The sequence below is a fragment of the Comamonas sp. 17RB genome, assembly GCF_030056555.1.
In the GTDB taxonomy this organism is placed as follows: domain Bacteria; phylum Pseudomonadota; class Gammaproteobacteria; order Burkholderiales; family Burkholderiaceae_C; genus Comamonas; species Comamonas terrigena.
Genome location: NZ_JASHHY010000002.1, coordinates 512,573 through 626,938, shown reverse-complemented (window position 1 = coordinate 626,938; position 114,366 = coordinate 512,573). Strand labels below are relative to the sequence as shown.

The following is a 114,366-nucleotide window of genomic DNA, read 5'->3' as shown; positions in this document are numbered from 1 at the left end:
CCATCACGCCCGATATCGAAGAAGCCGCCATCCTGTTTGCCCATGGTGATCTGGATGGCGCCAAAGCGCGCCTGCTGGAGCTGCTGGTGCATGGCCTGGACCATGCGCCGGTGGACCGCCGGGCGGTGGCAGGCATCTGGCAGGTGGTGCTGGACCTGTACCGTGCCATTGGCGATGAAGAAGGGTTCGAGCCGCTGGCGCTGGACTGGGCGAGCTATTTCGGCCATGCGGCGCCGGTGTGGTTCTCCATGCCGCAGCAGCTGGGCATGTCGTCCCTGGACATGGCGGTCAGGCTTCAGCCCGCCGGGCGGGACGGGCTGGCAGGGGTGATCGAAGGGGATGCCACCCCCTGGCTGCAGGCCTTGCAGGCCCGTGCGCGGCTGGGCACGCCGCTGGAGATTTCCTGCGAGCGCCTGATCCGCCTGGACTTTGTGGCTGCCGGCATGGTGCTGAACTGGGCGGCCGAGATGCAGGTACTGGGCCACCAGCTGCGCTTCACCCAGCTGCACCATCTGGTGGCGGTGTTCCTGCAGGTGATCGGTATCGAGGCCCACGCCAAGCTGCAGCTGCGCGCCCCCTGAGGGGGGCGGCGTGTCGCCGGTGGCGGGGGGGGACGTAAGCCTTGTCCAGGCCAAAAAAACTGTGCTCCGGCCTCTTGCAAGCGGCTCAATCGCCTCGATATATTGAAGCTATGGAACAGTATCACGGCACCACCATCCTCAGCGTGCGGCGCGAAACGCCGGACGGCATCCAGGTCGCCATTGGCGGCGACGGCCAGGTCACGCTGGGCAACATCGTTGTCAAGGGCACGGCCCGCAAGGTGCGCAAGCTCTACCATGGCAAGGTGCTGGCCGGCTTTGCCGGCGCCACGGCCGATGCCTTCACGCTGTTCGAGCGGTTCGAGGCCAAGCTGGAAAAGCACCAGGGCCACCTGACGCGCGCGGCCATCGAGCTGACCAAGGACTGGCGCACCGACCGCGTGCTGCGCCGCCTGGAGGCCATGCTGGCCGTGGCCGATGCCTCGGCGTCCCTGATCATCACCGGCAACGGCGATGTGCTGGAGCCCGAGCAGGGCATCGTGGCCATCGGCTCCGGCGGGGCCTATGCCCATTCGGCCGCCAAGGCGCTGCTGAACCACACCGAGCTGTCGGCGGAAGAGGTGGTCAAGAAGTCGCTGGAGATCGCCGGCGAGCTGTGCATCTACACCAATATGCACCACACCATCGAGACGCTGTAAACCGGTTTCTCCATTGTTTTGATAGCGCCCTGTGCTCGCGCTTGCCGCACAGGATGCCCATTTGAGTCATAAAGCCATGTCGTCCATGACCCCGCAGGAAATCGTCTCCGAGCTGGACCACCACATCGTCGGCCAGCCCAGCGCCAAGCGCGCCGTGGCCATTGCGCTGCGCAACCGCTGGCGCCGCCAGCAGGTGCCCGATGGCCTGCGCCAGGAAATCACACCCAAGAACATCCTGATGATCGGCCCCACCGGCGTGGGCAAGACCGAGATCGCGCGCCGCCTGGCCAAGCTGGCCGATGCGCCTTTCATCAAGGTGGAAGCCACCAAGTTCACCGAAGTCGGCTATGTGGGCAAGGACGTGGATGCCATCATCCGCGACCTGGCCGAAATCGCCGTCAAGCAGACGCGCGAAGCCGAGATCAAGAAGTTGCGCGTGCGCGCCGAAGATGCCGCCGAAGAGCGCATTCTGGATGTGCTGCTGCCCCAGGCCCGCACGCACGATGCCGTGCCGGCCGACAGTGCCACGCGCCAGGTGTTCCGCAAGAAGCTGCGCCAGGGCGAGCTGGACGACAAGGAGATCGAGATCGATCTGGCCGAAGCCCGTCCGGCGCTGGAAATCATGGGTCCCCAGGGCATGGAGGAGATGACCGAGCAGCTGCGCGGCATGTTCAGCCAGATGGGCCAGGAAAAGCGCAAGACGCGCAAGCTGCCCATCCAGGAGGCCTTGAAGCTGCTGACCGATGAGGAAGCGGCCAAGCTGGTCAACGAGGACGACATCAAGACCCGCGCCATTGCCAATGCCGAACAGAACGGCATTGTCTTCATCGACGAGATCGACAAGGTGGCCACGCGCCAGGAAACCAGCGGCTCCGACGTGTCGCGCCAGGGCGTGCAGCGCGATCTGCTGCCGCTGGTGGAAGGCACCACGGTGTCCACCAAGTACGGCATGGTCAAGACCGACCATATTCTGTTCATCGCCTCGGGTGCGTTTCACCTGTCCAAACCCAGCGATCTGATTCCGGAGCTGCAGGGGCGCTTCCCCATCCGGGTGGAGCTGGCGTCGCTGTCGGTGCAGGACTTCGAAGCCATCCTCACGCAGACCCATGCCTCGCTGGTCAAGCAGTACCAGGCGCTGCTGGCCACCGAAGGGGTGACACTGGCGTTCACCCCCGAAGGCATCACCCGCCTGGCCCACACGGCCTTCCAGGTGAACGAGCGCACCGAGAACATCGGGGCCCGGCGCCTGTCCACGGTCATGGAGCGCCTGCTGGACGAGGTGAGCTTTGACGCCGCCAAGCTGGCGGGCCAGACCATCACCATCGACGCTGCCTATGTCGATGAGCGGCTCCAGATGCTCAGCCAGGACGAGGATTTGTCGCGCTTCATCCTGTGATCTGACCCCGATTGCACGCCACGCCCCCTGCGGTCCTTGCGACGGCAGGGGCGTTTTGTTTGCGAAATGCAATTAATTCCCGAGCTCAAGCTTTGTCTGTGCACTACCGCCTAAGTTCTTGTAGACAAAGGACTTTTGTGTATCTGCTATAGAAATCTTCATCCTAAGTTGTTGATTTCATTGCAAATGTTTGTGACAGGCGTCGAGGCAAGAACCGGATTTGCTGCTACAGTGCAAAAAAGTGCAATTAAGTGGTGAAAGTTGCCTCTGCAGCCCAGGCGCAGAGGTCGCAAGGTTCAACCTAGCCGGGGTCAACAACCGTGTTTCAAGGGGCGTCTTCGCTGAGTCTGGATGCGAAGGGGCGGCTTTCAGTGCCGACCCGGCATCGTGACGCCCTCCTGGCCATGGCCGAAGGCCAGATCACCATCACCAAGCATCCCCACGGCTGCCTCATGTTGTTTCCCCGTCCTGAATGGCTGAAGTTCCGCGAACGCATCGCAGAGCTACCCATGTCCGCGCAGTGGTGGAAGCGCATCTTTCTGGGCAACGCCCAGGATGTGGACATGGATGGCACCGGCCGCGTGCTGGTGGCACCCGAGCTGCGCCAGGCCGTGGGCCTGAGCAAAGAGGTGGTGTTGCTGGGCATGGGCAACCACTTTGAGCTGTGGGACCGCGCCACTTACGAAGCACAGGAGGCAGAGGCCATGCAGGCCGACATGCCGAACGTTTTCCAGGATTTTGCTTTTTGAAAAGGGCGAGCGTTGAACCAGCCCCTCCAACACATCACCGTCCTGTTGGACGAAGCCGTGGACGCCCTGCTGGGTGCGGCCGGGCCTTCGCCCGCCGGTCAGTGGGTGGATGCGACTTTTGGCCGTGGCGGCCATTCCCGCAAGATTTTGCAGCGACTGGGGCCGGATGGCCGCCTGGTCGCTTTCGATAAAGACCCGGAAGCGATTGCCGAAGCGGCACGCATCACGGACCCGCGTTTTTCCATCCGCCACGAAGGCTTCCGCCATCTGGACGAATTGCCCGCAGGCAGCTGTGCCGGCGTGCTGATGGACCTGGGCGTGAGTTCGCCCCAGATCGACAGCCCCGAGCGGGGTTTCAGCTTCCGTTTCGACGGCCCTCTGGACATGCGCATGGACACCACCCGTGGCCAGAGCGTGGCCGACTGGCTGGCCGATGCGGAGGTGCACCAGATCGCGGAGGTGATACGTGACTATGGCGAAGAACGGTTTGCTGGGCCCATTGCAAAGGCGATTGTTGCTCGGCGCACAGAAAAAGGCCCACTCACCACTACTGCCGAGCTGGCCAGCATCGTGGCTGGTGCGGTCCGCACACGGGAGGCAGGCCAGAACCCTGCCACGCGGACCTTTCAGGCTTTTCGGATTTTCATCAATGCCGAGCTCGAAGAGCTGCAGCAGGCGCTGGCCGCCGCGCTGAAGGTGCTGCAGCCGGGTGGCCGCCTGGCCGTGATCAGCTTCCACTCGCTGGAAGACCGCATCGTCAAGCAGTTCATCGCCCAGCATTCCAAAGAGGTGTATGACCGCCGGGCGCCGTTTGCGGCGCCCCAGCCCATGCGCCTGAAGGCGCTGGAACGCATCAAGCCCAGCGCGCAGGAAATCGAGGGCAATCCGCGTTCGCGCAGCGCCGTGATGCGCGTGGCCGAGCGCACCGAGGTGCCTGCATGATCTGGCCGCTGCGCACTGCTTCCACCCACCTGGCTGCCTGGCAGCGGGAGGAAGCATGCTGCGCCTGAACATCCTCCTGCTGGCGGCCGTGGTGGCGAGTGCACTGTTTCTGGTGCACACGCAGTACGAGGCACGCCGCCTGTTCACCGAGCGTGAACGGGCGCAGCATGACGCGCGCGAGCTGACGACCGAGTACCAGCGCCTGCAGGTGGAAAAGCGTGCCCAGGCCACGCCGCTGCGCATCGAACGCCTGGCGGTGGCGCAGAGCATGCAGAGCGCCACACCGGCCATCACCCAGTATGTGGAAGACAAGGCGGCTGCCGGAGGTGCGCAATGAGCGTGCACCGCAGCGTCACCTACACCTCCAGCCCGCTGCTGGCGAGCAAGACGCCCAAGTGGCGCAGCAAGTTCATCATGGGCTTGATGGTGCTGGGCTTCACCGGCCTGGGCGTGCGTGCCGCCTATGTGCAGGTGTTCGGCAACGAATTTTTCCAGCGCCAGGGTGAGGTGCGTTACGCCCGCACGCTGGAGCTGCCGGCCAACCGCGGCCGCATTCTGGACCGCAATGGCCTGATCCTGGCGTCCAGCGTGCCGGCAGCCAGCATCTGGGCCATTCCCGAAGATATAGAGCTGGACAGCGCCGAAGTGCGCGCCAAGCTGCCCCAGCTGGCCCGGCTGATGGACATGCCGCTGGCGGCCATCAAGAGCAAGCTGGACAACGACAAGAGCTTTGTCTGGCTCAAGCGCCAGCTGGACTGGGAAGTCGGCCAGCAGATCAAGGCGCTGGGGATCAAGGGCATCTACCAGACCAAGGAATACAAGCGCGAGTACCCCGAAGGCGAGTCGGCAGCCCACATCGTGGGCTTTACCAATGTGGAAGACCATGGCCAGGAGGGCATGGAGCTGGCTTTCGACAAGGATCTGGCGGGCAAGCCGGGTTCGCGCCGGGTGATCAAGGACCGTTTCGGCCGCGTGGTCGAAGGCCTGGGCGAGGAAATTCCGCCCATGGACGGTCGGGAGATTCAGCTGTCCATCGACAGCAAGATCCAGTTCTACGCCTACCAGAAGCTGCGTGACCAGGTCATCGCCCACAAGGCCAAGGCCGGCACGGTGGTGGTGATGGACGCCAAGACCGGCGAGCTGCTGGCGCTGGCCAACTACCCCAGCTACGACCCGGGCAACCGCAAGCGCCTGACGGGCGAGCAGCTGCGCAACCGCGCCATCACCGACGTGTTCGAGCCGGGCTCGACCATGAAGCCCATCACCGTGGGCGTGGCGCTGCAAAGCGGCAAGTTCAAGCCCAGCACCATCGTGGACACCACGCCCGGCCGCATCAACGTGACCGGCTCGACCATCTCCGACACCCACAACTACGGGGTGCTGACGGTGGAGGGGGTGATCCAGAAGTCCAGCAACGTGGGCACGACCAAGATTTCCCAGCAGCTCACGGCCCAGGAGATGTGGGAGACCTATTCGGCGCTGGGCTTCGGCCAGAAGCCGCAGATTTCCTTCCCGGGCGCCCAGAGCGGGCGCTTGCGACCGTACAAGACCTGGCGGCCGGTGGAGCAGGCCACCATGTCCTACGGCTACGGGCTTTCAGCCAGTCTGCTGCAGATCACCCGGGCCTATACGGTGTTCTCGAATGACGGCAAGGTGATACCGGCCAGCATGCTCAAGATCGATCGCCCCCCTGTGGGCGTTCCTATTTTTTCGGAGCGCACGGCGAGTTCCGTGCGCAAGATGCTGGCGCTGGCCGCCGGCCCCGGGGGCACCGGTCAGCGTGCCCAGACCGTGGGCTATTCGGTGGGCGGCAAGTCGGGTACGGCGCGCAAGCAGGAAGGCAAGGGCTATGCCGCGGGCAAGTACCGCGCCTGGTTTGCCGGCATGGCGCCGATCGAGAGCCCGCGTGTGATTGTTTCCGTGATGGTGGACGAGCCCATGAATGGCACCTACTACGGTGGCACGGTGGCGGCCCCGGTATTTAGCGATGTGGTGCAGCAGACGCTGCGCCTGATGGGCGTGCACCCCGATATGGCCGTGCAGCCCCAGATTGTGGCCAACCCGGTGGAGGAGTCGCTGTGAGCACGCTGCACACACTCGCCACACCGCAGGATGCCGTGCGCTGGCTGCGCAGCCGCGTGACCGGGGCCTTGCGCACCGACAGCCGCCAGGTGCAGCCCGGGGACGGCTTTATCGCCTGGCCCGGCGGCGTGACCGATGGCCGGGCCTATGTGGCATCGGCCCTGGAGCGCGGCGCTGCAGCCTGCCTGGTGGAGCTGGAGGGCGCCGACGCCTTTGAGCTGCAAGGGGAGGCGGTCGCGGCCTTTTCCGGTCTGAAGGCGGCCACGGGCGACATTGCCGACCTGTGGTTTGACCGTCCCTCGGACGCGCTGACCGTGCTGGCCGTGACCGGTACCAATGGCAAGACCTCCACCGCCTGGTGGCTGGCCCATGCACTCTCGGCCTGGCCGCTGCACCAGCGCACCGGCTGCGCCCTGGTCGGCACGCTGGGCATTGGCGTGCCGCCGGCGCTGGTCAGCACCGGCATGACCACCCCCGACCCGGTCTGCCTGCAAGAGGCGTTCCGCGGCTATGTGGACCAGGGTCTGGCCGCCTGTGCGATCGAGGCATCGTCCATCGGCATCGAAGAGCACCGCCTGGATGGCACACGCATCCGCTGCGCGGTCTTCACCAATTTCACCCAGGACCACCTGGACTACCACGGCAGCATGGAGGCCTACTGGGCCGCCAAGGCCCGTCTGTTCCGCTGGAACGGCTTGCAGACCGCCGTGGTCAATATCGACGATGCCCATGGCGCTACCCTGGCGCAGCAGCTGCAGACACAAGAAGGCTTGGAGGTCTGGACGCTGTCCATCCGCCAGCCCGCACGCCTGTGGGCGCGGGACATCGGTCACGGCAGCGAAGGGCTGCGCTTCACCGTGGTCGAAGGCGATGCCGCGGTGCCGCTGCAGACCCGGGTGGTGGGCCACTACAACATCAGCAACCTGCTGGGCGTGATCGCCACGTTGCGCAGCCTGGGCATGCCGCTGGCGCAGGCCGTGCAGGCCTGCGCGCACCTGGAGCCGGTGCCCGGCCGCATGCAGCAGATTGCCCAGCCCGGTCAGCCGCTGGTGGCCGTGGACTATGCCCACACCCCCGATGCGCTGGAGCAGGCCTTGACCGCCTTGCAGCCGGTGGCGCAGGAGCGTGGCGGCCGGCTGTGGTGCGTGTTCGGCTGCGGCGGCAACCGGGATGCCAGCAAGCGCCCGTTGATGGGGCAGGCCGCCCAGCGCCGGGCCGACCAGGTGCTGGTGACCAGCGACAACCCGCGCGGCGAAGTGCCCGAGGCCATCGTGCAGCAGATTGTGGCGGGCATGCAGCCCGGTGCCCTGGTCCAGGTGGACCGGGCCGCGGCCATTGCCCAGGCCATTGCCCAGGCGGCGCCCCAGGACGTGGTGCTGCTGGCCGGCAAGGGCCATGAGGATTACCAGGAAGTGATGGGCGTGAAGCGCCCGTTCTCGGACATGGCCGAGGCGCAGCGTGCGCTGGCGGCCCGCGAAGGACAAGCAAAGTGATGATGACATTGCAACAGGCACTGGTTTGGATCCAGCGCTCCCAGCCCGCAGCGCGGCTGGTGGGCGATGGCGCCACGCCCCTGCAGCGCGTGTGCACCGACACGCGCCAGCTGCAGGCCGGTGACCTGTTTGTGGCGCTCAAAGGCGAGCGCATGGACGCCAACGATTTTCTGCCGCAGGCCCGGGCCGCCGGCGCCGTGGCCGTTGTGGCCCACCGCGGCCTGGAGGCCGCCGGGCTGGCCGGTATCGAAGTGGCCGACAGCACCCTGGCGCTGGGCGACCTTGCGGCCGGCTGGCGGGCGCAGTTCGGTCTGCCGCTGGTGGCCATCACGGGCAGCAACGGCAAGACCACGGTCACCCAGATGGTGGCCAGCATCCTGCGTGCCGCTGCCGGCGAGGCCGCTTTTGCCACACAGGGTAACTTCAACAATGCCATCGGCGTGCCGCTGACCCTGCTGCGTCTGCAGGCGCAGCACCGTCTGGGCGTGGTGGAACTGGGCATGAACCACCCTGGCGAGATTGCCGAGCTGGCGCGCATTGCCCAGCCCACGGTGGCCTTGGTGAACAACGCCCAGCGCGAGCACCAGGAATTCATGCACACCGTGCAGGCGGTGGCCGAAGAGAACGGCAGCGTGTTTGCCTTCCTTCCGGCGGACGGTGTGGCGGTGTTCCCGGCGGACGAAGAATTCACCGCGCTGTGGCGCGCGCTGGCGGGGAACCGCCGGCAGCTGACCTTTGGTGGCGAAGGTGCCGATGTGCGCTGCACCACCGCGCAGTGGCAAGGTGGCGCATGGCAGGTCCAGTTGCAGACACCGGCAGGTGCCGTGGCATGCCAGCTGCACATTGCCGGGCGCCACAACGTGCGCAATGCCCAGGCCGCCGCCGCCTGTGCACTGGCCGCGGGGGTGCCTCTGCAGGCCATCGGGGAAGGGCTGAATGCCTTCCGCCCGGTGAAGGGACGCTCGCGTTCGGCCGCCTTGCAGGTCCATGGCCGCAGCGTGGCTTTGGTGGACGATACCTACAATGCCAACCCCGATTCGATGCAGGCCGCGATTGCGGTACTGGCCGAATTGCCGGCGCCGCGTGTGCTGGTGCTGGGCGACATGGGTGAAGTGGGTACGCAAGGCCCGCAGTTCCATGCCGAGATCGGTGCGGCTGCGCATGCGGCCGGTATCGAGCATGTGTTGGCATACGGTGCGCTGATGCAGCACGCCGTGCAGGCCTGTGGTGACACGGGCCGTCATTTTTCAGACAAGGCTGCATTGAATGAAGCAGTCCTGGCATTGCTGCCCCAGGCGGGCAGCGTGCTGGTCAAGGGTTCGCGAAGCATGAAGATGGAAGAGGTGGTGCAGGCGCTGGAGTCTGCCCAGGAAGGGGGCGCAGCATGCTGCTGATACTCGCCCAGTGGTTGCAGGATCTGTTTCCGGACCTGACGTTTTTGCGCGTGGTGCAGTACATCACGTTCCGTGCGGTGATGGCGGCGCTGACGGCGCTGCTGATCGGTCTGTGGATCGGCCCCAAGGCCATCCGCATGCTCACGGCCCTGAAGGTGGGCCAGCCGGTGCGTGGCTATGCCATGCAGACCCATCTGGTCAAGAACGGTACGCCCACCATGGGGGGGGTGCTGATCCTGTTTGCGATTTCGGTCTCCACCCTGCTGTGGTTCGACCTGTCGAACCGCTTTGTCTGGATCGTGCTGCTGGTGACCTTGGGCTTTGGTGCCATCGGCTGGGTGGATGACTGGCGCAAGGTGGTCAACAAAGACCCCGAAGGCATGCGTTCGGGCGAAAAGTATTTCTGGCAGTCGGTCATCGGTCTGGTGGCCGCGCTGTACCTGGTGTTCAGCATTTCCGAGAACTCCAACGGCCGCGTGCTGGAGCTGTTCATCACCTGGGTGCAATCCGGCTTCTCGCTGGACCTGCCGCCCAAGGCCGGTCTGCAAGTGCCTTTCTTCAAGGAAATCAGCTATCCCCTGGGCGTGCTGGGCTTTGTGGTGATGACCTATCTGGTCATCGTGGGCGCCAGCAATGCGGTCAACCTCACCGATGGCCTGGATGGCCTGGCCATCATGCCGGTGATCATGGTGGGCACGGCGCTGGGCATTTTTGCCTATGTGACCGGCAACGCCAGCTATGCCAAGTACCTGCATTTCCCCAGCATTCCCGGTACCGGCGAGCTGATGATCTTCTGCGGCGCCATGGCGGGTGCGGGCCTGGCCTTTCTGTGGTTCAACGCCCACCCGGCCCAGATCTTCATGGGCGATGTGGGGGCGCTGGCCCTGGGCGCAGCCCTGGGCACCATTGCGGTGATCGTGCGCCAGGAAATCGTGCTGGCCATCATGGGCGGCATTTTCGTGGCCGAGGCCGTGTCGGTGATGCTGCAGGTGACGTACTTCAAGTACACCAAGAAGCGCTATGGCGAAGGCCGCCGTCTGCTGAAGATGGCCCCCTTGCACCACCACTTTGAAAAGAGTGGCTGGAAAGAGACGCAGGTGGTGATCCGTTTCTGGATCATCACCATGCTGCTGTGCCTGATCGGCCTGTCCACGCTGAAGCTGAGGTGACAGCCATGGCAGACCACGACCTCCAGCCACCCGTCACGCCTCCCACGCCCGAGGCGCTGGAAGGGGAGCGCCTGCCCGTGCCGGTGAACCCGGCGGACACAGTTGCTGCCGACGTGGCCGTGGCGACGGTGGCGGACACGGACACCGATACATTGGGCGCTGGCGCTGAAGCTGTAGTTGATGTGGCAGGCTCCGAAGCCGCGTCCGAACTCGTTGCCGCCGTGTCCGCCACCGGTGCAGCGGAGGAAATCGCCCCCGCGCTGGATGCGGTCGAGGTGCCTGCCGCGCCGCCCGTGGTGGAGCCGGTGCCGGATATTTCCACGCTGAGCGCCGCCAAGGATGCGGCGGCCTTCGTGGCCCAGATCTTTGCCGACCCGAGCATCTCCGATGCGGCCGACAGCGAGGTCACGGCGGTGCAGGCCGCCGAGCAGGAGCCCGTGGTGGAGCTGCCCCCGGTGCCGGCGCTGTGGCCGCAGGGCCAGGCGCAGCACCTGCAGGGCCAGCGCGTGCTGGTGCTGGGGCTGGGCATTTCGGGCATCGCCATGGCGCGCTGGTGCACACGTGCCGGTGCCGAGGTGACGGTGGCCGACACGCGTGCAGCCCCGCCCCATCTGCCCACCCTGCAGACCGAGCTGCCCGGCGTGCGCTTTGTGGCCGGTGACTTCACGGCTGCTTTGGTGGACGGCCAGAACCTGACCGCGGTCTACCGCTCCCCGGGCCTGAGCCCCGAGAGCGTGGCCGCCGTCTTTGACGCTGCGCGCGCCATCGGTCTGCCGGTGGGCGGCGAGCTGGATCTGTTTGCCATGGCCCTGAAGGGTCTGGCCCAGGCCCATGGCTATGCGCCCAAGGTGCTGGCCATCACCGGCACCAACGGCAAGACCACCGTCACCTCGCTGACCGGCCAGCTGCTGGAGCATGCCGGCCTGACGGTGGGTGTGGCCGGCAACATCGGCCCTTCGCTGCTGGACACGCTGTCGGCCCGCATCGATGCGCAGGACCTGCCGCAGGCCTGGGTGCTGGAGTTGTCCAGCTTCCAGCTCGACGGGGTGCAAGGCTTCGAGCCCACGGCGGCCACGGTGCTGAACATCACCCAGGACCATCTGGACTGGCATGGCGGCATGCCTGCCTATGCAGCCGCCAAGGCGCGCATCTTTGGCGACAAGGCACTGATGGTGCTCAACCGCGAAGACCGCACCGTGATGGACATGCTGCCGCCACCGGTCAAGGTCAAGCTGCAGAAGCCGCAGCTGCGCGCCCATGTCACGTTCGGCGCAGACATGCCGCGCAGCCCCGGTGACTTCGGTATCGAAGTGGTGGGCGGCATGGCCTGGCTGGTGCGGGCCATGGAATCCGACGAAGTCGGTCGCCGTTCGCGCGATCCGCAGGATGATTTGTTTATCCAGCGCCTGCTGCCGGCCGATGCGCTGCGCATCCGTGGCCGCCACAACGCCACCAATGCCCTGGCAGCGCTGGCGCTGGCCCAGGCCGCAGGCTGTGCGCTGGCCCCGATGCTCTACGGCCTGCGGGAATACCGGGGGGAACCCCACCGCGTCCAGCCCATCGGCATGGTGGGCGGTATCGAGTATTTCGACGACAGCAAGGGCACCAATGTGGGCGCCACGGTGGCCGCGCTGACCGGCCTGGGGGCCGACCGCCGCATCGTGCTGATTCTGGGCGGTCTGGGCAAAGGCCAGGATTTCTCGCCGCTGGCAGCGCCGGTGTCGCGCTATGTGCGTGCCGTGGTGCTGATCGGCCGCGATGCGCCGCAGATCCGTGCGGCGCTGGCTGGCGAAGGGGTGCCGCTGTCGGATGCCGACAGCATGGAAGCCGCCGTACGCCAAGCCACGGCCCAGGCGCAGGCCGGCGATGCCGTGCTGATGTCGCCCGCGTGCGCCAGCATGGACATGTTCCGTGACTATGCCCACCGTGCCGAGGTGTTCGTCGAGTCCGTGCGCCAGCTGGCCCACGATGCCGGACACGAGCTGGAAGGAGCCGAATGATGGACATGTCCAGCGTGCTCCAACGCGTATCCAACTGGTTTGGCGGCACGTCCGACAAGCCGGTGGATGTGCTGCCGGTGCGCGTGGGCGGCACGGAATACCGTGCCACGCCGGCACGGCCGGTGCAGATGCTGGGCCTGGACCAGGCGCTGGTGTGGGTGGTCATCGCCTTGCTGACCTGGGGCGTGGTGATGGTGTATTCGGCCTCGATCGCGATGCCGGACAACCCCCGTTTCGGCAAGATCGAGCCCTACCACTTCGTGCTGCGCCATGTGATTGCGCTGGGCGTCGGCTTTGTCGGTGCGCTGCTGGCCTTCCAGATCTCGATGAAGACCTGGGAGCGCATGGCGCGCAAGCTGTTCATCCTCTCCATCCTGCTGCTGGTGGCCGTGCTGGTGCCGCATGTGGGCGTGGTGGTGAACGGGGCGCGGCGCTGGATTTCGCTGGGCATCATGAACTTCCAGCCTTCCGAGCTGGCCAAGTTTGCGGTGCTGGTCTATGCGGCCGACTACATGGTGCGCCGAATGGAAATGAAGGAGCGCTTCTTCCGTGCGGTGCTGCCCATGGCGGCGGCCGTGTTCGTCTGCGGCGTGCTGCTGCTGGCCGAGCCGGACATGGGGGCCTTCATGGTGATCGTGGTGATCTCCATGGGCATCCTGTTCCTGGGCGGTGTGAACGCGCGCATGTTCTTCCTGATGGCGGCGCTGGTCATCGGTGCCTTCGTCATCATGATCGCCTTCTCCGACTGGCGGCGCGAGCGGATTTTTGCCTACCTGGACCCCTGGGACATGAAGCACGCGCTGGGCAAGGGCTACCAGCTGTCGCATGCGCTGATCGCCATCGGCCGGGGCGAGCTGTTCGGCGTGGGCCTGGGTCGCAGCGTGGAAAAGCTGCACTGGCTGCCGGAAGCGCACACCGACTTTCTGCTGTCGGTGATCGGCGAAGAGTTCGGCCTGGTCGGCCTGCTGGTGCTGATCGTGGCCTTTGTCTGGCTGACGCGCCGCATCATGGAAATCGGCCGCCAGGCGATTGCGCTGGACCGGGTGTTTTCCGGGCTGGTGGCGCAGGGCGTGGCCATCTGGATCGGGTTCCAGGCCTTCATCAACATGGGGGTGAACCTGGGCGCGCTGCCCACCAAGGGGCTGACGCTGCCGCTGATGAGCTTCGGCGGATCGGCCGTGCTGATGAACCTGATTGCCATCGCGGTGGTGCTGCGCATTGATTACGAGAACAAGGTCCTCATGCCATCGGGCAGGGGAGCAGTGAAATGACAGAGAAAGTGGCACTGGTCATGGCGGGCGGAACGGGAGGTCATATCTTCCCGGGCCTGGCCGTGGCGCAGGCTTTGCGGGAGCGCGGCTGGCGCGTGCACTGGCTGGGTGCGCCCGGCAGCATGGAGTCCCGTCTGGTTCCGCCCCAGGGCTTTGCCCTGGAAACGATTGAATTCGGCGGCGTGCGCGGCAAGGGGCTGGTGACGCTGGCCCTGCTGCCGCTGCGCCTGCTCAAGGCCTTCTGGCAGGCCTGGCGCGTGGTGCGCCGCGTCCAGCCCGATGTGCTGGTGGGCTTCGGCGGCTACATCACCTTCCCTGGCGGGATGATGGGTGTGCTGGCCGGCAAGAAGCTGGTGCTGCACGAACAGAACTCGGTGGCAGGGACCGCCAACAAGGTGCTGGCCAGCGTGGCCGACCGGGTGTTCACGGCGTTCCCGAACGTGTTCGCCAAGGGCCGCTGGGTGGGCAATCCGCTGCGCGAAGCCTTTGTGCGCCAGCCTGAGCCCGAGGCCCGCTTTGCCGGACGCAGCGGCCCGCTCAAGCTGCTGGTGGTCGGCGGCAGCCTGGGCGCCAAGGCGCTGAACGACATCGTGCCCCAGGCGCTGGCGTTGATTCCGGCGGCGCAGCGCCCCAGCGTGCTGCACCAGAGCGGCGCCAAGCAGATCGACGAGCTGCGGGCCAACTATGCCGCCGCCGGCGTGCAGGCGGAGCTGACCCCCTTCATTGACGACACGGCCCAGGCCTTTGCCGATGCCGATGTGATTGTCTGCCGTGCCGGTGCCAGCACCGTGACCGAGATCGCTGCCGTCGGTGCGGCAGCGGTGTTCGTGCCTTTCCCCCATGCGGTGGATGACCACCAGACCGCCAATGCCCGCTTCCTGGTGGAGCAGGGCGGTGGCTGGCTGATCCCGCAAAAGGCGCTGACGGCTGAAAAATTGGCAGAAATGCTACAGAATACGGAGCGTTCTACGCTGCTTGAACGGGCGAGAGACGCTAAGAAGATGCAAAAGATTCAGGCTACCCACGAGGTCGTGGCGGCATGCGAGGAGTTGTCCGCATGAAGCACGCCATCCAGAACATCCATTTCGTCGGCATCGGCGGTGCCGGCATGAGCGGCATCGCCGAGGTGCTGCACAACCTGGGCTACCGCGTCTCGGGCTCGGACCTGTCGAGCTCGGCCGTGCTGCAGCGCCTGCAGTCGCTGGGCATCCACACCTTTGTGGGCCATGCGGCCGAACATATCGGCCACGCCGATGTGGTGGTCACCTCCACAGCGGTGCAGGGCAGCAACCCCGAAGTGGTGGCAGCCCGCGAGAAGAAGATTCCCGTCGTGCCGCGTGCGCTGATGCTGGCGGAACTGATGCGCTTCAAGCAGGGCATCGCCATTGCCGGAGCCCATGGCAAGACCACCACCACCAGCCTGGTGACCAGCGTGCTGGCCGAAGCCGGCCTGGATCCCACGTTCGTGATCGGCGGCAAGCTCAACAGCGCCGGCGCCAATGCCAAGCTGGGCCATGGCGACTACATCGTGGTGGAGGCCGACGAATCCGATGCGTCGTTCCTGAACCTGCTGCCGGTGATGGCCGTGGTCACGAACATCGATGCCGACCACATGGAAACCTACGGCCATGACTTCGGCAAGCTCAAGCAGGCGTTTGTGGATTTCCTGCACCGCATGCCGTTCTATGGCCGCGCCATCCTGTGCGTGGACAGCCCGGCCGTGCGCGAGATACTGCCCCAGCTGGCCCGTCCGGTGACCACCTACGGCTTTGCCGAGGATGCCCAGGTGCGGGCCGTCAATGTGCGCGCCGTGGCCGGTCAGATGCATTTCACCGTGCGCCGCAGCAACGGCCAGCCCATGCCGGACCTGGAGGTGGTGCTGAGCCTGCCGGGCGAGCACAACGTGCTCAACGCACTGTCTGCCGTGGCCGTGGCCATGGAACTGGAAGTTCCCGACGCCGCATTGCTGCGCGCTCTGGAAGGTTTCAAGGGCGTGGGCCGTCGCTTCCAGCGCTACGGCGAATTGCCTGCAGCCCAGGGCGGCGTGTTCACGGTGATCGACGACTACGGCCACCATCCGGTGGAAATGGCGGCCACGCTGGCCGCCGCCCGTGGCGCCTTCCCGGGCCAGCGCCTGGTGCTGGCCTTCCAGCCGCACCGCTACACCCGCACGCGCGACTGCTTTGAAGATTTCGTGCAGGTCATCGGCCATGCCGACAGCGTGCTGCTGTCCGAGGTGTATGCCGCTGGTGAAGCGCCCATCGTGGCGGCCGATGGCCGTTCGCTGACCCGTGCATTGCGCGTGGCAGGCCGGGTGGAACCAATTTTTGTTGAGCAAATCGCTGATATGCCCCAGGCAATTGCGGACAATGCTCGGTCTGGCGATGTGGTGCTGTGCATGGGGGCGGGCTCGATTGGCGCCGTCCCGGGGAAATTGGTCGAAATGCTATCGAAGAGTGAGCGGTCTGGGCAAACGGGAGGTGCGCAGTGAGTACGCACGCACAAGATATAGATGTCCAGGCACTGGGCAAGGTCGCCGTCTTGATGGGCGGCAGCTCGTCCGAGCGCGAAGTCTCGCTGATGTCCGGCAGCGGTGTGCTGCAGGCCCTGCGTTCGCAGGGGGTGGATGCCCATGCATTTGACCCTGCTGAACGCGATCTCGGTGAGCTGAAGAAAGAGGGTTTTGCCCGCTGCTTCATCGCCTTGCATGGCCGCCACGGCGAAGACGGCACGGTGCAGGGAGCGCTGGAATTGCTGCGCATTCCCTATACCGGCCCGGGCGTGATGGCTTCCAGCATGGCCATGGACAAGGTCATGACCAAGCGCATCTGGCGCTTCGAAGGCCTGCCCACACCGGATTGGCGCATGGTGGCCAGCGCGGACCAGACCCGCGCGGCATTCGCGGCGCTGGGTGCGCCCATGATCGTCAAGCCGGCACGCGACGGCTCCAGCATGGGGCTGACCAAGGTGGAGGACGCCAGCCAGTGCGAAGCGGCCTATGCCCTGGCTGCCAAGTACGACGAAGAAGTGCTGTGCGAGCAGTTCATCTCCGGGGACGAAACCACCTGCGCCGTGCTGGGTGAAGGCCGGGGCGCACAGGCCCTGCCCGTGATCCGCATCGTCGCGCCGGACGGCAACTACGACTACCAGAACAAGTACTTCACCGACGTCACGCAGTACCACTGCCCGAGCGGCCTGCCGGCCGAGGAAGAGGCCGAGATCCAGCGCATCGTCGAGCAGGCATTCCGCACGCTGGGCTGCCGCGGCTGGTCGCGCGCCGACATCATGATCCGCGCCAGCGACCGCAAGCCCTTCCTGCTGGAAATCAACACCTCGCCGGGAATGACCGGCCATTCGCTGGTGCCCATGGCTGCACGTGCCAAGGGCATCTCGTACGAAGCGCTGTGCCTGCGCATTCTGGCGACGGCCTCGCTGGATGGCGACGCACACGCCGTGGAAGGGAGTGCCTGATGCGCCACGCACTGCCCCTGGACGTCCGCCTGATGAACGCGACCGCGTCGGTCCTGTTCGCGGGCTGTGCCGTCCTGCTGGTGGCGGTGCTGGGCTGGTGGGCAGTGCGCCATCCGGCGTTCTCGATCGCGCGCATCGTGGTCGAAGGCGAGCTGGTGCACAACAACGCGGTGACGCTGCGGGCCAATGTGGCCCCCAGCCTGACCGGCAATTTCTTTACCGTGGACCTGGCCGGCGCACGCAAGGCGTTCGAGCTGGTGCCATGGGTGCGCACCGCCGAAGTGCGCCGCGAGTTCCCCAACAGCCTGCGCGTGATCCTGAAGGAGCATGTGGCCCAGGCGTACTGGGGGCCGGAGAACGGCACCTCCATGGTCAATGCCATGGGCGAGGTGTTCGAGGCCAATGTGGGCGAGGTGGAGCGCGAAGGCCTGCCCCGCCTGCAGGGCCCGGAAGGCTCGGCATCCCAGGTGCTGGCCATGTTCTACGCGCTGGAGCCGGCCTTCGAGCCGCTGCAGGTGGAAGTGGACGCCCTGACGCTGCGTGACCGCGGCAGCTGGGTGGCGCGCCTGGACAACGACGCGGTGATCGAGCTGGGCAACGGCTCCCCCGAACAGGTGCTGCAGCGTGCCCAGCGTTTCGTGCGCACGCTGGGCCAGGTCACCGGCCAGTACCAGCGCCGTGCCGATGCACTGGAATATGCAGATTTGCGCTATCCCGATGGCTATGCGCTGCGCCTCAAGGGCGTGACCACCGTGTCGCGCGAACGGGCCTTGCAGCTGAGCCGGGATGCCGCAGCGAGAGAAAAGAAGAAAACCCGAACAACCGAGGGCAGGAACTGATATGGCAAGAGAATACAAAGACGTGGTCGTGGGACTGGACATTGGTACCGCCAAGGTCATGGCCGTTGTCGCCGAAGTCATGCCTGGCGGAGAACTCAAGCTGGCGGGGCTGGGTGTGGCACCCAGCAACGGCCTCAAGCGCGGCGTGGTGGTGAACATCGACGCCACGGTGCAAAGCATCCAGCAGGCGCTGAAGGAAGCCGAGCTGATGGCCGACTGCAAGATCCAGCGCGTGCACACCGGCATCACCGGCAGCCATATCCGCGGCCTGAACCAGAGCGGCATGGTGGCCATCAAGGACAAGGAAGTCACCCAGGCCGATGTGGCACGCGTGATCGAGACCGCCAAGGCCGTCAGCATCTCATCCGACCAGCGTCTGCTGCTGGTGGAACCGCAGGAATTCGTGATCGACGGCCAGGATGTGAAAGAGCCGATCGGCATGAGCGGCATCCGCCTGGAAGCCAAGGTGCACATCGTGACCGGCGCACAGAGCGCGGCCGAGAACATCATCAAGTGCGTGCGCCGCTGCGGTCTGGAAGTGGAGCAGCTGCTGCTGAACCCGCTGGCCGCCAGCCAGGCCGTGCTGACCGATGACGAGCGCGAACTGGGCGTGGCCCTGGTGGACATTGGCGCCGGCACCACCGACGTCGCCATCTTCACCGGCGGTGCGATCCGCCACACGGCCGTGATCCCGATCGCCGGCGACCTGATCACCAGCGACATCGCCATGGCGCTGCGCACCCCCACCAAGGACGCGGAAGACATCAAGGTCGAAAGCGGTTACGCCAAGCAGATGCTGGCCGACCCGGACAGCCAGGTCGAAGTGCCGGGCCTGGGCGATCGCAGCCCCCGCATGATCAGCAAGCAGGCGCTGGCCGGCGTGATCGAGCCGCGTGTGGAAGAAATCTTCTCGCTGGTGCACCAGGTCATCCGCGAGTCCGGTTACGAAGAAGTCCTGTCCTCCGGCATCGTGCTCACAGGCGGCAGCGCCGTGATGCCCGGCATGGTGGAGCTGGGCGAAGACATTTTCCTCAAACCCGTGCGCCGCGGAGTACCTCAGTACGCCAGCGCCTTGGCCGACATGGTGGCGCAACCGCGCTCGGCCACGGTGATGGGATTGTTAGAGGAGGCTCGCATGGCGCGTATGCGCGGTTTCAAGGTGGCACAAAAGAGTGGGTCGGTGAAGACCGCTTTTGGGCGATTCAAAGACTTCATTGTGGGAAACTTCTAACTATGTGCTCTCGACGTTTGCGCATCACGGGGCCTCCCACGGATTTTCGCTATCAGCGATACCGAAGAACAGCCAAAACGACAGCAGCAGTGACCAATTACGTAGAAATTTCAGGAGCACCAACATGACCATCGAAATGATCGAAGCCGAAGAATTCAACCAGGGCACACGAATCAAGGTGATCGGCGTGGGCGGCGGTGGCAGCAATGCCGTGGAGCACATGATTGCCTGCAATGTGCAGGGTGTGGAGTTTGTCTGCGCCAACACGGACGCCCAGGCACTGATCCGCAGCAATGCACACCGCACCATCCAGCTGGGCCAGAGCGGTCTGGGTGCCGGCAGCAAGCCCGACAAGGGCCGTGATGCCGCTGAAGTGGCGGTCGAAGACATCCGCGCTGCCATCGATGGCGCCCACATGCTGTTCATCACGGCCGGCATGGGTGGCGGCACCGGCACCGGCGCTGCACCGGTGATTGCCCGTGTGGCCAAGGAAATGGGCATCCTGACGGTGGGCGTGGTGACCAAGCCCTTCGACTGGGAAGGCAGCCGCCGCATGTCCAACGCCGATGGTGGCCTGTCCGAGCTGGAAGCCAACGTCGACTCGCTGATCGTGGTGCTGAACGAGAAGCTGCTGGAAGTGCTGGGTGACGATATCTCCCAGGACGAAGCCTTCGCCCACGCCAACGACGTGCTGAAGAATGCGGTGGGCGGCATTGCCGAAATCATCAACGAATACGGCCATGTGAACGTCGACTTTGAAGACGTGCGCACCGTGATGGGCGAGCCCGGCAAGGCCATGATGGGCACGGCCCGCGCATCCGGTCCGGACCGCGCCCGCATTGCGGCCGAACAGGCGGTGGCCTGCCCGCTGCTGGAAGGCATCGACCTGTCGGGCGCCCGCGGTGTGCTGGTGCTGGTGACCGCCGCCAAGGGCAGCCTGAAGCTGTCGGAATCGCGTCTGGCCATGTCCACCATCAACGCCTACGCTTCGCCCGATGCGCACGTGATCTACGGCGCGGCCTACGACGACTCGCTGGGTGATGACATCCGCGTGACCGTGGTGGCCACCGGTCTGGCCCGCCAGAACGCCCGCCGCCAGCCGATGTCGGTGGTGCAGGGCGGTCTGCGCACCGGTACCGACGGCATGTACGCCATGCCCACGGCTTCCATGGGTGCCGCAGTGACCGGCGCCGCTCCTTCCATCGGTGCAGTGGGCCAGGCCGACTACGGCGGCATGAACGTGCCCAGCGTGTGGCGTACCAACCGCACCCAGGCCGCAGCCCGTGTGGACGCGCTGTCCTCCGGCGGCATGGACGATCTGGAGATCCCGGCTTTCCTGCGCAAGCAGGCTGACTGACGGTTTCCCGTAAAACCACCAGCAGGCCCGCAGCGCGCAAGCGCTCGGGCCCATTTTTTTGCCCGGCAATGGCACTGCAGCAATCGCAGCTATTGGGATTTCCCATGACCGTGCCCGGCAGGAAAATGCCGCAGATCGGTAAAATTGACACCATGCTTCAGCAACGCACCCTCAAGACCATCACCCGTGCCGTGGGCATGGGTCTGCACAGCGGCCAGCGGGTCGAGATGACCTTGCGCCCGGCGCAGCCCGATACCGGCATCGTCTTCCGGCGTGTGGATTTGCCGGAGCCGGTGGACATTCCCGTCAATGCCATGTCGGTGGCCGATACGCGCATGGCCACCACCATTGCCACGGGCAGTGCCAAGGTGCACACCATCGAACACCTGATGTCCGCCCTGTGCGGCCTGGGCATCGACAACCTGTATATCGACATCACGGCCGAGGAAGTGCCCATCCTGGATGGCTCTTCGTCGTCCTTTGTGTTTCTGCTGCAAAGCGCGGGCATCGAAACCCAGAATGCCCCCCGCCGCTTCATCCGGGTGACCAAGCCGGTGGAAGTGCGCGAAGGCGAGGGCGCCAACCTGAAATGGGCCCGTTTCGAGCCCTACCATGGCTTCAAGCTGCGTTTTGACATCGACTTCGCCCACCCGGCCGTGGATTCCACCGGCCAGTCGGTGGAGTTCGACCTGGGCGCCGGCAACTACCCGCGCGACATCGCCCGGGCCCGCACCTTCGGTTTCACCAAGGATGTGGAAATGCTGCGCAACAACGGCCTGGCGCTGGGCGGCGGGCTGGACAATGCCATCGTCATGGACGACTACAAGGTCCTGAACAGCGACGGCCTGCGCTATGACGACGAGTTCGCCAAGCACAAGATCCTGGATGCCATGGGCGATCTGTACGCAGTGGGCAAGCCGCTGCTGGCGGCCTACAGCGCGTTTCGTTCGGGCCACGGCATGAACAACCAGCTGCTGCGTGCGCTGATGGCCGACCCCTCGGCCTGGGAAGTGGTCAGCTTTGACAGCGACCGCAAGGCACCGGCGGGCTTTGCCCAGCTCGCCCAGGCCTGGTAAGCCGGTTCCGGGCGGCTGCAGATGCTGATCTTTCGCTGGCTGGCCTCTGTGCTGCTGCTGGGCTCGGCCCTGTGCTTTGTGTTCTACCTGGGAACCGGGCAGGCGCGGTACAAGCGCTGGGGGCTGCTGGTGCTGAAGTGGACCGTGGTGGCTGCACTGGCCTTTTTTGCGGTGCTGATCTTCGGGCGTATCGTCTGACGGCGTGGCTTCATGGGGCCGCGCATGCTGCGTTCCACCGACTTTCTGTCACGCAATTTACGGTTTGCAAAGCACTGTCACCTCGCCGCAAAGCTGCGGTAAAACCGGCGCTGCAGCGTTCCCGCACCGCTGCAATCGGTGCATGATGGTGTACATGCCGGTCCTTGGCCGGCCCTTCTCACCCCAGGAAAGGAGTGTCCGATGAAAAAAATGTCTGCACTGGCAGCCGCCCTGGCCCTTGGCATGGGTATGTCGGCTGTCGCACAGGCCCAGCCTCACCGCAATGACGACCGCCGCGGTCCGCCTTCGCATTCCCAGGGACAGGGTCCTTACAAGCACGATGACCGCCGCAATGACCGCCGCGACTGGGACCGTGACCACCGCCGCGATGACCGCCGTGATGACCGCGATTTCCGCCGGGGCGCCGGCCCGGACCACCGCTGGGTCAAGGGCCACCGCGTGCCTCCGCAATACCGGGGTCCGCAGTATGTGGTGCAGGACTGGCGCGGCCACCACCTGAGTGCGCCGCCCCGCGGCTACCACTGGGTGCAGTACGGCGGCGACTACATGCTGGTGGCGATTGCCACGGGCGTGATCACCCAGCTGATCCTGAGCGGCGTGCGCTACTGAGTCCGTGCGCCCATCAGCAACAAAGGCACCCTGCGGGGTGCCTTTTTGCATGGTGGCATTCCGCCAGCGGAGCAAGAGGTGCCGCCGGGGTGGTGCTCAGTAGGTGCGTCCGCCTTTGTACAGCGCATGCTGGCGGCGCTGCAAGGTGGTCTCCTGCGCCAGTCGGTCCATCACATGGCCGGCATGGGCATGGGTGATGGCCAGGCCCAGGGCATCGGCCGCATCGGGGCCGGGCAGACCGGGCAGTTGGAGCATGCGTTTGACCATCTCCTGCACCTGGTCCTTGGCTGCACGGCCGTGGCCGGTGATGGCTTTCTTCATCTGCAGTGCAGTGTATTCGGCCACCGGCAGCCCATGCATCACCAGGGCCGCAATCGCCGCCCCGCGGGCCTGCCCCAGCAGCAGCGTGGACTGGGGGTTGACGTTGACGAAGACGATTTCGACGGACGCGGTGGCCGGCTGGTAGCGGGTGATGACCTCGCCAATGCCTTCGTACAGGATTTTCAGCCGCGCCGGCAGATCGCCCAGTTCCACCCCGGGCGTGCGCGTGGTGCGGATGGTGCCGCAGGCCACATAGCGCAGCTGCTGGCCTTCGCGGTCCACCACGCCGAAGCCGGTGGTTTGCAGGCCGGGGTCGATACCGAGAATGCGCATGAAAAAGTGCTGTGAACAAAGAGGAGTCGACGCACACCGCGCCGCCCGGCGATTGTGCCCCATGCCCGGGATACACTGCGCGTCCTGCTTGCTTGCCCGTTGTGTGTGCCCATGTCCCTGCCTGTCCATCGACGTCTGTTGCGCGCCTTGTGGCGCGGAGTGTGGGGGCTGGGTGCCGCCGTGCTGCTGTTCCTGGGCTGGCGCATCGCGGTGCTGGCCACCACGCCCGCTGAGCGCCAAGCGGACGTCGTGCAGCAGGTCTTCAGCACCGAAGCCCTGCCGCCTTTCACGCCCGAGCACCTGGCCTTGGTGCGCGGCTTGCAGGTCTGGTGGCTGCCGGTGGAGTCCGGGGCGCCGGGCGTGGACCCGCGGCAGCCGCTGCGGGGGGCAGATTCCAGTGTGTCCAGCGTGCAGGTGGCGCGGCGGTTGCTGGCGACCGACGATGCCGCCCTGGCCATGCGGAGGCTGGTGGAGGTGGCGCGCTGGGTGTACCCCTTTGTGGAGCGGGCCCACCTGGCGCCGGGGCGCTATGCGGTGCCTGCCGAGCTGCAGGCGCAGCTGCCCGGGGTGCAGCAGGGCCAGTTCCAGCTGCGTGCAGAACATCTGACGCTGCTGCGCGGCGCCATCTGGCAGGAACTGACGGGGCGCAGCCTGGAAGAGGTGCTGGCCGAGAGCACCGAGGCCGAGCCGCTGTGGCCCATGCCCTTCATCGACGGCAAGCGCCCCTATGGCGACCGGTCCTACTACACCATCGACATGGCGGACCTGCTGGGCAGTCCGTTCGCACTGGATGCGCGCGGCCACGCCATCATCGTGCCGGCCCGCGATGCGGCGCTGAAGCGCCTGCATGAGGAGACGCTGACCGCGCTGCAGCTGCTGTTCCTGTACGGTGAAATGGACGGGATGGCGCCCTTACGGTAGCGGCGTGGCCGCCATGCGGCGCTGGATGGCGCTGCTGCGCTGGTTCAGGTAGGGCGAGCGCGGGTTAGCCTCAAAGTGGCGCGGGTTGGGCAGCATCACCGCCAGGCGGGCGGCTTCGGCAGGGGACAGCCCGGCGGCGCTCTTGCCGAAGTAATGCCGGGCTGCGGCCTCGGCGCCAAAGATGCCGTTGCCCCATTCCACGCTGTTGAGGTAGATCTCCAGAATGCGCTGCTTGCTCAGCAGCAACTCCAGCAGATGGGCCAGCACCAGTTCCTGGCCTTTGCGCAGCATATTGCGCTCGCCGGACAGCAGCAGGTTCTTGGCCAGCTGCTGGGTGATGGTGGAGCCGCCAAACAGGCGCGCAGGCCGGGTGGACTGCTTGCGCGCCGCGCGGTGTTCCTCCTTGGCGTTGCGCTCCATGGCGCGTTCGATGGCATCCCAGCGCACGCCGCCGTGTTCCACGAATTGGTCGTCTTCCGAGGTCAGCACGGCGCGCTTGAGGTGGTCCGAGATCTGGGCATAGTCCACCCAGCGCTGCTGCCAGGGACGCTCGGCACCGTCTTTCCACTGCTGCCACATTTCCGAGCGCTGGAAGGTGGTGGATTCGGGCGCCACCACCACCATCAGCCCGATGCGCAGCACAAAGAACAGCTGCAGTCCCACTGCCGCCAGCAGCACCAGGCCCAGCCAACGTTCGAATGCCTTCATGCGCAGACTCCGCCGGCCCTGGCTCAGTGGGCGGCTTCGCTGGCCAGCAGGGCGCGCAGTTCGGCCAGCACCTGGGCCGAAGGCGGACGCACACCGCGCCACAGCGCGAAGGATTCCGCGGCCTGCTCCACCAGCATGCCCAGGCCGTCGCGGCCCGTGGCGCCATGCAGCGCGGCCCAGTCCAGGAACGCGGCGGCGGCGGGGCCGTACATCATGTCGTAGGCCAGGCTGCCGGGACGCAGCACCGTGGCCGGCACCGGAACGCCAGCACCTTGCAGGCTGGCGGCCGTGCCATTGATGACCACGTCAAAGTCACCGTCCAGCGCCTGCTGCGCTTGTGCCTGCAGCACCACGTTCTGGCGTGCTGCCAGTTCCGCATGCTGGGCGACCAGCGTTTCGGCCTTGGCCGCTGTGCGGTTGCAGACCACGATGCGGCGGGGCGACTGCTCCAGCAGCGGGCCGAGCACGCCGGCCGCGGCGCCACCGGCCCCGATCAGCAGAATGTCCTTGCCGGCCAGTGCCACGCCGGCATTGCGGGTGATGTCGGCCACCAGGCCCAGGCCGTCGGTGTTGTCGGCATACCAGCTGCCATCGGCCTGCCGGGCCAGGGTGTTGGCCGCACCGGCCAGCGCCACGCGCGGGCTGTGCCCGGTAGCTGCCTGGGCCGCTTCCAGCTTGAAAGGCACGGTGATGTTGCAGCCCTGGCCGCCGGCGGCGGCGAAGCCCGCCAGTGCCGTGGCAAAGCCGTCCAGTGGTGCCAGGCAGCGGTCGTACTGCAGCGCCTGGTCGGTCAGCGCGGCGAAGCGGGCGTGGATCCAGGGCGAGCGGCTGTGGGCCACGGGGTTGCCCATTACGCAATAGGAATCAGGAGCAGCAGTCATGGGTAGGCGCTGGCCAAGGGGCCGCGTGAAATCCGGAAAACAGGGCAGGGCCGCAGTGTCCGGGCGGGTAGGGGGTGGCGGCGAAACGGCTGGGGTGCGCCGCGCAGCGGGGTGGTCTGCCGCTCACCGGACATCGGTCTGCAGCGTCTGGTCGCGGGTGAACTTGAAGCGGGAGACCACGGCGATCTGGTCGGCCTTGGCGCGCATGGCCGGGCCAAAGTGACCGTAGGGGCCGGCGGCGCGGGCAATGGCCTCGGCACGGGTGTCGAGCTGGCGGTTGCCCGAGCCCTGCACCACTTCGGTGGCCAGCACTTTGCCGTCGTGGTTGACGGTCAGGATCATGGTCAGCTCGCCATAGAGTTTCTTGCCGGCCTGCTCGGGGAAATTCTCGGTGCCCTTGTCTTCCACCTTGCGGCGCAGCGCGTCGTAGTAGACCGCGTAGACCTCCTCGCGCGTGGCGGGGCTGATGTAGCGCTTCTTGGGGCGGGCGTTTTCTTCGTTGATCCGCTTTTCGATCTCGGCCAGCAGCTTGACCAGCTGTTGGCGGCGTTCCTGTTCCTGCGCCGCCTGCTTGCTGGACGCCTGCTGGGTCGGGTCCTGCTGCGGCAGCGTGGCCAGTTGCTTGCGCAGCTGGGTCAGCAGCACGCTCTGCTGCTCCTGCATTGCATCGATTTCGCGCTGGCGGTTCTCGAAATCATCGCCAATGGCCGTGATGGCCGAGTAGGGCATGGGGCTGGTGGCCCGGCCCTGGGCCGCATCGCCGCCGCCGGCCAGCGCGGCCTGGGCGATGGCCTGGGCTTTTTCTGGTCGCTCCTGGGTGTGGGCGTTGACCAGAATCACCTCCAGCGGGGTGTCCTGGAACACGCGGTTGAACTGCTCTGGCGCCACAAAGCGCACGCTCAGCAGCACCGCGTGGACGGCCACCGAGACCCCCAGTGCAATCGACAGGGGGGACAGGGAGCGGAGGGCGGCAGGCAGGGTCACGGAGCGGGATTATCGGCGCTGGCGCCTTCGCTGTCGTTCACATCCACGGCAATGGCGATCGGGCCGGCCACGTTGTCGTCTTCTTCCGACACCTCGTCGACCGGCGCGTCGTCGCTGGTGTCATCCGGGTCGTCCAGGCGTTCCAGCACCGTGCCGTGGATGTCCAGCGTGATCTCGTCGATCTCGCCCAGCTTCACGCGGATGCGGGCACCACGCGGCAGGTTTTGCGCACCCAGCACCGAGATCACCAGGGGCAGCGTGTCGGCGCGCACCAGCATCCCGGCGGGACCGTTGTCCTTGATGACTGCGGCTTCCAGTTCGGTGATGCCGTTCTGTTCCAGGTACTTCAGCGTCCAGAAGCGTTCCATGCCGGCCTGGTAGCCGTTGTAGGCACTGTAGGCGCCGTCAAAGCTGCTGATGATGCCGAACAGTTCGGCATCCTTGGGCTTGAATGGTGCCGCCAGGGCGGCCGTGGCACCGTGGCGGGCGCAGGCAATGATCTGCCACTGGTTCACCAGGTCGGTGTAGCGGCGCAGCGGCGAGGTGGCCCAGGAATAGGCTTTCACGCCGATACCGGCGTGGGGCAGGGCCTTGGTGGACATGCGAACCTTCACGCCCGGGGCCAGGCTGGCCTGGCTGCGGTAGATGCCGGGCACGCCGTATTCGGCCAGCATCAGGCCCCAGCTGCTGTTGGCGACGATGGCGGCCTCGGCCACGATCAGGTCCAGCGCGGCACCGCGCTTGCGCACGGTGATGCTGACCTTTTCGCTGCCGTTGGGCTCGCCGTCGCCATTGCCTTCCAGGCGGAAGGTGTAGTCGGGGCGCGAGAAGTTCTCGGGCTTGCCGCGCACCACTTCGCGCTCGGCCTTCAGGTGGCGCGCCAGCTTGTGCAGAAAGGACAGCTGGTCGCGCACGGCCAGCAGGTTGGCGGGGGTGTTCTCGACCTCGAGGCTGCCGTCGCTCAGCCACTCCTCGGTGACGATGTGGTCCAGCTTGTCGTGGCGGAAATTGGTCACCACCGGCACGCGTTCCAGCCTGGTTTCCTTGGCCAGCACCTCGAACGTGGTTTCGTCATAGGTCACGTACAGCGACACGGCGGGGTTGGCACGGCCTTCGTCCAGCGTGTAGATGCGCACCACCTCGTCCGGCAGCATGGTGATCTTGTAGCCGGGCATGTAGACGGTGGACAGGCGGTTGCGGCCCAGCTTGTCCAGGTCGGAGCCGGGCTGGATGGCCAGACCAGGCGCGGCAATGTGGATGCCCAGAGTGACCTTGCCGCTGCCCAGGCCCTGGACGGACAGGGCATCGTCGATTTCGGTGGTCATCGAATCGTCGATGGAATAGGCCTGCACATCGGCCAGCGGCAGATCGGCCGGTGGCTGGGGGGCGGTGATGGCCGGGAAGCCTGTGCCCTTGGGGAAGTTGTCGAACAGAAAGCGCTGCCAGTGGAACTGGTAGGCCGAGTCGATGGCTCCGGCCGTCTGCAGCAGGTCCAGCGGTGCTTTCTGGGCGTTGCGGCTGGCCTCGACCACGGCCTTGTATTCGGGGGCGTTCTTGTCGGGGCGGAACAGGATCTTGTAGAGCTGCTCGCGGATGGGCTGCGGGCAGGTGCCCGCCACCAGTTCCTGCGCCCAGCCGTCGATCTGGGCCTGGAGCAGCTTTTTCTTCTCGATGGCGGCCAGGGCCTGCTGCAGGATTTCGGCCGGCGCCTTCTTGAAGCGGCCCTTGCCGGCGCGGCGGAAGTAGTGGGGCGCGCCATACAGCGCGAACAGCATGCCGGCCTGCTGGGCCAGCGGCGCGTTGTCGGAGAAATAGTCGCGCGCAATGTCGGCAAAGCCGAACTCTTCTTCGGGGGCGAATTCCCAGGCCAGGTCCAGCTCCACGGTGGCGGCAATGGCTTCGGCCTCGGACATCAGCGCTGCCGGCTCGGGCTTTTCGAACTTCAGCAGGATGTTGGCAGCCTTGACCTTGACCCGTTTGCCGGTGCCAAGCTCGATTTGGGAGGAGGACTCGGCCTCGGACAGGATACGGCCAGCCAGGAATTTGCCGGCGTCTTCAAACAATGCGTGCATGGCCGGCATTTTCCCATGCCGGCTTTGCCCTTTCGTCGCAGTGGCACCACGGGGGATGCGGGGCTGCGTGTTCAGGCCAGTTGCAGAAAGTCGCAGATGTCGGGGATATAGGCTTCGAAACCGCTCAGTGCATGGTCGCTGCCTTCGATGAGGATGTGCTCGGCCAGCGGGTAACGGGCCAGCATTTCACGCCAGTCCAGCAGCTCGTCGCCTTTGGCAAACAGGCCCAGCTCCCGCCCGGCCGGGGCCTTGCCGTGCAGTCCCAGGGCCTGCAGCTCGGGAATGTATTCAGGGCGGAAGAAAAAGCGGGTCTCCGGATCGTGCCAGCTGCTGTGCTCGCCGATGTAGCGTTCCAGGTCGCGGTCGGGGTAGGCGGCCGGGTTGATCAGCACGCTGGGGCAGCCCTTGAGGTGGGCCACCCAGCTGGCATAGAAGCCGCCCAGCGAGGAGCCGATCACCGCCATCTGGTCCGCCGGCCAGTCGCGCACGCCCTCGGCCACCAGTTCCATGGCCTCCCGGGGGGAGGGCGGCAGCTGCGGGCACCACCAGTGCACGTCCGGGTGGTGGTGGTGCACATGGGCCGCCATGGCCTGGGCCTTGGCCGATTGCGGGGAGGAGCGAAAGCCGTGCAGGTACAGCAGGTGGGTGGTGGTCGCCATCCCTGCATGGTAGCCGCTGGACCGCAGGGATGGATGACAGCCAGGGTGCCCCCTGGCCGGTGCAGGGCGCAGCCGCCCCGCGATAATGGAGGGCTTATGGCCGCCGAAATCGACAAACCTTCCCTGCTGCAGCGCTTTGTACCGCTGTTTCGCAACTTCGACTATCCGTTGCTGCTGTGCGTGGGTTTGCTGGCGTGTATCGGTCTGCTGGCCATGTATTCCGCCGGTTATGACCATGGCACGCGCTTTGTGGACCATGGCCGCAACATGCTGCTGGCCGCCGGCCTGCTGTTCGTGGTGGCCCAGGTGCCGCCGCAGCGCCTGATGCTGCTGGCCGTGCCGCTGTACACGCTGGGTGTGGCCCTGCTGGTGGCCGTGCTGCTGTTCGGCATCACCAAGAAGGGGGCCACCCGCTGGGTGAATGTGGGGGTGGTCATCCAGCCTTCCGAGCTGCTGAAGATCGCCACGCCGCTGATGCTGGCCTGGTGGTTCCAGATGCGCGAGGGCCAGCGCCGGGCCATGGACTTTGTGATCGCCTTCGTGCTGCTGCTGGTGCCCGTGGGCCTGATCATGAAGCAGCCGGATCTGGGCACCTCGCTGCTGGTGATGGCCGCCGGGCTGGCGGTGATCTTTTTTGCCGGTCTGTCCTGGAAGCTGATCGTGCCGCCGGTGGTGCTGGGCGTGGTGGGCATTGTGCTGATCATCTGGAACGAACCCACGCTGTGCGCCGATGGCGTGAGCTGGTACTTTCTGCACGATTACCAGCGCACCCGGGTGTGCACGCTGCTCGATCCCACGCGCGATCCGCTGGGCAAGGGGTTCCACATCATCCAGGGCATGATCGCCATCGGCTCCGGCGGCGTCTGGGGCAAGGGCTTCATGGCCGGTACGCAGACCCACCTGGAATTCATTCCCGAACGCACCACCGACTTCATTTTTGCGGCCTTCTCCGAAGAGTTCGGGCTGCTGGGCAACAGCCTGCTGATCATTGGTTTCCTGCTGCTGGTGTGGCGCGGCCTGGCGATTGCCATGCACGCCAACACGCTGTTCGCGCGCCTGATGGGCGCGGCCGTGGCCATGATCTTCTTTACCTACGCCTTTGTGAACATGGGCATGGTCAGCGGCATCCTGCCGGTGGTGGGTGTGCCGCTGCCGTTCGTCAGCTACGGCGGCACGGCCATGGTCACGCTGGGGCTGGCGCTGGGGGTGCTGATGTCGGTGGCCCGCCACCAGCGCAACGTGCCCAAGGAAGTCGGCTCGCGTTTGTGAAGGATTGCCAGGACCGGTGACAGGCTCTTGCCTGCCGCGATGGGCTGGAGTACAACTGGCAGGCCGCCGTGTCGGATTTCTCTGGTGGGAAGTTCGCACGGCGGTTTTTTCATGTCCAGTTGTGAGGAGCAATGCCCATGGCCGCCAAATTCGCCCTGAAAAAGACCTCGAACGGAAAGTTCAGCTTCAACCTGCTGGCCGGCAACGGCCAGGTCATCCTGACCAGCGAGGTCTATGAGGCCAAGGCCAGTGCCAGCAACGGCATTGCCTCGGTGCGCAAGAATGCGGCCGATGTGGCGCGCTTTGACAAGCTGCAGGCCAAGGACGGATCGCCGTATTTCACCCTCAAGGCCACCAACGGCCAGGTGATCGGCCAGAGCCAGATGTATTCCAGCGAGTCGGCACGCGATGCCGGCATTGCCTCGGTGCAGGCCAATGCGCCCGAAGCGGCGCTGGACGACCAGACCGCCTGACAGCGGGGGGCGGCGCAGGCCGGGTGCCGCACGGCGCCCAGCGGCCCGTTGAGAGGCGGGGGCATGGTGGCTTGCCTACAATGCTTGCCATGATCTCCCGCGAACCCACCATCGAGCGCCTGGCCACGGCCCGGCAACTGCTGCTTGAACCTTTTGGGCTGGACGAGCGCCACCTCGGCGCTGCGCTGGCCGAGATCCGCGCCCACCAGGTGGACGACGCCGACCTCTATTTCCAGTACACCCGCGCCGAAGGCTGGAGCTTGGAAGAGGGCATCGTCAAGACCGGCTCCTTCTCCATCGACCAGGGCGTGGGCGTGCGTGCGGTCAGCGGCGAGAAAACCGCTTTCGCGTACTCCGACGATATTTCCGAAGCCTCGCTGCTGGACGCTGCGCGGGCTGTGCGCGCCATTTCCTCGGCCACACAAAGCCGCAAGGTGCGCATTCCCAAGGCCAAGATCGCGCCCAGCCGCACGCTGTACGCCGGCCTGGACCCGATCGCGTCCATGGACAGCACCGCCAAGGTGGAACTGCTGGGCAAGGTCGAAACACTGGCCCGTGCCAAGGACCCGCGCATCGTGCAGGTGATGGCCGGTCTGGCCAGCGAATACGACGTGGTCATGGTGGCCCGTGCCGATGGCACGCTGGCCGCCGATGTGCGCCCGCTGGTGCGTCTGTCGGTGACCGTGATTGCCGAGCAGAGCGGCCGCCGCGAGGTGGGGTCGTCCGGCGGCGGCGGTCGCTTCGGTCTGGCGTACTTCAGCGACGAACAGATCGCCCAGTACGTGGACGAAGCCGTGGACCAGGCCCTGGTCAACCTCGAGTCGCGCCCCGCACCGGCCGGCATGATGACCGTGGTGCTGGGCTCGGGCTGGCCGGGTGTGCTGCTGCACGAGGCCGTGGGCCATGGCCTGGAAGGCGACTTCAACCGCAAGGGTTCCAGCGCCTTCAGCGGCCGCATCGGCCAGCGCGTGGCCGCCAAGGGTGTGACCATCCTGGACGACGGCACGCTGACCGACCGCCGCGGTTCGCTGAACGTGGACGATGAAGGCTGCCCTTCGCAGGCCAATGTGCTGATCGAGGACGGAATCCTGAAGGGCTATATGCAGGACGCGATGAACGCCCGCCTGATGGGCGTCAAGCCCACCGGCAACGGCCGCCGCGAAAGCTATGCCCACCTGCCCATGCCGCGCATGACCAACACCTACATGCTGGGTGGCGACAAGGATCCGCAGGAAATCGTCGCCTCCATCAAGAAGGGCCTGTACGCCACCAACTTCGGGGGCGGCCAGGTGGACATCACCAGCGGCAAGTTCGTGTTCTCGGCCAGCCAGGCGTACTGGGTGGAAAACGGCAAGATCCAGTACCCCGTCAAGGGTGCCACCTTGGTGGGCAACGGCCCCGAGTGCATGAAGAAGGTGAGCCTGATCGGCAACGACATGCGCCTGGACAGCGGCGTGGGCACCTGTGGCAAGGAAGGCCAGAGCGTGCCGGTGGGTGTGGGCCAGCCGACCATGCGCATTGACGGACTGACGGTGGGTGGTACCGCTTAATTATTGAAATTTCACAGGATTCCTGCATAACTCATGTAAAACGCTGCGCCGTGCAAACGGTGTGGCGTTTTTTATTGGGTTTTTTGGAATTTTCCTGCGTTGGTGGATGGGGTGGGTGTTGCGCTGCCGCATGAGCGGTGCTACATTCAACCGCTATGCAAGTACGCAGCGCTTTCTATTTTTACTTTTGGTTCTCGGTCCCAGGCGGATGAGAGGCAAGCGCTCGCACACACGAACACCTCCCAAAAAACCGCCGAAGCTGAAAAGCCCGGCGGTTTTTTTTTCACCCCTTCACTTTCCACACATCCAACAGGACCACGAGGCTGACATGAACGCTCACCACACCTCCTCCGGCGACGCTTGGTATCGCTCTGTGCAAAAGACTGAAAAGACTGGCCAGACCGACGACGAACGCATTGAGGACATTACCGTGTTGCCCCCTCCCGAGCACCTGATCCGCTTCTTCCCCATCGACGGCACGGCCGTGGAAACCCTGGTGAGTGGCACCCGCAACAGCATCCAGCGCATCATGCGCAACCAGGATGACCGCCTGCTGGTCATTGTGGGTCCCTGTTCCATCCACGATCCCGCCGCCGCACTGGAATACGCCCGCCGCCTGGCCGTGGTGCGCGAGCAGTACAAGGACCGCCTGGAAGTGGTGATGCGCGTGTACTTCGAAAAGCCCCGCACCACCGTGGGCTGGAAGGGCCTGATCAACGACCCCTACCTGGATGGCAGCTACCGCATCGACGAAGGCCTGCGCATTGCGCGCCAGCTGCTGATTGACATTAACCGCCTGGGCGTGCCGGCGGCCAGCGAGTTCCTGGACGTGATCTCGCCCCAGTACATCGGCGACCTGATCAGCTGGGGCGCCATCGGTGCCCGCACCACCGAAAGCCAGGTGCACCGCGAGCTGGCCTCGGGCATCTCGGCGCCCATCGGCTTCAAGAACGGCACCGACGGCAATATCCGCATTGCCACCGATGCCATCCAGTCCGCCAGCCGTGGCCACCACTTCCTGTCGGTGCACAAGAACGGCCAGGTGGCCATCGTCAACACCTCGGGCAACCCGGACTGCCACGTTATCCTGCGCGGCGGCAAGACCCCGAACTACGATGCCGCCCATGTGTCCGCCGCCTGTGCCGACCTGGAAAAGGCCGGCCTGCCGGCCACGCTGATGGTGGACTGCAGCCATGCCAACAGTTCCAAGCAGCACGAGCGCCAGAAGGACGTGGCCGCCGACATCGCCGACCAGATGCGTGGCGGCTCGAACCAGATCTTCGGCGTGATGCTGGAAAGCCATCTGGTGGCCGGCGCCCAGAAGTTCACCCCGGGCAAGGACGATGCCTGCGGCCTGGCCTACGGCCAGAGCATCACCGACGCCTGCATCGGTTGGGACGACACCCTGTCCACGCTGCAGGTGCTGGCCGATGCCGTGCACGCCCGCCGCAGCGTGCTGGCCGAGGCCGAGCAGGCCCTGGTGGCCGCCTGAATGTAGCGGGGGCGACTTTTGCTCTGAAAAACAGAGCTTCAACCGCCCGTGCAACGCTGATTTCCATCAGTGATTGCCCTGAAAACAAGGAGTTGCCCATCCAGGCGGCTCCTTTTTTCATGGACACTGCGCAGACGCCCTCCGGGCCGTGTTCTGACCGCCAGACGCTGGTCCGGGGCCGGTGCCGGGCTGAGGCCATGGCGGGCGCAGCGGCGTCCACCATCCCCGATTTGTGAGAACGAAAGGCGCACTATGCAGCACGAAGTCATCATCAACCTGGCCGCGGGGCAGGAGCTCCGCATCGACCTGACCCATGTGCCGGCGATGGCGAACGAAGATGGCCGCCGCTGGCTGGACGAGCAGTTCACCGCACTGGAGTGCGAACCGCTGCGTCCCAGCGGCAAGGTGCTGCTGGCCGACAAGGTACTGGTGGTGGCACGCGCGGGCCAACGCCAGCTGCAGGGCGATGCCGTCTGGCGCGAGACCTTCGGCCGTGCGGCCGCTGCGGTGCTGCAGCGCCCGCTGATCCGTGTGGATGTGCCGGGCATGGCCGTTTCGTTCTGACGGCCCTGCCGGGCTGCTGTCTGGCACCCCCTCCCAGGTGGTGCCGGGGGAATCATAGTGCCGGGGCTTGCGGGCCGTGGGCCAGCTGCTGCAGGGCTTCGCCCGTCATGCGGTAGCGGATCCATTCGCTCTGGGGCTTGGCACCCAGGCTGTCGTAGAACGCAATGGACGGGGCGTTCCAGTCCAGCACGCTCCACTCGAAACGGCCGCAGTCCTTGTCCAGAGCGATGCGGGCCAGGTGCTGCAGCAAGGCCTTGCCAGCGCCCACGCCACGCTGCTGGGGCGTGACATACAGGTCTTCCAGATACAGCCCATGCTGGCCCTGCCAGGTGGAATAGTTGAAGAAGTAGATGGCAAAGCCGACGGGGGCGCCGTCCAGCTCGCAGATCAGGCCATGCACCGTAGGCTGCGCCGCAAACAGCGTGCGGTGGATGTGTGCCGGGGTGGACTGCACCTCGTGCTCGGCTTTTTCGTAGATGGCCAGCTCGCGGATGAAGCGCAGGATGGTGTCGGTATCAGCGATGGTGGCCGGGCGGATGTTCAGTGGGGACATGTAAAAAGAGGAAAGAAATAGCTGCCTGCACAGATGGTATCTGTGCAGGCAGCTATGAAATTGAATGGGGTTTTAGGGCCTGTTGGCCCTGGGTCGGGCTGGATCGCCCGCGCTTCAGGCGTGCAGCGGCTGCACCGGCATCTCCCAGCCGGCAAAGCGCTCCATGCAGCGGCGCACCACATGGAAGTGGTCTTCGAAGAACTGGGACTCCATGGACGGCAGGTCCTGGATGGGCACCCAGCGGGCCAGGGCGGCATCGTCGCCGCCGGTGACGGTGGGCAGAGCGGTGCCGGGGGCATCGCCCAGGTCCAGCGCATGCACATGGGTGATGGTGCGCCCGCGCAGGCTACGGTCCGGGTGGTCAAACACTTCCACGCCCTGCAGCCGCTCGCGCAGCTGGGCCTCGCTCAGCGGGAACAGGGTTTCCTCCTGCAGCTCGCGCAGGCAGGACTGCCACAGCGTATCGCGCGGCTCCACAAAACCGCCGGGCAGGGCCCACAGGCCTTTGCCGGGGCGGTGACCGCGCTGCACCAGCAGCAGGTGTTCGTTGCAGCGCACAAAGCCGTCGACCGTCACAAATACCGGCGGGTAGGGCGCGCTGGACCAGGCGGCCTGGTAGCCCCGGATCATCTGCCACTCCTGCTGGATTTCCGCGTACTGCGGCGTGCGCGCCCATTCCTGCAGAAAGCGCAGCACGGCGGGCGGTACCTGTGTCTCCAATGCGGGCCACAGCGCGGCCAGTTCGGCGGTGGGCGTGCCCAGGTAGGCATCGCGCACGGGGGTGGCGTCAAAGTCGCCCTGGCGCGGCAGGCTGACCAGCTCCCAACCGGGAAAGCGTGCCAGGTAGTCGCTGCTGATGTCCTTGAAATGGCCCACCAGCGCAATGCGGCCCCCTGGCGGCACCAGGGCCTGTACGCCGGTACGCACGGCGGCCACCCAGCGGGGCTCGTCGTAGAAGTCGCGCATGGGCAGGCAGCGCACGCGGGCCTGGTCGGCGTTGGGCAGGGACGCGAGGATCAACGCCGCGCGCTCCTGCCAGGTGAACGGGTTCTTGGGGCTGCGCGCCTGGCCGGCGCTGCCCAGCACCACCACCACCTGCTCGGCACGCGCCAGTGCCTGCTGCAGCAAGGCCAGGTGGCCGTTGTGAAAAGGCTGGAAGCGCCCGATCAGCACGGCAGTGTGGGGAGCGGCTTTCGGTGCGGTGGTCATGGCAGGGTCTCCAGGGGCGGTGCGGTCACGCCCACCACAATGGGGGCGGCCGCACAGGCGGTCTCGGTTGGGTGCTATTTTCGGTGCAGTTGCAGTCTACTGGCGCACGGGCTGCTGCAATTTTGATAGACGCCTGCGCAGACCGGAATGGGGCTTTCTCCCCACTTCGGCACGGCAGGCCGTGCAGGACGGCCGTCATTCGCTCCAGTCATAGCTGGCCGCAATCGGCATCTGCCGGCCGCTGCCGAAGGCACGCTGGCGCAGGCGGATGACCGGGGGCGTCTGGTGGCGCTTGTATTCGCTGCGGTGCAGCAGGTGCCGGACTTTCTCGACCATGGCCTTGCCCTCGGGTGTGGCCTGCAGCATGTTCACGGTCTCCTGTGCCGCCAGATGCTCGGCGGCAGACAGGCCGTTGCCTTCGATCAGCAGCTTGAGGATGGCGTCCAGCAGCGTGTAGGGCGGAAGGTTGTCCTGGTCGGTCTGTCCCGGCGCCAGCTCGGCCGATGGCGGCTTGTCGATGATGGTCTGCGGAATCACCTCGCGACCATGGGCTTCGTTGATGTGGCGTGCCAGCGCAAACACCTCGGTCTTGTACAGGTCGCCCAGCAGGCCCAGGCCGCCGTTGGTGTCGCCATACAGCGTGCAGTAGCCGACCGACAGCTCGGACTTGTTGCCGGTGGTCAGCAGCAGGTGGCCATAGCAGTTGGAGTACTCCATCAGCACCGTGCCGCGCACGCGGGCCTGCAGATTCTCCAGCGTCAGACCCCCCAGCGGCTCGCCAAAGCTGGCCTGGAACTGCTGGGCAAATGCATCGACCTGGGCCGCAATGGGGTGGTGGATCAGCTCCACGCCCAGGTTGCGGCACAGGGCGACCGAATCGTCCACCGATCCGCTGCTGGAAATGCGGCTGGGCATGGTGATGGCGGTGACGTTCTCCGGCCCCAGCGCCTCGGTGGCCAGGGCCAGGGTTAGCGCGCTGTCGATGCCGCCGCTGCTGCCCACCACCACCTTGCGGAAACCGCAGCGCCGGGCGTAGTCACGCAGGCCCAGCCGGGTCTGTGCACGGTAGAAGGCCATGGTGGACAGGCCTTGCGCGGGCACGGTCCGGGTGGGCGTGCCATTGCCCAGGGAAAAGCAGCCGCGGTGCAGCTGCAGCGTGGTGATGTGCTCGGCAAAGCGCTCGGCCTCGAACACCACGCCGCTGGCGGGTTCGATGGCAAACGAGGCACCGTCGAACACGATCTGGTCATGTCCGCCCACCTGGTTGACATAGACGATGGGCAGGCCGTGGCGGCGCGCGGCGGCACTGAACACCTGGTGGCGTTGTTCGCGCCGGCCCACGTTGGAGGGGCTGGCATTGATGCTGACCACCACGTCGGGGGCGGCGTCGGCCATGCGCTCGAACGGGTTCACGGCATAGTCGCTGCCGCTGTCGTTCCAGCCGTCTTCGCAGATCAGAAAGCCCACCTGGGCATCGCCCACGCGCAGCACCTTGGCCACATCGCGCCCGGGCTCGAAATGGCGGCGCTCGTCAAAGATGTTGTAGGTGGGCAGCAGCTGCTTGTCGTACTGCAGCTTGACCTGGCCATCCTGCAGCACCAGCAGGCTGTTGTGCAGGCGCTTGCCCGGGCCGTGGGCGGGCGTGGGAGCGCCCACCACCCAGCACAGTCCGGGCCACTGGCGCGTGGCGGCCAGCAGTTCCTGCAGGCCGCGCGCGCAGCGGGCCAGAAAGGCAGGCTCGTCCAGCATGTCTTCCGGGTAGTAGCCGCACAGCGACAGCTCGGAAAATACCACCAGGTCTGCCTGGGCCTCGTGGGCCTGGCGTGCGGCCGTTTCCATCTTGCGCAGATTGCCGGAGACGTCGCCCACCGTCATGTTCAGTTGGGCCAGGGTGATGCGCAGCATGGAGTACTCCTTGAAAGCAGGGATTCGGTGCAGGGGCGGTGTCGGTATCGGTGCCCGGCGTTCAGGCCGCAGCTGGGATATGGAACACCTGGCGCAGGTAGGCGAGGTAGGTCTCGTCTTCGCACAGCGTCTTGCCCGGCGTGTCGGAAATCTTGGCCACCGGCTGGCCGTTGGCGCGGGTGAGCTTCATCACGATGTTCAGCGGCTGCAGGCCCACGTCGTTGGTGAGGTTGGTGCCGATGCCAAAGCCCAGCTGGATGTGCGGGGCGAAGTGGCGCCACAGCGCCAGCGCCTTGTCCAGGTCCAGTCCGTCGGAGAACACCAGGCGCTTGCTGTGGGTGTTGATGCGCAGCTTGCGGTAGTGGCGCAGGGCTTTCTCGCCCCACTCGAAGGGGTCACCCGAGTCGTGGCGCAGACCATCGAACAGTTTGGCAAAGTACAGGTCGAAGTCTTCCAGGAAGGCGTCCATGCCCACGGTGTCGGTCAGCGCAATCCCCAGGTCGCCCCGGTATTCCTGCACCCAGTCTTCCAGCGCGGCCTTCTGGAAATCACGCAGGCGCACCCCTTGCGACTGGTAGCTCTGCATGTATTCATGGGCCATGGTGCCGATGGGCGAGATGTCCAGATCGCGCGCCAGCAGCACGCTGGAAGTGCCCTTGAACCACTGCGGCACCTCGCGTGCCAGGGTGCTGACCACTTCGCGCTGCCAGGTGCCAGAAAAGCGCCGGCGCAGGCCGAAGTCCGAGACCTCAAATGGGTGGGCCAGCGTGGGGCCGCCCTTCAAGGCGCGCATCTGGTCGATCTTGGCCTGCAGGCGCCGGCGCCCTTCCTCCAGCGTGCCGGGCTGCTGCAGGCGGCGGAAATACAGCTCGTTGACGATGCACAGCACCGGAATCTCGAAGCCCATCACATGCACCTGGGGGCCATGGGCTTCGATGGCCAGGCTGCCGTCGGCCTGGCCTTTGACGGTGATGAAGTCCCGCTGGTACTGGAACAGGCGCAGGTAGTCGATGAAGTCGCTCTTGATGTAGCGCAGGCTGCCCACGTAATCCAGTTCGTCCTTGGTGAAGCGCAGATCGCAGAGGTGGTCGATTTCGGCGCGCACCTCGGCTTCCAGTTCGGCCAGCGGAAAGGCCGTGGCATTGCGGCAGGCAAAGCGGTACTCGGCGGTGGTCTGGGGGTTGCGGTGCAGCATGGCCTGCCACATGGTGAACTTGTACAAGTCCGTGTCGAGCAGGCTGGTGATGATGGGCGTCATGCCGTTGTCTCTTCAAAAATGGGAGCTGCTGCCGTTGGTGCAGGCGGCTCCTGAGCCTAATTTCTTATAAACCGAATGCAGTGCTGCTGGTGCAGCGTACACCCAAGTCGCGCATCTGCTGCACCAGGCCATCGTGCGCGGCCTCGAAGCCGGTCACCGGGCTCATGCAGTCGGTCAGCAGCACCAGGCGGTCGGGGGCCATGCCGCTGTGCTGCACGATGTGCTCGACGGTGGCGCGCACGCAGTGGCTGCTGGCCTCGCCGGCGATCACCACGGTGTCGAAGGCGGCCAGGTGGGTGAGCAGGGCGCGGTTCAGGCCGGTGCCGGGGTCGTGCGGATCGGGCACTTCGGCGCGGATGGCGCTGTAGTGCTCGGACCAGGGATTCATGCCCTTGAACACATGGTGCACGGCGCGCTGCTGCGCGGCCTGCCAGCGGCGGCAGGCTTCCAGCACATCGGCATGCACGCCATGGCCCCAGCTGCCGATCTCGCAGTGCAGCGGCCAGACCATCAGGGTGTAGCGGCCTTCGGCTTCCAGCGCGTCCAGGTAGTGCAGCACGCGGGGCAGGGCGGCGGCATCGCGCGGCGTGAAGTCGCCGGAGCGCACCTGGGCGGCGGTGATGGGGGTGAACGGGGCCACGGCGCTGCCATCGCGCTGCTGCCAGAACGCGGGGTGGGCCACGTCGTAGGCCTGGTGCGAGTCCAGCGTGACGGTGATGCCGTCCAGCCGCGCAGCGTGCTGGTCGATCCAGCCGGCCAGGCGCTGCATATCGGCATGGGCCCCGGCCACCGGCAGCGCAGGGCCGGTGGCGGCGGGCCTGCCCGGCAGTGCGGCCGGCCACCAGGCCGCAGGCAGATCGCAGAAATCGTTTTGGGGGTCGATGACCAGCAACTGGGTCGTGGATGCCATGGTGTCTCTCCTCGTTGCGGTCAGTGTAAACCTGTTAAATCAACTTTGCAACTAAGTAATTGAGCGCAGGTTTAGGTACAGTGCTGCAAGTTTCCAATAGGAATGGGATGGCTTGCAGGCATACTGTGGTGTAAAAAAGGACTTGGTATCACGATGAATCAAACAGAGGCGCCATATCCGCAGGTACTGGTCAGCGTGGATACGGTCGTGCTGACGCTGCAGGACGATGCGCTGCACGTGGTGCTGGTGCGCCGCAGCCAGCCACCGTTTGAAGGTGTCTGGGCCTTGCCGGGCGGGTATATCCATGCCCAGGAAGACGCCGATGCCCAGGACAGCGCCGTGCGGGTGCTGCGGGACAAGGTGGGCATTGCAGGTGCCTATCTGGAACAGCTGGCCACCTTCAGCGGCCCGGCGCGCGATCCGCGTGGCTGGTCGGTGGCCATTGCCTATTGCGCCCTGGTGTCCAGTGCACAGCTGCCGCAGCATGACGGGGTGAAACGGGTGCCGGTGGCGGCCCTGGGCCAGCTGCCGTTCGATCACCATGCCATCGTGGCCGCGGCGCTGGCGCGGGTGCGCAACAAAAGCCAGTATTCCTCGCTGCCTGTGCACCTGTGCGGCGAGACATTCACCTTGCCCCAGCTGCAGCAGGTCTATGAAAGCATCCTGGGCGAGCCGCTGAACAAGGTCAGCTTTCGCCGCAAGATGGATGAAATGCAGTTGCTGGAAGCCGTGCCCGGTGCCATGCGCAGCGGTGGTGCCCACCGTCCGGCCCAGCTGTACCGGGTACGTGCGCCGTTCCAGCAGGCGCTGGCGCTGAGCGTGCGCGGGCTGTAGCAGCGCTTGCCGGTCGTGAAAAAGCCTGCGCAAGGCAGGCTGGGTGGAGAGTGGGAGGGCTGCTAGGCGACGGCGCCGATCCCCAGCAACGCCAGCACCACAAAGATGACGGCGACCACGATGAAGATATAGAACAGGATCTTGGCGATTCCGGCGGCGCCGGAGGCCACGCCGGTAAAGCCCAAGACCCCGGCGACCAGCGAGATGATGGCAAAGATGATGGCCCACTTCAGCATGTGCGCACCTCCTAGGTAGTTGACGATGGACCCAGGGTAGGCCGATTTGGCGGCGGCCGCGTGCAGGGCAGGGCTGCAATCCGGGTAGGCCAAGGACGACAATGGCGGCGCCCCAGACTCGGCGGGGTTGCCCGGGCCGGGCATGAAAAAAGCCAGGCAGAGCCTGGCTTGGGAGGGGGCGGTGCCGAAGAATTACTTCAGGCCGGCAGCGGCGCGAAGTTCGGCCGCCTTGTCGGTACGTTCCCAGGTGAATTCCGGCTCTTCGCGGCCGAAGTGGCCGTAGGCCGCGGTCTTGCTGTAGATGGGTCGCAGCAGGTCCAGCATCTGGATGATGCCCTTGGGGCGCAGGTCGAAGTGCTCGGCCACCAGCTTGGAGATCTGGTCGTCGGGGATCACGCCCGTGCCTTCGGTGTACACGGTGATGTTCATCGGGCGGGCCACGCCTATGGCGTAGGCCACCTGCACCTGGCACTGGCGTGCCAGACCGGCTGCAACCACGTTCTTGGCCACATAGCGGGCAGCGTAGGCAGCCGAGCGGTCCACCTTGGACGGGTCCTTGCCCGAGAAGGCGCCGCCGCCGTGGGGACAGGCACCACCGTAGGTGTCCACAATGATCTTGCGGCCGGTCAGACCGCAGTCGCCTTGCGGGCCGCCGATGACGAAACGGCCCGTGGGGTTGATCAGGTACTTGGTGTTCTGCAGCCATTCGTTGGGCAGCACGGGCTTGATGATCTCTTCGATGATGGCTTCGGTGAACGATGCCTTCATCTTGGTCGCGGTTTCCGACTGGTCGGGGCTGTGCTGGGTGGACAGCACCACGGTGTCGATGCTGTGGGGCTTGCCGTCCACATAGCGCATGGTCACCTGGCTCTTGGCGTCGGGGCGCAGGAACGGCAGGCGGCCATCCTTGCGCAGCTGGGCCTGGCGTTCCATCAGGCGGTGGGCGTAATAGATGGGGGCGGGCATCAGCTCGGGCGTTTCATCGCAGGCGTAGCCGAACATCAGGCCCTGGTCGCCGGCGCCGATGTTCAGTTCGTCGTCGCTGGCCTTGTCCACGCCCTGGGCGATGTCCTGGCTTTGCTTGTCATAGGCCACCAGCACGGCGCAGCCCTTGTAGTCGATGCCGTAGTCGGTGTTGTCGTAGCCGATGCGCTTGATCGTGTCGCGGGCCACCTGGATGTAGTCCACGTTGGCACCGGTGGTGATTTCACCGGCCAATACCACCAGACCGGTGTTGGTCAGTGTCTCTGCCGCCACGCGGCTGTAGGGGTCTTGGGTGAAAATGGCGTCCAGAATCGCATCGGAAATCTGGTCCGCAACCTTGTCGGGATGGCCTTCCGAGACGGATTCGGAGGTAAAAAGAAAATCGTTCGCCATTGAATAAACTCCTGTTCTAGCCGATTGCGTTGCTCGGCCAAAGGAGTCGGGCGAACGCTTTAGCAGTTTTGTTTTACGTCGCCCTGCAAGTTGCTCTGTTAACTCGGCGACAGCCCCTATTCTAATGCTTTCCCTGTTTCGCATTTTTTCCGCATTGCCATTGGGCCTGCTGCATGCCGTGGGTGCTGCCATGGGCTGGCTGGCATGGCTGCTGTCGCCCACCTACCGGCGCCGCTTCCTGGCCAACACCGCGCAGGCGGGCTACCGCTTCGGGGAGGTGGCCGCGGCGGTGGGTCATGCCGGTCGCATGGTGTTCGAGTCCCCGCGCCTGTGGGTGCGCACCACCCAGGTCAACACCATCCATGGGGCCGAGGTGGTGGAGCAGGCCTGGGCGCGCGGCAAGGGCATTCTGTATCTGACGCCGCATCTGGGCTGCTTCGAGCTGTCGGTGCAGGCCGCCGCGCAGCGCTGGTCGGGGGAGCATGGGCCCATCACCATCCTCTACCGTCCGGCCAAGCAGGCCTGGCTGGCCGAGCTGATGCTGACGGCGCGCAACCGCGCCGGCATCCAGGCCGTGCCCACCAATCTGTCGGGGGTGCGCCAGATGATCAAGGCCCTGCGCAAGGGCGAGGCCGTGGGCCTGCTGCCCGACCAGGTGCCTCCGGACGGCCAGGGTCAATGGGCGCCGTTCTTCGGCAAAGACGCGTACACCATGACGCTGGCTGCGCGCCTGGCGCTGCAGACCGGCGCCACCGTGGTGCTGGCGCGCTGCGAGCGCCTGTCCTGGGGGCGGGGGTTCGAGTTGTTTTTTGAGGAAATGCCGGTGCCACTGTCTGACGAGCTGGAGGCTGCCGTGGTGCAGATCAACCAGGCCATGGAGCACACCATCCGCCAATGCCCGCAGCAGTATCTGTGGGGCTACGGCCGCTACAAGCTGCCACGCAAGGAAGCCGTGGCCGAAGCCGCCACGCAGAAAGCCGACGCATGAACTGGAGCAAGTTGGGTATCGGCCTGATGCATGTCCTGGCCCCACTGCCGCTGCCGGTGCTGCGCGGCATGGGACGTGGGCTGGGCCATCTGCTGTTTCTGCTGGCGCGCCCGCGCCGCAAGGTGGCGCTGCGCAATTTCGAGCTGTGCTTTCCGGAGGTGCCCGAAGCCCAGCGCAAGGCCTGGGCCCGGGAAAGCTTTGTGGTGTTCTGCCAGACCTTTCTGGACCGCAGCTGGCTGTGGTTCGGCTCCGAGGCGCTGGTGCGCAGCCGGGTCAAGCTGGTGGGTGCCACGCACGAGCTGGAGGGCGATACGCCGACCATCGTGTTTGCCCCCCATTTCTACAGCATGGATGCCGGCGGGCTGGCGCTGCCCTTGAACACCACGCGCGAATTCACCTCCATCTTCGCCACCAACCCCAACCCGGTGCTGGACGACTGGTTCATGACCGGCCGCCAGCGTTTTGGCAATGTGAAGATGCTCAACCGCGCCGATGGCGTGAAGCCCATCATCCAGTGCCTGCGCAAGGGCGGCCTGCTGTACCTGCTGCCGGACATGGACTATGGCCGCAACGATTCGGTCTTTGTGCCGTTCTTTGCCGTGCCCGAAGTGGCGACCATTCCCTCGCTGTCGCGCTTTGCCCGGCTGGGCAAGGCCAAGGTGGTGGCACTGTACAACCGCATGACGCCCGAGGGCTATGTGGCCGAACTCACCCCCGCCTGGGGGGACTTTCCCACCGATGACCATGTGGCCGACACCGCCCGCATGAACCGCGAGCTGGAAGCCGCCATCCGTACCATGCCGGCCCAGTACTACTGGGTGCACAAGCGCTTCAAGACGCGGCCCGAAGGCCAGCCTTCGCTGTACCGGTGATTCAGTAATCCAGAGGCAGATCGGCTGCCGGTGCACCCTGGGTCGGTGCAGGCGCGGTGTGGTGGGTGAGCGCGGACAGCAGCAACTGGTGCAGGCTGCGGATCACCACTGCGGGCTGCTCGTGCACCAGCCAGTGGCTGGCGCCGGGCACGGGCTCCACCGTCAGGTGGGGCACCCACTGCTCCAGGCCGTTCAGCAACTCGGGCCGCAGTGCCACATCGTCCATGCCCCACAGCACCTGGGTGGGCACGGGGGTGCTCAGCAGGCTGTCGGGCAGCTGGAGCTGCAGGATGCTGTGGTCCCCCTCCCGCGGCGGCACCAGAGGGCTGGCGCTGTAGTAGTGGCAGGCCGTGGCCAGTGACTGCTGCCAGTGCGCCAGGTAACGGGCCTGCAGCTCGGGCGTCAGCCAGTCGGGCAGGGCACCGGCGGGTGTGCGAAAGAAGTCCCACAGCCGCCGCGCGCCATCGGCCAGCAGCTTTTCGGCCGCATCGGGGCGGCGCAAAAAATGCATGTACTGGCTGGCCGCCTGCTGGGCCGGGTTGTGCTGCAGCTCGCGCAGGAATGTGCCGGGGTGGGGGGCGTTGACGATCAGCAACTGCTGCAGCAACTGCGGGTGCTGGATGGCCAGGTTCCAGGCCAGTGCACCGCCCCAGTCATGGGCGATCACGCAGGCGGCTGGCTGGCCCGGGCTTTCGCGCGCGATCAGCTCCACCAGATCCTGCACCAGGGCCTTGGGCCGGTAGGCCGCCACATCGGCCGGCTGGCTGGAGTGGCCGTAGCCGCGCAGGTCGGGCGCCACGCAGCGCCACCGGTCGGAAAATGGCGTCATCACGCCATCCCAGATGAAGGCCCCTTCGGGAAAGCCGTGCACAAACAGCAACAGGGGTTTTCCAGGGGCTCCGCAGGCCCTGCAGTCCAGCGTGATGCCCTGGGGCAGGTGATGGCGGATGGTTTCGATCATGGCACCTCCGTGAGTTGGCGCCATATTCCCCAAAGTGCGGGGCCGCGTCTATGCGGTATTGCGCGGGCTGGCGCTGTCCGCCGCCGGGGCGTCTGCTGCTGGGGCCGGTGTGGCGGGCGCCAGTCCTTCGGGGTGGCACCAATGCCAGAGCAGTTGGGCCACATCGTCCACGCCCTGCTTCTTGAGGGCCGAGAACAGGCGCACCTCGCCGCCGCCGGCATTGAGCTTGGTGATGGACAGCACCTTGGCCTGTTCGGCGCGGGTCAGCTTGTCGGCCTTGGTCAGCAGCACCAGGAACTTCAGGCCCTGGGCCACGCGTGGGCGCAGGGCGTCCAGCAGGGCTTCGTCCAGTTCGGTCAGGCCCAGGCGGGGATCGCACAGCAGCACCACGGCGGTCAGGCTTTCGCGCTGAATCAGGTAGTTCAGCATCACCTGCTGCCAGCGCTGCTTGTCCGAGCGGGACACTGCGGCATAGCCATAACCGGGCAAATCGGCCAGCACGGCGTCGGTCACGCCCTGTTTACCCAGGGAAAACAGGTTGATGTGCTGGGTGCGGCCCGGTTTCTTGGACGCGAAAGCCAATTGCTTTTGCTGCGTCAAAGTGTTGATGGACGTGGATTTACCCGCGTTGGAACGGCCCACGAAGGCAATTTCGGGGACGGTAATTTCGGGCAATTGGTGGAGTTGGGCGGCGGTTGTCAAAAACCGTGCCGTATGCATCCAGCCCATGGCCAGTTTGGGATCAATCAACGCAGTTTCTTGACCCGCAGCAAAAGCGGGATTGATGTTGGTCATGGGGTATATCTATGCGAAAGGGCCTCATTGTAGAATCCAGAGGTTTCGCGCATATATAACCAGACCCTCGATCTTATGAAGCTGCTTGCCTCGTTGCTGACGGCTGCCGCATTGGCAGCACCCGCTCTTTCGGCCTTTGCGGCCGGTGAAACTTCCGCTAAGCCAGATCTGGCCAAAGGGGAGGCTAGCTTTACTGCCGTCTGTGCTGCCTGTCACGGCGCGGATGGCAATTCGTCTATTGTCGCTAATCCTAAATTGGCACACCAGCATCCAGAGTATTTGGTCAAGCAGCTGCAGGAGTTCAAGAACGACAAACGCGCTGACCCGGTGATGAAGGGCTTTGCCAGCACGCTGTCCGATGGCGACATGCAGAACATCGCGGCCTGGCTGGCCAAGCAGCCCGCCAAGCCCGGTTTCGCCACCGACAAGGAACTGGTCACCCTGGGCGAGCGCATCTACCGCGGCGGCATTGCCGACCGCAAGGTGGCGGCCTGCGTGGGCTGCCACAGCCCGAACGGCGCCGGCATTCCGGTGCAGTACCCGCGCCTGTCGGGTCAGCATGCGGACTACACCGTCAAGCAACTCCAATCCTTCCGAGATGGTGTTCGCAAGAACAGCCCGCAGATGAAGGACGTCGCTGCTAAGATGAATGATCGCGAAATCAAGGCGGTGGCCGACTATATTGCCGGCCTGCGCTGAAGCCAGGCTGCATGGCACACCAAGGTGTCGTGCATGCAGGGAACTAGCCGCCCAAAAATAAACCCAAACAGGCGGGTCCATCCACACAAGGGATGGCCCCGCCTGTTTTGCTTACGCGCCGTGTTGTGTGCTCCCCATGTCTGAATCCTCTCCCAGCGCCCGCTCCGACCAACGCTCGCATGTCCTGCGGTCGTTCATGGAGTTGTTGGCATCGATGCGCTTTGCCATTGCGCTGCTGACCATTATTTGTATTGCCTCGGTGATCGGCACCGTGCTCAAGCAGCACGAGCCGCTGGTCAACTACGTCAACCAGTTCGGCCCGTTCTGGGCCGAGTTGTTTCTGGCCATCAAGCTCAATGCGGTCTACAGCGCCTGGTGGTTTCTGCTGATTCTGGCGTTTCTGGTGACCAGCACCACGCTGTGCCTGATGCGCCATGTGCCCAAGTACCTGGCCGACCTGCGCAACTACAAGGAAAACATCCGCGAGAAAAGCCTGCAGGCCTTTCACCACAAGGCGCAGAACTCGCTGACCGAATCGGCCGATGCGGCTGCCCAGCGCATTGGCGGCATGCTGGCGCGCGGCGGCTGGAAGGTGAAACTGCAGGAGCGGGACACCGCCGATGGCAAGGGTTACATGCTGGCGGCCAAGGCCGGAGCAGCCAACAAGATCGGTTACATCGCGGCGCACAGTGCCATCGTGCTGATCTGCCTGGGCGGTCTGCTGGATGGCGACATGGTGGTGCGTGCCCAGATGTGGTTTGGCGGCAAGACGCCCTACACCGGCGCGGGCCGCATTTCCGATGTGCCCGCCCAGCACCGCCTGTCGCTGAACAACCCCACCTTCCGCGGCAACCTGATGGTGGCCGAAGGCACGCAGGCCGGCACCGCCATCCTGAGCCAGTCGGATGGCGTGTTGCTGCAGGAGCTGCCGTTTGCGGTGGAGCTCAAGAAATTCATCGTGGAGTACTACTCCACCGGCATGCCCAAGCTGTTTGCCAGCGAGGTGGTCATCCACGACCGGGAAACGGGCGAACAGCTGGAAAAGCGCATCGAGGTGAATCACCCGGCCAGCTACAAGGGCATCGAGATCTACCAGTCCAGTTTTGACGATGGCGGCTCCAGCGTGAAGCTGCGCAGCGTGCCGTTTGTGGCCGGCTCCAAGCCTTTTGGCGTGGAAGGCATCATCGGCAGCAGCACCCAGCTGGAGCAGGTGGGCGCGGCCAAGCAGATGGCGCTGGAGTTCACCGAGCTGCGCACCATCAATGTGGAGAATTTCGCGGCCCGCAAGAAGGCCGGCGACGCCGCCGTGGATGTGCGCAAGGTGGATTTGCGCAGTTCCATCGAGTCGCGCCTGGGCGCTGGCCACAAGACGGCCACCGAAAAGGAGCTGCGCAACGTGGGCCCCAGCATCGGCTACAAGCTGCGCGATGCCTCGGGCCAGGCCCGTGAATACCAGAACTACATGCTGCCTGTGGACATGGGCGAAGGCGTGCCGGTGTTCCTGCTGGGCGTGCGGGAGACGCCGGCCGAGCCGTTCCGCTTCCTGCGGGTGCCGGCCGATGACCAGGGCAGCATGGACGGGTTCATGCGCCTGCGCGCCGCCCTGCAAGACCCGGCCATGCTGAAGGAGGCGGTGCAGCGCTATGCCCGCCAGGCAGTGGCGACGGACCGTGCGGACCTGCGCGATGCGCTGGCCCAGTCGGCCCTGCGTGCAGTGACCCTGTTTGCCGGTACGCCCGCAGCGGACGGCAAGCCCAATGGCGGCCTGCAGGCCATCTCGCAGTTCATGGAAGCCAGCGTGCCCGAGTCCGAACGCGACCGCGCCAGCGAGGTGCTGATCCGTATCCTGAACGGCGTGTTGTTTGACCTGGCGCAGCTGTCGCGCGAAAAAGCCGGCCTCAAGCCGCTGGAGCCGGGCGAGCAGACGCTGTCCTTCATGACGCAGGCGGTGTTCTCGCTCAGCGATGCACAGTTCTACCCGGCGCCCATGGCCTTCATGCTGGAAGACTTCAAGCAGGTGCAGGCCAGCGTGTTCCAGGTGGCACGGGCCCCCGGAAAGAACGTTGTCTACCTGGGCTGCTTCTTCCTGATTCTGGGCGTTTTTGCCATGCTCTATGTGCGCGACCGTCGCCTGTGGGTGTGGGTGGCGCCGGCAGGCCAGGGCAGCCAGGCCACGATGGCCCTGTCGACGAACCGCAAGACCATGGACACCGACCGCGAGTTCGCCCAACTGGCTGAGAAATTAATAGCAGCACCCGCTGCCACTGCAAACGCTACGGAGCGATCAGTATGAATACCGCAACCCCCACGACCACGACCATCTCATTGAACGAAGGCTTTCTGGCCAAGCGCAACTGGATGGACTGGGTTTTTGCCGTGCTGGCCTTGGCTGGCGGGCTGTTTGCCTTCCAGCGCTATGGCGCATTCATGGACGTCTATGAAAAGGCGATCCTGATCGGCACCATTCCCTGTGCCGTTTGGCTGGGCTGGTTCTGGCGTCCGCTGCAAAAGCTGATGGTGGTGGTGGCCGCGCTGGCAATGCTGGGGATCTGGCTCTACCAGGGCGCCGACGGGGCGGCGCACATCGACCGTGCAGATGCTGTGTTCGGTCTCAAATACTTCCTCTCCAGCCAGTCCGCGATCCTGTGGATGTGCGTGCTGTGCTTCATCGCCACGGTGTTCTACTGGATCGGCCTGTTCGCCAAGGGCGAGCGCGACACCATGGGCATGCTGGGCTCGCGCATTGCCTGGGTGGCGGTGACCATGGCCCTGGTGGGCACCATGGTGCGCTGGTACGAAAGCTATCTGCTGGGTCCGGACATCGGCCACATCCCGGTGAGCAATCTGTACGAAGTGTTCGTGATGTTCATCTGGATGACCACGGTGTTCTATCTGTACTACGAGCAGCAGTACAACACCCGCGCCCTGGGCGGCTTTGTGATGCTGGTGGTCAGTGCGGCCGTGGGCTTTCTGCTCTGGTACACCGTGGTGCGCGAGGCGCATGAAATCCAGCCGCTGGTGCCGGCCCTCAAGAGCTGGTGGATGAAGCTGCACGTGCCGGCCAACTTCATCGGCTACGGCACGTTCGCGCTGGCCGCCATGGTCTCGTTCGCCTACCTGATCAAGCAGCAGGCCGAGGAAACCAAGTGGTACAAGCTGGCACCGCTGTGGCTGCTGGGTGTGGCCCTGTGCTTCGAGCCGCTGGCCTTCCGCCAGAGCCAGGCCACGGGCAGCAGCTACTGGCTGGTCTATTTCGGCATCTCGGCACTGATCGTGGGCGCCATCCTGGCGGCCCGCAAGCCCATTGCCGCACGCCTGCCGGCCTTCGAGATCCTGGACGATGTGATGTACAAGTCCATTGCCGTGGGCTTTGCCTTCTTCACCATTGCCACGGTGCTGGGCGCGCTGTGGGCGGCCGAGGCCTGGGGCGGCTACTGGAGTTGGGACCCCAAGGAGACCTGGGCGCTGATCGTGTGGCTGAACTACGCGGCCTGGCTGCACATGCGCCTGATGAAGGGCCTGCGCGGCACGGTGTCGGCCTGGTGGGCCCTGGTGGGCCTGGCCGTCACCACCTTTGCCTTCCTGGGGGTGAACATGTTCCTGAGCGGCTTGCACAGCTACGGCGAACTGTAAGTCGTGGGCCGTGGAGGCCCCGCTGCAAAAAAATGCGGAGTGCCTGGTGCGCGGACGCGGCGGATTTCAGACTAGAGACAGTCTGGAAAACCCACGGTCAGCGAACCTGGCACTCCGCTTTGCATGGGGCGCGCGGCAGCGCGCTGCACGGGGCTTCAGGGAACTGGCATGCGGGTGCATGATCTCACCCTGACGCTGCACCTCTGCGCAGTTTCCGGAGCGCGACCATGAATACCTCCCGCACACGCACGGCTTTCCCTGTTTCTTCCGCTTTCCCTGCGCCTGCGGCCAGCGAGATCACGGCGCCGGCCGTCTATGCCCAGCGCCGTGCCTGGCTGCAGTGGGCCGCCAGCGGTGCGGCCGGCGCTGCCCTGGCCGGCTGGGCCGGGCGCGATGCCCTGGCGGCGGCCAGCCCGGGCGGAGGCAAGCTGGCGGCCTTGCCGGGCGCCACATCGTCGGTGGCAGGCGCGGCGACCATGGAGAAGATCACGTCCTACCGGGACGCCAGCAGCTACAACAACTTCTATGAATTCGGGACCGGCAAGGACGACCCGGCCCGCTATGCCGATGCGCTGCCCATCCGTCCGTGGAGCGTGCAGGTGGAAGGGCTGGTGCACAAGCCGGGCACCTGGGCGCTGGAGGACCTGCTCAAGCTCAGCCCCATGGAGGAGCGCATCTACCGCCTGCGCTGCGTGGAAGGCTGGAGCATGGTCATCCCCTGGGTGGGCTACTCGCTGGCGGCGCTGATCCGCAAGGTGGAGCCGCTGGGCAGTGCCCGGTATGTGCAGTTCGTCACGCTGGCCGATGCCGAGCACATGCGCGGCCTGCGTTCGCGCGTGCTGGATTGGCCCTATACCGAAGGCCTGCGTCTGGACGAGGCACTGCACCCGCTGACGCTGCTGGCCTTTGGCATGTACGGTGAAGTGCTGCCCAAGCAGAACGGCGCGCCGGTGCGGTTGGTGGTGCCGTGGAAATACGGTTTCAAAAGCGCCAAGAGCATTGTCAAGATCCGCTTTGTGGAGGCCATGCCTGCCACGGCCTGGAACAAGGCTGCGCGCAACGAATACGGCTTCTATTCCAATGTGAACCCCGAGGTGCCGCATCCGCGCTGGAGCCAGGCCACCGAACGGCGCATCGGGGACGGCGGCTTGCTGGCGCCCAAGCGCAAGACCCTGCTGTTCAACGGCTATGGCGACCAGGTGGCTGGCCTGTACGCCGGCATGGACCTGAAAAGCAATTTCTGATGGCACGCACCGCAGTGTCCGGGGGCGAGGCGGGCTGGCACGTTGCGCTGCAGCGGGCGCTGCTGTCGCGCGCGGCCAAGCCGGTGGTGTGGGTGCTGTGGCTGCTGCCGCTGGCCTGGCTGGTGTGGGGCGTGCTGGCCGACAGTCTGGGCGCCAACCCGGCGGAGGCGCTGATCCGCGGCACCGGCGACTGGGCCTTGCGCGCGCTGTGGCTGGCCCTGGCGGTCACGCCGCTGCGGCAGTGGCTGCGTCTGAATGCCCTGGCGCGCCTGCGCCGCCTCCTGGGGCTGTTCGCCTTTTTCTACGCAGTGTTGCACCTGGCGTGCTACGCCTGGCTGGACCAGGGCTGGGTGTGGGGTGACATCGTGGCGGATGTGCTGGAGCGACCTTTCATTCTGGTGGGCATGCTCACCTTCGTGCTGTTGCTGGTGCTGGCGCTGACATCGCCGCGTGCGGTGCTGCGCTGGCTGGGGGGCGTGCGCTGGCAGCGTGTGCACCGCATCGTGTATGGCGCGGGGCTGCTGGCCTTGCTGCATTTTTACTGGATGCGGACCGGCAAGAACGACACGGCGGAAGTGGCGGTGTATGGCGGTTTGCTGGCGGTGCTGCTGGGCTGGCGGGTGTGGGCACGGCGCAAGCCGGCAGCCCGATAGCCGGGCGCTCAGGGCGTGGTCTGGTCGCCGCGGACCAGCGAAGGCGCTGGCGCAGGGGTTGGGGGCATGGTGCGGCGGGTCGTCAGATCGATGCGGTCGCGCGGCAGCTGGTAGGCGCTGGCATCCATCAGGTCAATGCCGCAGGCCAGGCCGTCCAGCCACGCATAGAAGTCCGCAATCGCCTGGGCGCCCTGGATGGGGGCACCGTGCTGCGGCACCAGCATGTCCACGTCCAGCTGGCGGGCCATGGCGGTCCACAGGCGCAGAATCTTGTTGGACACCATGTAGCGGCGGTGAAAGGCTTCCATGTGGGGCAGATGCGGGGCCAGTTCGCGCACCGGCTGGCTGGCCTGTGTGCCCGAGACCATGGAGGCGCCCAGATCCCCGGTGAACAGGATGCGGCTGACCGGGTCGTAGAAGTGGAAATTGCCCTCTGCATGCAGAAAATGCGCAGGCACCAGCCACAGCGTGCTGCGGCCCAGCGGCAGACGGGCGCCTTCGTCCGGCACGGCAATGATGCGGTCCTGGGTCTGTCCCACCTTGGTGAAATGCGGGGCAAAGCGCTCCCAGATGCGCGAGATGACCAGCATGGCACGGGTGCTGGTCAGCCACTGGTCCAGCGAGGCGATGATGTCCGGGTCGGCATGCGAGGCCAGCAGGTACGACAGCCGCGGCGGCGGGAAGTGGGGCGCCATGCTGGCAAACAGCCCGTGAAACGCCAGATTGCCACCCGGGTCGATGAGCGCGCCCACACCATGGTCGATCACCAGGAACTGGTTGGACTGCACGGCCTGGCCGTCTTCTTCCACCAGGTCGGTGAACATCAGGCAGACATGCTGGGGATCGCGGTAGAGCTCGACAGCCATGGGGAAACTCCGGTCAGGAACAGGGGAGGGCAATGTATGCCGCGCCCCTGGCGTGCCGGTTGATGTGCCTCAACAGCGAACCCGTACCACCAATTCTGGGGATGCCAGGGGGACTGGCATCGCCATCAGCGCCCAGATGTCGTTCGGAATGACTTCTGGCGATATTGCCGGGAGGCGTTGGCGCTCTCCCCGCCGCCAGGCATCATTGGCCGGCAGGCTTGGCTGGGGTGTCTGCCATCGGATTCAGGGTTTCGGGCAGGGTGGCACGCTGTGCGGCGGCCGGATCGGTCGGCAGATACAGCGGGCCACGCTGGCCGCAGCCCCACAGGGCTGCCGTACTGGCGGCAAGGACAAAAGTCCTGATTAGAATTTGGGAAGCTCTCAACATGTGCGAATTGTAATGACCGACCTTGAATTCTTGGACCGTGCGGAACAGCTGTTGCTGGCGGTCGAGCAGTCTGCCGACCGCATCAACGACACCTCCGATGCCGATGTCGACGCCCAGCGCGTGGGCGGCATGGTGACATTGGTGTTCCCCAACCGCAGCCAGATCATCATCAATCTGCAAAAGCCACTGCACGAAGTGTGGTTGGCGGCCAAGGCCGGCGGCTTCCATTTTCGCCTGGATGGTGGGCAGTGGCAGGACACCAAGGGGGCGGGTGAGTTCTTTGAACGTCTGAGCACCTACGCCTCCGAGCAGTCGGGGCTGGCGCTGTCATTCACCGCCCAGGGCTGACCGCGGCACCGGGACCTCGGTGCAGTGCCCGGGCCTGGTGCCCAGGGTACGTGGGACATAAAAAAACCGCATGCGTGGTGCATGCGGTTTTTTTGTGCCTGGGGTCCGATCGGCCCGATCAGTTGCGGAACAGATCCAGGATGCGGCTGCGTTCCTCGGGAGGCGGCGCGGCGGTGGCGCCTTCCGCGGCAGCATCGTCCATGCCCAGGCTGCTGACGCCGGCGTTGCGCGCGTATTCCTCGTAGAACCATTCACCGCCGACATTGACCACGCCAGGCGGCACGGGCATTTCGGCCACGGGAACGCCCTTGAGCGCGTGCTGCATGAAGTTGATCCACACCGGCAGGCTCAGGCCGCCGCCGGTTTCGCGGGAACCCAGGTTGCGCGGGGTGTCGTAGCCGATCCAGGTGGCGGCTGCCAGCGTGGGCTGGTAGCCGGCGAACCAGGCATCCATGGCATCGTTGGTGGTGCCGGTCTTGCCATACAGGTCCGGGCGCTTGAGCGTGGCCTGGGCCTTGGCTGCCGTGCCCACGCGGGCCACATCCTGCAGCAGGCTGCTCATGATGAAGGCGTTGCGCGGCTCGATGGCCTGGGGCAGTTGTTCCAGCGGAGGCGGGGTGTATTCCGACAGCACGCGGCCCTTGTAATCCGTGATCTTGGCGATCAGCCAGGGATTGACGCGGTGTCCGCCATTGGCAAACACGGCGTAGGCGGCGGCGACCTGCATCGGCGTCACCGAGCCGGCGCCCAGGGCCATGGTCAGGTAGGCCGGGTGCTTGGCGGCATCAAACCCGAAGCGGGTGATCCACTCCTGGCCCTGCTTGGGACCGACGGCCTGCAGCAGACGGATGGAGATCATGTTCTTGGACTTGTTCAAGCCCGTGCGCATGGTCATGGGGCCGTCGTAGCGGCCGTCGTAGTTCTTGGGCTCCCAGGGCTGGCCACCGGTGACACCGGCGCTGAAGAACAGCGGGGCATCGTTGATCATGGTGGCGGGCGTGAAGCCCTTTTCCAGCGCGGCCGAATAGATGAACGGCTTGAAGCTGGAACCCGGCTGGCGCCAGGCCTGGGTGACGTGGTTGAACTTGTTCTTGTCGAAGTCAAAACCACCCACCAGGGCGCGGATGGCGCCGGTCTGCGGGGTCAGCGCCACGAACGCGCCTTCCACTTCGGGCAGTTGGGTGGCTTCCCAGCCGGCCTTGGTCTTGGCCACGCGGATCACGGCGCCGGGGCGCAGCTTGATGTTGGGCGGCGCCTTGTCGCTCAGGCCGGATTGCACGGGCTTGAGGCCGTCGCCGGTGATCTGCAGCTTCTCGCCATCCGGGCGCTGGGCCACGATCTTGCGGGCCGAGGCTTCCAGCACCACGGCGGCCAGCAGGTCGCCGTTGTCCGGGTGCGATGCCAGGGCGTCGTCGATCACATCTTCCTGGGCCTGTGCGTCGGCTGGCAGGGCGACAAACTTCTCCGGACCTCGGTAGCGCTGGCGGCGCTCATAGTCCATCAGGCCCTGGCGCAGCGCGTTGTACGCGGCTTCCTGTTCACCGGCATTCAGCGTGGTGTAGACGTTCAGGCCGCGCGTGTAGGCGTCATTGCCATACTGGGCAAACACCAGCTGGCGCACCATTTCGGCCACGTATTCGGCGTGCACGCGGGTATTGGCGGCACTCGAATTCTTCAGCTGCAGCGGCTCGGCGCGGGCCTGCTCGGCCTGCTGTGCCGTGATGAAGCCGTTGTCCTGCATGCGGTCGATGATGTACTGCTGGCGGATATGGGCGCGCTTGGGGTTGCTGATCGGGTTGTAGGCCGATGGTGCCTTGGGCAGACCTGCCAGCATGGCCGCTTCGGCCACGGTGATGTCCTTCAGCGGCTTGCCGAAATAGGCTTCGCTGGCGGCAGCAAAACCGTAGGCGCGGTTGCCCAGGTAGATCTGGTTCATGTAGATCTCCAGGATCTGTTCCTTGGAGAGCAGATGTTCCAGCTTGAAGGTCAGCAGGATTTCGTAGATCTTGCGGGTGTAGGTCTTCTCGGAAGAGAGGTACACATTGCGCGCCACCTGCATGGTGATGGTGGAAGCACCCTGGCTCTTGACCCGGCCAAGGTTGGCCAGGGCCGCACGCAGCATGCCCTTGTAGTCCACACCACCGTGCTCGAAGAAGCGGGTGTCTTCAATCGCCAGCACGGCGTCGACCATCACCTTGGGGATGTCGGCGATGGGCGTGAGTGTGCGCCGCTCTTCGCCAAATTCACCCAGCAAGGCACCTTCGGTCGAGTAGACGCGCAGGGGCAGCTTGGGCCGGTAGTCGGCCAGTTCGGAAACGTCTGGCAGGTTGGGGTAGGCCATGGCCAGAGCCACGGCAACAGTCAGCAGAATGGCCACGAAGCCCGCTGCCATCACGCCCAAGAGCCACAGCAGCGACTTGGGAAGCCAGTGCATTTTTCGTGGGGACTTGGGGGAGGCGTTGGAGGTGGTCTTCTCGTTGTTCGGAGAGGAAGTAGGCATGTCGCTCCACGCAGAAGTGGGTAGGCATTATAGGAAGCGTGCTTTAAGCCAGGCTGAAACAGGTTGTGGCAGTTGCCCGACCTTGGAAACGGCATCGCGTCAGGCCACGTGTGCATGGCGCTGCGCAGCTTGACGGAAAATGGCGTCTGGCGCTGAGGTGGTGCTTGAACGCTAGGAAGCTAGGAAGAGATGGAATCCAACAGCAAGATCGTGGCATTGGTCGGCCTGCCCGGCTCGGGAAAATCAACCGTGGGACGGCATCTGTCCAAGCGCTGGGGGATTCCCTTCATCGACTCTGACCATGAAATCGAAGCGCGCACGGGCGGCCCGGTGCGCGACTTCTTTGCGGCCCATGGCGAAGCGGCGTTCCGCGATCTGGAGCAGACGGTGATTGCGCAGCTGTGTGCCGACACCGGCCAGGCCCGGATTCTGGCCACCGGCGGTGGCGCGGTGCTGCGCGAGGCCAACCGCCAGGTGCTGCACCAGCACTGCCATGTGTTCTATCTGAAGGCCTCGCCCGAAGAGCTGTACCAGCGCCTGCGCAACGACAAGACCCGGCCCTTGCTGCAGGTGGACGACCCAGCCCAGCGGCTGCGCGAGCTGTTCGAGGCGCGGGATGCCCTGTATGCCGGGACCGCGCACTATGTGATCGATTCGGCCCGCCTGTCTTCGCACCAGCTGCTGCACCGCGTGGCCATGCAGGCCGAGATGGCGGGCATTGTCCCGGCCCGCGCGCAGCCCTGAATGGGCGCCAGCGGGCGCCACACGTAAAAAAGCGCTGCGGCCAGTGGACGCAGCGCTGGGAGGAGAAGCTCGCCCGTCTGGTGGAGGGTCAGGCTGCCGGGGCCAGGGCGTGCAGCAGCTTGGCGTGGATGCCGCCGAAGCCGCCATTGCTCATGCAGACGATATGGTCGCCCGGCTGCGCGGCTTCCACGATCATGTTCACCAGGGTGGGCAGGTCGTTGCTGCTGCGGGCTGCTTCGCCCAGGGGAGCCAGGGCGCCGGAGACATCCCAGTCCAGTCCGGCGGTATGGCAGAACACCAGATCGGCTTCTTTCAGCGCCCAGGGCAGCTGGGATTTCATAGTGCCCAGCTTCATGGTGTTGCTGCGCGGCTCGAACACGGCCAGGATGCGCGGGCTCTGGCCCAGGCGTTTGCGCAGGCCTTCCAGCGTGGTGCGGATGGCCGTGGGGTGGTGGGCAAAGTCGTCGTAGACGGCAATGCCCTGCACCGTGCCGCGCAGTTCCATGCGGCGCTTGACGTTGTGAAAGCGCCCCAGGGCTTCGGCTGCCACCTGGGGCGACACGCCCACATGTTCGGCGGCGGCAATGGCTGCCAGCGCATTGAGCTGGTTGTGCACGCCGGTCAGCTGCCATTCCACACGGGCCACCGGGCGGCCGCGCTGCAGCACCTCAAAGGCGTGGGCCGGGCCTTCGGCGCTGAATTCCGATACGGCGCTGCCGAAATGCGTCACCTCGCTCCAGCAGCCCTGGTTCAGCACCCGTGTCAGCGATTCTTCCAGGCCGTTGCTCACAATCCGTCCCGTGGCCGGCACGGTGCGTACCAGGTGGTGGAACTGGCGCTCGATGGCGCCCAGATCGTCAAAGATGTCGGCGTGGTCGAACTCCAGGTTGTTCAGCACCGCCGTGCGCGGGCGGTAGTGCACAAACTTGCTGCGCTTGTCGAAGAAGGCGGTGTCGTATTCATCCGCCTCGATCACGAACAGCGGGCGCTCCTGGCCGGCGGCCAACTGGCCCAGGCGGGCGCTGACGCCAAAGTCCAGCGGCACGCCGCCGACCAGAAAGCCGGGTGTCAGACCCGCGCATTCCAGGACCCAGGCCAGCATTGACGTGGTGGTGGTCTTGCCGTGCGTGCCGGCCACGGCCAGCACATGGCGGCCTTGCAGCACATGCTCGGACAGCCATTGCGGGCCGCTGGTGTAGGGCAGGCCGGCATCCAGGATGGCTTCCATCAGCGGGAATTTGGGCGAACCGTCGGCCAGGCGTGCGCGGCTGACGACGTTGCCCACGACGAACACATCGGGCTTCAGCGCCAGTTGCTCCACGCCGTAGCCTTCAATCAGCTCGATGCCCAGGGCACGCAACTGGTCGCTCATCGGCGGGTACACGCCCGCGTCGCAACCGGTCACTTTATGGCCCGCCTCGCGTGCCAACGCAGCCACCCCGCCCATGAAGGTGCCGCAAATCCCCAGGATGTGAATATGCATGCGCCCAATTCTACGGGGCCGGCCATGCCGCGGCGGCGGTCCCAGAGCATGGAATGCAAGCGGTTGCTACCAATTTTGCAGCGGTTGGGTTTTTCGGCAAGCCGCCCCAGGCGGGCATGCTGTGGCGCGCAGCGGGGTGCGGCGAAAGCGCCGGGCAGAGCCGAGGCCGGCAAGGACGCTGCGGCGCAGATGGCACAGGCGAGGTGCTCCTGGCCGTTGGCGCAGGGGTATCCCGGACTGGGCCACAATGGGTCCATGTCTGTACCGTCCATTGCCGATGAAATCGCCCAGACCGCTGCCCGCCTGGTGGTGGAAGAGGGACTGGAGTGGGGCCCTGCCAAGCGCCGTGCCGTGCGCCAGCTGGGCTTGCCGCAGCGCACCCCCTTGCCGGACAACGACCGGGTCGAAGCCGCGGTGCGGGAATATATCGAGCTGTTCTGCGCCGACACCCAGCCCCAGGAGCTGCGCGCGCTGCGCGAGCTGGCCGTGGTGTGGATGGAGCGGATGGCACCGTTTCGCCCCTATCTGGCCGGAGCGGTATGGCGCGGCACGGCCACCCGGCTGTCGGACATCTATATCCAGATGTTCTGCGACGACCCCAAGTCGGCCGAAATCGCGCTCATCGACCACAACGTGCAGTACGACGTGACCCAGGTCACGGGCTTCCATGGCGAGACGGTGGATGCCCTGAGCATCAGCAGCTTCTGCAAACCCCTGAATGAAGCCGTCGGGGTGCACCTGATGGTCTACGACTTCGACGATCTGCGCGGCGCGCTCAAGCCCGATGGGCAGGGCCGCACCGCGCGGGGCGAGGTGACCGCGCTGCGTGCGCTGCTGGATGCGGAGGCCGCAGCATGAGCGCCGCACCCCAAACCCCGCAAGAGACCGTGCAGACCGGGCGTCGCCGTTGGCTGGTGGCCGGCGTGGCGGGTGGCGCTGCCGTGGCCGGCGCTGGCTGGGCCTGGTGGCGCAGCAGTGCAGCGCCTTCACCCAATGCCGTGGCGGAGCAGGCCTTCTGGGCCTTGCAGCTGCAAACGCCGGAAGGCGCTCCGCTGGCGCTGCAGCAGTTTGCCGGCAAGCCTTTGCTGGTGAATTTCTGGGCCACCTGGTGCCCGCCCTGTGTGCGGGAGCTGCCGCTGCTGTCCCGCTTTGCGCAGGAGCAGCCGCAGGTGCAGTTGCTGGGTCTGGCCGTGGACCAGGCTGCGCCGGTGCAGAAATTCCTGGCGCGCCAGCCGCTGGCATTTCCGGTGGCCATGGCTGGGGCAGGCGGCAGCACGCTGACCCGGACCCTGGGCAATGTCACAGGGGGGCTACCTTTCTCTATCTTGTTCGATACAAGAGGAAATGTGAAGCAACGTAAAATAGGTGAGTTAAGCAGCGCCGATCTGCAGCAGTGGGCCCAGTCCCTATAGCTGATTTGGCGCAAGTGAGTGCAGAAATGCGAAGCTTTACCATGTTGGCGTTCGCTAAAAATGCAGCCCAATGTGCGGAGAAGGGCGAAATTAGGGTAAATTCGCGCCCTACTTAGTTTTAGCCGTTGGAGCTTCCATGGATCTGCGAAAACTCAAAACCCTGATTGATCTGGTGTCCGAATCGAATGTGTCGGAGCTGGAAATCACCGAAGCCGAAGGCAAAGTCCGTATCGTCAAGGGCGGTGGCGCCGTGGTGCAGCAGTTTGTGGCTGCACCGGTGCAAGCCGCTCCCGTCGCTGCTGCACCTGCTGCTGCCGCACCCGCTGCCGCCGCTGCGGTCGCTGAATTGCCCGCACCTGTGGTGGGCCATCAAGTGAAGTCCCCCATGGTGGGCACGTTCTACCGTTCTGCCAGCCCAGGCGCCAAGGCGTTTGTCGACGTCGGTGCCCAGGTCAAGGAAGGCGACACGCTGTGCATCATTGAGGCCATGAAGATCCTCAACGAGATCGAAGCCGACAAGTCCGGCACCGTGACCCGCATCCTGGCCGACAACGGCCAAGCCGTGGAATACGGACAACCGCTGTTCGTGATCGAGTGATCTGCCAGGGCCCACAGGGTCAGCGGACTGTGCCGCTGCCCTGCGGATTCCACGGTTCGCCCTGACAGGGCGAGGAACAACGAGGACCTCCATGTTTAAGAAAATTTTGGTTGCCAACCGGGGTGAAATTGCCCTGCGCATCCAGCGTGCTTGCCGCGAAATGGGCATCAAGGCCGTGATGGTCTACTCGGAAGCCGACCGCGAAGCCAAGTACGTCAAGCTGGCCGACGAAGCCGTGTGCATTGGCCCGGGCCCGTCGCCTCTGAGCTACCTCAATATGCCGGCCATCATCTCGGCTGCCGAGGTGACCGATGCCGAAGCCATTCACCCCGGTTATGGCTTCCTGAGTGAGAACGCCGACTTTGCCGAACGTGTCGAGCAAAGCGGTTTCGCCTTCATCGGCCCCACGGCCGATTCCATCCGCATCATGGGTGACAAGGTTTCGGCCAAGCAAGCCATGATCAAGGCGGGCGTGCCCTGCGTGCCCGGCTCGGACGGCGAACTGCCCGAAGACCCGGCCCAGATCCGCCGCATCGCCAAGGCCATCGGCTACCCGGTGATCATCAAGGCCGCTGGCGGCGGTGGTGGCCGCGGCATGCGCGTGGTGCACACCGAAGCCGCCCTGGTCAATGCCGTGCAGATGACCAAGGCCGAAGCCGGTGCTGCCTTCGGCAATCCTGCGGTGTACATGGAGAAGTACCTCCAGAATCCACGCCACATCGAAATCCAGGTGCTGTGCGACCAGCACAAGAACGCGGTGTACCTGGGCGAGCGCGACTGCTCCATGCAGCGCCGCCACCAGAAGGTGATCGAAGAGGCTCCGGCCCCCGGTATCCCCCGCCGCCTGATCGAGAAGATCGGCGAGCGTTGCGTGGCTGCCTGCAAGAAGATCGGCTACCGCGGTGCGGGCACGTTCGAGTTCCTGTACGAGAACGGCGAGTTTTACTTCATTGAAATGAACACCCGCGTCCAGGTGGAGCACCCGGTGACCGAATCGATCACCGGCGTGGACATCGTGCGCACCCAGATCATGGTGGCGGCCGGCGACAAGCTGCCCTTCACCCAGCGCCAGATCAACACGCAGATGCGCGGTCACGCCATCGAGTGCCGCATCAACGCCGAAGATCCGTACAACTTCATGCCTTCGCCCGGCCGTGTCACCATGTGGCACATGCCCGGTGGTCCTGGCGTGCGTGTGGACTCGCACGTGTACAACAACTACTTCGTGCCGCCCAACTACGACTCCATGATCGGCAAGCTGATCGTGTACGGTGACACCCGCGAGCAGGCCCTGGCCCGCATGCGCACGGCGCTGTCGGAAGTGGTGGTCGAAGGCATCAAGACCAATGTGCCCCTGCACCAGGACCTGATGGTGGACGCCAAGTTCATGGAAGGCGGCACCAACATCCATTACCTGGAGCAATGGCTGGAACACCGCAAAAAGCGCTGATCCACCACGGTAGATGACCAGCATGCTGGCCCTTGGCAACGGGGGCCAGCATTTCGTTTTTCAGCCCAAGGAGTTGCCTTATGCATGAGCTGAGCCTGATGTGCCCGGAAGACCGGGTGGAAGATGTGAGCGACGCGCTCGATGCGCTGGATGCCCTGAGCGTGTCCGTGGAGGACATGGACGCCCAGACCGAGGCGGAACAGGCGCTGTTCGGCGAGCCTGGCATGCCGCCCCCCAAGGATGGCTGGAACCGCAGCCGCATCGTGGCCTTGTTCCCCGATGAAGCCGCCGCCCGGCAGGCGCAGGACCTGCTGGTGCTGCAGGATTTCTTTGGCGGTTGCCAGGTCCTGGGCATCCAGGAAGTGGAAGCCCAGGACTGGGTGCGGCTGACGCAGTCGCAGTTCCAGCCGGTGGACATCACCCCCGAGTTCTGGATCGTGCCCACCTGGCACGAGATGCCCGAAGCCGCGAAGGTCAGCATCCGCCTGGATCCGGGCCTGGCCTTCGGTACCGGCACCCATCCCACCACCCGCATGTGCCTGCGCTGGATTGCCACGCAGCCGGCAGGCAGCCTGGGCCGTACGCTGGACTACGGCTGTGGCTCCGGCATTCTGGCCATCGGTGCGGCCAAGTTCGGCGCGCCGGCGATTGATGCGGTGGACATCGATCCCGATGCCGTGGTCTCCTGCGAGCTCAATGCCCAGGCCAACGCGGTGCAGCTGAACGCCGGCCTGCCCGACAAGGCCCAGGGCCAGTACCAGACGGTGTTGGCCAATATCCTGGCGACGCCGCTGCGGATGCTGGCGCCGTTGCTGTGCAACCATGTGCAGGCCGGTGGCCATCTGGTGCTGGCCGGTATCCTGGAGCGCCAGGCGGACGAGCTGAAGCAGGCCTATGCACCCTATGTGCAGCTGGATGTGAGCGACAGCGAAGACGGCTGGATTCTGATGACGGCCCGCAAGGCCTGAGCCGCACGCACAGCTTCTTTTGGGCTGTGACTGTCTGTCCCCCGCGGGTTGCGGGTGTGGCGGGCGGGCGGCCTGCTTCTACAATCGGTGCGCCATGAGCCAGATCACCACCTGTCCTTCCTGCAGCACGCGTTTTCGCGTGGTGGCAGACCAGTTGCGCATTTCCGATGGCTGGGTGCGCTGCGGTCAGTGCCAGGAGGTGTTCGACGCGCGCGACCACCTGGATGCGGTGGTCCCCGTGGAGCCGGTGGCGGCGCCGGAACCCGTGCCGGCAGCCCCTGCCGTCCCGGACGCTGTGGCGCATACCGGTGTGGCCGGTGCGTCTGCCGTGCCAGCCGTGCAAGCCATGCCTATGGCACCCGTTGCCGAGGAGGTGGTGACCGAGCCTGAGGGCGAGGAGCCATCGCTTCCCGTGCCTGACATGCCGGTGCCGGCATCCGAACCGGTGCCTGCGCCGGTCGTGCCACCTGCTCCGGGTTATGAGCTGCCGGCGCCGCAATGGTCGGATGATCCCGACCTGCCGGAACCTCCGGCAGCGCATGAAGAGCCAGAGCCCGAGGCGGTGCTGCCGCTGCGTCCATCGCATGCAGCGGTGGAGCCGGACCATATTTCAGATCCCGAGCCAGTGCTGCAGCTGCCATCGGTCGCGCCTGCCGCACCGGCGTCGGGGCGCACAGACCCCGTATGGAATGCCAGCGCGGCGGCACCGGCTGAGGTGACAAGGCAGGAGCCCTCGGCATCTGCGGAGGCCTTGACTGACGCATGGTCCGCTGCCGACCACCAGGGCCTGCAAGGCACAACACCAGCACAGGATGGTCGATCGGATGCAGAGCCCGTGGCTCCGACTTCGGTGCAGGAAGCGATGGACAGGGTGGACGCATCCACACCGGTGCTGGCGGCAGAGGCGGCTGACGCAGCCGAGGTGGCGGCCCATGCTGCAGAGCCCGTGGATGCCGGGGCTGCAATGCCGCCGCCGGTGGACGCCATTGAATCTGCGGCCCAGAAGCTGGCGCAGTCCGAGGCCGCAATCACCTCCGCGGCAGCACCGGCATTTCCGTTTGCCGAACCGGTGGACGATGACGATCCGCTGGTGCTGGATTCTTCACTGGAGCCGGGGTTTGTGCGCGATGCACGCCGCAAGGCCTGGTGGCAAAAGCCGGTGGTGCGGGTCGCCATGGGCGCGAGCGTGGTGGTGCTGCCGGTGGCGCTGGTCCTGCAAGTGGCTTTGCATGAACGTAACGCTCTGGCGGCCTGGCAACCCAGCCTGCGGCCGGCACTGGAGTTCATGTGCACGGCCCTGCAGTGCAAGCTGGGGCCGCGCCAGCAGATTGGCGCCATGGTGGTGTCGGGCTCCACGTTTGCCAAAGGCGAGCGCGAGCGTGCCTACCAGCTGAGTCTGAGCATACAGAACCGCGCCGGCACGCCCGTGGGCATGCCGGCCGTGGAGTTGACGCTGACCGATGCCCAGGACCAGGCCATTGCCCGCAAGGTGATCCAGGCCAAGGAGCTGGGCGCACCGCCAGAACTCAAGGCCGGTGCCGAGTGGAGCGGCACGGTGCCGGTGACCACCGAAGGTTTGAACCTGCAGGTGTCCGGCTACCGCGTGCTGTTGTTTTACCCCTGATTTTTTTCTTTCAAGGATTTCCCATGCCTGCATTGATTTGCGGATCCCTGGCCTTTGACAACATCATGACCTTCGAAGGTCGCTTTGCAGACCAGATCATGCCGGAGCAGCTGCACATCCTGAATGTGTCTTTCCTGGTGCCTTCGCTGCGCCGGGACTTCGGCGGTTGCGCCGGCAACATCGCTTATGCGCTGCAGCAGCTGGGTGGTCAGCCCTTGCCCATGGCCATGGTCGGCAGCGATGGCGCGGACTACCTGGCACGCATGCAGGCACAGGGCATCGACACCCGCCATGTGGGCCAGGTGCAGGATACGCACACGGCCCAGTGCATGATCATGACCGACCGGGACAACAACCAGATCGCGGCCTTCCACCCTGGTGCCATGTCGCTGGCGCACCAGAACGTGATCACCGCGGAATGCGGTGCCCGCATCGCCATCATCTCGCCCGACGGCCGTGATGCCATGCTGCAGCATGCGGCCCAGCTGGCCCAGGCCGGCATTCCTTTTGTGTTCGACCCCGGTCAGGGCCTGCCCATGTTCAACGGGCAAGAGCTGCTGCAGTTCATCGACCAGGCATCCTGGGTCACCGTCAACGACTACGAAGGCAAGATGCTGTGCGACCGCACCGGGCTGTCGCTGGAGGAGCTGTCGCACAAGGTGCGCGGCCTGGTGGTGACCTTGGGGGCGGAAGGCTGTGAAGTGTGGGAGCAGGGCGTGCGCACCCTGGTGCCTGCGGTCACTCCCGCTGCCGTGGTGGACCCCACAGGATGTGGCGATGCCTGGCGCGCTGCCTTGCTGTACGGTCTGGAACAAGGCTGGCCGCTGGCGCAATGTGCCGAGCTGGGCAACCAGGTGGGCGCGGTCAAGGTGGCACACCGTGGCCCGCAGAACTACACCCTGGAGCAGCTGCGTGACAGCCTGCTGGCGGCCTGATGCCCCGGGCGCTGACCCCATGAAAAAAGCCCGCATCTGCGGGCTTTTTTCATGGGCGATGGCCGCAACGGCCAATGCTTCAGGGCTTGCCGCCGGTAGGGAAGGGCCAGGCAGCCTGGGGTGCCAGCGCTGTCTGTGCCACAGGCGCAGCAGCCACGGCAGGCGCAGCAGCGGCAGCCTTCTTGGCAGGAGCGGCCTTCTTGGCAGGGGCAGCCTTCTTGGCAGCAGCAGGTGCAGCAGCCTTCTTGGCGACAGCAGGCGCTGCAGCCTTCTTGGCAGCAGGCGCAGCGGCCTTCTTGGCAGCAGGTGCAGCGGCCTTCTTGGCGGCAGCAGGCGCAGCAGCCTTCTTGGCAGGAGCGGCCTTCTTGGCGGCAGCAGGAGCAGCAGCCTTCTTGGCAGGAGCAGCCTTCTTGGCGGCAGCAGGCGCAGCAGCCTTCTTGGGTGCAGCGGCCTTGGCGGTGGTGGTCTTCTTGGCGGCGGCCTTGGGAGCAGCAGCCTTGGGAGCGGCGGCCTTCTTGGCCGCAGGAGCAGCAGCCTTCTTGGGTGCAGCAGCCTTGGCGGTGGTGGCCTTCTTGGCGGCGGCCTTGGGAGCAGCAGCCTTGGGGGCGGCGGCCTTCTTGGCAGCAGGAGCAGCAGCCTTCTTGGGTGCAGCAGCCTTGGCGGTGGTGGCCTTCTTGGCGGCGGCCTTGGGAGCAGCAGCCTTGGGAGCGGCGGCCTTCTTGGCAGCAGCAGGAGCAGCAGCCTTCTTGGGCGCAGCAGCCTTGGGAGCGGCAGCCTTCTTGGCAGCAGGTGCAGCGGCCTTCTTGGGAGCTGCGGCCTTAGGTGCAGCAGCCTTGGGAGCGGCAGCCTTCTTGGCAGCAGGTGCAGCGGCCTTCTTGGGAGCAGCAGCCTTGGCGGTGGTGGCCTTCTTGGCAGCGGCCTTGGGGGCTGCGGCCTTGGCGGCGGTCTTCTTCACTTCTGCCTTGACGGCAGTTTTCTTGGTGCTTTCGCTGCCGGTGGTGGCAGCCTTTTTCGCTGCGGTCTTCTTTGCAGTTGCCATCATCTTCTCCTTCGTTGGTTTATACAAAGCGCTGTTTGCGATTGGAACGCAGGGCGTGATCCTGTGCGCCGTGGAGGGATTCAACGCAACACGCATAAAAGCGCCCCATGCCACCAAATTCGCAAAAGCAGTTGATGGCATGGGGCGCATTATGAATTTTCTTGTAGCACTTGAGGAGGTATTAATCCCAAGAAAGTGCACCTCCGGACTGATATTCGATGACTCGTGTCTCAAAGAAGTTACGTTCCTTCTTCAAATCGATCATTTCACTCATCCAGGGGAACGGATTTTCTTCACCCGGGAACAGCTCTTCCAAACCGATTTGTGTGGCGCGGCGATTGGCGATGTAGCGCAGATAGCCCTTGAACATCGATGCATTCATGCCCAGCACACCGCGCGGCATGGTGTCTTCGGCATATTGGTATTCGAGCTCGACGGCCTTGCGGAACAGCTCGTTGATCTCTTCCTTGAATGCCGGGGTCCACAGGTGCGGGTTCTCCAGCTTCAACTGGTTGATCAGGTCGATGCCGAAATTGCAGTGCATGGATTCATCGCGCAGGATGTACTGGTACTGCTCGGCAGCGCCCACCATCTTGTTCTGGCGGCCCAGCGCCAGGATCTGCGTGAAGCCCACGTAGAAGAACAGACCTTCCATCAGGCAGGCAAACACGATCAGGCTCTTGAGCAGGGTCTGGTCGGTTTCCGGCGTGCCGGTGTGGAAGTTCGGGTCCATGATCGCTTCGATGAAGGGGATCAGGAACTCGTCTTTGTTGCGGATGGACTCGACCTCGTTGTACGCGTTGAAGATCTCGCCTTCGTCCAGACCCAGCGACTCCACGATGTACTGGTAGGCGTGGGTGTGGATGGCTTCCTCGAAGGCCTGGCGCAGCAGGAACTGGCGGCATTCCGGTGCGGTGATGTGGCGGTAGGTGCCCAGCACAATGTTGTTGGCAGCCAACGAATCGGCGGTCACAAAGAAGCCCAGATTGCGTTTGACGATGCGGCGCTCGTCTTCGGTCAGGCCATTGGGGCTCTTCCACAGCGCGATGTCGCGCGTCATGTTCACTTCCTGCGGCATCCAGTGGTTGGCGCAGGTGGCCAGGTATTTTTCCCAGGCCCACTTGTACTTGAAGGGCACCAGCTGGTTGACGTCGGTCTTGGCGTTGATGATGCGCTTGTCGGCCGCGTTCACACGCTTGTGGGTGTTGGTGGATGCGCCGCTTTCCGCGCTGCTGGCGGAAGGGGCAAGGGTGTCGTCGTCAAAACTCAGCATGGTGGATTCCTTGGAAAGAGCAGCTGGGTGCGTTCATTGCCATCCAGCTTTTTCGATTCATCGATGTCACAAGTGCGGTGGCAGGCGGCACATGGGCGCGTTGCATTCCGCCGCCGCCGGGGGCATGTCACCCCCGAGGGCCTCGCCCGCTCTGGCGTCTGGCGCCAAAGCGGGGGTGCACCGAGCGCTGGGCGCCCGGTGCACCGGGAGGCGCCTTCCGTTACTGGCAGGCCTCGCAGCCGGGGTCGTCGATCGCGCAGAACTTGATGTCGGTGGCCGGTGCCTGCTGGGCACGGGCGGCGGCTGCGGCCTTTTCCAGCGCACTCATGGAAGCCATGGCGGCAGGGGCGTTGGCCGACACGGCATTCAGCACACGGCTTTGGACCGTGGACTTCTCCACGTGGGTGGCGCTGATGGTGCGCAGGTAGTAGGTGGTCTTCAGACCACGCTGCCAAGCCAGCAGGTAGGTATCGTGCAACTTCTTGCCGGATGCGCCCGCCATGTAGATGTTCAGGCTCTGGGCCTGGTCGATCCACTTCTGGCGGCGGCTGGCAGCCTCCACCAGCCACTGCGGTTCCACTTCGAAGGCGGTGGCGTACAGCTGCTTGAGGTCGTGCGGCACGCGCTCGATGGGGCGCAGCGAACCGTCAAAGTGCTTCAGGTCCATGACCATCACTTCGTCCCACAGGCCTAGCTTCTTCAGGTCACGCACCAGGAACTGGTTGATGACGGTGAATTCGCCGGACAGGTTGGACTTGACCGACAGATTGCCGAACGAGGGCTCGATGGAGGCGTCTACCCCCACGATGTTGGAGATGGTGGCCGTGGGCGCAATGGCCACGCAGTTGGAGTTGCGCATGCCGTCGGCCTGGATCTTGGCGCGCAGCGCTTCCCAGTCCAGACGCACGGTGCGGTCCACGTCCACATAACCGCCGCGTTCCTTTTCCAGCAGGTTCAGCGAATCCAGCGGCAGGATGCCCTGCGACCACAGCGAGCCCTGGTAGCTGGAGTAGGTGCCGCGTTCCTTGGCCAGCTCGGTCGATGCCCAGTAGGCGTAGTAGCAGACCGCTTCCATGGCGGCGTCGGCAAACTCCACGGCAGCTTGGCTGGCGTAGGGGGTGCGCATTTCATACAGCGCATCCTGGAAGGCCATGATGCCCATGCCCACCGGGCGGTGGCGCATGTTGGAGTCGCGGGCCTTGTCCACGGCGTAGTAGTTGATGTCGATCACGTTGTCCAGCATGCGCATGGCCGTGGTGATGGTCTTGCGCAGCTTGGCGTGGTCGATGGCGCCGTTGGTGATGTGGCGTGCCAGGTTCACGGAGCCCAGGTTGCAGACGGCGGTTTCGCTGTCGCTGGTGTTCAGCGTGATTTCCGTGCACAGGTTGGAAGAGTGCACCACGCCCACATGCTGCTGGGGCGAACGGATGTTGCAAGGGTCCTTGAACGTGATCCAGGGGTGGCCGGTCTCGAACAGCATGGACAGCATCTTGCGCCACACATCCACGGCGGGCACGCGCTTGAACAGCGTGATCTCGCCGGTCTGGGTCTTGGCTTCGTAGGCGGTGTAGGCCTTCTCGAACGCCTGGCCGAACAGGTCGTGCAGCTCGGGCACATCGGAAGGCGAGAACAGGGTCCATTCGCCGTTTTCCACCACGCGCTTCATGAACAGGTCGGGAATCCAGTTCGCCGTGTTCATGTCGTGGGTGCGGCGGCGGTCATCGCCGGTGTTCTTGCGCAGTTCCAGGAATTCTTCGATGTCCAGGTGCCAGGTTTCCAGGTAGGCGCAGACAGCGCCCTTGCGCTTGCCGCCCTGGTTCACCGCCACCGCCGTGTCGTTGACCACCTTCAGGAAAGGCACCACGCCTTGCGATTCGCCGTTCGTGCCCTTGATGCGGGCGCCCAGGGCGCGCACATTGGTCCAGTCGTTGCCCAGGCCGCCGGCAAACTTGGACAGCAGCGCGTTTTCCTTGATGGCGTCGTAGATGCCGCCCAGGTCGTCGGACACGGTGGTCAGGTAGCAGCTCGACAGCTGCGAACGCAGCGTGCCGCTGTTGAACAGCGTGGGCGTGGAAGACATGAAGTCGAACGAGCTCAGCAGTTCGTAGAACTCGATGGCGCGGGCGTCGCGGTCGGACTCCTGCAGCGCCAGGCCCATGGCCACACGCATGAAGAAGCTCTGCGGCAGCTCGATGCGCGTCTTGCGCACGTGCAGGAAGTAGCGGTCGTACAGCGTCTGCAAACCCAGGTAGTCGAACTGCTGGTCGCGCTCGGCCTTCAGTGCCTTGCCCAGGCGGGGCAGGTCGAACTTCAGCAGCTCGGGGTTGAGCAGCTCGTTGTCCACGCCCTTCTGGATGAAGCCGGGGAAGTAGTCGGCATAGGCCGCGTCCATGTCGGCCGGCTGCACATCGCGGCCCATGACTTCGCGCACGATGGTGTGCAGCAGCAGGCGGGCGGTGACATAGGTGTAGTCGGGATCGGTCTCGATCAGGGTGCGGGCGGCCAGGATGGCGGCCTTGTAGACCTCGGCCAGCGGCACGCCGTCGTACAGATTGCGCAGCGTCTCGCTCAGGATGGGCGCGGCGGAGATATCGGGGTTCAGGTTGCGGCAGGCGGCTTCAAACAGGGCCTGCAGGCGTTCCTGGTCCAGCGGCTGGCGCTGACCGTTGTCGGTCACGTGCAGCGTGGGCTTGGGGGCTGCGGCGGCTGCGGCTTCTTCCTCGGCCTTCTTCTTGGCGGCGGCGCGTTCCTGGTTGCGGGCTTCGCGGTACAGCACATAGGCGCGGGCCACATCCTGGTGACCGCCACGCATCAGACCCAGTTCCACATGGTCCTGGATGTCTTCAATGTGGAAGGTGCCGCCGCCTGGACGCGAACGCACCAGGGCGCGGATCACGGCGTGGGTCAGGCTGTCGACGGTTTCGCGCACGCTGGCGGACGCAGCGCCCTGGGCGCCGCGCACGGCCAGGAAGGCCTTGGTGGCGGCGGTGGCGATTTTCTGCGGAGCAAAAGGCACGACATCGCCACTGCGGCGGATCACCTGGTAGGTCTCCAGCGCTACCTGGGTGGTCGTGGGCTGGTCGGCAGACAGGGTATTCGGTGCGTCTTGCATGGGTTCCTCTTGATTGGGATGGCGGGGCCGACGGCTGTGGGGCCCTGCGTCTGAATGCGGTAGTTGCAACAAGATGTTACACACTAGATGTAGTGTTCGATCGATTGCCGAGCACTAGGGGTAGTGTACTGCGCAGGCCTATGCTGCCAAGCCGGAAGCGGGAAAAAATCTGTGGCGCCAGGGGCTTGACACGCGGGCAGCGCCCGCCCGCTGGTGCTTTGCCGGCGAAAGTCCGCAAGCCATGCGGGGTGGCAGGCCATGGCGCCGGGCAATGGCGCACCGGCATTGTGTGCACCGGTGGTCCGGGGGCGTGTCTGCCGCTCGGGCGTCGCGTTTTGGCTGCAGCCTGTGGTCAATGGGGATTGACGCAGCGCATGGGGGCGAAAGTCTGCCCACCCATGCCCTCACGGCGCGCTGTGGCAGGGGTGTGGGTACGCACCAAGCAGAAGGAGAAGGCGCCGTGGCGGGCGGTGCGCGGCATGGGCTCAGCGCAATGACCTTGCTGGCGGCGTGGAACGCACGCGGGGGGCTAGGCCGGCGGAAACTGCCAATCCGGGTGGCGGGCCTGCAAGGGGTGCTGCAGGCGCGGCCAGTCAAAACCGGGGCCGGGGTCCTGCTTGCGGCCGGGGGCAATGTGCTCGTGGCCGGCGATGTGCTGCAGCGGGTAATGCTGGCCAATGGCTTCGCTCAGCTGCAGCAGGCTGGTGTACTGGGCGTCTTCAAAGCCCAGGCCTTCCAGGCCTTCGAGCTCGATGCCGATGGAGTCGTCATTGCAGTTGCCGCGCCCGCGCCAGCTGGACTGGCCGGCATGCCAGGCGCGCGCGTCGGCACTGACAAACTGCCAGATCTGGCCGGTGCGCTCGATGAAGAAATGCGAGGACACCTCCAGCCCGCGAATGCCCTGGAAGTAGGGGTGGGCGTCCCAGTCCAGCTGGTTGGTGAACAGCTGCTGCACGCAGCCGGTGCCGAACTGGCCTGGCGGCAGGCTGATGGAATGCACCACCAGCAGATCGATCTGCGCCTGGGCAGGGCGGGGGCCGAAATTGGGCGAAGGCAGGTGGCGCACGCCGGACAGCCAGCCGTCACGCCACACAGGCGGGTCAAAGTCCATGGGAAGAAGGGTCTGCCGCTTAGGGCGCCAGGGGAGTCTGCAAACGGTTCACACGATAGCGCATTTGCTGCTGCCGCAGACCGGGGCGGGACGCCGCTGCCAGGCAGTGGCGGGAAGCCCCGTTCCGGTCGCCAGATGCAGGTCCTGGTGTTCGCAGGTTCAGGGGCGGGGGCCGAGCTTGCGGTGCGCCTCGCAGCAGTAGGACTGCTGCTGTGCATCGTTCAGGGCATCGCGTTGCGGCAGGTGCAGGCCGCAGTGGGCGCAGGCCACCATGGGCTGGGGCGGCGCGAGCGTGGGCTGGGACGGTGGCGCCGGGGGGCGCAGCGACTGGCGCTGCTTCTTCCAATACAGATAGAACACCGCCACCACGGCGATCACCAGCAGGTATTTCATTGCAAGCGCCCCAGCACCACTTCCAGCACGAAGCGCGAACCCACATAGCCCAGCAGCAGCAGCAGCGCGCCGGCATAGATCATGCGCACCGCATGGTTGCCGCGCCAGCCAAAGCGGCCGCGGCCCACCAGCAGCACGGCAAACACCAGCCAGCTCAGCAGGGAAAAGATTTCCTTGTGGCCCCAGCGCCAGGCGTGGCCGTAGAGCTGTTCACCAAACAGCCAGCCGGCCAGCAGCGTGGCCGTCAGCAGGATGAAGCCGGCCGTCACAAAGCGGAAGGTCAGCCGCTCCAGCAGCAGCAGCGGCATGCCGCTGTCGGATTCGGCGCCGGTGCGCATGCGCTGCTCGGCCTGGCTCATCAGCGCGCCGTGCACCACGGCGGCGGCAAACAGCCCATAGCAGGCAATGCCCAGCGCCAGGTGCAGCGGCAACCAGGCCGAGGCCTGGACATGCAGCGGGTGGCCTGGAAACACCAGGGCCAGGGCCACCGTGACCGCGCCCAGTGCGGCCAGCACCCAGCGGGCCCGCATCTGGGGAAAGAGCTGCTGCTCCACGGCGTACACCGTCAGCATCAGCCAGGCCGTGATGGACAGTGCCGGTGCAAAGCCAAAATGGGGCGGGCTGTTCAGCAGGGTGAAGACCAGCGCCAGGCCGTGCAGCACCCAGGCGCAACGCAGGGCCAGCCGGGCCTTGGCAGGCGTGAGGTGGCGTATGCCCAGCGCGGGCACGGCATAGGCCAGGATGGCGGCCATGGACATGCCCCAGCCAGGCAAGGAAGAAGGGGTCGGAACCATATCTGGATGATAGCCGTCGGCGTAGCTGCTGCGCCGCTGTGCGGGCGCAAGTCAGCATCAGAAATGCGGCCAAGCGCCGCAGAAAACCACAGTTTGTCTGCCGGGCGGGGGCCGGGCACCGGCGCATATGGGCTTCCGGGCAGGCGCCATGCCGCCCCGGGCGGCTGCGGCGTTCCCCTGCGCGCGGCAGCGCAGGGGTGGGGCATGTAAAATTGGTGCTTACGCCCGGGGGCGCACGCGCGTCCACCTCCTTTGTCGCTGGCTGGACCTGCGGCAACCGATATTTCCCCGGCCCTGCTGTGCAGGCACCTAGCCTGCCTTGGCAGCAGCACGACCCACTCTTCCCCGGAACAGACAGCTATGGCATCCGCACTCACCGACAAACTCTCGCGACTCGTCAAGGAGATGCGGGGCCAGGCCCGCATCACCGAATCCAATGTGCAGGACATGCTGCGCGAAGTGCGCATGGCCCTGCTGGAAGCCGACGTGGCCCTGCCTGTGGTGCGCGACTTCATCGCCCGGGTCAAGGAAAAGGCGCTGGGCCAGGAGGTGCTGGGCAGTCTGAAGCCCGGTCAGGCCCTGGTGGGCATCGTGAATGCCGAACTCTCCGCCACCATGGGCGAGGGTGTGGCCGACATCAACCTGAATGCCCAGCCTCCCGCCATCATCCTGATGGCCGGCCTGCAAGGTGCCGGTAAAACCACCACCACGGCCAAACTGGCCAAGCACCTGATCGAGAAGCGCAAGAAGAAGGTGCTGACGGTCTCGGGTGACGTGTACCGCCCTGCGGCGATCGAACAGCTCAAGACCGTCACCGCCCAGGCCGGCGCCGAATGGTTCCCCTCCACGCCCGACCAGAAGCCGCACGACATTGCCGTGGCCGCGCTGGACTACGCCAAGAAGCATTTCTTCGACGTGCTGCTGGTGGACACGGCCGGCCGCCTGGCCATCGACGAGCTGTTGATGGCCGAAATCAAGGACCTGCATGCCACCTTGAAGCCGGTGGAAACCCTGTTCGTGGTCGATGCCATGCAGGGCCAGGATGCGATCAACACCGCCAAGGCCTTCAAGGAAGCGCTGCCGCTGACCGGTATCGTGCTGACCAAGCTGGACGGTGACTCGCGCGGTGGTGCCGCCCTGTCGGTGCGCCAGATCACCGGTGCGCCCATCAAGTTTGCCGGTGTGTCGGAAAAGATCGACGGCCTGGAAGTGTTCGATGCCGACCGCCACGCCCAGCGTGTGTTGGGCATGGGGGACATCGTGGCCCTGGTGGAGCAGGTCACCAAGGGCGTGGACATGGAGGCCGCGCAGAAGCTGGCCGAAAAGGTCAAGAGTGGCGACGGGTTTGACCTGAACGACTTTCTGGCCCAGATCCAGCAGATGAAGCAGATGGGCGGTCTGTCCACGCTGATGGACAAGCTGCCTTCCGAGCTGACCGCCAAGGCCGGTGCCGTGGACATGGACAAGGCCGAGCGCGAAATCAAGCGCAAGGAAGGCATCATCTGCTCCATGACCGCCAAGGAGCGCAAAAAGCCCGAAATCATCAAGGCCACCCGCAAGAAGCGCATTGCCGACGGCGCAGGTGTGCAGGTGCAGGAAGTCAACCGCCTGCTCAAGGAGTTCGAGCAGATGCAGACCATGATGAAGAAGATGAAGGGCGGCGGCCTGATGAAGATGATGAAGAAGATGGGTGGCATGAAAGCCATGAAGGGCATGATGGGTGGCGGCGGCATGCCCAAGCTGCCGTTCTGAGCCTTCTTGGCTGTCTGCGCTGTTGCCATGGCAGCGCGGTGTGTGTACCAGGCGCCTGCAACAGGCGCCTTTTTTATGCCCGCTTGGTGGGGGCCGGCGGTCTGTGCCGCCGACCGGGCCGTAGGGCGTTGGGGCGTGTGGTGGACCCGGATGTGAAGTTATCTGCCGCCTTGGCGGTGCCAGCGCTTGTGTCGGATACGAGCAGCGGGCGCTGCAAGGGACGCTGTGGGAGGTGCGGTGCGCCAGTCGCCTTTATTTCAGGCGCCCATAAAAAAACCGCCCGGTCTTGCGACGGGGCGGTATGAATCGGAAAGCGTTGAGTTTTCCAAAGGGGAACGGGTGAATCAGTGGAGCATCAGCGCACCTGCGCTCTTGCTCTTGCCGGCACGGGCCGGTGGGTTGCACAGGCCACATTCGTAGTGGCGTGCGTTTTCATAGGGTTCGGTCACAAACATGCCGGAGCACTTGGAGCACTTGGTGCGGGTCAGCATGTTGGCGTCCACGAACTTCACCAGGCGCCAGGCGCGGGTGAAGGACAGCATCAGATCCAGGCCGGCGGCTTCGATCTGTTCGCTGTAGAGGCGGTAGGCCTTGGTCAGCTGCTCGACTGCATCCAACTCCACGCCCTTGGACAGGTATTCGTAGATGTTCAGGAACAGCGAGCTGTGGATGTTTTCTTGCCAGGTCAGGAACCAGTCGGTGGAAAACGGCAGCTGGCCTTTGGACGGCGACTTGCCAGCGATTTCCTTGTAGAGGCGGATCAGGCGCTCATACGACAGCGTGGTTTCGGATTCGAGCACCTGCATGCGGGCGCCCATGCCGATCAGCATGGCAGCGCGTTCGATCTGCTTGGACTCGTTCAGCACGCTCTTGGTGGTGGTGGCCATGGTGGTTTCTCCGTGTGTGGTTGCGTGGGGCAATCAGCGTGTGCCTTACAGCACTTCGGAGACGCGGCTGGCCATCAGGATGTTGGCGTGCAGCGTGTTGGTGGCTTCGTTGCCGATCTTGTTGCTGCTGTGGTTGGTCAGCAGGCTCCAGACCAGTTCGTCGTCCACACGGAAGCTGCACAGCAAGGTGTTGCGGGAGGCGAGCTTCAGAACTTGTGCGGCGGAGAGGGCACCCAGGATGTCGCAGGCGTCTTCATTGAGGCCCAGACGGAACACGGCTTCTGCCTTGTCTTGGCGGATCAGGGTTTGCGCCAGCATCAGGTAGGTGAGGTTGGCTTCACGGATCTCGGCGAGCAGTTGGTCGTTGTTCATTGGGTGTTCCTTTCCTTTGGAGTCCAGTCAAAAGTGATTGGTCTTTCAGATCGCTGCGGTCTTGCGCTGTTGTCGATCTGATGGAATGGATTGTGAAGAACCCAATGGGGGAACTGAAGTCAGGGTGCGTCGGTGCGCGGAGTCTGGTTCCCTCACCTTGCGTGTAGGAATTTATCTGACATGGCGGCCATCTTCATGGCATTGACAGGGACAGACTGTACCGGCCCGTAGCGCACATCGATACGTGGATAAATGTTACAAAAGGACGTCAATCCAGCGGATGCGCTCTTTATGTAGCTTTACGTAATCCGCTGAATGGCGGCCCATCGCATGCATGGGTTGATATTGCAAGCTATTGAAAATAAACGGATTTATGGTTCTGTTCGATGCCGCTGCCGTGTGTGTCGGGAGCCGGTGGTCATGGCCAACACCATCCGCCGAGATAAACCGGTCACCCGACTTGTAACGTCTTGTGGTCCAGCCCGTAGCTGCCGGCATGCAGGCCGGTGCCGTACACCGGATCGGCCGCAGGTGCTGCGTAAGCCAGGGCTGTAGTCCATTGCTGACAAACGGCAGCCGGTGTAGACAGCGGTTTCGAGCGTGCTGTAGCGGTGCTGGGCCGCTTGCCTGGATGCCGGCGTGCGGAGGGTTACTGTGTATGGCGACTGTGTATCGCTGGGGCGGGCAGGCCACACACGCAAGAAAAAACCCGCAGGGCTTGCGCACTGCGGGTTTTGGGTGTCCTGGTGGTCGTAGTGGGACTTGAACCTACGACATCAGCATTATGAATGCTGCGCTCTAACCAACTGAGCTATACGACCGACAGGGCGCGATTCTATGGGGAAAAAAGGTGGTCCTGCACGAAAGTGGGCAATTTTTTGTGTCCGGTCGCTGCGCAGCAGCCCGGTCTGCATGGCCATGCCCTTGGCTGGCTGGGCCCTGCCACGGCGCAGGAGCGGCAAAGTAGCGCACAGCGTGCAGGCAAAGAAAAACCCGCAAGGCTTGCGCATTGCGGGTTTCAGGGATTCTGGTGGTCGTAGTGGGACTTGAACCTACGACATCAGCATTATGAATGCTGCGCTCTAACCAACTGAGCTATACGACCGACAGATAGAAATTATATACCAGCTTTTATTGGTTGGTAAAGTTCGCCGGGCGCTTGTTCAGGAAAGCGTCCATGCCTTCCTTCTGGTCCTGGGTGGCAAACAGGGAATGGAACAGGCGGCGCTCGAACATCAGGCCGTCGGAGAGCTGGCCTTCATAGGCGCGGTTCACGGCTTCCTTGGCGGCCATCACCGTGATCTGCGAGAAGCCGCTGATGGTGATGGCTGCGGCCAGCGTTTCTTCCATCAGCTTGTCCAGCGGCACCACGCGGCTGACCAGACCGCTGCGCTCGGCCTCGGCGGCGTCCATCATGCGGGCGGTCAGGCACATGTCCATGGCCTTGCTCTTGCTGATGGCGCGGGGCAGGCGCTGCGTACCACCGGCGCCGGGGATCACGCCCAGCTTGATTTCGGGCTGGCCGAACTTGGCGTTGTCCGCGGCGATGATGAAGTCGCACATCATCGCCAGCTCGCAGCCACCGCCCAGGGCAAAGCCGCTGACGGCGGCGATCACGGGCTTGCGGATGCTGCGGATGGTTTCCCAGTTGCGGGTGATGAAGTCACCGCGGTAGGCATCGGCAAAGCTGTACTTGGCCATGGCGCTGATGTCGGCGCCAGCCGCAAAGGCTTTCTCGCTGCCGGTGATGACCATGCAGCCGATCTTTTCGTCCGCCTCGAAGGCCTTCAGCGCCTCGCCCAGCTCGTTCATCAGCTGGTCGTTCAGGGCGTTGAGCTGCTTGGGTCGGTTCAGGGTGATGACGCCGACTTTGTCCGCTTCGACGCGGACTTCGATGGTTTCGTAGGCCAAGGGGCTATCTCCGTAGGTATGTTTATAGGACGGGTGGATGGAGAAACTATACCCAAGCCGCCCGTCCGTACAGTCACCTACGGCCAGACCCTGAAACGGCGGCGCTGGCGGGCAGGCATGGCTTCACTGTGCCGCCAGCCATTTGGCGGCCACGGCGGCATCCTGCATGCCCAGCTTGATGTTGGCGGGCGTTTCCGTGTCGGGCGCTGCCGGCGATTTGCCCGAGCGCTTGGGCGCCGGTCGGGCGGCCGCCTTGGCCGCAGCCGGCAGTTGCAGCGACAGGCGCAGCAGCTGGTGGTCGCGGGCGACCAGGGCCGTCACCACCTCGCCCGGGCGGGTGTAGAGCGGCAGGTCCTGCAGCTTGCTTAGGCGCCAGCCGTCGCCGCCTGCGCGTTCCACGCCCAGCCATTCGTCGCCGGCCATCAGGCCCGCCTGCTCGGCCAGGCCGCCGCGCAGCACGGTCTTGATCAGCACGCTGCGCTTGTCCTGTACGCGCAGGCCCAGTTGCTGGGCCAGGGCCGGGCGGTCGGCCTGCAGCAGCACGCCGTGGGCCGCCAGCAGTTCGGCCAGTGGCAGCTCGCCGGTGCCGTGCACCCACTGGGCGATTTCGGTTTCCCAGCTGCGGCCCGTCAGCTCCTGCAGCACGGCCAGCACATCGGCCTCGGCCATCGGGCCGCCGTGGCAGCGGGCCCACAGGCCGCGCATCACCTGGTCCAGCGTGACCGGGCCTTCGCGGCGCAGTGCCAGGTCCAGGCACAGGGCCACCAGCGAGCCCTTGGTGTAGTAGCTGACGGTGGCGTTGGCGGTGTTCTCGTCCTGGCGGTAGTACTTGACCCAGGCGTCCCAGCTGGACTGCGCCACGCTCTGCACCTGGCGACCGGGCGTCTGCTGCACCTGGTTGATGGTCTTGGTCAGCAGGGCCAGGTACTGGGCGTTGTCGATCAGGCCGGCACGGCGCAGCAGCAGGTCGTCGTAGTAGCTGGTGAAGCCTTCGAAGAACCACAGCAGCTGGGTGTAGTTCTCGGCGTTGTAGTCGTAGCGGGCAAATTCGGCCGGGCGCAGGCGCTTGACGTTCCAGGTGTGGAAGTACTCGTGGCTGATCAGGCCCAGCAGCGTGGTGTAGCCCTCGGGCTGCTTGCCGCCTTCGCCCAGGGCGCTGGCGCTGCGCGGCAGGTCGCGCCGGCCGCAGATCAGCGCGGTGGAATTGCGGTGCTCCAGCCCGCCGTAGTTGTCGTCCGTGGCGTTGAGCATGAACACGTAGCTGCGGTGCGGCGGCTTCTTGCCCTTGCCATGCCAGAAACGGATTTCCTCTTCGCAGATGGTCTGGGTGTCGCGCAGCAGCTTGTCGCCGTCAAAGCTGGCCGGGGCGCCGGCCACCACAAAGCGGTGGGGCACACCACAGGCGGTGAAGCGGCCCTGCCAGAAGGCGCCCAGTTCCACCGGGCAGTCCACCAGCTCGTCATAGTCGGCCGCCAGATAGTGGCCAAAGCCCTGGCTGTCCACCGCATGGGGCGTCAGGCCCGTGGCCAGCTGCCAGTCGGCCGGGGTGGCGGCAGAGCGGGCGATTTCCAGCGCATGCGGGGTGCGTTCCTGGCCATGCACGCGCAGCAGCAGGCTGGTGCCGTTGAAAAAGCCGCGCCGGCTGTCCAGCCAGGCGGTGCGCACCGAGGTGTCATAGGCGCAGACCTGCCAGTGCAGCTCCATCGGCTGGCCGGCCTTGCAGTCGAGCTGCCAGCGGTGCTTGTCCAGCTGCTGCACGGAAATGGCCTTGCGGCCCTGGGTCGCCTTCAGCCCTTGCAGGTTCTTGGCGAATTCGCGCACCAGGTAGCTGCCCGGAATCCACACCGGCAGCGACAGCTGCTGGCCGGCCTGGGGCGCGGCAATGCGCAGGCGCACGGCAAACAGGTGGGCGTGCAGGTCCAGAGCTTCCACCCGGTACTGCAGCGGGGCATGGGGCGGCTCCAGGGCCTCGGTGGACACGGCGTGCGCTGCCGCTGCCGACAGCTTGGGGGCCGATGGGGCGGTGTTTTGGGGGATGGATGTGGACATGGCGGCGTCGGCGAGAGAGGGCGGCGTGCCTGGCGGCCACGCCGCAAAAAAGAACAGGGCCTGCACGGCGGCAGGCCCCGGGGGCTTAGCGTTTGGCGGCAGCGAGGTGTTTTTCCACCTCGGAAGCCGGAATGGCACCGGGCACGCGGCTGTTGTCTTCAAAGATCAGCGTGGGGGTGCCGGTGATCTTGTGTTTCTTGCCCAGGGCCAGGTTGCGCTGCAGGGCCGTCACATCGCAGCTGGCGGCGGCAGGGGCCTTGTCGCGCAGCATCATGTCGTGCCAGGCTGTGACCTTGTCCTTGGAGCACCAGATGTTGCGCGACTTCTCGGCCGAGTCCGGGCTCAGGATGGGGTAGAGGAACATGTAGATGGTGACGTTGTCCACCTTCTGCATGTCGCGCTCGAAACGCTTGCAGTAGCCGCAGTTCGGATCTTCGAACACGGCCAGCTTGCGCTCGCCCTTGCCCCGCACGACGGTGAAGGCGTCCTGCAGCGGCAGGTCCTTGAACTGCACCTCGGTCAGCTTGGTGATGCGGTCTTCGGTCAGGTTGCGGCGGGCCTTGGTGTCGATCAGCTCGCCCTGGATCAGGTAGTTGCCCTTGGCATCGGTGTAGAACAGGTCGGTACCGATGCGCACCTCGTACAGACCCTGCATGGGCGTGGGGCGGATCTCGTCGATCTTGTCCAGCTGCGGAATGCGCTCGGCCAGGGTCTTTTTCAGGTTGGCGTCCTGGGCATGGGCGCCCAGGCCCAGGGTGAGGGCGGCGGCGACAAGCAGGGCAGAGGGAATCAGCTTCATGAATACAACCGTGCAATAAGAGGCAAAAACAAAGGGTTGGGGTGGCCTGGGCGGCAAAGGTTCCCCGGTCAGCGCCGGGAGGCACCCTCCAGGGTCACAGGCCCATGGCCTGGCGGGCCATCCAGTCCTTGAGCGGGCCGCTGCGCTCGAACGCCTGCATGCCCCAGTTGCGCAGCGCCTGCAGCGGCGCTTCGGGCCGGCTGAACAGTTGCTGCAGCCCGTCCATGGCCAGTCCCATCGGCGCCAGGCCGGCCTTGCGTTCGCGCTCGTAGCGGCGCAGCAGCTTGCTGTCGCCGGTGCTGCGCCAGGCGTCGCGCTCCTGCAGGATGCGCGCCAGGGCCTGCACATCGGCCAGGCCCAGGTTCAGACCCTGGCCGGCCAGCGGGTGCACATTGTGGGCGGCGTCGCCGGCCAGCACCCAGCTGGCGGCCGGGTTGCCGGGCTGCGCACCGCTCCAGCGGCGGGCCACGGCCTGCTGCAGCGGCCAGGTCAGGCGCGGGCCTTGCAGCTCCAGCGTGCCCAGGGCGTGCTGGCTCAGCTCCTGCAGCCGGGTGGTGAAATCGGTGGGCGCCGCATCTTTCCATTGCTGGGCGGCTTCGGGTGCGGTGGACCAGACCACGGCCACGGTGTGGCCTTCGGGTCCGTCCAGCGGCAGCAAGGCCAGGATGCCGTCGGCGCTGAACCACTGGCGGGCCACCTGGCCGTGGGGCTTTTCGCAGACCAGGCGTGTGGCCAGGGCGTGCTGGGGGTAGGGGGTGACGTCAAACTCCACGCCGAATTCGCTGCGCGTGCTGCTGGCACGGCCTTCGCAGATGGCGGTCAGCGGGGCGTCCACCGGGCGCTCGACCACTTCGACCAGCGGCTGGTAGCGCACGGCTTCGACCAGGCGGTTTTCCAGCGCGGGCACATCGACGATCCAGCCCAGGGCATCGACCGACTGGGCACCGGCATCGAAATGCACGCTGCCGCCTTCATCGCCGAACACTTCCATGTGGCGCAGTGCGGTGGCGTGGACGGGGTCGGGCCAGACCCGCAGCGAGGCCAGCAGCTGCCTGGAACTGGTGTTGAGCGCATAGGCACGCACATCGCGCGCGGCGTCAGGGGCTGGCGGGGTGGCAACCAGGGCGACACGCAGTCGCTCGCGCGCCAGCAACAGGGCCAGGGTGCGGCCCACGATGCCGGCCCCACGGATACATACGTCAAAGGATTGCGCCATGGCCTGCATTGTAGGAGGGCGGCGCTGGCCCCCGCTGGCGTGCTGCCATGTTCCAATCACCCGCGGGACCGGGCAGACCGGGGTCAGATCAGAAGGAGACGAAAAAATGGCAGCAGCATCATGGGATGCGGTGGAGACTTCGGCCGATGTGCAGGGCCGCATTGCCCAGCTGTGGGTGTACCCGGTCAAATCCTGCGCCGGGGTGCAGGTGCCCGCGGTGCGGCTGGACGTCACCGGGCTGGCCCAGGACCGGGAATGGATGGTGGTCGATCCGCAGGGTGTGTTTCTGACCCAGCGCAGCCACCCGCGCATGGTGCTGATCCAGCCCGAGCTGCTGGACGGCGGCGACGTGCTGGCGCTGCAGGCCCCCGGCCAGGCGCGCCATGTGGTGCAGCCGCCGGCCGATGCCGCCCTGCAGCAGGTGGAGGTGTGGGACGACCGCGTGGCCGGCCACGACCAGGGCGATGCCGTGGCAGGGTGGTTGAGTGCCTTCCTGGGCACGGACTGCCGTCTGGTGCGCTTTGACCGCAGCCGCCAGCGCCCGTGCAGCCGCAAATGGACGGGCGATGTGGCAGCCAGCACCTTTTTTGCCGATGGCTACCCGCTGCTGGTGACCACCACCGCGGCAGGCACCGAGCTGGCCGAACGTGTGCAGTCTGCCGGTGGTCCGCATGTGGACCTGCTGCGCTTTCGCGCGAACCTGGTGCTGGACGGCCTGGAGGCCCATGAGGAAGACCATCTGGCCCAGCTGCACATCCGCACCGCGGGCGGCGTGGTCACGCTGCGCCCGGTCAAGCCCTGCACGCGCTGCCCGATTCCGGACATCGACCCCGCCACCGCCGCAAGCAGCCTGGACGTGAGCACCGCCCTGGCGGGCTACCGTGCCGATGCGCGCATGGACGGCGCCATCACCTTCGGCATGAATGCCATCGTGCTGCAAGGGGCCGGCCTGGTGCTGGAAGCCGGCCAGCCCATGGTGGGCGAGCTGGCGTTCGACTAGGACGGGTGCTTCACGCGGCCGTGCGGCCGATCTCCGGCCAGCGGTGGTGCAGATAGATCCACGACAGCAGGCCGATGGCCATCAGCGCGGCCGAGCCAAGTGCCAGGGCCGCGGTGGAATGCATGACCAGCGGAGCCAGCACGCCGGCCACCAGGCCGTTGGCGGTCGACCCCACCACGGCCTGCAGCGAGGACGCCAGTCCCCGGCGCAGCGGGTACAGATCCAGCACCAGCAGCGTGACCACCGGCACCATCAGCGACCAGCCGAACGCGTAGATGCCCACCGGCAGCAGCGCCCAGCCGACATGGGCCGGCAGCAGCAGATTGGCCACCACATTGGCGATGGAGACCACGGTCATGATCAGCAGGCCGTGGCGGATCTGCCGCTTGGGCGCAATGCGTCCGGCGAGCCGGCCGCTGACCCAGGCGCCGCCCATGATGCCGGCAATGGTCAGCAGGAACAGCCAGAAGAACTGCGTGGGCCCCAGGCCCAGGTGGTCGCCCAGAAACGCCGGGGCCGACAGCACGTAGAGGAAAAAGCCGTTGAACGGCACGCCGCTGGCCAGGGCCAGCAGCAGAAAGCGTGGGTCGGTGCACAGCTCGCCATAGCCGCGCATCAGATGGCGCACGTCAAAGGGCTGGCGCTGGCTGGCATGCAGCGACTCGGGCAGCTGCCGCCAGTTGACGGCCAGCAGCGCCACGCCGATGCCCGTCAGCAGCCAGAAGATGCTGGCCCAGCCCAGATGCACGAACAGCCAGCCGCCCATGATGGGGGCGATGGCCGGGGCCACGCCGAAGAAGATGGTGATCTGGCTCATCACCCGCTGGGCCTCGGTGGGCGGGAAGATGTCGCGCACGATGGCGCGCGAGACTACCACCCCTGCGCCGGTGGACAGGCCTTGCAGCGCGCGGAAGAACACCAGCTGGCCGATGTCCTGCGACAGCGCGCAGCCGGCCGACGCCAGGGTGAACACCGCCAGACCGCCCAGAATCACCGGGCGGCGGCCAAAGCTGTCGGCCAGGGCCCCGTGGAATAGGTTCATGAAGGCAAAGCCGAACAGATAGGCCGACAGCGTTTGCTGCATCTGCAGCGGCGTGGCGTCCAGTGCCCGCGCAATGCCCGAGAACGCGGGCAGGTAGGTGTCGATGGCGAAGGGGCCGAGCATGCCCAGCACGGCCAGCAGCACGGCAAGGGTCCAGCGCGGACCACGCCACAGGGTATCGGCATGGGGGTGCATGGGAAGTGTCACAGGGGAGAACAGTCCCGCAGTGTGCCAGCAATGGCCGCCGCTGGCAGCCGGGGCGGCGACAGCCCCGCTGCCGGGCGGCATGCGGCAGGCCACGGCACGGTGCGCTCGGCGGCAGTGCCGTTCAGGGCTGGTACGGCACCCAGGTGGTGGAGTCCTTGGAGCGCATCCAGTAGCGCTGATCCGGCATGCGCAGCATGGTCACGGTTTCGTTGTCGGTCACGAAATCGGTGCCGGCCATGGCCTGGCTGCGTGCCTCCAAGGGGGTGGATCCCGCCTGGAAGGGCGAGTTCTGGAACATGCCGTTGAGCAGGGTGAACAGGTCCACATAGCTCACCGGCTTGTCCACGCGCACCTGGGGTTCGGGGGGCGTGGGCGTGTTGAGCAGGTACACCAGGGTGGGCACCAGCGTGATGCGTGGCGTGGGGATCTCGCGCATGCCGGGAATCTGCATGCTGTCGCCGCGCAGGTTGGCGCCGTGTTCGGGCAGCATGATCAGCACGGTGGGGCGACCGCTGGCCTTGAGCTCCTGGGTGAAGCGGGCAAAGTCGTCCAGCAGTTGCTGCAGCCGGGGCTTGTAGGTGGCGATGCTGTTGCTGGCGCTGGCATCCGGCGCGTGCACACCGTCATGCAGGGTGATGGAGTTGTAGTACAGCGCCACCGGGGCCTGGCTGTCCAGGGCCTTGCGTTTTTCCAGCCACTGGTGGAGGGTGCCGTAGTCGCTGAAGATGGTGCTGTTGTCAAAGCTGCGGTAGGCCGCAGGGGCCCCCTGGTTGGACTGCAGCTTGCCCCCCAGACCGCCGCGCTCTTCGAGTTCCTTGGCGAAGTTGTCGTAGACGCCATCGTGGTTCAGCAGGCCCTGGGCCTGGTAGCCCACGCCTTCCAGGGCCGGGAACACATAGCAGCTGCGGTCCAGACCCTGGTACAGCCCTTCGTGCGTGGCCTGGCCGCACATGCCGTGCAGCAGGCGCAGCGATGCCGGGCCGCTGTAGCTGGAGGCGCTGTTGAACTGGCTGAACACCATCTGCGCCTGGGTCATGAAGGGGTGCTCGGCCAGGCCCACATGGGTCATGTCGTCCCAGGCCAGCGAGCAGACATGCAGCACCACCACATCGAATGCGCTGGCGGGATGCTGCAGCACCACCTTGCGCTGCTGCTCCCGGTCGAAGAACGCGGTCAGCATGCTGTCGGGGGTCAGCGTGGTGTTGCCGGCGGGGCCGCCCGTGGCCGAGGGCACCGACGCGGCGGCGGCTGTCATGCCGTTGCGCGGCTGCTGGGTGGTTTGCCAGGCCGCGTGCAGGCCCACTCCCAGGATGCCCAGGATGGCAAACGTGGCAAAGCGGATGCGTGCGGACAGCAGGACATATACCGCCAGGGCGGCGGCCAGTCCCAGCAGCAGTTGCCAGCTCACCAGCCGGCCGATCAGCTCCAGCGTGTAGCGGGTGCTGAAGCCGGCCAGCAGGTGGGCCTGTGAAAAGGCCCGCTCCAGGCTGGGCAGGCCGCTTTCGGCGTACAGCAGCAGCACGGCGCAGACGATGCCGGCCAGGGTGCGCAGCCGCAGCCAGTGTGGCTTGCGCACGGGCCAGAAGACCCAGATGGCCAGCAACAGATTGGGCAGCCACTGCATGTGCAGGTGGCCGGTGAAATGCAGGGCCGTCTTGGCCAGGAAATAGAACGCCCAGAAGCTCATGGCAATACCTGCGCTGTACGCGCCTGCGGCGCGCCAGCGAAACACCCGCCACAGCCCAGGCTGCCGGCAACCGGGTGGCGGTTGGAAGGGAGAGAGGGGGACGGCACGCGGTTCTTCATGGTGCATGCACCTGTGCCGCCTGGTAGCTGGCGTAGTTCAGCGGCGTGTGCGCAGGCGCAGGCGACGGGGTGGGCACCGGAGCCGGCGCCTTCCACAGGCCGCGCAACTGGCCGCGCAGGTACGCCAGCAGCACGCGGTAACCCTTGCCGCTCATCTGCAGCATGTCGCGCAGCGTGTGGGCACTGTTGTTGGCTTCATAGGTATTGCTCCAGCCTTTCCAGGCTTCGGCGCGGGCGAAGGTGCATTGCACCAGCGCGATCTGCTGCTGGTGAGTCATGTCCCCAAACTGCAGGCCCATGAGGCCCTCGCTGTTGTGCGAGGTGACCTGGGCCGGGAAGGTGTGTTCCTGTCCCTCAGACCACAGGCCCACGTCGATGTGCATGCCCGCGCTGATGGGCTGGCCCGGCGCCAGCCGCAGTCCCAGTCCGCTGAGCGAGAAGTCATGGCACTGCGCGGGCAGGGTGTGGCCGGAGGGCAGGTACAGCACGGTCTGCAGCTCGGTGGCCACACGGTGCATGCGCCGCACCTGGCGGGTTTCGCCAGCCACCCCCATGGCCGCGCCCAGCATGAAGACGCTGTAGAGCGTCCACACCAGGTTCAGCAGCAGGGCCACGGTATCGCGCTGCTCGGAGAAGAACAGGTGCCACAGCCCGAACAGCAGGGCGGACAGGTTGAGCAGCACCAGCAGCACATAGGGGCGCGAGATATGGCTGTCGAAATAGGCCTCTTCCACCAGGCCGCCCTTGGCGGTGACGTTGAACTTGCCTAGCTTGGGCGCGATCAGCGCCACTGTGGTGGGCAGGGTGATGTACCAGGCCAGCACGGTCTCGTAGACCTCGGCCCAGAACGTGTGGCGGTACGGGCCCTGGATGTGGGCGTTGGCGATGGTGGCCTGCACGATGTAGGGAATCAGGTAGAGCAGCAGCAGCATCGACGAGGTGGAGATGATGTGCAGCCCGAAGAACAGATAGGCCATGGGGGCGGTCAGAAAGACCAGCCGCGGCAGCCCGAAGAAGAAATGCAGCATGGCATTGCCGTAGCAGATGCGCTGCCAGAAATCCAGGCCCTTGCCCAGGAAAGGGTTGTCCACCCGGAAGATTTGGGCCATGCCGCGTGCCCATCGGATGCGCTGGCCGATGTGGGCGGACAGGCTTTCGGTGGCCAGACCGGCGGCCTGGATGTCGCGGATATAGGCGGTGTGGTAGCCACGCCGGTGCAGCTTGAGGGCGGTGTGGGCGTCTTCGGTGACGGTTTCCACGGCAATGCCCCCCACCTCCATCAGCGGGCCACGCCGCAGCACGGCACAGGAGCCGCAGAAGAAGGTGGCGTTCCAGAAGTCGTTGCCATCCTGGATCAGCCCGTAGAACAGGGCCCCTTCGTTGGGGACGCGGCGGAAGGTGCCGAGGTTGCGCTCGAACGGGTCGGGCGAGAAGAAATGGTGTGGCGTCTGCAGCATGGCGCACTGCGGGTCGCGCTGGAACCAGCCCACGGCGGTGCGCAGGAAGCTGTTCACCGGGATGTGGTCGCAGTCGAAGATGGCCACCAGATCCCCGTGCGTCATGGCGAGCGCGTGGTTGAGGTTGCCGGCCTTGGCATGCCGGTTGTCCGGGCGGGTGATGTAGTCCACGCCGAACTCTTCGGCAAAGGTGCGGACCTCCTCGCGCTTGCCGTCGTCCAGGATGTAGACCCGCAGCTTGTCGGCCGGCCAGTCCAGGGCCAGCGCGGCCAGCACGGTGGGGCGCACCACTTCCAGCGGTTCGTTGTAGGTGGGGATGAAGACGTCCACCGTCGGCCAGGCATCCGGCTCGCCCACCAGCGGCGCAGGCCGGCGGTGCAAGGGCCAGGCGGTCTGGATGAAGCCCAGCACGACCACCAGCCAGGTGTAGGCCTCGGCCGCCAGCAGGCCGTAGCCCAGCATGGCTTCCAGCCAGGTATCGAAGGTCAGGGTGTGGCTCAGCCGCCACCAGGCATAGCGGCCCATGGCGACCAGGCTGATGGTGGCCAGGGCCAGGGCGGCAAATCGCCCCTGGATCTGGCGCAGCACGATGGACAGCATCCATGCCAGGACCAGAAAGATGAGTTGGCCGTAGCCATTCATGGGGGTGGTGATGACCAGCAGGATGATGGCGCCCCCCAGGGCCAGCACGAGCTGGGGCATGCCTTTGCGCTGCAGCACCGGGGCGACCAGCTGTTCGGCCTGCGGGCGCAGTTGCCACCGGTCTACACGCCGGCCCAGGGCGCCCAGCAGCCGCAGCATCTGGTTCATGGGCCAGGCCAGGAGGTGCCAGACCGTGGCCAGGGTCCGGTGCAGCAGCCAGCCGACGGCATGCAGCACCCAGTTGATGGCGCGCATGGCCGGTGTCAGGGTGCCCGGGGCCGGACCGGGGCGGATGACCAGGCGCAGCAGCCATTGCCAGAGGCTGGCGTTGCGCGGGACATCCAGGTGCCGCGCCAGCCACTGCAGAGGGTCGGGCACTTCGCCTGCCGTGACCGGTTGCCAGGGCGTGGCGGCGGAGCGGTAGACAAACAGGCGCCACACCCAGGACCCCAGCTGGGCGGGCTGGTCGACGCGCAGCTGGTTGGCCAGCCACGCCAGGGTGTGCTGTCCCCGGCTCATGCGGGGGCCCCCGGTGGGGCCGTCAGCCACAGGTGCAGGTTGTGTGCCACCCCCTGCAGGTCATGGGAGGACAGGGCGTGGGGTGCATGCAGCTGCACCGGGCTGCCTTCGGCCCAGCTTTCCGGCACGGCTTCGTCTTCATGGACCACGTCGTCCAGCAGATGTTTCTTCCAGTGGGCGTGCAGCAAGGCGATGCCGCGCTGGTGGCTGAGGCGCCGGGCATCGATGCGGCTGGTCAGGATGCGGAACCGGTCGGGCCCGGCCGCCGCGGGCAGGGCCGCATGCAATGGCGCCAGCGCATGCACGCTGTCCAGCGCCGGCGTGGTGCAGCACAGCACCGCATCGGCGATGGCCAGCGCCTGCCAGGCCAGCGCAGAGGTGGGCAGGCCCACGTCGGCAATGACCAGGGTGTCCGCCGGCAGTGCCAGGGCCTGCAGCTGGGTGTGCAGCCACTGGGGCTGGTCCAGCCACTGCTGTGACAGCTGCAGCTGCTGTGCCATGTTGCTGGGGCCATAGGGCAGGAACAGCAGGCCGTTGGCTGCGGCGACGGCGCAATCCCCCCACCACCGGCCTTGCGCCGCAGGCGCCGCCCAGCCGCTTTGCACCGGGTAGGGCAGTCCCAGGTGTACCCCCAGCTGGTTGCGCGGATGCAGCTCCAGCGCCAGGCAGGCATGGCCCATGGTCTGTAGCATCAATGCCACATGGGCCGCGACGGTGGTGCAGCCCGCGCCGCCGGCAGCTGCCGTCAGTGCAATCAGTCGCATGCAGGCCCTTTCTCGGAAGCGGCGGGCGCCGGAGGTGGTGTGGGCGCATAGGGTTGCAGGTAGCGCAGACGCTGGTGCCTGAGCTTGAGCCGGGCGCGCGTCGGCCGGCGCAGGGGTATGTACCGGGCCAGAAAGACCGCCAAAACGATCCCCAAGGCCATCCACAGCAGGAAAACCCAGAAGCTCATGGTGCACGCTCCTCCGAAGTCGGCTGTTTGCCGAGTGGGTGGGGCTGCCAGGTCAGGGCGGGCGCGGGCGCGGGCGCCGGCTCCGGAGACGCAGCGACCGCTGGCAGCGGCGGGACGACGACCTGGGGGACGAGGGCAGCCCGTACCGGAGGGAGCGCGCCCGCAGCGGCAGGCACCGCACGCGCCGCCCCCAGCATCTGGCTGTAATCCGGCAGGGGGTGCTGTTCATTCTCTTCCATCAGCAGCCGCAGTTGCTGGGCAATGCCGGGCAGCTGGCTGTGGGTGGTCTGGCTGCTGAAGAGGTTGGTGGTGGGGGTGGAGAACAGCCGCTCGATGGTGGGGTTCAGGTCCACCTCCCGGCAGGTGTAGAGAAACAGCCACAGGCTGTGCGCGTCGGCGGTCAGCAGATCCCCGGAGCGCGTGCCGCAATAGGCCTTGAGGGCCATGCTGTGCGAGACATGCGGCAGCAGATGCAGCTGCACCATGGCATGGTTCAGATCCTGGCGCTGTGCGCGCTCGAGCATGTCGCGCACCAGCTCGATGAAGCGCGCGGGTGGTTGGTAACCCTGTTCGGGCACGGGCAGGAAATCGGCCAGGATGGTTTTCCAGTCCGCCGGCAGGTCGCGCATATAGACCTGGTCGCGCATTTTCTGCACATGGCGCACCACGCGGGCCATGCGCATCTCGGCGTAGAACACCTCGTTGGCACCCAGCTGCAACAAGGCCCGCTCGTGGTGTGAGCGCAGCTTGGCACTGGTTTCCCGCACGGCAATCTTCAGGGTGGGCGGGTGCGTGCTGCGCAGGCGGTGGACCAAGGTCGCCAGGGCTTCAAAGTGCTCGGGCGTGCCGGCATCCAGCAGCACCGTGGCGCCGATCGCGGACTGCACGGCGCTTTCCGCCGCCTGCCAGTTGTCCACGGCATTCCAGTGCTGCGGGAGCGCACGCAGCTCATTCAGACAGGCCTGCGTGGCATAGACCACTTCGGCATCCGGTGCCTGTGCCAGGCGTGCGGCCGAGCCACGCACGATGCTGCCATTGGCGCGCAGCAGGCCGTCGGGCCCAGGCTCCAGCCCGTAGCGGGTATTGAACAGCGCGCCCTGCGGGCTGTCCCAGCGCTCCAGCACCAGGCCGGGTTCGGTGGCATGTACTTCCAGGTGCGCGGCATACAGAAAGCTGCGGGCCAGGGCGCTGATGATGGAGCGGATGTGGGGCTGACCCACTTCCACGGTGAAGCACCAGACCGATGCCCGGTGGCGCTGGCGGGCCCAATGCACCCATTGCCCGCTCATGCGTTCCAGGTGGACCAGGCGGGTGCGCTGCAGCAAGCCCGCCGCATTGGTGCACAGCAGGGCATGGTGTGGCCGCAGTCCGGCGGTGTGCAGCTCGGACAACAGCTCGGCCAGCCGGCGTTGGGCGATGTGGGCCTGTGCCTCCAGCGGCAGTATCCAGGGCTGGATACGCCCCTGCTGCAAGGCCTCCTGCAGATCGGCAGGGGCCAGCAACCGGTCCATGGCCTGGGGTGTGTCGGCCACCACAAAAACGCCCCGCGCACTGGCCAGCAGGGAGCGCAACAGCTGCTGCTGCCAGCGGTGGAAATGGGCATCGTCCGGGCCGGTGATGGCCGTGTTCATCCGGGTGGGCAGGGCGGCGATGCGCTCGGGCAGGCCCTCCACGGCCAGTGTGGCGGGCGGGCGCTTGGCCGCTGGCGTGCGCGGGCCGCCGGGCAGACGCCGCCAGGTCAGCAGACGGCCGATGCGTGCCGACAGGGTGTTGCTGGAAGAAGGGGCGGGTGCAGGCATGGCTCAGAACTGTGAATACGGTGTCACCGGCCGCGGGTAGTTGACCAGGGGCGTGCGCACGGGGTCGAAGTAGTAACGCGCATACAGCATCACATTGGTGGGCGCGTAGTAATCCGATCGGTCCAGCGACAGGTGTCCACCCAGGGCCAGATTGGGTGTGACCTGCCGCTCCAGCGTGGCAGCGAATGACCAGCCGGTACCGGAGCCGCCGGCGCTGCGGTAGCCCAGATCGGAGGCTAGGGCCTGCCATGCAGGCGGGATCTGGACCGGGCGCGGGTACAGGGGCGAGGTGCTGGATGCCGTTTGCGACAGGCTGACCGAGGCCTTGACGCGCCAGGTCCAGGCGCCTTCGCGGCCGGTCCATTCCACCGGGAAGGCCAGGGACAGGCTGCGCTTGGGGCTGTAGTAGCCGCCATGGCCCCAGGAGTATTCGGACAGGTCGCGGGTGTGGGCGGTGGCGGTCAGGGTGGCGCCGGCGTACACCCGCTGGAACGGGGTGCGCCAGACATCGGTGCCCGCCGTGGTGCGGACCTGCACGCGCTGGTTGCTGGCCACGTTTTTGCCGGTGTACAGGCCCCAGCTGGCCTGTGCAGACAGGTCCCAGCCAGTGTCCGTTTCGCCCGCAATCCGGGCACTGGCGGTGTTGAGCACCACGCCGCCCCAGGTCTGGCCGGTCACCGGATCGCGCGCGCCGGCATAGGACAGCAGGCTGCCCGTGACCGGACGGCGCTCCAGGCGCAGGGTCCAGCTGGTATCGGTGGCGGTGGGCAGGCTCCAGCGCAGTCCCCCCACCACATTCGTCACCGGCATGCCGATGCCCGTCAGGCCCAGGTCCCAGCCGAAATCATCGCCGTCATGCCCGGTACCGATGTTGTAGCCGCGCGCGGACTGGGTGCGCCAGCCACTCTGGGCATAGCGCTGCAGAAAGTCGCCGCCCTGCTGGCTGTCCTGGGCACGCACGGCCGAGGCCCCCAGCTGGCCGAAACGGGCCACGTCGGGCAGGTCGTCGATATCGCCGCTGTTGAAGAAGGCCGGGTCGAAATTGGCCAGGCGACCGGCGTTCAGGCTCACCCGGTCCACATGCACGAACTGGGGTCCTTCGTAGCCCCGGGGGATCCAGGCCACATTGGCCCATTCCCAGCCGTTGAGGGTGGAGATGCCGTCGGTGCCGGACTTGTGCAGCCGTGTCAGCCCGCTTTCCACCCAGGCCTGCTTGCGGGATTCGATCTGCTGGCGCTGCGTCTCCACGTTCAGGCGTTCTGCGGCCGAGGCGGATGCCATGCCGTCCAGCGCCTGGCCGAACAGCTGGGAGGCCTGGGCGTAATGGCGCTGTGCCCGCTGCAGGCGGGCCCCATGCAGCAGCAGCTCGGTGCGGTCGGCCTCTGGGTCGCGGGCCACAGTGTCCAGCACGGCCTGGGCTTCGTCCATGCGACCCATGCGCTGCCACAGCCGTACCAGCGCCAGCTTGCGCCAGGCGGCTTGCTGGGGAGCCATGGCCTGCGCGGCTTCGGCATGGGGCAAGGCCTGGTGACGGTCGCCGGCCAGGACCCAGGCATTGCCCGTGTCCACCTGCAGATCGAAGTTGTGCGGATCGGCCGCCACCGCCTGCTGCAGCAACGGCAGGGCGGCGGCGCTGTCCTGGGCGGCCATGTGCAGGCGTGAACGGGCGGCTGCGGTGTGCGCCGGGGTGATGCCCGGGCCTTCACGCAGCGGCACGTCGCGTGCCAGCGCCCTGGCGGCGGTGATCCGGCCCTGGCTGTGCAGGTCGGCAATGCGGCGCTCTTCCAGGCCGGACTGCAGATCCAGCAGGCTGGCATTGTCTTCGGGGGCCCAATCGCTGCGGTCCAGCAGGCCGGGCAGGATGGCGGTCAGGCGGGTGTCGGCACGGGCGCGGTCCAGTGCCTGGGCGTAGGCCAGATCCAGCGCCGGCGTGGCAGGCAGGTGGGTGCGCTGGCGCTCCCACAGGGCCACGGCCTGTTCGGGCTGTCCGATGTCGAACCAGGCATTGGCCACCTGGCGTATGGCATCGGGGTCCTGGCCGATCAGGTTTTCTGCCTGGGTCAGCAGTGCCTGGCGCTGCCCGGCATCGGCCTGGGCCAGGGCCTGTGCGATCAGCACCTGCCGCCGGGCTTCCTGCAGCAACAGGGTCTGGGAAGGTGAGCGCTGTGCCGGCGCAATGGCCTGCATGTCCTCCAGTGCGGCACCCGGTTGGTCTTGGGCCAGCCAGATCAGGGCGCGGGCCTGGCGCATGTCGGCATCCGTGGGGGCGAGGGCCACGCCATCGGCCATCACGGCGTTGGCCAGGGCGGGCTGTTTCTGCTGCAGATAGGTGCGTGCCAGCCGGTGGCGCAGCCAGGCATTGTCGGGCGCCAGTGGCAAGGCCGTTTCCAGCAGCTCCATGGCCTGCACGGGCTGGTTCTGGGCCAGGGCCGCCTCGGCCTGGGTCTGCAGCAGATCGGCGCGCAGGCCGGCCGCCTCGGCCGCCGTGGCGGGGGGCAGTTGGGCCAGCAACTGCTCGGCATCGCGGCTGCGGTTTTGCTCCAGGTACATGCCCACCAGGGCGCGTACCGCAGGCATATGGTCGGGGTGGGCTTGCCGCAGTGCCAGCCAGGCCTGTTCGGCCTGCTGGGGCTGGCCGCTGGCTTGCAGGGTGTTGGCCTGGAGGCCCAGCGCTTCGGGGTTGGTGGGCTGAAGCGCCAGGGCTTGCTCGGCCATCTGCGCGGCGGTGGCGGTGTCACCGGCATCCAATGCGTCATTGCCGCGGGCCAGCAGCGCCCAGAATCGGGCGGTGTCGCGCAGCCCGCGCCACTTGGCCACGGGTTCGACGGCCAGGGCCTGGGCAAAGAATTCGGCGGCCTCGGCATGCTGGCTTTGCCGCATGGCGACGATGCCCAGCCCGCCCAGTGCTTCGGCATTGCGCGGCGACAGTTGCAAGGCGCGGCGGTACGCGCTGTCTGCGGCCGGCAAATCCTTGCGGTCCAGCGCGCGGTCGGCCGTGCGCAGCGCCAGCTGGGTGGGGGAAGGTGGCGCGGGCGGTGCGGCCTTGGCTTCTACCCTGGCTGCACCCCCTGGGCTGGCAGGGCTTGCCGTGCTGCCTGCGATCCCGGTGCCGCCTGTGCTGCCGCTACTGCCAAGGGTAGCCTGGGCCTTGGCCAGGTGTTGCTGCATGGCCGTGTCCTGCGGGTAGCGCTGCAGATAGGCCTGGGCGGCGGCGGGGGTGGCGTTCCAGGGCAGTTTGTCGATGGCCCAGCTCCACAGGCTGCGCACGGCCTGTTCGTCGGTGCCGGGCTGGTCCGCCAAGCGGGCCATCTCATTGAGCAGGGCCGGCGTGGTCGAGCCGTGCCGCAGCTGGCGCTGCAGGGCCAGGATGCGGTAGCGCACATCGCCGGTCTGGGTGTATTGCTGCTGCAGTGCGCGGTCCAGTGCGGTGTCGTCTTCCGGTGCGACGCTGCTGACGATCTGGTAGTACTCCAGCGCCATCGAGCCCGAGGTGGGAGGGCCGTCTGGGAACAGCGAGCGCGCCAGCGTGGCCGCCTCCTGCAGGCGGCCCGCCTGGGCCATCAGCCGCATGGTGGCCAGCTTCTGGCTGTCCGGCCCCATCAGGCGCGAGAGCAGGCTCAATTCCTTGGTGGCCGGGTGCTGGGGGAATTGCCGGCGCAGCAGGTCCAGCTGGGCCCGGGCTTCGGCGGCCTTGCCTTCGCGCAGCGCAATATCGCCGAGGGTGGCGTGGCCCCAGGCCGAATCGGGGTGCACCAGCAGCAGCTTTTCGATGTGCTGGCGGGCCAGGTCGGTGCGGTGCTTGCTGATCCACAGCTGTGCGCTGCGGATGATTTCCGCTTCGGCCGTCAGATCGCCAGCGGAACGTGTCTGCGCGGGAGCGGCAGGGATGGCGGCGCAGGCCCAGACGCCGATCGCAGCAGCCCAGTGCCAGGGGGAGGTGGGACGGCGTTGCATGGCGCCCCTAAGCCTTGTACCAAGGCAGTTGCAGCTGTCCCTGGGGGGTGAATGCATAGTCCTTGCGCATCCAGCCCTGGCCGAACAGTGCCAGGCATTGTTCGTAATAGGCCGTGGGGCGCAGCGGTTGTACCTGCAGCCGCTGGCGTTGGGCATCGAGCGCGCGGCTGGCGCCCTGGGCCTGCAGAAAGGGCAGCATGGCGGCACTGAAGCCGGAAGGGCCGGGGCCGCTGATTTCCAGCGTACGCGGGTGGATGTATTCGGGTGGAGCCTGGTCACGCTCGACGATGGCCGCCATCGGTGCCAGGGTCCGCAGCAACTGTGCGCGCCCCGGTGCCTGCGGATGCAGCATGCCGGCCCACAGGTAGGTGCGGATGGCGTTGTAGCCGCCACGGCCTTGGGCCTCCGAATCGGTCTCGTCGGTCAGAAAGCCCTGCTGGCTGTCGTACAGCGTCCAGTCCGGCGAGATGCCGGCCGGGGCGCTGCGCACCAGCAGGTCCAGCGAGGCATCGGCCAGTTGCTGCCAGCCTGGTTCCTGCATCTCCAGGGCCAGCGCCTGCAGGACCTGCAGCGGCAGGTAGCTGGGGTTGAGCCGCCAGCGTTGGCCCGGCTGCTGCACAAACCCTTGCACGCCCGGCAGCAGGCTGGGGCCCAGTCCGGGCAGCTGGGCCACTTCCTTTTGCCAGATCAGCGCTGCCAGCGTGCGGCCCTGGGCGGTATAGGGCCGGTAGCGCCACAGGCGCCCGGCCTGCAGCAGGGTGTAGGCAATCCACAGGTCGGCATCGGATGCGGAATTGCTGTCGATCACGCCCCAGGAACCGTCGTCCTGCCGGCCCCACAGCCAGGCCGGCAGATGCTGGCCCAGATCGCCCTGGCTGAGGTTGTCGCGGGTCCAGTGCAGCAGGGTGTCGAAGCGGCGGCGGTCGTTGGCCACCAGGGCAAAGAACAGCGCATAGCTCTGGCCTTCGGAATAGGTGCGCGACAGCTTGCCGTCGTCCGAGACCACCCGTCCATCGGCCTGCATGAACTGCTGCGCAAAGCGGGGCCAGCTGGCCTCCACCGCTGTGGAACTGGCGGCCTGGCTCCCGGGCACGGCGGACAGTGCGGCACTGGCTCCCACCCATTGCAGCCAGTGCCGGCGGTGCAACAGGCAGTGGGAGGGCTTATGCATCCGCTTGTTCCAGCCGGCGGCGGGCCAGCAGGCGCAGGCTGGCGTAGACCATGAAGGTGAACAGCAGGCCGGTCACGATGCCCAGCACGGCCAGCAGCACCGGATGCGCGTGCAGCCGGTACCACAGCGCGGTCCACCACGGCAGTTGGCCCACGTAGTACACGTCCTGTACCCGGAAGCTTTCCGCTGCGCTGCCGCGCAGCAGGGTCAGGTCGCCGCGCATGCGCTGCAGCGTGTCCACTGCGCTCAGGCCGTCGCGCACCAGCTCCAGGGCCTGGGGCTGGTTGGCCATCAAGGCCACCACGCTGCGGCCGCTTTGCAACGGAGATTCAAATCCCGCAACGGCTGCCAGCGGACCGGAACCCTGCAGCGTGGCCTCTCCGCCGTGCTGGGGGCGCCAGGTGTTGGTGTCCAGGCGCATCAGGTCGGCAATGGTGTCCAGCACGCGCTCGGTTGGGCGCAGCGACTGCGCGCCGGCTTCCACCAAGGCGGGCAGGGCCTTGTGCCAGTGGTCGAGCAAGGGGTTGGCGGCGCCATCGGCGACCAGCAGCAGATCGCGGTCCCCGGCCTTGTCGGCCTGGCTGTAAGGCAGCAGCGTGAAGCGGGTGCCAGGGTAGCCGGTGGCGGCCGACAGCTGGCCAATGGCCGTCAGGTAGGTGGAAATGGCTTCCGGCGTAGGCTGGTCCGGGATCAGCACCGCCGTTTCCTGCAGGTCGGCGAACTTGCTGAACGGGAAGCCCCCGCGCGCAAAAGCCTGCAAGTCAGGCATGGCGATGTAGTGGTGCAGCTTCGAGACGTTGAGCGTGGAGTCGGGGTCGATGGCCGCACGCATTTCCTGCTGGGTGATGGAGGTGCAGCGGCCCATGTCCGGTGCGGGGATTTGCACACCGACGTGGAAGCTGTTCTGGTTGCGCAGCAGTTCGGCAGGCAGCTGGAAGTGGCGCTGCACCAGGGCATCGCCGGACCATCCGCTCACCTGGCTGAGGATGGCCGAAGGGGAAGTCTTGCTGGTAGCCCGCTCCAGCGGCCAGGAGTGCACAAACTGTTCGTTGAACAGCACGCTCACCATGCCGTGTTGCGAGACCTGGTTGGGGGTGTAGCGGTAGCGCAGGTCCACCGGGATGGTGCTGCCATTCCAGGTGAACAGATCGGGCGGCAGCTGCAGGCTCAGATTCACCGCATCGTTGAGCGCATAGCCGCGCAGCTGCAGCTGCCCGGGATCGCGGGCCAGCTCGGCAATGCGCACCGGCCGGTCGGTGGCGATCCAGTTCGGGGCATCGTAGGGCTTGCGCAGGGCGGGCAGCTCCAGCGTCTTGACCGTCACGGTATCGCCGCTGAAGGCCGCACGGCCGACGGCCAGCGCCTGCGCGGCGGTTTCCAGCTGGGCGCTGTCCTTGCCCAGCACCAGCAGCAGCTTGGCCGAAGGCACGCCGGGGTGGTCCACCAGCTGCAGCGTGGGCACGTCGACCGCCGGCAGATGGCGCAATGCCGGCGGGCGCTGGGCATTGGTGGCGAACACAATGCCGTGGCCTGCCGGCAACTGGTCGATCTGCGCCGTGAACGAGGTGCCCCGGTAGCCGGCCTGCTTGCCCAGCCAGGCCGCGACAATGCCTGCCGCCTTGAGGGTGGTGGCATCTGCGCCGGCGGCATAGACAAACTGGGTCTGCAGCTTGCGGTTGTCGCGTTGGTCAAAGAAGGGCAGGGGCAGGTGGGCCAGATCGTTGGGCAGCTGCAGCTGGCGCAGCTGCAGCGTCAGGCGGCTTTCGTCACTGAGATTGGCCCACAGGCTGGAGTGCGAGGGCAGCTCGCATTCCATTGTGTAGTGGCCGATGAACTGCAGGCGCAGCTTGTTGTAGTCCGCAAAAAAGCGCGGATCGATGGGGATGCGGATGTGCTGTGGCTTGCCCAGGTTTTCCTTGGGCAGGACCAGGGTCTGGACCAGCTCGTCGTTGAGGTAGACCTTGAGGTGGGACAGGTCGGCCAACAGCGCGGGAGAGAAGGTGTAGTCCAGGCGCAGGTCGGCGCTTTCCACCACTTCGTCGCCCCGCAGGCTGAAGTCCAGCGTGGTTTGTCCCTCGGTGCCGCGCAGGTTGATGCCGCCGGTGGCCCCCATGCGGGCAAAGCTCAGGTCAATCTGGCGGCCGGGCAGCTCGGCCAGCGTGGTGCCGGGGCTGCTGACCACGGTGGGGCGCTCCTGGGCCCACAGCGTAGGCTGTGAGGGCAGCATGCCGGCTGCCAGCAGGGCAAGCGTCAGCATGTGGCGCTGGGAAAACGGGGAAGTCCAAGGCAGGTTTTTTTTCTTGCAACGCAACATCGTCATTCCGAAAAAGGGCGAGATGGGACGCGTTCGAGCTTAGCCCGCATGCTGAAAAAAGCACCAGTATTTACATCATGTGACGTGGGGGATTGTTTCCATCTGTGCAAAAGCAGTAATAGGAGAACGAAAAAAGCCTGCCTTGGGAGCCAAGGCAGGCTTTGGAGATGGTGGGCCCTGAGTGATTCGAACACTCGACCAACGGATTAAGAGTCCGCTGCTCTACCAGCTGAGCTAAGAGCCCTTTCGGTGTGAACCGAAAGTCGCCAATCCGAAAAACAATTTCAGAATGACTTGAAAAATTGGTGGGCCCTGAGTGATTCGAACACTCGACCAACGGATTAAGAGTCCGCTGCTCTACCAGCTGAGCTAAGAGCCCTTTCGGGATGAACCGAAAGTCGCCGATCTGAAAAACAATTTCAGACCGACTGAAAAAAGTGGTGGGCCCTGAGTGATTCGAACACTCGACCAACGGATTAAGAGTCCGCTGCTCTACCAGCTGAGCTAAGAGCCCACTTTTCTCGGATTGCGTTGCAACCTGAGCCCTCTATTATGCTCCACTTTTTTTGAGTGCGCAGCCAGGCGGTGCAAAAAAACGCAAAAACTTCACTGCAGCGCGTTGCGGCTGGCCAGCTCCACGAACAGGCCGCTGTGGTCCAGTCCGCCCAGGCCGTGCTCCACGCCGTCGGCGTAGAGCTTGGCAAAGAGTTCGGTGATCGGGGCATCGAAGCCGATCTCGCCCGCCGTGGCCAGGGCGTTGCGCAGGTCCTTGAGCTGCACGCTCATCTTGCCGTGCGGGGCAAAGTCGCGTTCCACCATGCGCTGGCCGTGCAACTGCAGGATGCGGCTGTCGGCGAATCCGCCGGAGATGGCTTCGCGCACCTTGGCCATGTCGGCACCGCCCTTGGCGCACAGCAGCAGGGCCTCGGCCACCGCGCCGATGGTGATGCCCACAATCATCTGGTTGGCCAGCTTGGTGAGCTGGCCGGTGCCGTGCGGGCCGACATGGGTGGCGCGGCCCAGGGCGGCGAACACGGGCAGGGCGGCCGCAAAGTCTTCGGCCCTGCCGCCGGCCATGATGGCCAGGGTGCCGTTGTCGGCACCCACGGTGCCGCCGGAGACCGGGGCATCCAGGTGGCGCAGACCGCGCTCGGCCAGGCGCGAGGCATGGTCACGGGCCTCGCGTGGCTGGATGGAGGCCATGTCGATGAACAGGCAGCCCTCGTGCATGCCGTGCACGGCGCCTTCGCCGCCCATGCCGAACAGCACCTCGCCCACCACCGTGCCGTTTTCCAGCAGGCTGATCACGATGTCGCTGTGCGCCGCTGCGGCGCGGGGGGTGTCGTGTACCGTGGCGCCAAAGGCCTGCAGTGCTTCGGCCTTGGCACGGGTACGGTTCCAGACCTGCACCTGGTGGCCGGCCTCACACAGGCGGCGGGCCATGGGCGCGCCCATCAAGCCGGTGCCCAGTACGGCGATGCGCAAAGGTGGGGGAATGGGGGTGGTCAAGGCTGTGTCTCCCGAGCTGTCCGCTGTTGTGTGTGGTGTATGCGGATCATGCCGATGTGTAGCGGCCCGGAGCTTGCAGATGGCTTGCACCCGTATGCTGCTGGCTGCAAAACAGCTTTGCTTTTTAAGCTATCAAAAAAGAAGCTGCCTGCGCTCGTCAGAGTAAGAACACACGCTGTTTGTGGCGTGAATTCCAACGCTTTCGGGCGCAGGCAGCTTCGGTGGCTCAATTGTAAAAATTTGCAGCCGGCGCCGGGCCGGCTGCGCCTGCCTGCGCCCGGGGGGGCGCAGGCAGGATGGCGGGGCTTACATCATTACATCAGCAGGTGTTCGCCGGCGTTGTCGCCGCCCAGGATCACGTAGTTGACCTTGCGGATGTCCATCAGCTTGGTGCCGCCGGCATAGCTGATGGAGGACTGCACGTCCTGTTCCATCTCGATCAGCGTGCTGCGCAGCGGGCCCTTGATGGGCTCCAGAATGCGCTTGCCTTCCACGTGCTTGTACTCGCCCTTGTTGAAGTCGCTGGCCGAGCCGTAGTATTCCTTGAACAGCTCGCCGTCCACTTCCACGGTCTTGCCGGGCGATTCTTCGTGGCCGGCAAACAGCGAGCCGATCATCACCATGGTGGCGCCAAAGCGGATGCTCTTGGCGATGTCGCCATGGCTGCGGATGCCGCCGTCGGCAATGATGGGCTTGGTGGCCACGCGGGCACACCACTTCAGCGCCGACAGCTGCCAGCCGCCCGTGCCAAAGCCGGTCTTGAGCTTGGTGATGCACACCTTGCCCGGACCCACGCCCACCTTGGTGGCGTCGGCGCCCCAGGCTTCCAGGTCGATCACGGCTTCGGGCGTGGCCACGTTGCCGGCAATCACAAAGGCCGCAGGGATCTTGGCCTTCAGGTACTGGATCATGTTCTTCACGCTGTCGGCATGGCCGTGGGCGATGTCGATGGTGATGTACTCGGGGCAGATGTCATCGGCCACGAAGCGGTCGACCACGTCGTAGTCGGCCTGCTTGACGCCCAGCGAGATCGAGGCGTACAGGCCCTGCGACTGCATGGCCTTGGTGAAGGCCACGTTGTCGATGTCAAAGCGGTGCATCACGTAGAAGTAGCCGTGCTGCGCCAAAAACTTGCAGATCTTCTCGTCCAACACCGTTTTCATGTTGGCGGGCACCACCGGCAGGCGGAAGGTGCGGCCACCCAGCTCCACGCTGGCGTCGCATTCGGAGCGGCTTTCCACGCGGCACTTGCGCGGCAGCAGCAGGATGTTGTCGTAGTCGAAGATTTCCATGAGATTCCAAGCTCCTAAAGAGGTCGCAGCGAACGATTTCGCATTGCGATGGGGCGCTTGGCTTGGAGACCGGCTTTGCGGGTGCATCCCGCACGGGGGCACCAGACCTGCAGTTGCACAGGCACAAAAAACCGGACCACAAGTAACTTGGGCCCGGTGATTGATTCTATACGGCCTGCTCCGGCGCGGCAGCCGGCCGCACTGCAATGGTGGGTATATGCAAAACCATATACCGGTCTGCGGGCCATGCCGTCCCCTGTGCGGGGCCCCGCATCCCCGGGCAGCGGCGCAGGGCAGGGCGCGCTTTCTACAATGGCGGCATGTTTCCGCTCGATCTGCTCGACGGTGCCGAAGAATCTTCCGCACCCGCTCACCGCCCATCCTCCTTGCTGGCCAACCTCAATGACGAGCAGCTCGCTGCCGTCACGCTGCCGGCCGGCCATGCGCTGATCCTGGCGGGCGCCGGCTCCGGCAAGACGCGGGTGCTGACCACGCGCATTGCCTGGCTGCTGCAAAGCGGCCAGGTCACGCCCGGCGGCATTCTGGCGGTCACCTTCACCAACAAGGCAGCCAAGGAAATGGTGGCCCGCCTGTCGGCCATGCTGCCCTACAACGTGCGCGGCATGTGGATCGGCACCTTCCACGGCCTGTGCAACCGCCTCCTGCGCGCCCACCATGTGGCGGCCGGCCTGCCCGCGACCTTCCAGATTCTGGACACGCAGGACCAGCTCTCGGCCATCAAGCGCCTGTGCAAGCAGTACCAGGTGGACGAGGAGCGCTTTCCGCCCAAGCAGCTGGGCTGGTTCATTGCCGGCTGCAAGGAAGAAGGCATGCGCCCCAAGGATGTGGTGGCGTCCGACCCCGACACCAAGAAGAAAGTGGAGCTCTACCAGCTGTACGAGGACCAGTGCCAGCGTGAAGGCGTGGTCGATTTCGGCGAGCTGATGCTGCGCAGCTTCGAGCTGCTGCGCGACGACGCGGCGCTGCGCCAGCACTACCAGCGGCGTTTTCGCTTCATCCTGGTGGACGAGTTCCAGGACACCAACAAGCTGCAGTACGCCTGGCTCAAGCAGCTGGCCGGCGAGATGGTGGGCGGTCGCCTGCAATCGAGCTCCAGCGTGCTGGCCGTGGGCGATGACGACCAGAGCATCTACGCCTTCCGTGGTGCGCGCGTGGGCAATATGACCGACTTTGTGCGCGAGTTCGACGTGCAGCACCAGATCAAGCTGGAGCAGAACTACCGCTCGTTCAGCAACATCCTGGACTGCGCCAACGCGCTGATCAGCCACAACAGCCAGCGCCTGGGCAAGAACCTGCGCACCAACCAGGGCGCGGGCGAACCGGTGCGGGTGTATGAGGCCCCCACCGACCTGGATGAAGCCAGCTGGATGGTGGAGGAAATCCGCAATCTGGTGCGGCAGGACGGCGTGCCGCGCCAGGAGATTGCCGTGCTCTACCGCAGCAATGCGCAAAGCCGGGTGATCGAGTCCAAGCTGTTCAATGCCGGCGTGCCCTACCGGGTGTACGGCGGCCTGCGCTTCTTCGAGCGTGCCGAAATCAAGCACGCACTGGCCTATCTGCGCCTGCTGGAGAACCCGCACGATGACACCAGCTTCATGCGGGTGGTGAACTTCCCGGCCCGCGGCATTGGCGCGCGTTCGGTCGAAACGCTGCAGGAAACGGCGCGCGCGGCGGGCTGTTCGCTCAGCGACGCGGTCACGGCCGTGGGCGGTGCGGCCGGCACCAAGCTGCAAGGCTTTGTGGCCAAGATTGACGTGCTGCGCGAAGAAACCCAGGGCAAGAGCCTGCGCCAGACCATCGAGCGCATGCTGGAAGCCAGCGGCCTGATCGACTTCTACCTGAACGAGAAGGAAGGCCAGGACCGCATCGAGAACTTGAAGGAACTGGTGAACGCGGCCGAGAGCTTTGTGACCCAGGAAGGTTTCGGCAAGGATGCGATCGCCCTGCCCATCGACGAGCACAGCCGCACCGACACCGCGCTGACGCAAAGCCCGGCCAGCCAGGGCCTGAACCCTGCGCTGCCCATGCTGGACGTACCGCTGGGCGGCACCGATGCCGAAACCGGCGAAACCCTGTCGCCGCTGGCCGCCTTTCTGGTACACGCGGCACTGGAAGCCGGGGACAACCAGGCCCAGGCCGGCCAGGAGGCCGTGCAACTGATGACGGTGCACGCCAGCAAGGGGCTGGAATTCGATGTGGTCTTCATCGGCGGGCTGGAAGAAGGCCTGTTCCCGCACGAGAACGCGGCTAGCGACAAGGGCGGGCTGGAGGAAGAGCGCCGCCTGATGTATGTGGCCATCACCCGCGCCCGCAAGCGCCTGTACCTCAGCCATTCGCAAAGCCGCATGCTGCACGGGCAGACGCGCTTCAACCTGCCCAGCCGCTTTCTGGATGAGCTGCCCGAAGCCAACCTCAAATGGCTGACCGCCAAGCAGCCGGGCTTTGGCACGTTCACGCCCAAGTTCGGCGGCGGTTCTGCCTATGGCAATGGGTTCCGTGCTGCGTCGGGCGCCCGGTCGTCCGAGGTGTTTGCCAATCCCGTCGTGCCGCCGCAGAAAGCGGTGCCGGGCCATGGCATCACCAAGGGCATCACCGTGTTCCACGCCAAGTTCGGCGAAGGCAAGGTGCTGGCCGTGGAAGGCACGGGCGACGATGCCCGCGCCCAGATCAATTTCCCGCGCCATGGCACCAAGTGGCTGGCGCTGGCGATTGCCAAGCTGACCATTGTGGAGTGAGGGGCCTGCGCCGCTGAGTTGCCGAGGCCGCCCGGGAGGGCGGCTGTGGGCCGCCATCTGTGGGGTCTGGCCCAGTGGGCCTCACCGGGCCGCGCTTGCGCCACTGTCTGACAGCCACACCCGCCGGGTATCGGGTGTGATGAACCTCCTGGTTTGGCCGCAGAGAGGTTTTGCATGCACACCCCACCGGACCCCACACCTCCCCCTTCCGCCGCACCGCAGGTGCCGCGCAGCGACACCGCGCTGCAGTTGCTGGAGCGCGCGCAGTGGCGCGACAGCGTGGCGCTGACCAGCCAGCCTTCGCTGCGCATTGCCACCGTGGCGGGCATGCAGGCGGCCCTGTCCGTGCTGCTGGCGGTGCTGCTGGTGCATGTCTCCCCCTGGCCGCATCTGGTGGGCTTTGCCGCGCTGGGGGCCCTGTCGGCGTTGTTTGGCCGTTTTGCACCGCTGCGGCTGCGCATGCGCATCGTCACCCTCTGCGCCGGGCTGATGGCGCTGGGCGTGCTGATCCCCTCGCTGGCCACGCTGGCCGGGGCCGGGCCGGCCACGATGCTGGGGGTGATGGCGCTGGTGGCCGGGGCTGCCACCCTGGTCGTCAGCCACTGGGTGCTGGGCGGGCCGGGGGCTGTGATCATTGTCTTTGCCACCGGTGCGGCGCTGGTGCCGGCGCCCGATGGACTGACCGTGGCCGCCCGCACCCTGGCCGCCCTGGCGGGCGGTGCCGTGGCATGTGCGACCTGCCGGGCCACCGACTGGCTGCGCAAGGATGCACTGCCCCACCTGGCGCTGTCGCCGCCGGTGGCCCCTCCGCTGCGGCTGGAGCTGCTGGTGGCCCCTCCGCTGCGGCTGGAGCTGCTGGTGGCGCTGCGCATTACCGTGGCCGCCGGGCTGTCGGCCTGGGCGGCCTATCTGGCGGGCATGCCGCATCCGGCCTGGGCGGCCATCGGCGCCGTGGCGGTGATGCAGGGCGCCCACCTGCATATCACCATGAACCGGGCGCTGCAGCGCATGGCGGGCACGGTGGTGGGGGCGGTGGTGGCGTGGCTGATCCTGGCGCAGAACCCCGGCTTTGGCACGGTGCTGGCCTGCATCGTGCTGTTCCAGTTTGTCACCGAGGTCGTCATCGGCTTCAACTACGCGCTGGGCCAGATCGCGGTCACGCCGTCGGCGCTGCTGATGACCCACCTGGCGGCACCCGCCGCCGCGGTGGCCGGCATGCCGGTGGAGCGGGTGATGGACACCATCCTGGGGGCGGCGCTGGGCATCGGGTTTGCGGTGCTCTTTTCCACCCTGGACGACCGCCGCCAGCTGGCGCAGCTGCGGGCACGGGAATCGGGCGCACGGCACTGAAACCGGTGCCGAAACCTGTGCTGTGTGGCCCAGGCATGCTGCATGCAAAAAGGGACGCCGCGGCGTCCCTTTGTCCTTTGCAGGGCAGGCCACTGCCTGGGGCAGTGGCGCGGCATCACGGCGTGGGGCCGGTGTCGTGCGGGGTGTAGGTGACGCCGCCGTCCTCTTCCTGCTCATCGTGGCCGTCCGGTGCCGAGAAGCAGTCGCGGAAGGTGAACACCACCGAGCTGAAGAACATGGCGGCCAGCATCATGGCCGCGCCGATCATCAGTCCGGCCGCGATATCGCCCACCAGGGCCGACAGCAGGGCGGTCACCAGCGCCAGCACCAGGCCGGTGGCAATGAACACGCCCATCCACGATAGAAAGAACACGGCAAATGCGGTCAGATTGCGCCAGCAGGCGATGAAGCTGAAGAACAGCGCCTTGGCCGGAGGGATGTTGTGCCAGTGCACCAGACCGGGCGCATGCCAGAACAGCAGCGACAGCGGCAGGTACAGCAGCAGGGAGAACCACATGGCGGCCTGGAAATCGGCCTCCTGGGCCAGCTCGGGCGTCATGGGGGTGGTGCCCAGGTACACCTGGGCGAACTGGCCGCCGTCGATCAGGGCGGACACGCCCATCACCAGCAGAAAGCCCACGGCATAGAAGGCCCCCAGCAGCGCCATGGCGTGCATGCGCTGGCGACCGGTGCGGAAGGCGACCAGCAGCAGCGCCGGCGTGGGCATGCGGCCCTGCAGGGTCTCGGCGGCGCCTACCATCATCACCAGCGACGCCGTGGGCAGCAGCGCCAGCGCCAGCGCCGGCCCAACCAGCGGGAACAGGGAGATCAGCGACATGGCGGCCATGCACAGGAAGAACAGGGCCGACAGCGCCATCGGGTGGCGCCAGAAAGTCTGTATGCCCTGGCGGACCCATTGGGCACCGGTGCGGGCGGGAACGATATTGAGTTTCATGACCGGAAAGTGAAAGGGCCGGACGGGCGCGGGCAGGAGGCCGATACAGCGGCGACCTGCGGCGCGCGGGAGGGGACCTGAGCACAGGACTGTACCCCAGCCGCCCAAAGCCCCCGGCGGGACGGGCCGGATGGCGGGCGGCGGTGTCAGGCCAGGGCGGTCGGGCGCTCGATGGCGGTCAGCGGATGGGCCACGCGCTGGCGCAGCACGCGTTCGAAGTGGGTGGGGTCGTGGGGCTGCAGCAGCGCGGCTTCGCGCGGCAGATAGAAGTCCCACAGGCGCGAGACCCAGAAGCGCAGCGCACCGGCGCGCAGCATGGGGTTGAGCAGCTCGCGTTCGGCCGCTTCGAGCGGGCGCACGGCCTGGTAGGCGTCCAGCATGGCCTGGGCCCGGGCCGCGTCATGGGCGCCGCTGGCGTGGTCGATGCACCAGTCGTTCAGGCACACGGCCAGGTCGAACAGCCAGGTGTCCACGCCGGCAAAGTAGAAGTCGAAAAAGCCGGTCAGTTCCTCGCCGTCGAACATCACGTTGTCGCGGAACAGGTCGGCGTGGATGGGACCGCGCGGCAGGGCGGCGTGGCTGGGGCTGGCGGCCACATGGTTCTGGAATGCCAGTTCGCTGCGCAGCAGGTCGGCGGCATCCTGTTCCAGATAGGGCAGCACCACGGGCACGGTCTCGTTCCACCAGGGCAGGCTGCGCAGATTGGGTTGCTCGCGGGCGTAGTCACGGCCGGCCAGGTGCATGCGTGCCAGCATGTCGCCGACGGCGGCGCAGTGCACGGCCTGGGGTTGCAGCTGGCTCTTGCCACGCAGCTTCTGCACCACGGCGGCAGGCTTGCCGCAGACCTTGTGCAGGATGTCGCCGCTCTTGGCGTCGGCCTGGGGGGCCGGCACGGGGATGCCGGCCAGCGCCAGGTGCTTCATCAGATACAGGTAGAACGGCAGTTGCTCGAAGGTCAGGCGCTCAAACAAAGTAAGCACCCACTCTCCTTGATCGGTTGTCAGGAAGTAGTTGGTGTTCTCGATGCCACCCTGAATGCCGCGCAGTTCGGTCAGGTTGCCCAGGGGGACACGGCGCAGCAGGTCGCGCGCCTCTTTGTCGGAGACTTCGGTAAAAACGGCCATCGCTCAGGACGCTCAAAAAAACAGGGGGGTGAAAACGAACAACGCCGACACGCACTCCGAAGAGGCCGGTGCCGGCGCAGAGGCAATGGGCCGCAGGGCCCGGGCGCTCAGAACTTGAGGTTCCAGACACGGCGGCCATTGGTGCCGTCGTTGCCGTTCTGGTTCACGCCATCGCGTGCGGCATTGCCGGGCTTGACCTCATAGGAGGGCATGTTGCCGACCTTGGGCTGCACATTGATGCTTTGCGTCTGACCGCCCACGCGCAACTCGTCCACCCGGCTGCCAGCATCTTCTTCGCGAATGCGCTCGATGCGCTGGTTCTGGCGCGACGGAGCGGCGCTGTTGTCCTGCTGGGGCTGGCCCGCAGGCGCAGGGGCCGCAGCGGGTGCAGCCTCGCTGGAAGGCTGTGCCCACGCCACAGCGGAGGCCAGAACGGCGATGGAAAAGAGGATAGGTGCGCGCATAGGGAGATTGTAGTGGCGCGTGCACAATCTTGGGTATGAGCAATTCCAAGACATTGGTGCTGGTGGACGGTTCCAGCTACCTCTACCGCGCCTACCATGCCATGCCCGACCTGCGGGCCGTTCCCGGCGACCCGGCCAGCCCGGCCACGGGTGCCATCCGCGGCATGGTCAACATGATGCAGGCGCTGCGCAAGGATGTGCAGGCCGACTACGCCGTCTGTGTGTTCGACACCAGCGGGCCCACCTTCCGCGATGCCATGTACGACCAGTACAAGGCCACGCGCTCGCCCATGCCCGACGATTTGCGCAGCCAGATCGAGCCCATCCACGAGGTGGTGCAGCTGCTGGGCTGGAAGGTGGTGGCCGTGCCCGGCGTGGAGGCGGATGACGTGATTGCCACCCTGGCGCAGACGGCGGCCGCCCAGGGCATCAATGTGATCGTCTCCAGCGGCGACAAGGACCTGAGCCAGCTGGTGAACGAGCATGTGACCATCATCGACACCATGAACGGCAAGAAGCGCGACATTGCCGGCGTGACGGCCGAGTTCGGCGTGCCGCCCGCCCAGATGATCGACTACCAGGCCCTGGTGGGCGACACCGTGGACAACGTGCCCGGTGTGACCAAGGTGGGCCCCAAGACTGCGGCCAAGTGGCTGGAAGAGTATGGCTCGCTGGACAACCTGATCGCCAATGCGGCGGCGATCAAGGGCGTGGCTGGCCAGAACCTGCGCGATGCGATTGCCTCGGGCCAGCTGGCACTGAGCCGGCAGCTGGTGACCATGAAGACCGATTGCGATCTCTCTGGGCATGTGGCCGGCCTGCCGCAGCTGGACAGCATCACCCTGGGCGAGCCCGATAACGCCGGTCTGGCGCCTTTCTACGAAAAATACGGTTTCAAGGGCCTGGTGCGCGCGCTGGGTGCGGTGGCGGCGGAAGCCACACCGGCCAAGAAGTCCGCTCCCGCATCCCCGCAAGGCGGTCTGTTCGATGCGGATGACGCCGCCACCACCGAAATCGCGGTCGAAGCCCAGCAGCGCGATGTGGTCTATACCACCATCCTGACCGAGGACGCGCTGGACCACTGGCTGGCCAAGCTCCAGGCAGCCGAGTTGGCGGCACTGGACACCGAGACCGATTCACTGGATGAAATGGTCGCCCAGATTGTGGGTATCAGCTTCAGCGTGGCCGTGGGTGAAGCGGCCTACATTCCGCTGCGCCACGAAGGCATGGATGTGCCCGAGCAGCTCGATATGGCCCTGGTGCTGGCCCGGCTCAAGCCCTGGCTGGAAGATGTCTCGAAGAAGAAGCTGGGCCAGCATGTCAAATACGACCAGCATGTGTTTGCCAACCACGGCATCACCGTGCGCGGCTACGCGCACGACACCATGCTGCAGTCCTATGTGCTGGAGGCCGACCGTCCCCACAACCTGACCAGCCTGGCACTGCGCCATGTGAGCCGCACCGGCATCAGCTACGAAGATCTGTGCGGCAAGGGCAAGAACCAGATCCCGTTTGCCCAGGTGAGCGTGGACAAGGCGGCGGCGTACAGCTGCGAAGATTCCGACCAGACGCTGGATGTGCACGGCGTGCTGTGGCCGCGCATCCAGGCCCATGCCGGCCTGCTGCATATCTATGAATTGGAAATGCAGACCAGCGAGGCGCTGTTCCGCATCGAGCGCAATGGCGTGCGCATCGACGCGGGCGAGCTGGCGCGCCAGAGCAACGATCTGGGGGCGCGCATTCTCAAGCTGGAGGAAGAGGCGTACGAGATAGCGGGCCAGCCTTTCAATCTGTCGTCGCCCAAGCAACTGGGCGAGATCTTCTTCGACAAGCTGGGCATGCCGGTGGTGAAGAAGACCGCCACCGGTGCGCGCAGCACCGATGAGGAAGTGCTGGAAAAGCTGGCCGAGGACTACCCGCTGCCCGCCAAGCTGCTGGAGCACCGCAGCCTGTCCAAGCTCAAGGGCACCTACACCGACAAGCTGGCCCAGATGGCCTTGCCCAGCGATGGCCGCGTGCACACGCACTACGCCCAGGCGGTGGCGGTGACCGGGCGCCTGTCCAGCAATGACCCGAACCTGCAGAACATTCCGGTGCGCACACCGGAAGGCCGCCGGGTGCGTGAAGCCTTTGTCGCGCCCGAGGGCAAACTGATTGCCAGCGCCGACTATTCGCAGATCGAGCTGCGCATCATGGCCCATCTCTCCGGGGATGAGGCCCTGCTCACTGCCTTCCGGGACGGCCTGGACGTGCACCGGGCCACGGCGGCCGAGGTGTTTGGCGTCGGCGTCGATGCCGTCAGCAGCGAGCAGCGCCGCTATGCCAAGGTCATCAATTTCGGCCTGATCTACGGCATGAGCAGCTTTGGCCTGGCCAAGAACCTGGGCATTGAGACCAAGGCCGCCGCGGCCTACATCGACAAGTACTTCCAGCGCTACCCCGGCGTGAAGCGCTACATGGACCAGACCGTGGAGCTGGCCCATGCCCAGGGCTATGTGGAGACCGTGTTCGGTCGTCGCCTGGTGCTGCCCGAGATCAACGGCGGCAACGGCCCGCGCAAGAAAGCGGCCGAGCGCGCCGCCATCAACGCGCCCATGCAGGGCACGGCGGCGGACCTGATCAAAAAAGCCATGGTGGCCGTGCAAGCCAAGCTGGATGCCGAAAAGCCCGAGGTCAAGGTCATCATGCAGGTGCACGATGAACTGGTGTTCGAGCTGCCCGCGTCGGAGAAAGACTGGGTCCGGGCGGAAATTCCGGTGCTGATGGCGGGGGTGGCCGATCTGGCCGTGCCGCTGCTGGCCGAGATCGGCTTTGGGCCGAACTGGGAAAAGGCGCACTGAGCACTTTCCGATCAAAGGCGCCGCCCGCCGTCCGTCCCCCCCGTGCGTGCGCATGGGGGTGGAAAACCCCCGCAGGCCTGCGTGCGCAGGAGGGTGTACGGGTTTGGAGGGTGGGTACTTGCTTGTAAGACAAGTGCTTGTAGAGCTTGTGGGACAGGGACCAATGGCTATGGCGCTCTGAGTCCCCTTGCAGGATCATCTGCTATCAGATTATTCAGCAGGGACTCTATGCCATGCAGTACCCAAGCTCTACACCGTATATGTTCCGTCACGCCCGCCGGCCGGGTCGTCGGGGCCTGCGCAACCGGCTGCTAGCCGGGCTTTTCGCGGCGCTCGCCAGCCAGGCGGGCATGGCGGAATCGTCGCCGCTGTTGCTGGTGCAACCCATGGAGCACACCCCGGTGGGCAATGTGGTGGCGCAGCACTTTGTGCGCTGGATGCCGCATTACCTGGGTGAAAAAGCCACGCTGCACCGTCCCAGCAATGCCGGAGGGATGGATGCGATTGTCTGGGCGGCCCGTTCGGGCCCACCCGATCGCACCCTGGTGCTGATGTCGCAGCTGTGGCTGGGGCGGCTGGAAGCACTGCCGGCGGCCCGTGTCTGGGTACCGCTGCAGATCGTACTGCAAGGTTCCTGGTGCCTGATGGCGCCCGAGGCGCGCCACCTGCCGGACTTCGCCGCCTTGCAGGCCTGGCTGCGCACCGTGGGCAGGCCGGTGCGCCTGGGTCTGCCGTTCAATTTCGGCTTCCCCGAGCTGTGGATGCAGGCCATGAGCCGCAAGACCGGTCTGACCTGGCAGGCCAGCACCTATGGCACGGCACGCCAGACGGTCCAGGCACTGGCTGCGGGCAAGGTGGATCTGGTGCTGGACCGCTGTGGCGACAGCTCCCAGTACCTGGGCAACCCGCAGGAGCGGGAACGCAGCGGTTATGCGGGGGTGCAGGTGCTGGCGCAGGTGGGCGCGCCGACACCGCTGGCGGCCGCCACGTTTGCCCAGTGGCAATTGCCGCCCCTGCCGCTGGGCTGGATGGCCTGGTTTGCTTCGGAGTCCATGCCGGAGGAGCGCAGAGAGGCGGTGGGCAAGGCGCTGTATGCCATTTTGCTGCGCCCCGATACCCAGGCGCTGATTGCCGCGCAGCAGCAGCAGCCGGTGCGCATGAGCCCGAGCGAGTCCCAGAGTTTTGTGCGCCGCGCCCAGGTGCAGAGTGAATCCCTGCGGAACTGGCTGGAGCGCTCGGCCGATCCCTTGCGGGAGCTGAACAGCCGGATACCCTGAGATCCTGAGGGGGCGGAGCACAGACAGGCCGGATCTGGCCTGTCGCCTGCGTGGCCTTGCGGCTGCCCGGTCCTGCCGGTCTGCCGGGCCAGGGGCTTACCATGGGAACCTGCGGGCCGGGGTGGTGATCCATGCCGCCCTTTTGCATGGTCCCATGGCACTGCATGCCGCCGCGGCGTGCGCAATGAGCGATTTTTCCGATGTCTCCTGATTCCTCTGCCTGCGCTGCGCCGCAGCGCGGTTTGACCCCTGCCGTGCGCATGGGCCTGTCGATTTCCGTGGCCACCGGGCTGTACGGCATTTCCTTTGGTGCGCTGGCTGTGGCGTCCGGGCTGCATGTCTGGCAGGCCATGGCGCTGAGCGCGCTGATGTTCACCGGGGGCTCGCAGTTCGCATTCATTGGCGTGATCGCTGGTGGCGGCACCGGGGCCGCCGCCCTGGGGGCCGCCAGTCTGCTGGGTCTGCGCAATGCCGTCTACGGCATGCAGATGAACCGCCTGCTGGGCCTGCAGGGCTGGCGCCGCTGGCTGGGGGCGCAGATGACCATTGATGAATCCGCTGCCACGGCGGTTGCCCAGCTGGATGCGGCCGAGCAGCGCCGGGGCTTCTGGACGGCCGGCCTGGGCGTGTACCTGCTGTGGAGCGGCTTCACCCTGTTGGGGGCCTGGCTGGGTGATGCCCTGGGTGACCCGCGCCAGTGGGGGCTGGATGGTGCGGCCGTGGCTGCCTTCCTGGGCCTGCTGTGGCCCAGGCTGCAGCAGCGTGAACCGGTGGCGCTGGCCGTGCTATGCGGGGTGGTCACGGCCTTGGCCGTACCGCTGTTGCCGCCGGGCCTGCCGATTCTGCTCGCAGCCGTGGTGGGCGCCATCTGGGGCTGGTGGCGCAGCCGTGCCGCCACGGCGGGTGCCGAATGTGTGCAGGAGGCCGCATGAGCGCCGGGACGATCGATATCGGCCTGTGGGGCTGGATTCTGGGGGCCTGTGCCGTGGCCTTTGCCACCAAGCTGGCCGGTTACGCCGTGCC

97 protein-coding genes and 5 tRNA genes (2 of these 102 only partly in view) are annotated in these 114,366 nt (G+C 65.9%); 52 read left to right on the top strand and 50 right to left on the bottom strand.

Features of this window, described 5'->3' with window-relative positions; all coding sequences use genetic code 11:
* The 21 genes from QM470_RS06035 to QM470_RS05935 form a co-directional block, all read left to right on the top strand.
* Window positions 1-581 carry the 3' portion of an STAS domain-containing protein gene (locus QM470_RS06035; protein ID WP_283338538.1) on the top strand. Its footprint begins 535 nt before the window's first position, so the window shows 581 of its 1,116 coding nt (coding positions 536-1,116); its start codon lies off the left edge, out of view; the stop codon is at window positions 579-581.
* 110 nt (window positions 582-691) lie between these two features.
* On the top strand, window positions 692-1,237 hold the full coding sequence (gene hslV / locus QM470_RS06030) for an ATP-dependent protease subunit HslV (protein ID WP_066537798.1): 546 nt from the start codon (window positions 692-694) through the stop codon (window positions 1,235-1,237).
* A gap of 76 nt (window positions 1,238-1,313) precedes the next feature.
* Window positions 1,314-2,633 carry an ATP-dependent protease ATPase subunit HslU gene (gene hslU / locus QM470_RS06025; RefSeq protein ID WP_280012935.1) on the top strand — a complete coding sequence of 440 codons (1,320 nt, stop codon included), beginning with the start codon at window positions 1,314-1,316 and terminating at the stop codon, window positions 2,631-2,633.
* A 320-nt stretch (window positions 2,634-2,953) separates the two neighbouring features.
* Complete coding sequence (mraZ, locus tag QM470_RS06020) at window positions 2,954-3,382, top strand: division/cell wall cluster transcriptional repressor MraZ (protein WP_066537794.1); 429 nt, start codon at window positions 2,954-2,956, stop codon at window positions 3,380-3,382.
* 12 nt (window positions 3,383-3,394) lie between these two features.
* A complete protein-coding gene (gene rsmH / locus QM470_RS06015; protein WP_066537793.1) occupies window positions 3,395-4,324 on the top strand; it encodes a 16S rRNA (cytosine(1402)-N(4))-methyltransferase RsmH in 930 nt (309 codons plus the stop codon).
* Window positions 4,325-4,379: 55 nt separating this feature from the next.
* On the top strand, window positions 4,380-4,661 hold the full coding sequence (ftsL, locus tag QM470_RS06010) for a cell division protein FtsL (RefSeq protein ID WP_280012936.1): 282 nt from the start codon (window positions 4,380-4,382) through the stop codon (window positions 4,659-4,661).
* A 2-nt stretch (window positions 4,662-4,663) separates the two neighbouring features.
* The gene (locus tag QM470_RS06005; protein ID WP_066537859.1) at window positions 4,664-6,406 is read left to right on the top strand and encodes a peptidoglycan D,D-transpeptidase FtsI family protein; all 1,743 of its coding nucleotides are present in this window, start codon (window positions 4,664-4,666) and stop codon (window positions 6,404-6,406) included.
* A complete protein-coding gene (locus tag QM470_RS06000) occupies window positions 6,403-7,899 on the top strand; it encodes a UDP-N-acetylmuramoyl-L-alanyl-D-glutamate--2,6-diaminopimelate ligase (protein WP_283338537.1) in 1,497 nt (498 codons plus the stop codon). Before QM470_RS06005 ends, QM470_RS06000 begins: the two co-directional genes overlap by 4 nt.
* Window positions 7,899-9,293 carry a UDP-N-acetylmuramoyl-tripeptide--D-alanyl-D-alanine ligase gene (locus QM470_RS05995; RefSeq protein ID WP_283338536.1) on the top strand — a complete coding sequence of 465 codons (1,395 nt, stop codon included), beginning with the start codon at window positions 7,899-7,901 and terminating at the stop codon, window positions 9,291-9,293. Before QM470_RS06000 ends, QM470_RS05995 begins: the two co-directional genes overlap by 1 nt.
* Complete coding sequence (gene mraY, locus QM470_RS05990; protein ID WP_066537782.1) at window positions 9,284-10,462, top strand: phospho-N-acetylmuramoyl-pentapeptide-transferase; 1,179 nt, start codon at window positions 9,284-9,286, stop codon at window positions 10,460-10,462. Before QM470_RS05995 ends, mraY begins: the two co-directional genes overlap by 10 nt.
* 5 nt (window positions 10,463-10,467) lie before the next feature.
* Window positions 10,468-12,462 carry a UDP-N-acetylmuramoyl-L-alanine--D-glutamate ligase gene (murD, locus tag QM470_RS05985; RefSeq protein WP_283338535.1) on the top strand — a complete coding sequence of 665 codons (1,995 nt, stop codon included), beginning with the start codon at window positions 10,468-10,470 and terminating at the stop codon, window positions 12,460-12,462.
* Between the two features lie 5 nt (window positions 12,463-12,467).
* The gene (gene ftsW, locus QM470_RS05980; RefSeq protein WP_066537851.1) at window positions 12,468-13,733 is read left to right on the top strand and encodes a putative lipid II flippase FtsW; all 1,266 of its coding nucleotides are present in this window, start codon (window positions 12,468-12,470) and stop codon (window positions 13,731-13,733) included.
* On the top strand, window positions 13,730-14,794 hold the full coding sequence (murG, locus tag QM470_RS05975; RefSeq protein WP_172591769.1) for an undecaprenyldiphospho-muramoylpentapeptide beta-N-acetylglucosaminyltransferase: 1,065 nt from the start codon (window positions 13,730-13,732) through the stop codon (window positions 14,792-14,794). The genes ftsW and murG overlap by 4 nt, the downstream gene beginning before the upstream one ends.
* The gene (gene murC / locus QM470_RS05970) at window positions 14,791-16,224 is read left to right on the top strand and encodes a UDP-N-acetylmuramate--L-alanine ligase (protein ID WP_283338534.1); all 1,434 of its coding nucleotides are present in this window, start codon (window positions 14,791-14,793) and stop codon (window positions 16,222-16,224) included. Before murG ends, murC begins: the two co-directional genes overlap by 4 nt.
* Window positions 16,221-17,204: a D-alanine--D-alanine ligase gene (locus QM470_RS05965; protein WP_280012945.1), complete on the top strand. Its 984-nt coding sequence runs from the start codon at window positions 16,221-16,223 to the stop codon at window positions 17,202-17,204. Before murC ends, QM470_RS05965 begins: the two co-directional genes overlap by 4 nt.
* Window positions 17,204-18,043 carry a cell division protein FtsQ/DivIB gene (locus QM470_RS05960; RefSeq protein WP_218333530.1) on the top strand — a complete coding sequence of 280 codons (840 nt, stop codon included), beginning with the start codon at window positions 17,204-17,206 and terminating at the stop codon, window positions 18,041-18,043. The genes QM470_RS05965 and QM470_RS05960 overlap by 1 nt, the downstream gene beginning before the upstream one ends.
* Window position 18,044: 1 nt before the next feature.
* Window positions 18,045-19,274, top strand: a complete 1,230-nt coding sequence (ftsA, locus tag QM470_RS05955) for a cell division protein FtsA (RefSeq protein WP_066537764.1) — start codon at window positions 18,045-18,047, stop codon at window positions 19,272-19,274.
* A 124-nt stretch (window positions 19,275-19,398) separates the two neighbouring features.
* Window positions 19,399-20,631 (top strand): cell division protein FtsZ, encoded by a 1,233-nt coding sequence (gene ftsZ / locus QM470_RS05950; protein WP_280012946.1) that lies wholly within the window; start codon window positions 19,399-19,401, stop codon window positions 20,629-20,631.
* 152 nt (window positions 20,632-20,783) lie between these two features.
* Window positions 20,784-21,707, top strand: coding sequence for a UDP-3-O-acyl-N-acetylglucosamine deacetylase (gene lpxC / locus QM470_RS05945; RefSeq protein WP_066537848.1), 924 nt, complete (start codon window positions 20,784-20,786; stop codon window positions 21,705-21,707).
* A 21-nt stretch (window positions 21,708-21,728) separates the two neighbouring features.
* On the top strand, window positions 21,729-21,905 hold the full coding sequence (locus tag QM470_RS05940) for a hypothetical protein (protein WP_172591770.1): 177 nt from the start codon (window positions 21,729-21,731) through the stop codon (window positions 21,903-21,905).
* A 201-nt stretch (window positions 21,906-22,106) separates the two neighbouring features.
* Window positions 22,107-22,535 (top strand): RcnB family protein, encoded by a 429-nt coding sequence (locus QM470_RS05935; RefSeq protein ID WP_283338533.1) that lies wholly within the window; start codon window positions 22,107-22,109, stop codon window positions 22,533-22,535.
* A 96-nt stretch (window positions 22,536-22,631) separates the two neighbouring features.
* Here QM470_RS05935 and ruvC read toward each other — a convergent pair whose 3' ends face one another.
* Window positions 22,632-23,189 carry a crossover junction endodeoxyribonuclease RuvC gene (gene ruvC / locus QM470_RS05930; protein ID WP_066537759.1) on the bottom strand — a complete coding sequence of 186 codons (558 nt, stop codon included), beginning with the start codon at window positions 23,187-23,189 and terminating at the stop codon, window positions 22,632-22,634.
* A 111-nt stretch (window positions 23,190-23,300) separates the two neighbouring features.
* Here ruvC and QM470_RS05925 point away from each other — a divergent pair, with 111 nt between their 5' ends.
* Entirely contained in the window at window positions 23,301-24,110 is an 810-nt protein-coding gene (locus QM470_RS05925) for a hypothetical protein (protein ID WP_283338532.1), read from the top strand.
* Here QM470_RS05925 and mtgA read toward each other — a convergent pair.
* The 5 genes from mtgA to QM470_RS05900 form a co-directional block, all read right to left on the bottom strand.
* Window positions 24,102-24,818: a monofunctional biosynthetic peptidoglycan transglycosylase gene (gene mtgA / locus QM470_RS05920; RefSeq protein WP_283338531.1), complete on the bottom strand. Its 717-nt coding sequence runs from the start codon at window positions 24,816-24,818 to the stop codon at window positions 24,102-24,104. The genes QM470_RS05925 and mtgA overlap by 9 nt on opposite strands.
* A 23-nt stretch (window positions 24,819-24,841) precedes the next feature.
* Window positions 24,842-25,699 carry a shikimate dehydrogenase gene (gene aroE, locus QM470_RS05915; RefSeq protein ID WP_283338530.1) on the bottom strand — a complete coding sequence of 286 codons (858 nt, stop codon included), beginning with the start codon at window positions 25,697-25,699 and terminating at the stop codon, window positions 24,842-24,844.
* A 123-nt stretch (window positions 25,700-25,822) separates the two neighbouring features.
* A complete protein-coding gene (locus QM470_RS05910) occupies window positions 25,823-26,683 on the bottom strand; it encodes an energy transducer TonB (protein WP_283338529.1) in 861 nt (286 codons plus the stop codon).
* Window positions 26,680-28,755 carry a ribonuclease catalytic domain-containing protein gene (locus QM470_RS05905; RefSeq protein WP_283338528.1) on the bottom strand — a complete coding sequence of 692 codons (2,076 nt, stop codon included), beginning with the start codon at window positions 28,753-28,755 and terminating at the stop codon, window positions 26,680-26,682. Before QM470_RS05905 ends, QM470_RS05910 begins: the two co-directional genes overlap by 4 nt.
* 71 nt (window positions 28,756-28,826) lie before the next feature.
* Complete coding sequence (locus tag QM470_RS05900) at window positions 28,827-29,414, bottom strand: YqiA/YcfP family alpha/beta fold hydrolase (protein WP_283338527.1); 588 nt, start codon at window positions 29,412-29,414, stop codon at window positions 28,827-28,829.
* 96 nt (window positions 29,415-29,510) lie between these two features.
* On the opposite strand from QM470_RS05900, the gene rodA reads away from it, so the two are divergent.
* From rodA to QM470_RS05875, 5 genes are all read left to right on the top strand, one after another.
* Entirely contained in the window at window positions 29,511-30,683 is a 1,173-nt protein-coding gene (rodA, locus tag QM470_RS05895; RefSeq protein ID WP_280012957.1) for a rod shape-determining protein RodA, read from the top strand.
* Between the two features lie 137 nt (window positions 30,684-30,820).
* Window positions 30,821-31,156: a YegP family protein gene (locus QM470_RS05890; protein ID WP_066537844.1), complete on the top strand. Its 336-nt coding sequence runs from the start codon at window positions 30,821-30,823 to the stop codon at window positions 31,154-31,156.
* Window positions 31,157-31,245: 89 nt separating this feature from the next.
* On the top strand, window positions 31,246-32,706 hold the full coding sequence (gene tldD / locus QM470_RS05885; protein ID WP_218333534.1) for a metalloprotease TldD: 1,461 nt from the start codon (window positions 31,246-31,248) through the stop codon (window positions 32,704-32,706).
* A 328-nt stretch (window positions 32,707-33,034) separates the two neighbouring features.
* A complete protein-coding gene (locus tag QM470_RS05880; protein ID WP_283338525.1) occupies window positions 33,035-34,198 on the top strand; it encodes a 3-deoxy-7-phosphoheptulonate synthase in 1,164 nt (387 codons plus the stop codon).
* 252 nt (window positions 34,199-34,450) lie between these two features.
* Window positions 34,451-34,762 carry a hypothetical protein gene (locus QM470_RS05875; protein WP_283338524.1) on the top strand — a complete coding sequence of 104 codons (312 nt, stop codon included), beginning with the start codon at window positions 34,451-34,453 and terminating at the stop codon, window positions 34,760-34,762.
* A gap of 52 nt (window positions 34,763-34,814) precedes the next feature.
* On the opposite strand, the gene QM470_RS05870 is transcribed toward QM470_RS05875, so the two are convergent.
* The 5 genes from QM470_RS05870 to QM470_RS05850 form a co-directional block, all read right to left on the bottom strand.
* Window positions 34,815-35,315 (bottom strand): GNAT family N-acetyltransferase, encoded by a 501-nt coding sequence (locus QM470_RS05870; protein ID WP_283338523.1) that lies wholly within the window; start codon window positions 35,313-35,315, stop codon window positions 34,815-34,817.
* Between the two features lie 114 nt (window positions 35,316-35,429).
* Window positions 35,430-36,524, bottom strand: coding sequence for a bifunctional nicotinamide-nucleotide adenylyltransferase/Nudix hydroxylase (locus QM470_RS05865; protein WP_283338522.1), 1,095 nt, complete (start codon window positions 36,522-36,524; stop codon window positions 35,430-35,432).
* Window positions 36,525-36,719: 195 nt separating this feature from the next.
* On the bottom strand, window positions 36,720-38,429 hold the full coding sequence (locus QM470_RS05860) for an NAD+ synthase (protein WP_283338521.1): 1,710 nt from the start codon (window positions 38,427-38,429) through the stop codon (window positions 36,720-36,722).
* Between the two features lie 61 nt (window positions 38,430-38,490).
* Complete coding sequence (pncB, locus tag QM470_RS05855) at window positions 38,491-39,687, bottom strand: nicotinate phosphoribosyltransferase (RefSeq protein WP_283338520.1); 1,197 nt, start codon at window positions 39,685-39,687, stop codon at window positions 38,491-38,493.
* A 64-nt stretch (window positions 39,688-39,751) separates the two neighbouring features.
* The gene (locus tag QM470_RS05850) at window positions 39,752-40,597 is read right to left on the bottom strand and encodes a cysteine hydrolase family protein (RefSeq protein ID WP_283338519.1); all 846 of its coding nucleotides are present in this window, start codon (window positions 40,595-40,597) and stop codon (window positions 39,752-39,754) included.
* Between the two features lie 153 nt (window positions 40,598-40,750).
* Between QM470_RS05850 and QM470_RS05845 the strand changes: the two genes are divergently transcribed.
* Window positions 40,751-41,431: an NUDIX hydrolase gene (locus QM470_RS05845; protein WP_280012966.1), complete on the top strand. Its 681-nt coding sequence runs from the start codon at window positions 40,751-40,753 to the stop codon at window positions 41,429-41,431.
* 62 nt (window positions 41,432-41,493) lie between these two features.
* Here QM470_RS05845 and QM470_RS05840 read toward each other — a convergent pair whose 3' ends face one another.
* Both QM470_RS05840 and metK read right to left on the bottom strand, forming a co-directional pair.
* Window positions 41,494-41,667, bottom strand: a complete 174-nt coding sequence (locus QM470_RS05840; RefSeq protein ID WP_083520464.1) for a DUF1328 domain-containing protein — start codon at window positions 41,665-41,667, stop codon at window positions 41,494-41,496.
* A gap of 192 nt (window positions 41,668-41,859) precedes the next feature.
* Entirely contained in the window at window positions 41,860-43,044 is a 1,185-nt protein-coding gene (gene metK, locus QM470_RS05835; RefSeq protein WP_272970635.1) for a methionine adenosyltransferase, read from the bottom strand.
* 124 nt (window positions 43,045-43,168) lie between these two features.
* Here metK and QM470_RS05830 point away from each other — a divergent pair, with 124 nt between their 5' ends.
* Both QM470_RS05830 and QM470_RS05825 read left to right on the top strand, forming a co-directional pair.
* A complete protein-coding gene (locus tag QM470_RS05830) occupies window positions 43,169-44,032 on the top strand; it encodes a lysophospholipid acyltransferase family protein (RefSeq protein WP_283338518.1) in 864 nt (287 codons plus the stop codon).
* On the top strand, window positions 44,029-44,904 hold the full coding sequence (locus tag QM470_RS05825) for a lysophospholipid acyltransferase family protein (protein ID WP_283338517.1): 876 nt from the start codon (window positions 44,029-44,031) through the stop codon (window positions 44,902-44,904). Before QM470_RS05830 ends, QM470_RS05825 begins: the two co-directional genes overlap by 4 nt.
* A 1-nt stretch (window position 44,905) precedes the next feature.
* Here QM470_RS05825 and QM470_RS05820 read toward each other — a convergent pair whose 3' ends face one another.
* Window positions 44,906-45,865 (bottom strand): alpha/beta fold hydrolase, encoded by a 960-nt coding sequence (locus QM470_RS05820; protein ID WP_283338516.1) that lies wholly within the window; start codon window positions 45,863-45,865, stop codon window positions 44,906-44,908.
* 48 nt (window positions 45,866-45,913) lie between these two features.
* Window positions 45,914-46,660 carry a ribosome biogenesis GTP-binding protein YihA/YsxC gene (gene yihA / locus QM470_RS05815; RefSeq protein WP_283338515.1) on the bottom strand — a complete coding sequence of 249 codons (747 nt, stop codon included), beginning with the start codon at window positions 46,658-46,660 and terminating at the stop codon, window positions 45,914-45,916.
* 75 nt (window positions 46,661-46,735) lie between these two features.
* On the opposite strand from yihA, the gene QM470_RS05810 reads away from it, so the two are divergent.
* The 5 genes from QM470_RS05810 to msrQ all read left to right on the top strand — a co-directional run bounded on the left by QM470_RS05810 (window position 46,736) and on the right by msrQ (window position 52,889).
* Window positions 46,736-47,359 (top strand): c-type cytochrome, encoded by a 624-nt coding sequence (locus tag QM470_RS05810; RefSeq protein ID WP_066537692.1) that lies wholly within the window; start codon window positions 46,736-46,738, stop codon window positions 47,357-47,359.
* A 136-nt stretch (window positions 47,360-47,495) separates the two neighbouring features.
* Window positions 47,496-49,652: a cytochrome c biogenesis protein ResB gene (locus QM470_RS05805; protein ID WP_283338514.1), complete on the top strand. Its 2,157-nt coding sequence runs from the start codon at window positions 47,496-47,498 to the stop codon at window positions 49,650-49,652.
* Entirely contained in the window at window positions 49,649-50,992 is a 1,344-nt protein-coding gene (ccsB, locus tag QM470_RS05800; RefSeq protein ID WP_283338513.1) for a c-type cytochrome biogenesis protein CcsB, read from the top strand. The genes QM470_RS05805 and ccsB overlap by 4 nt, the downstream gene beginning before the upstream one ends.
* Window positions 50,993-51,219: 227 nt before the next feature.
* On the top strand, window positions 51,220-52,236 hold the full coding sequence (msrP, locus tag QM470_RS05795) for a protein-methionine-sulfoxide reductase catalytic subunit MsrP (protein WP_283338512.1): 1,017 nt from the start codon (window positions 51,220-51,222) through the stop codon (window positions 52,234-52,236).
* A complete protein-coding gene (gene msrQ, locus QM470_RS05790) occupies window positions 52,236-52,889 on the top strand; it encodes a protein-methionine-sulfoxide reductase heme-binding subunit MsrQ (RefSeq protein ID WP_283338511.1) in 654 nt (217 codons plus the stop codon). The genes msrP and msrQ overlap by 1 nt, the downstream gene beginning before the upstream one ends.
* Window positions 52,890-52,897: 8 nt before the next feature.
* On the opposite strand, the gene QM470_RS05785 is transcribed toward msrQ, so the two are convergent.
* The gene (locus tag QM470_RS05785) at window positions 52,898-53,755 is read right to left on the bottom strand and encodes an oxygen-binding di-iron domain-containing protein (protein ID WP_283338510.1); all 858 of its coding nucleotides are present in this window, start codon (window positions 53,753-53,755) and stop codon (window positions 52,898-52,900) included.
* A 202-nt stretch (window positions 53,756-53,957) separates the two neighbouring features.
* Window positions 53,958-54,143: an LPS translocon maturation chaperone LptM gene (gene lptM / locus QM470_RS05780; protein WP_280013343.1), complete on the bottom strand. Its 186-nt coding sequence runs from the start codon at window positions 54,141-54,143 to the stop codon at window positions 53,958-53,960.
* A 12-nt stretch (window positions 54,144-54,155) separates the two neighbouring features.
* Between lptM and cyaY the strand changes: the two genes are divergently transcribed.
* Window positions 54,156-54,491, top strand: a complete 336-nt coding sequence (gene cyaY, locus QM470_RS05775; RefSeq protein WP_280013344.1) for an iron donor protein CyaY — start codon at window positions 54,156-54,158, stop codon at window positions 54,489-54,491.
* Window positions 54,492-54,609: 118 nt separating this feature from the next.
* Here cyaY and QM470_RS05770 read toward each other — a convergent pair whose 3' ends face one another.
* Window positions 54,610-56,925, bottom strand: a complete 2,316-nt coding sequence (locus QM470_RS05770) for a penicillin-binding protein 1A (protein WP_283338577.1) — start codon at window positions 56,923-56,925, stop codon at window positions 54,610-54,612.
* A gap of 255 nt (window positions 56,926-57,180) precedes the next feature.
* Between QM470_RS05770 and QM470_RS05765 the strand changes: the two genes are divergently transcribed.
* Window positions 57,181-57,735, top strand: coding sequence for a shikimate kinase (locus tag QM470_RS05765; protein ID WP_283338509.1), 555 nt, complete (start codon window positions 57,181-57,183; stop codon window positions 57,733-57,735).
* An 88-nt stretch (window positions 57,736-57,823) separates the two neighbouring features.
* On the opposite strand, the gene mpl is transcribed toward QM470_RS05765, so the two are convergent.
* On the bottom strand, window positions 57,824-59,218 hold the full coding sequence (gene mpl / locus QM470_RS05760) for a UDP-N-acetylmuramate:L-alanyl-gamma-D-glutamyl-meso-diaminopimelate ligase (protein WP_283338508.1): 1,395 nt from the start codon (window positions 59,216-59,218) through the stop codon (window positions 57,824-57,826).
* A 255-nt stretch (window positions 59,219-59,473) separates the two neighbouring features.
* Between mpl and QM470_RS05755 the strand changes: the two genes are divergently transcribed.
* From QM470_RS05755 to QM470_RS05725, 7 genes are all read left to right on the top strand, one after another.
* Window positions 59,474-60,076, top strand: coding sequence for a hypothetical protein (locus QM470_RS05755; RefSeq protein WP_066537673.1), 603 nt, complete (start codon window positions 59,474-59,476; stop codon window positions 60,074-60,076).
* A complete protein-coding gene (locus tag QM470_RS05750) occupies window positions 60,073-60,630 on the top strand; it encodes a TlpA family protein disulfide reductase (RefSeq protein ID WP_283338507.1) in 558 nt (185 codons plus the stop codon). Before QM470_RS05755 ends, QM470_RS05750 begins: the two co-directional genes overlap by 4 nt.
* A gap of 136 nt (window positions 60,631-60,766) precedes the next feature.
* On the top strand, window positions 60,767-61,228 hold the full coding sequence (accB, locus tag QM470_RS05745; protein WP_283338506.1) for an acetyl-CoA carboxylase biotin carboxyl carrier protein: 462 nt from the start codon (window positions 60,767-60,769) through the stop codon (window positions 61,226-61,228).
* A 91-nt stretch (window positions 61,229-61,319) separates the two neighbouring features.
* On the top strand, window positions 61,320-62,678 hold the full coding sequence (accC, locus tag QM470_RS05740) for an acetyl-CoA carboxylase biotin carboxylase subunit (protein ID WP_066537652.1): 1,359 nt from the start codon (window positions 61,320-61,322) through the stop codon (window positions 62,676-62,678).
* An 80-nt stretch (window positions 62,679-62,758) separates the two neighbouring features.
* The gene (gene prmA / locus QM470_RS05735) at window positions 62,759-63,646 is read left to right on the top strand and encodes a 50S ribosomal protein L11 methyltransferase (protein ID WP_066537643.1); all 888 of its coding nucleotides are present in this window, start codon (window positions 62,759-62,761) and stop codon (window positions 63,644-63,646) included.
* Window positions 63,647-63,740: 94 nt separating this feature from the next.
* The gene (locus QM470_RS05730; RefSeq protein ID WP_283338505.1) at window positions 63,741-65,270 is read left to right on the top strand and encodes a DUF3426 domain-containing protein; all 1,530 of its coding nucleotides are present in this window, start codon (window positions 63,741-63,743) and stop codon (window positions 65,268-65,270) included.
* A gap of 23 nt (window positions 65,271-65,293) precedes the next feature.
* Entirely contained in the window at window positions 65,294-66,205 is a 912-nt protein-coding gene (locus tag QM470_RS05725; RefSeq protein WP_283338504.1) for a carbohydrate kinase family protein, read from the top strand.
* A 79-nt stretch (window positions 66,206-66,284) separates the two neighbouring features.
* On the opposite strand, the gene QM470_RS05720 is transcribed toward QM470_RS05725, so the two are convergent.
* From QM470_RS05720 to QM470_RS05695, 6 genes are all read right to left on the bottom strand, one after another.
* On the bottom strand, window positions 66,285-67,160 hold the full coding sequence (locus QM470_RS05720; RefSeq protein ID WP_502846811.1) for a hypothetical protein: 876 nt from the start codon (window positions 67,158-67,160) through the stop codon (window positions 66,285-66,287).
* A gap of 265 nt (window positions 67,161-67,425) precedes the next feature.
* Window positions 67,426-68,517, bottom strand: coding sequence for a ribonucleotide-diphosphate reductase subunit beta (locus QM470_RS05715; RefSeq protein WP_066537613.1), 1,092 nt, complete (start codon window positions 68,515-68,517; stop codon window positions 67,426-67,428).
* A gap of 220 nt (window positions 68,518-68,737) precedes the next feature.
* A complete protein-coding gene (locus QM470_RS05710) occupies window positions 68,738-71,629 on the bottom strand; it encodes a ribonucleoside-diphosphate reductase subunit alpha (RefSeq protein ID WP_280013355.1) in 2,892 nt (963 codons plus the stop codon).
* 529 nt (window positions 71,630-72,158) lie between these two features.
* Window positions 72,159-72,740, bottom strand: coding sequence for a 1,6-anhydro-N-acetylmuramyl-L-alanine amidase AmpD (gene ampD, locus QM470_RS05705; RefSeq protein WP_283338502.1), 582 nt, complete (start codon window positions 72,738-72,740; stop codon window positions 72,159-72,161).
* A 159-nt stretch (window positions 72,741-72,899) separates the two neighbouring features.
* Window positions 72,900-73,133 carry a PP0621 family protein gene (locus QM470_RS05700; protein WP_283338501.1) on the bottom strand — a complete coding sequence of 78 codons (234 nt, stop codon included), beginning with the start codon at window positions 73,131-73,133 and terminating at the stop codon, window positions 72,900-72,902.
* Entirely contained in the window at window positions 73,130-73,927 is a 798-nt protein-coding gene (locus tag QM470_RS05695; RefSeq protein ID WP_066537577.1) for a cytochrome C assembly family protein, read from the bottom strand. Before QM470_RS05695 ends, QM470_RS05700 begins: the two co-directional genes overlap by 4 nt.
* Window positions 73,928-74,287: 360 nt before the next feature.
* On the opposite strand from QM470_RS05695, the gene ffh reads away from it, so the two are divergent.
* Window positions 74,288-75,679 carry a signal recognition particle protein gene (ffh, locus tag QM470_RS05690; RefSeq protein WP_218333549.1) on the top strand — a complete coding sequence of 464 codons (1,392 nt, stop codon included), beginning with the start codon at window positions 74,288-74,290 and terminating at the stop codon, window positions 75,677-75,679.
* A 344-nt stretch (window positions 75,680-76,023) separates the two neighbouring features.
* Here ffh and flhC read toward each other — a convergent pair whose 3' ends face one another.
* The 8 genes from flhC to QM470_RS05650 all read right to left on the bottom strand — a co-directional run bounded on the left by flhC (window position 76,024) and on the right by QM470_RS05650 (window position 82,913).
* A complete protein-coding gene (gene flhC, locus QM470_RS05685) occupies window positions 76,024-76,566 on the bottom strand; it encodes a flagellar transcriptional regulator FlhC (protein ID WP_066537566.1) in 543 nt (180 codons plus the stop codon).
* 45 nt (window positions 76,567-76,611) lie between these two features.
* Window positions 76,612-76,938 carry a flagellar transcriptional regulator FlhD gene (gene flhD / locus QM470_RS05680; protein WP_066537563.1) on the bottom strand — a complete coding sequence of 109 codons (327 nt, stop codon included), beginning with the start codon at window positions 76,936-76,938 and terminating at the stop codon, window positions 76,612-76,614.
* A 744-nt stretch (window positions 76,939-77,682) separates the two neighbouring features.
* Window positions 77,683-77,759 (bottom strand) — tRNA-Met (locus QM470_RS05675).
* Window positions 77,760-77,966: 207 nt separating this feature from the next.
* Window positions 77,967-78,043, bottom strand: a tRNA-Met gene (locus QM470_RS05670).
* Window positions 78,044-78,069: 26 nt separating this feature from the next.
* The gene (locus QM470_RS05665) at window positions 78,070-78,849 is read right to left on the bottom strand and encodes an enoyl-CoA hydratase (protein ID WP_066537561.1); all 780 of its coding nucleotides are present in this window, start codon (window positions 78,847-78,849) and stop codon (window positions 78,070-78,072) included.
* A 123-nt stretch (window positions 78,850-78,972) separates the two neighbouring features.
* Entirely contained in the window at window positions 78,973-80,898 is a 1,926-nt protein-coding gene (locus tag QM470_RS05660; protein ID WP_283338500.1) for a M61 family metallopeptidase, read from the bottom strand.
* 85 nt (window positions 80,899-80,983) lie between these two features.
* On the bottom strand, window positions 80,984-81,697 hold the full coding sequence (locus QM470_RS05655) for a DsbC family protein (protein WP_066537559.1): 714 nt from the start codon (window positions 81,695-81,697) through the stop codon (window positions 80,984-80,986).
* A gap of 94 nt (window positions 81,698-81,791) precedes the next feature.
* Entirely contained in the window at window positions 81,792-82,913 is a 1,122-nt protein-coding gene (locus tag QM470_RS05650; RefSeq protein WP_283338499.1) for an FAD-dependent monooxygenase, read from the bottom strand.
* A gap of 106 nt (window positions 82,914-83,019) precedes the next feature.
* Between QM470_RS05650 and QM470_RS05645 the strand changes: the two genes are divergently transcribed.
* Entirely contained in the window at window positions 83,020-83,913 is an 894-nt protein-coding gene (locus QM470_RS05645) for an MOSC domain-containing protein (RefSeq protein WP_283338498.1), read from the top strand.
* Between the two features lie 10 nt (window positions 83,914-83,923).
* Here QM470_RS05645 and QM470_RS05640 read toward each other — a convergent pair whose 3' ends face one another.
* The 14 genes from QM470_RS05640 to QM470_RS05575 all read right to left on the bottom strand — a co-directional run bounded on the left by QM470_RS05640 (window position 83,924) and on the right by QM470_RS05575 (window position 102,577).
* Window positions 83,924-85,150 (bottom strand): multidrug effflux MFS transporter, encoded by a 1,227-nt coding sequence (locus QM470_RS05640; RefSeq protein ID WP_283338576.1) that lies wholly within the window; start codon window positions 85,148-85,150, stop codon window positions 83,924-83,926.
* 133 nt (window positions 85,151-85,283) lie between these two features.
* Window positions 85,284-86,849 carry a cellulose biosynthesis protein BcsG gene (gene bcsG / locus QM470_RS05635; RefSeq protein ID WP_283338497.1) on the bottom strand — a complete coding sequence of 522 codons (1,566 nt, stop codon included), beginning with the start codon at window positions 86,847-86,849 and terminating at the stop codon, window positions 85,284-85,286.
* A gap of 115 nt (window positions 86,850-86,964) precedes the next feature.
* Window positions 86,965-89,586 (bottom strand): UDP-forming cellulose synthase catalytic subunit, encoded by a 2,622-nt coding sequence (gene bcsA / locus QM470_RS05630; RefSeq protein WP_283338496.1) that lies wholly within the window; start codon window positions 89,584-89,586, stop codon window positions 86,965-86,967.
* Window positions 89,583-90,350: a cellulose biosynthesis protein BcsQ gene (gene bcsQ / locus QM470_RS05625; RefSeq protein WP_283338495.1), complete on the bottom strand. Its 768-nt coding sequence runs from the start codon at window positions 90,348-90,350 to the stop codon at window positions 89,583-89,585. Before bcsQ ends, bcsA begins: the two co-directional genes overlap by 4 nt.
* The gene (locus QM470_RS05620) at window positions 90,341-90,538 is read right to left on the bottom strand and encodes a hypothetical protein (protein ID WP_283338494.1); all 198 of its coding nucleotides are present in this window, start codon (window positions 90,536-90,538) and stop codon (window positions 90,341-90,343) included. Before QM470_RS05620 ends, bcsQ begins: the two co-directional genes overlap by 10 nt.
* Window positions 90,535-92,337, bottom strand: coding sequence for a BcsE family c-di-GMP-binding protein (locus tag QM470_RS05615; protein WP_283338493.1), 1,803 nt, complete (start codon window positions 92,335-92,337; stop codon window positions 90,535-90,537). Before QM470_RS05615 ends, QM470_RS05620 begins: the two co-directional genes overlap by 4 nt.
* Before the next feature lie 3 nt (window positions 92,338-92,340).
* Complete coding sequence (locus QM470_RS05610) at window positions 92,341-96,291, bottom strand: cellulose synthase subunit BcsC-related outer membrane protein (protein ID WP_283338492.1); 3,951 nt, start codon at window positions 96,289-96,291, stop codon at window positions 92,341-92,343.
* 7 nt (window positions 96,292-96,298) lie between these two features.
* Complete coding sequence (bcsZ, locus tag QM470_RS05605; protein ID WP_283338491.1) at window positions 96,299-97,462, bottom strand: cellulose synthase complex periplasmic endoglucanase BcsZ; 1,164 nt, start codon at window positions 97,460-97,462, stop codon at window positions 96,299-96,301.
* A complete protein-coding gene (bcsB, locus tag QM470_RS05600; protein ID WP_283338490.1) occupies window positions 97,455-99,719 on the bottom strand; it encodes a cellulose biosynthesis cyclic di-GMP-binding regulatory protein BcsB in 2,265 nt (754 codons plus the stop codon). The genes bcsZ and bcsB overlap by 8 nt, the downstream gene beginning before the upstream one ends.
* A gap of 225 nt (window positions 99,720-99,944) precedes the next feature.
* A tRNA-Lys gene (locus tag QM470_RS05595) sits at window positions 99,945-100,020 on the bottom strand.
* 59 nt (window positions 100,021-100,079) lie between these two features.
* Window positions 100,080-100,155, bottom strand: a tRNA-Lys gene (locus QM470_RS05590).
* Window positions 100,156-100,214: 59 nt separating this feature from the next.
* Window positions 100,215-100,290, bottom strand: a tRNA-Lys gene (locus QM470_RS05585).
* A 92-nt stretch (window positions 100,291-100,382) separates the two neighbouring features.
* Entirely contained in the window at window positions 100,383-101,285 is a 903-nt protein-coding gene (locus tag QM470_RS05580; RefSeq protein WP_280023931.1) for an NAD(P)-dependent oxidoreductase, read from the bottom strand.
* Between the two features lie 314 nt (window positions 101,286-101,599).
* Window positions 101,600-102,577 (bottom strand): GMP reductase, encoded by a 978-nt coding sequence (locus QM470_RS05575; protein WP_066537287.1) that lies wholly within the window; start codon window positions 102,575-102,577, stop codon window positions 101,600-101,602.
* 320 nt (window positions 102,578-102,897) lie between these two features.
* On the opposite strand from QM470_RS05575, the gene QM470_RS05570 reads away from it, so the two are divergent.
* Window positions 102,898-105,333, top strand: a complete 2,436-nt coding sequence (locus tag QM470_RS05570; RefSeq protein ID WP_283338489.1) for a UvrD-helicase domain-containing protein — start codon at window positions 102,898-102,900, stop codon at window positions 105,331-105,333.
* Between the two features lie 174 nt (window positions 105,334-105,507).
* A complete protein-coding gene (locus tag QM470_RS05565) occupies window positions 105,508-106,683 on the top strand; it encodes an FUSC family protein (protein WP_283338488.1) in 1,176 nt (391 codons plus the stop codon).
* A 115-nt stretch (window positions 106,684-106,798) separates the two neighbouring features.
* On the opposite strand, the gene QM470_RS05560 is transcribed toward QM470_RS05565, so the two are convergent.
* The 3 genes from QM470_RS05560 to QM470_RS05550 all read right to left on the bottom strand — a co-directional run bounded on the left by QM470_RS05560 (window position 106,799) and on the right by QM470_RS05550 (window position 109,226).
* Window positions 106,799-107,638: a BPSS1780 family membrane protein gene (locus QM470_RS05560; RefSeq protein ID WP_283338487.1), complete on the bottom strand. Its 840-nt coding sequence runs from the start codon at window positions 107,636-107,638 to the stop codon at window positions 106,799-106,801.
* Window positions 107,639-107,784: 146 nt separating this feature from the next.
* Entirely contained in the window at window positions 107,785-108,762 is a 978-nt protein-coding gene (locus tag QM470_RS05555) for a homoserine kinase (RefSeq protein ID WP_283338486.1), read from the bottom strand.
* A 107-nt stretch (window positions 108,763-108,869) separates the two neighbouring features.
* Window positions 108,870-109,226, bottom strand: coding sequence for a hypothetical protein (locus tag QM470_RS05550; protein WP_066537275.1), 357 nt, complete (start codon window positions 109,224-109,226; stop codon window positions 108,870-108,872).
* A 35-nt stretch (window positions 109,227-109,261) separates the two neighbouring features.
* On the opposite strand from QM470_RS05550, the gene polA reads away from it, so the two are divergent.
* From polA to QM470_RS05530, 4 genes are all read left to right on the top strand, one after another.
* Window positions 109,262-112,066: a DNA polymerase I gene (gene polA, locus QM470_RS05545; RefSeq protein ID WP_283338485.1), complete on the top strand. Its 2,805-nt coding sequence runs from the start codon at window positions 109,262-109,264 to the stop codon at window positions 112,064-112,066.
* Between the two features lie 350 nt (window positions 112,067-112,416).
* Window positions 112,417-113,343, top strand: a complete 927-nt coding sequence (locus tag QM470_RS05540; protein ID WP_283338484.1) for a type 2 periplasmic-binding domain-containing protein — start codon at window positions 112,417-112,419, stop codon at window positions 113,341-113,343.
* A 200-nt stretch (window positions 113,344-113,543) separates the two neighbouring features.
* Window positions 113,544-114,275 carry an AzlC family ABC transporter permease gene (locus QM470_RS05535; protein WP_283338483.1) on the top strand — a complete coding sequence of 244 codons (732 nt, stop codon included), beginning with the start codon at window positions 113,544-113,546 and terminating at the stop codon, window positions 114,273-114,275.
* Window positions 114,272-114,366 carry the 5' portion of an AzlD domain-containing protein gene (locus QM470_RS05530; RefSeq protein ID WP_272971736.1) on the top strand. The gene runs 232 nt beyond the window's last position, so only the first 95 of its 327 coding nucleotides appear in the window; the start codon lies at window positions 114,272-114,274; the stop codon falls past the right edge of the window. The genes QM470_RS05535 and QM470_RS05530 overlap by 4 nt, the downstream gene beginning before the upstream one ends.

Bases quoted from the DNA above. Each gene is read 5' to 3' on its own strand.
- hslV (WP_066537798.1), top strand. From the start codon at position 692: ATGGAACAGTATCACGGCACCACCATCCTCAGCGTGCGGCGCGAAACG.
- hslU (WP_280012935.1), top strand. From the start codon at position 1,314: ATGTCGTCCATGACCCCGCAGGAAATCGTCTCCGAGCTGGACCACCAC.
- ftsL (WP_280012936.1), top strand. From the start codon at position 4,380: ATGCTGCGCCTGAACATCCTCCTGCTGGCGGCCGTGGTGGCGAGTGCA.
- QM470_RS05995 (WP_283338536.1), top strand. From the start codon at position 7,899: ATGATGACATTGCAACAGGCACTGGTTTGGATCCAGCGCTCCCAGCCC.
- mraY (WP_066537782.1), top strand. From the start codon at position 9,284: ATGCTGCTGATACTCGCCCAGTGGTTGCAGGATCTGTTTCCGGACCTG.
- murD (WP_283338535.1), top strand. From the start codon at position 10,468: ATGGCAGACCACGACCTCCAGCCACCCGTCACGCCTCCCACGCCCGAG.
- ftsW (WP_066537851.1), top strand. From the start codon at position 12,468: ATGTCCAGCGTGCTCCAACGCGTATCCAACTGGTTTGGCGGCACGTCC.
- murG (WP_172591769.1), top strand. From the start codon at position 13,730: ATGACAGAGAAAGTGGCACTGGTCATGGCGGGCGGAACGGGAGGTCAT.
- murC (WP_283338534.1), top strand. From the start codon at position 14,791: ATGAAGCACGCCATCCAGAACATCCATTTCGTCGGCATCGGCGGTGCC.
- QM470_RS05960 (WP_218333530.1), top strand. From the start codon at position 17,204: ATGCGCCACGCACTGCCCCTGGACGTCCGCCTGATGAACGCGACCGCG.
- ftsA (WP_066537764.1), top strand. From the start codon at position 18,045: ATGGCAAGAGAATACAAAGACGTGGTCGTGGGACTGGACATTGGTACC.
- ftsZ (WP_280012946.1), top strand. From the start codon at position 19,399: ATGACCATCGAAATGATCGAAGCCGAAGAATTCAACCAGGGCACACGA.
- lpxC (WP_066537848.1), top strand. From the start codon at position 20,784: ATGCTTCAGCAACGCACCCTCAAGACCATCACCCGTGCCGTGGGCATG.
- QM470_RS05940 (WP_172591770.1), top strand. From the start codon at position 21,729: ATGCTGATCTTTCGCTGGCTGGCCTCTGTGCTGCTGCTGGGCTCGGCC.
- QM470_RS05935 (WP_283338533.1), top strand. From the start codon at position 22,107: ATGAAAAAAATGTCTGCACTGGCAGCCGCCCTGGCCCTTGGCATGGGT.
- ruvC (WP_066537759.1), bottom strand. From the start codon at position 23,189: ATGCGCATTCTCGGTATCGACCCCGGCCTGCAAACCACCGGCTTCGGC.
- QM470_RS05925 (WP_283338532.1), top strand. From the start codon at position 23,301: ATGTCCCTGCCTGTCCATCGACGTCTGTTGCGCGCCTTGTGGCGCGGA.
- mtgA (WP_283338531.1), bottom strand. From the start codon at position 24,818: ATGAAGGCATTCGAACGTTGGCTGGGCCTGGTGCTGCTGGCGGCAGTG.
- aroE (WP_283338530.1), bottom strand. From the start codon at position 25,699: ATGACTGCTGCTCCTGATTCCTATTGCGTAATGGGCAACCCCGTGGCC.
- QM470_RS05905 (WP_283338528.1), bottom strand. From the start codon at position 28,755: ATGCACGCATTGTTTGAAGACGCCGGCAAATTCCTGGCTGGCCGTATC.
- QM470_RS05900 (WP_283338527.1), bottom strand. From the start codon at position 29,414: ATGGCGACCACCACCCACCTGCTGTACCTGCACGGCTTTCGCTCCTCC.
- rodA (WP_280012957.1), top strand. From the start codon at position 29,511: ATGGCCGCCGAAATCGACAAACCTTCCCTGCTGCAGCGCTTTGTACCG.
- QM470_RS05890 (WP_066537844.1), top strand. From the start codon at position 30,821: ATGGCCGCCAAATTCGCCCTGAAAAAGACCTCGAACGGAAAGTTCAGC.
- tldD (WP_218333534.1), top strand. From the start codon at position 31,246: ATGATCTCCCGCGAACCCACCATCGAGCGCCTGGCCACGGCCCGGCAA.
- QM470_RS05880 (WP_283338525.1), top strand. From the start codon at position 33,035: ATGAACGCTCACCACACCTCCTCCGGCGACGCTTGGTATCGCTCTGTG.
- QM470_RS05875 (WP_283338524.1), top strand. From the start codon at position 34,451: ATGCAGCACGAAGTCATCATCAACCTGGCCGCGGGGCAGGAGCTCCGC.
- QM470_RS05870 (WP_283338523.1), bottom strand. From the start codon at position 35,315: ATGTCCCCACTGAACATCCGCCCGGCCACCATCGCTGATACCGACACC.
- QM470_RS05865 (WP_283338522.1), bottom strand. From the start codon at position 36,524: ATGACCACCGCACCGAAAGCCGCTCCCCACACTGCCGTGCTGATCGGG.
- QM470_RS05860 (WP_283338521.1), bottom strand. From the start codon at position 38,429: ATGCTGCGCATCACCCTGGCCCAACTGAACATGACGGTGGGCGACGTC.
- pncB (WP_283338520.1), bottom strand. From the start codon at position 39,687: ATGACGCCCATCATCACCAGCCTGCTCGACACGGACTTGTACAAGTTC.
- QM470_RS05850 (WP_283338519.1), bottom strand. From the start codon at position 40,597: ATGGCATCCACGACCCAGTTGCTGGTCATCGACCCCCAAAACGATTTC.
- QM470_RS05845 (WP_280012966.1), top strand. From the start codon at position 40,751: ATGAATCAAACAGAGGCGCCATATCCGCAGGTACTGGTCAGCGTGGAT.
- QM470_RS05840 (WP_083520464.1), bottom strand. From the start codon at position 41,667: ATGCTGAAGTGGGCCATCATCTTTGCCATCATCTCGCTGGTCGCCGGG.
- metK (WP_272970635.1), bottom strand. From the start codon at position 43,044: ATGGCGAACGATTTTCTTTTTACCTCCGAATCCGTCTCGGAAGGCCAT.
- QM470_RS05830 (WP_283338518.1), top strand. From the start codon at position 43,169: ATGCTTTCCCTGTTTCGCATTTTTTCCGCATTGCCATTGGGCCTGCTG.
- QM470_RS05825 (WP_283338517.1), top strand. From the start codon at position 44,029: ATGAACTGGAGCAAGTTGGGTATCGGCCTGATGCATGTCCTGGCCCCA.
- QM470_RS05820 (WP_283338516.1), bottom strand. From the start codon at position 45,865: ATGATCGAAACCATCCGCCATCACCTGCCCCAGGGCATCACGCTGGAC.
- yihA (WP_283338515.1), bottom strand. From the start codon at position 46,660: ATGACCAACATCAATCCCGCTTTTGCTGCGGGTCAAGAAACTGCGTTG.
- QM470_RS05810 (WP_066537692.1), top strand. From the start codon at position 46,736: ATGAAGCTGCTTGCCTCGTTGCTGACGGCTGCCGCATTGGCAGCACCC.
- QM470_RS05805 (WP_283338514.1), top strand. From the start codon at position 47,496: ATGTCTGAATCCTCTCCCAGCGCCCGCTCCGACCAACGCTCGCATGTC.
- ccsB (WP_283338513.1), top strand. From the start codon at position 49,649: ATGAATACCGCAACCCCCACGACCACGACCATCTCATTGAACGAAGGC.
- msrP (WP_283338512.1), top strand. From the start codon at position 51,220: ATGAATACCTCCCGCACACGCACGGCTTTCCCTGTTTCTTCCGCTTTC.
- msrQ (WP_283338511.1), top strand. From the start codon at position 52,236: ATGGCACGCACCGCAGTGTCCGGGGGCGAGGCGGGCTGGCACGTTGCG.
- QM470_RS05785 (WP_283338510.1), bottom strand. From the start codon at position 53,755: ATGGCTGTCGAGCTCTACCGCGATCCCCAGCATGTCTGCCTGATGTTC.
- lptM (WP_280013343.1), bottom strand. From the start codon at position 54,143: ATGTTGAGAGCTTCCCAAATTCTAATCAGGACTTTTGTCCTTGCCGCC.
- cyaY (WP_280013344.1), top strand. From the start codon at position 54,156: ATGACCGACCTTGAATTCTTGGACCGTGCGGAACAGCTGTTGCTGGCG.
- QM470_RS05770 (WP_283338577.1), bottom strand. From the start codon at position 56,925: ATGCACTGGCTTCCCAAGTCGCTGCTGTGGCTCTTGGGCGTGATGGCA.
- QM470_RS05765 (WP_283338509.1), top strand. From the start codon at position 57,181: ATGGAATCCAACAGCAAGATCGTGGCATTGGTCGGCCTGCCCGGCTCG.
- mpl (WP_283338508.1), bottom strand. From the start codon at position 59,218: ATGCATATTCACATCCTGGGGATTTGCGGCACCTTCATGGGCGGGGTG.
- QM470_RS05755 (WP_066537673.1), top strand. From the start codon at position 59,474: ATGTCTGTACCGTCCATTGCCGATGAAATCGCCCAGACCGCTGCCCGC.
- QM470_RS05750 (WP_283338507.1), top strand. From the start codon at position 60,073: ATGAGCGCCGCACCCCAAACCCCGCAAGAGACCGTGCAGACCGGGCGT.
- accB (WP_283338506.1), top strand. From the start codon at position 60,767: ATGGATCTGCGAAAACTCAAAACCCTGATTGATCTGGTGTCCGAATCG.
- accC (WP_066537652.1), top strand. From the start codon at position 61,320: ATGTTTAAGAAAATTTTGGTTGCCAACCGGGGTGAAATTGCCCTGCGC.
- prmA (WP_066537643.1), top strand. From the start codon at position 62,759: ATGCATGAGCTGAGCCTGATGTGCCCGGAAGACCGGGTGGAAGATGTG.
- QM470_RS05730 (WP_283338505.1), top strand. From the start codon at position 63,741: ATGAGCCAGATCACCACCTGTCCTTCCTGCAGCACGCGTTTTCGCGTG.
- QM470_RS05725 (WP_283338504.1), top strand. From the start codon at position 65,294: ATGCCTGCATTGATTTGCGGATCCCTGGCCTTTGACAACATCATGACC.
- QM470_RS05715 (WP_066537613.1), bottom strand. From the start codon at position 68,517: ATGCTGAGTTTTGACGACGACACCCTTGCCCCTTCCGCCAGCAGCGCG.
- QM470_RS05710 (WP_280013355.1), bottom strand. From the start codon at position 71,629: ATGCAAGACGCACCGAATACCCTGTCTGCCGACCAGCCCACGACCACC.
- ampD (WP_283338502.1), bottom strand. From the start codon at position 72,740: ATGGACTTTGACCCGCCTGTGTGGCGTGACGGCTGGCTGTCCGGCGTG.
- QM470_RS05700 (WP_283338501.1), bottom strand. From the start codon at position 73,133: ATGAAATACCTGCTGGTGATCGCCGTGGTGGCGGTGTTCTATCTGTAT.
- QM470_RS05695 (WP_066537577.1), bottom strand. From the start codon at position 73,927: ATGGTTCCGACCCCTTCTTCCTTGCCTGGCTGGGGCATGTCCATGGCC.
- ffh (WP_218333549.1), top strand. From the start codon at position 74,288: ATGGCATCCGCACTCACCGACAAACTCTCGCGACTCGTCAAGGAGATG.
- flhC (WP_066537566.1), bottom strand. From the start codon at position 76,566: ATGGCCACCACCACCAAGAGCGTGCTGAACGAGTCCAAGCAGATCGAA.
- flhD (WP_066537563.1), bottom strand. From the start codon at position 76,938: ATGAACAACGACCAACTGCTCGCCGAGATCCGTGAAGCCAACCTCACC.
- QM470_RS05660 (WP_283338500.1), bottom strand. From the start codon at position 80,898: ATGTCCACATCCATCCCCCAAAACACCGCCCCATCGGCCCCCAAGCTG.
- QM470_RS05655 (WP_066537559.1), bottom strand. From the start codon at position 81,697: ATGAAGCTGATTCCCTCTGCCCTGCTTGTCGCCGCCGCCCTCACCCTG.
- QM470_RS05650 (WP_283338499.1), bottom strand. From the start codon at position 82,913: ATGGCGCAATCCTTTGACGTATGTATCCGTGGGGCCGGCATCGTGGGC.
- QM470_RS05645 (WP_283338498.1), top strand. From the start codon at position 83,020: ATGGCAGCAGCATCATGGGATGCGGTGGAGACTTCGGCCGATGTGCAG.
- QM470_RS05640 (WP_283338576.1), bottom strand. From the start codon at position 85,150: ATGCACCCCCATGCCGATACCCTGTGGCGTGGTCCGCGCTGGACCCTT.
- bcsG (WP_283338497.1), bottom strand. From the start codon at position 86,849: ATGAGCTTCTGGGCGTTCTATTTCCTGGCCAAGACGGCCCTGCATTTC.
- bcsA (WP_283338496.1), bottom strand. From the start codon at position 89,586: ATGAGCCGGGGACAGCACACCCTGGCGTGGCTGGCCAACCAGCTGCGC.
- bcsQ (WP_283338495.1), bottom strand. From the start codon at position 90,350: ATGCGACTGATTGCACTGACGGCAGCTGCCGGCGGCGCGGGCTGCACC.
- QM470_RS05620 (WP_283338494.1), bottom strand. From the start codon at position 90,538: ATGAGCTTCTGGGTTTTCCTGCTGTGGATGGCCTTGGGGATCGTTTTG.
- QM470_RS05615 (WP_283338493.1), bottom strand. From the start codon at position 92,337: ATGCCTGCACCCGCCCCTTCTTCCAGCAACACCCTGTCGGCACGCATC.
- QM470_RS05610 (WP_283338492.1), bottom strand. From the start codon at position 96,291: ATGCAACGCCGTCCCACCTCCCCCTGGCACTGGGCTGCTGCGATCGGC.
- bcsZ (WP_283338491.1), bottom strand. From the start codon at position 97,462: ATGCATAAGCCCTCCCACTGCCTGTTGCACCGCCGGCACTGGCTGCAA.
- bcsB (WP_283338490.1), bottom strand. From the start codon at position 99,719: ATGCTGACGCTTGCCCTGCTGGCAGCCGGCATGCTGCCCTCACAGCCT.
- QM470_RS05575 (WP_066537287.1), bottom strand. From the start codon at position 102,577: ATGGAAATCTTCGACTACGACAACATCCTGCTGCTGCCGCGCAAGTGC.
- QM470_RS05570 (WP_283338489.1), top strand. From the start codon at position 102,898: ATGTTTCCGCTCGATCTGCTCGACGGTGCCGAAGAATCTTCCGCACCC.
- QM470_RS05565 (WP_283338488.1), top strand. From the start codon at position 105,508: ATGCACACCCCACCGGACCCCACACCTCCCCCTTCCGCCGCACCGCAG.
- QM470_RS05560 (WP_283338487.1), bottom strand. From the start codon at position 107,638: ATGAAACTCAATATCGTTCCCGCCCGCACCGGTGCCCAATGGGTCCGC.
- QM470_RS05555 (WP_283338486.1), bottom strand. From the start codon at position 108,762: ATGGCCGTTTTTACCGAAGTCTCCGACAAAGAGGCGCGCGACCTGCTG.
- QM470_RS05550 (WP_066537275.1), bottom strand. From the start codon at position 109,226: ATGCGCGCACCTATCCTCTTTTCCATCGCCGTTCTGGCCTCCGCTGTG.
- polA (WP_283338485.1), top strand. From the start codon at position 109,262: ATGAGCAATTCCAAGACATTGGTGCTGGTGGACGGTTCCAGCTACCTC.
- QM470_RS05540 (WP_283338484.1), top strand. From the start codon at position 112,417: ATGGCGGAATCGTCGCCGCTGTTGCTGGTGCAACCCATGGAGCACACC.
- QM470_RS05535 (WP_283338483.1), top strand. From the start codon at position 113,544: ATGTCTCCTGATTCCTCTGCCTGCGCTGCGCCGCAGCGCGGTTTGACC.